114 protein-coding genes, 2 tRNA genes and 1 other RNA gene (2 of these 117 cut by a window edge) are annotated in these 111,183 nt (G+C 67.9%); 84 read left to right on the forward strand and 33 right to left on the reverse strand.

Going from position 1 to position 111,183, the window contains the following annotated elements; all coding sequences use genetic code 11:
- The 3 genes in view from C5E05_RS00760 to C5E05_RS00770 are tightly spaced (at most 42 nt apart) and all read left to right on the forward strand, a layout consistent with a single transcriptional unit that may run on beyond the window.
- Nucleotides 1-885, forward strand: the 3' portion of a protein-coding gene (locus tag C5E05_RS00760) for an ABC transporter ATP-binding protein (RefSeq protein ID WP_308471423.1). The gene continues 171 nt to the left of window position 1, outside the view; 885 of the gene's 1,056 nt are visible here — the last part of the coding sequence; the start codon falls outside the window, past its left edge; its stop codon occupies nt 883-885.
- The gene (locus C5E05_RS00765; protein WP_104340842.1) at nt 861-2,432 is read left to right on the forward strand and encodes a hypothetical protein; all 1,572 of its coding nucleotides are present in this window, start codon (nt 861-863) and stop codon (nt 2,430-2,432) included. Before C5E05_RS00760 ends, C5E05_RS00765 begins: the two co-directional genes overlap by 25 nt.
- 42 nt (nt 2,433-2,474) lie before the next feature.
- Nucleotides 2,475-2,765: a DUF3039 domain-containing protein gene (locus C5E05_RS00770; RefSeq protein WP_104242105.1), complete on the forward strand. Its 291-nt coding sequence runs from the start codon at nt 2,475-2,477 to the stop codon at nt 2,763-2,765.
- A gap of 110 nt (nt 2,766-2,875) precedes the next feature.
- On the opposite strand, the gene C5E05_RS00775 is transcribed toward C5E05_RS00770, so the two are convergent.
- Nucleotides 2,876-4,216 carry a nicotinate phosphoribosyltransferase gene (locus tag C5E05_RS00775; RefSeq protein ID WP_104340843.1) on the reverse strand — a complete coding sequence of 447 codons (1,341 nt, stop codon included), beginning with the start codon at nt 4,214-4,216 and terminating at the stop codon, nt 2,876-2,878.
- A gap of 90 nt (nt 4,217-4,306) precedes the next feature.
- Between C5E05_RS00775 and murI the strand changes: the two genes are divergently transcribed.
- From murI to rdgB, 3 genes are read left to right on the forward strand one after another with little or no spacing between them, the layout of a single operon-like run.
- Nucleotides 4,307-5,140, forward strand: coding sequence for a glutamate racemase (murI, locus tag C5E05_RS00780; protein ID WP_104340844.1), 834 nt, complete (start codon nt 4,307-4,309; stop codon nt 5,138-5,140).
- Between the two features lie 50 nt (nt 5,141-5,190).
- Nucleotides 5,191-5,922 (forward strand): ribonuclease PH, encoded by a 732-nt coding sequence (gene rph, locus C5E05_RS00785; protein ID WP_104241552.1) that lies wholly within the window; start codon nt 5,191-5,193, stop codon nt 5,920-5,922.
- Nucleotides 5,919-6,542, forward strand: a complete 624-nt coding sequence (gene rdgB, locus C5E05_RS00790; RefSeq protein WP_104340845.1) for an RdgB/HAM1 family non-canonical purine NTP pyrophosphatase — start codon at nt 5,919-5,921, stop codon at nt 6,540-6,542. Before rph ends, rdgB begins: the two co-directional genes overlap by 4 nt.
- A gap of 311 nt (nt 6,543-6,853) precedes the next feature.
- On the opposite strand, the gene C5E05_RS00795 is transcribed toward rdgB, so the two are convergent.
- Together C5E05_RS00795 and C5E05_RS00800 are read right to left on the reverse strand one after the other, a co-directional pair.
- Entirely contained in the window at nt 6,854-8,230 is a 1,377-nt protein-coding gene (locus tag C5E05_RS00795) for an aspartate aminotransferase family protein (protein ID WP_104298587.1), read from the reverse strand.
- Between the two features lie 155 nt (nt 8,231-8,385).
- Nucleotides 8,386-8,467: transfer RNA gene (locus C5E05_RS00800), tRNA-Leu, on the reverse strand.
- Nucleotides 8,468-8,590: 123 nt separating this feature from the next.
- On the opposite strand from C5E05_RS00800, the gene C5E05_RS00805 reads away from it, so the two are divergent.
- The gene (locus tag C5E05_RS00805) at nt 8,591-9,820 is read left to right on the forward strand and encodes a CpaF family protein (RefSeq protein ID WP_104241549.1); all 1,230 of its coding nucleotides are present in this window, start codon (nt 8,591-8,593) and stop codon (nt 9,818-9,820) included.
- Here the strand turns inward: C5E05_RS00805 and C5E05_RS20665 are convergent.
- From C5E05_RS20665 to C5E05_RS19960, 4 genes are all read right to left on the reverse strand, one after another.
- Entirely contained in the window at nt 9,711-10,160 is a 450-nt protein-coding gene (locus C5E05_RS20665; RefSeq protein ID WP_374953439.1) for an HIRAN domain-containing protein, read from the reverse strand. The genes C5E05_RS00805 and C5E05_RS20665 overlap by 110 nt on opposite strands.
- Before the next feature lie 250 nt (nt 10,161-10,410).
- Nucleotides 10,411-12,099: an LPXTG cell wall anchor domain-containing protein gene (locus C5E05_RS00815; protein WP_104241548.1), complete on the reverse strand. Its 1,689-nt coding sequence runs from the start codon at nt 12,097-12,099 to the stop codon at nt 10,411-10,413.
- 261 nt (nt 12,100-12,360) lie between these two features.
- On the reverse strand, nt 12,361-12,513 hold the full coding sequence (locus tag C5E05_RS19955; RefSeq protein ID WP_181059263.1) for a hypothetical protein: 153 nt from the start codon (nt 12,511-12,513) through the stop codon (nt 12,361-12,363).
- Nucleotides 12,506-12,682 (reverse strand): hypothetical protein, encoded by a 177-nt coding sequence (locus tag C5E05_RS19960; protein WP_181059265.1) that lies wholly within the window; start codon nt 12,680-12,682, stop codon nt 12,506-12,508. Before C5E05_RS19960 ends, C5E05_RS19955 begins: the two co-directional genes overlap by 8 nt.
- Before the next feature lie 150 nt (nt 12,683-12,832).
- Between C5E05_RS19960 and C5E05_RS20410 the strand changes: the two genes are divergently transcribed.
- The 11 genes from C5E05_RS20410 to smpB all read left to right on the forward strand — a co-directional run bounded on the left by C5E05_RS20410 (nt 12,833) and on the right by smpB (nt 20,248).
- Nucleotides 12,833-12,958 (forward strand): hypothetical protein, encoded by a 126-nt coding sequence (locus C5E05_RS20410; RefSeq protein WP_258063135.1) that lies wholly within the window; start codon nt 12,833-12,835, stop codon nt 12,956-12,958.
- A 424-nt stretch (nt 12,959-13,382) separates the two neighbouring features.
- A complete protein-coding gene (locus tag C5E05_RS00820) occupies nt 13,383-14,246 on the forward strand; it encodes a type II secretion system F family protein (RefSeq protein WP_104340847.1) in 864 nt (287 codons plus the stop codon).
- Nucleotides 14,243-15,181, forward strand: coding sequence for a type II secretion system F family protein (locus C5E05_RS00825; RefSeq protein ID WP_104241546.1), 939 nt, complete (start codon nt 14,243-14,245; stop codon nt 15,179-15,181). Before C5E05_RS00820 ends, C5E05_RS00825 begins: the two co-directional genes overlap by 4 nt.
- Nucleotides 15,182-15,202: 21 nt before the next feature.
- On the forward strand, nt 15,203-15,379 hold the full coding sequence (locus C5E05_RS19965) for a hypothetical protein (RefSeq protein WP_181059267.1): 177 nt from the start codon (nt 15,203-15,205) through the stop codon (nt 15,377-15,379).
- A 22-nt stretch (nt 15,380-15,401) separates the two neighbouring features.
- On the forward strand, nt 15,402-15,785 hold the full coding sequence (locus tag C5E05_RS00830) for a TadE/TadG family type IV pilus assembly protein (protein ID WP_104340848.1): 384 nt from the start codon (nt 15,402-15,404) through the stop codon (nt 15,783-15,785).
- Nucleotides 15,754-16,212, forward strand: a complete 459-nt coding sequence (locus C5E05_RS00835) for a pilus assembly protein TadE (RefSeq protein ID WP_104241544.1) — start codon at nt 15,754-15,756, stop codon at nt 16,210-16,212. The genes C5E05_RS00830 and C5E05_RS00835 overlap by 32 nt, the downstream gene beginning before the upstream one ends.
- The gene (locus C5E05_RS00840) at nt 16,209-16,676 is read left to right on the forward strand and encodes a hypothetical protein (protein ID WP_146080983.1); all 468 of its coding nucleotides are present in this window, start codon (nt 16,209-16,211) and stop codon (nt 16,674-16,676) included. Before C5E05_RS00835 ends, C5E05_RS00840 begins: the two co-directional genes overlap by 4 nt.
- Nucleotides 16,677-16,730: 54 nt before the next feature.
- The gene (gene prfB / locus C5E05_RS00845; RefSeq protein WP_104241542.1) at nt 16,731-17,846 is read left to right on the forward strand and encodes a peptide chain release factor 2; all 1,116 of its coding nucleotides are present in this window, start codon (nt 16,731-16,733) and stop codon (nt 17,844-17,846) included.
- A gap of 83 nt (nt 17,847-17,929) precedes the next feature.
- On the forward strand, nt 17,930-18,772 hold the full coding sequence (ftsE, locus tag C5E05_RS00850; protein ID WP_104298594.1) for a cell division ATP-binding protein FtsE: 843 nt from the start codon (nt 17,930-17,932) through the stop codon (nt 18,770-18,772).
- Nucleotides 18,769-19,680: a permease-like cell division protein FtsX gene (ftsX, locus tag C5E05_RS00855; protein ID WP_104241540.1), complete on the forward strand. Its 912-nt coding sequence runs from the start codon at nt 18,769-18,771 to the stop codon at nt 19,678-19,680. Before ftsE ends, ftsX begins: the two co-directional genes overlap by 4 nt.
- Nucleotides 19,681-19,771: 91 nt before the next feature.
- Nucleotides 19,772-20,248, forward strand: coding sequence for an SsrA-binding protein SmpB (smpB, locus tag C5E05_RS00860; RefSeq protein WP_104241539.1), 477 nt, complete (start codon nt 19,772-19,774; stop codon nt 20,246-20,248).
- A 92-nt stretch (nt 20,249-20,340) separates the two neighbouring features.
- Here smpB and C5E05_RS00865 read toward each other — a convergent pair whose 3' ends face one another.
- The gene (locus C5E05_RS00865) at nt 20,341-22,395 is read right to left on the reverse strand and encodes a hypothetical protein (RefSeq protein WP_104340850.1); all 2,055 of its coding nucleotides are present in this window, start codon (nt 22,393-22,395) and stop codon (nt 20,341-20,343) included.
- A gap of 171 nt (nt 22,396-22,566) precedes the next feature.
- On the opposite strand from C5E05_RS00865, the gene ssrA reads away from it, so the two are divergent.
- The 8 genes from ssrA to C5E05_RS00900 all read left to right on the forward strand — a co-directional run bounded on the left by ssrA (nt 22,567) and on the right by C5E05_RS00900 (nt 26,604).
- Nucleotides 22,567-22,935: a transfer-messenger RNA gene (gene ssrA, locus C5E05_RS00870) on the forward strand.
- Between the two features lie 231 nt (nt 22,936-23,166).
- The gene (locus C5E05_RS00875) at nt 23,167-23,397 is read left to right on the forward strand and encodes a hypothetical protein (RefSeq protein ID WP_104340851.1); all 231 of its coding nucleotides are present in this window, start codon (nt 23,167-23,169) and stop codon (nt 23,395-23,397) included.
- Between the two features lie 166 nt (nt 23,398-23,563).
- Nucleotides 23,564-23,719 carry a hypothetical protein gene (locus C5E05_RS19970; RefSeq protein WP_181059269.1) on the forward strand — a complete coding sequence of 52 codons (156 nt, stop codon included), beginning with the start codon at nt 23,564-23,566 and terminating at the stop codon, nt 23,717-23,719.
- A 44-nt stretch (nt 23,720-23,763) separates the two neighbouring features.
- Nucleotides 23,764-24,243 carry a hypothetical protein gene (locus C5E05_RS00880; protein WP_104340852.1) on the forward strand — a complete coding sequence of 160 codons (480 nt, stop codon included), beginning with the start codon at nt 23,764-23,766 and terminating at the stop codon, nt 24,241-24,243.
- Nucleotides 24,244-24,439: 196 nt separating this feature from the next.
- Nucleotides 24,440-25,345, forward strand: coding sequence for a ParB N-terminal domain-containing protein (locus C5E05_RS00885; RefSeq protein WP_181059271.1), 906 nt, complete (start codon nt 24,440-24,442; stop codon nt 25,343-25,345).
- 154 nt (nt 25,346-25,499) lie between these two features.
- Nucleotides 25,500-25,766: a hypothetical protein gene (locus C5E05_RS00890; RefSeq protein ID WP_104340854.1), complete on the forward strand. Its 267-nt coding sequence runs from the start codon at nt 25,500-25,502 to the stop codon at nt 25,764-25,766.
- Nucleotides 25,766-25,966 (forward strand): hypothetical protein, encoded by a 201-nt coding sequence (locus tag C5E05_RS00895; protein WP_146080984.1) that lies wholly within the window; start codon nt 25,766-25,768, stop codon nt 25,964-25,966. The genes C5E05_RS00890 and C5E05_RS00895 overlap by 1 nt, the downstream gene beginning before the upstream one ends.
- Nucleotides 25,966-26,604: a molecular chaperone DnaJ gene (locus C5E05_RS00900; RefSeq protein WP_104340856.1), complete on the forward strand. Its 639-nt coding sequence runs from the start codon at nt 25,966-25,968 to the stop codon at nt 26,602-26,604. Before C5E05_RS00895 ends, C5E05_RS00900 begins: the two co-directional genes overlap by 1 nt.
- Before the next feature lie 56 nt (nt 26,605-26,660).
- On the opposite strand, the gene C5E05_RS00905 is transcribed toward C5E05_RS00900, so the two are convergent.
- On the reverse strand, nt 26,661-27,044 hold the full coding sequence (locus C5E05_RS00905; protein WP_104340857.1) for a hypothetical protein: 384 nt from the start codon (nt 27,042-27,044) through the stop codon (nt 26,661-26,663).
- Between the two features lie 183 nt (nt 27,045-27,227).
- On the opposite strand from C5E05_RS00905, the gene C5E05_RS00910 reads away from it, so the two are divergent.
- Together C5E05_RS00910 and C5E05_RS19975 are read left to right on the forward strand one after the other, a co-directional pair.
- Nucleotides 27,228-27,872, forward strand: a complete 645-nt coding sequence (locus C5E05_RS00910) for a hypothetical protein (protein ID WP_146080985.1) — start codon at nt 27,228-27,230, stop codon at nt 27,870-27,872.
- A 122-nt stretch (nt 27,873-27,994) separates the two neighbouring features.
- Nucleotides 27,995-28,135 (forward strand): hypothetical protein, encoded by a 141-nt coding sequence (locus tag C5E05_RS19975; RefSeq protein WP_181059273.1) that lies wholly within the window; start codon nt 27,995-27,997, stop codon nt 28,133-28,135.
- A gap of 204 nt (nt 28,136-28,339) precedes the next feature.
- On the opposite strand, the gene C5E05_RS00915 is transcribed toward C5E05_RS19975, so the two are convergent.
- The gene (locus C5E05_RS00915) at nt 28,340-29,104 is read right to left on the reverse strand and encodes a DUF4145 domain-containing protein (RefSeq protein WP_104340859.1); all 765 of its coding nucleotides are present in this window, start codon (nt 29,102-29,104) and stop codon (nt 28,340-28,342) included.
- Between the two features lie 27 nt (nt 29,105-29,131).
- Between C5E05_RS00915 and C5E05_RS00920 the strand changes: the two genes are divergently transcribed.
- On the forward strand, nt 29,132-29,455 hold the full coding sequence (locus C5E05_RS00920; RefSeq protein WP_104340860.1) for a hypothetical protein: 324 nt from the start codon (nt 29,132-29,134) through the stop codon (nt 29,453-29,455).
- Here the strand turns inward: C5E05_RS00920 and C5E05_RS00925 are convergent.
- Nucleotides 29,452-29,832 (reverse strand): hypothetical protein, encoded by a 381-nt coding sequence (locus C5E05_RS00925; RefSeq protein WP_104340861.1) that lies wholly within the window; start codon nt 29,830-29,832, stop codon nt 29,452-29,454. The two genes, C5E05_RS00920 and C5E05_RS00925, sit on opposite strands and share 4 nt — an antisense overlap.
- Nucleotides 29,833-29,999: 167 nt before the next feature.
- Here C5E05_RS00925 and C5E05_RS00930 point away from each other — a divergent pair, with 167 nt between their 5' ends.
- From C5E05_RS00930 to C5E05_RS00935, 3 genes are all read left to right on the forward strand, one after another.
- The gene (locus C5E05_RS00930) at nt 30,000-30,290 is read left to right on the forward strand and encodes a hypothetical protein (protein WP_104340862.1); all 291 of its coding nucleotides are present in this window, start codon (nt 30,000-30,002) and stop codon (nt 30,288-30,290) included.
- A gap of 7 nt (nt 30,291-30,297) precedes the next feature.
- Entirely contained in the window at nt 30,298-30,465 is a 168-nt protein-coding gene (locus C5E05_RS19980; RefSeq protein ID WP_181059275.1) for a hypothetical protein, read from the forward strand.
- Nucleotides 30,466-30,629: 164 nt separating this feature from the next.
- The gene (locus C5E05_RS00935; RefSeq protein WP_104340863.1) at nt 30,630-30,974 is read left to right on the forward strand and encodes a hypothetical protein; all 345 of its coding nucleotides are present in this window, start codon (nt 30,630-30,632) and stop codon (nt 30,972-30,974) included.
- Here the strand turns inward: C5E05_RS00935 and C5E05_RS00940 are convergent.
- The gene (locus tag C5E05_RS00940) at nt 30,971-31,423 is read right to left on the reverse strand and encodes a hypothetical protein (protein WP_146080986.1); all 453 of its coding nucleotides are present in this window, start codon (nt 31,421-31,423) and stop codon (nt 30,971-30,973) included. The genes C5E05_RS00935 and C5E05_RS00940 overlap by 4 nt on opposite strands.
- Before the next feature lie 228 nt (nt 31,424-31,651).
- On the opposite strand from C5E05_RS00940, the gene C5E05_RS00945 reads away from it, so the two are divergent.
- Nucleotides 31,652-32,446, forward strand: coding sequence for a GAF domain-containing protein (locus C5E05_RS00945; RefSeq protein ID WP_104340865.1), 795 nt, complete (start codon nt 31,652-31,654; stop codon nt 32,444-32,446).
- Between the two features lie 299 nt (nt 32,447-32,745).
- On the opposite strand, the gene C5E05_RS19710 is transcribed toward C5E05_RS00945, so the two are convergent.
- The 5 genes from C5E05_RS19710 to C5E05_RS00965 form a co-directional block, all read right to left on the reverse strand.
- On the reverse strand, nt 32,746-32,955 hold the full coding sequence (locus C5E05_RS19710) for a hypothetical protein (protein ID WP_146080987.1): 210 nt from the start codon (nt 32,953-32,955) through the stop codon (nt 32,746-32,748).
- A gap of 214 nt (nt 32,956-33,169) precedes the next feature.
- Complete coding sequence (locus C5E05_RS00950; RefSeq protein WP_146080988.1) at nt 33,170-33,682, reverse strand: hypothetical protein; 513 nt, start codon at nt 33,680-33,682, stop codon at nt 33,170-33,172.
- A 270-nt stretch (nt 33,683-33,952) separates the two neighbouring features.
- Entirely contained in the window at nt 33,953-34,597 is a 645-nt protein-coding gene (locus tag C5E05_RS00955; protein ID WP_104340867.1) for a DNA-3-methyladenine glycosylase I, read from the reverse strand.
- Nucleotides 34,598-34,747: 150 nt separating this feature from the next.
- Nucleotides 34,748-35,191: a septum formation family protein gene (locus tag C5E05_RS00960; RefSeq protein WP_146080989.1), complete on the reverse strand. Its 444-nt coding sequence runs from the start codon at nt 35,189-35,191 to the stop codon at nt 34,748-34,750.
- A gap of 9 nt (nt 35,192-35,200) precedes the next feature.
- Nucleotides 35,201-35,776, reverse strand: a complete 576-nt coding sequence (locus C5E05_RS00965; protein ID WP_104340869.1) for a septum formation family protein — start codon at nt 35,774-35,776, stop codon at nt 35,201-35,203.
- Nucleotides 35,777-35,935: 159 nt separating this feature from the next.
- Here C5E05_RS00965 and C5E05_RS00970 point away from each other — a divergent pair, with 159 nt between their 5' ends.
- Nucleotides 35,936-37,489 (forward strand): MFS transporter, encoded by a 1,554-nt coding sequence (locus tag C5E05_RS00970; RefSeq protein ID WP_104340870.1) that lies wholly within the window; start codon nt 35,936-35,938, stop codon nt 37,487-37,489.
- Nucleotides 37,490-37,531: 42 nt separating this feature from the next.
- On the opposite strand, the gene C5E05_RS00975 is transcribed toward C5E05_RS00970, so the two are convergent.
- The 3 genes from C5E05_RS00975 to aroA are packed head-to-tail and all read right to left on the reverse strand — an operon-like array spanning nt 37,532 to nt 40,883.
- Complete coding sequence (locus C5E05_RS00975; RefSeq protein WP_104340871.1) at nt 37,532-38,347, reverse strand: inositol monophosphatase family protein; 816 nt, start codon at nt 38,345-38,347, stop codon at nt 37,532-37,534.
- Nucleotides 38,348-38,373: 26 nt separating this feature from the next.
- Complete coding sequence (rsgA, locus tag C5E05_RS00980; protein ID WP_104340872.1) at nt 38,374-39,435, reverse strand: ribosome small subunit-dependent GTPase A; 1,062 nt, start codon at nt 39,433-39,435, stop codon at nt 38,374-38,376.
- A 2-nt stretch (nt 39,436-39,437) separates the two neighbouring features.
- The gene (gene aroA, locus C5E05_RS00985) at nt 39,438-40,883 is read right to left on the reverse strand and encodes a 3-phosphoshikimate 1-carboxyvinyltransferase (protein WP_104340873.1); all 1,446 of its coding nucleotides are present in this window, start codon (nt 40,881-40,883) and stop codon (nt 39,438-39,440) included.
- 149 nt (nt 40,884-41,032) lie between these two features.
- Here aroA and C5E05_RS00990 point away from each other — a divergent pair, with 149 nt between their 5' ends.
- The 3 genes from C5E05_RS00990 to C5E05_RS01000 are packed head-to-tail and all read left to right on the forward strand — an operon-like array spanning nt 41,033 to nt 42,499.
- Entirely contained in the window at nt 41,033-41,668 is a 636-nt protein-coding gene (locus tag C5E05_RS00990; RefSeq protein WP_104241530.1) for a sigma-70 family RNA polymerase sigma factor, read from the forward strand.
- Nucleotides 41,665-41,925, forward strand: a complete 261-nt coding sequence (locus C5E05_RS00995; RefSeq protein ID WP_104330785.1) for a zf-HC2 domain-containing protein — start codon at nt 41,665-41,667, stop codon at nt 41,923-41,925. Before C5E05_RS00990 ends, C5E05_RS00995 begins: the two co-directional genes overlap by 4 nt.
- Before the next feature lie 31 nt (nt 41,926-41,956).
- On the forward strand, nt 41,957-42,499 hold the full coding sequence (locus C5E05_RS01000) for a hypothetical protein (protein ID WP_104340874.1): 543 nt from the start codon (nt 41,957-41,959) through the stop codon (nt 42,497-42,499).
- An 80-nt stretch (nt 42,500-42,579) separates the two neighbouring features.
- Here C5E05_RS01000 and C5E05_RS01005 read toward each other — a convergent pair whose 3' ends face one another.
- Nucleotides 42,580-46,269 (reverse strand): multifunctional oxoglutarate decarboxylase/oxoglutarate dehydrogenase thiamine pyrophosphate-binding subunit/dihydrolipoyllysine-residue succinyltransferase subunit, encoded by a 3,690-nt coding sequence (locus C5E05_RS01005; protein ID WP_104340875.1) that lies wholly within the window; start codon nt 46,267-46,269, stop codon nt 42,580-42,582.
- A gap of 145 nt (nt 46,270-46,414) precedes the next feature.
- On the opposite strand from C5E05_RS01005, the gene C5E05_RS01010 reads away from it, so the two are divergent.
- The 5 genes from C5E05_RS01010 to C5E05_RS01030 all read left to right on the forward strand — a co-directional run bounded on the left by C5E05_RS01010 (nt 46,415) and on the right by C5E05_RS01030 (nt 52,828).
- On the forward strand, nt 46,415-47,854 hold the full coding sequence (locus C5E05_RS01010; protein WP_104340876.1) for a GuaB1 family IMP dehydrogenase-related protein: 1,440 nt from the start codon (nt 46,415-46,417) through the stop codon (nt 47,852-47,854).
- A gap of 181 nt (nt 47,855-48,035) precedes the next feature.
- The gene (locus tag C5E05_RS01015) at nt 48,036-49,382 is read left to right on the forward strand and encodes a hemolysin family protein (protein WP_104341188.1); all 1,347 of its coding nucleotides are present in this window, start codon (nt 48,036-48,038) and stop codon (nt 49,380-49,382) included.
- Nucleotides 49,375-50,418, forward strand: coding sequence for a hemolysin family protein (locus C5E05_RS01020; RefSeq protein ID WP_104241525.1), 1,044 nt, complete (start codon nt 49,375-49,377; stop codon nt 50,416-50,418). Before C5E05_RS01015 ends, C5E05_RS01020 begins: the two co-directional genes overlap by 8 nt.
- Nucleotides 50,419-50,486: 68 nt before the next feature.
- Complete coding sequence (locus C5E05_RS01025) at nt 50,487-51,422, forward strand: ADP/ATP-dependent (S)-NAD(P)H-hydrate dehydratase (RefSeq protein WP_181059277.1); 936 nt, start codon at nt 50,487-50,489, stop codon at nt 51,420-51,422.
- A gap of 20 nt (nt 51,423-51,442) precedes the next feature.
- Complete coding sequence (locus C5E05_RS01030) at nt 51,443-52,828, forward strand: glycosyltransferase 87 family protein (protein WP_104340878.1); 1,386 nt, start codon at nt 51,443-51,445, stop codon at nt 52,826-52,828.
- Here C5E05_RS01030 and C5E05_RS01035 read toward each other — a convergent pair.
- Nucleotides 52,721-53,929: a homoserine O-acetyltransferase gene (locus C5E05_RS01035; RefSeq protein ID WP_104241522.1), complete on the reverse strand. Its 1,209-nt coding sequence runs from the start codon at nt 53,927-53,929 to the stop codon at nt 52,721-52,723. The genes C5E05_RS01030 and C5E05_RS01035 overlap by 108 nt on opposite strands.
- 28 nt (nt 53,930-53,957) lie before the next feature.
- Complete coding sequence (locus C5E05_RS01040; RefSeq protein ID WP_104241521.1) at nt 53,958-55,247, reverse strand: bifunctional o-acetylhomoserine/o-acetylserine sulfhydrylase; 1,290 nt, start codon at nt 55,245-55,247, stop codon at nt 53,958-53,960.
- Nucleotides 55,248-55,391: 144 nt separating this feature from the next.
- Between C5E05_RS01040 and C5E05_RS01045 the strand changes: the two genes are divergently transcribed.
- The 4 genes from C5E05_RS01045 to C5E05_RS01060 are packed head-to-tail and all read left to right on the forward strand — an operon-like array spanning nt 55,392 to nt 59,177.
- A complete protein-coding gene (locus C5E05_RS01045; protein WP_104340879.1) occupies nt 55,392-56,213 on the forward strand; it encodes an SDR family oxidoreductase in 822 nt (273 codons plus the stop codon).
- The gene (locus C5E05_RS01050) at nt 56,210-56,941 is read left to right on the forward strand and encodes a Type 1 glutamine amidotransferase-like domain-containing protein (RefSeq protein ID WP_104298612.1); all 732 of its coding nucleotides are present in this window, start codon (nt 56,210-56,212) and stop codon (nt 56,939-56,941) included. The genes C5E05_RS01045 and C5E05_RS01050 overlap by 4 nt, the downstream gene beginning before the upstream one ends.
- Nucleotides 56,938-57,660, forward strand: a complete 723-nt coding sequence (locus tag C5E05_RS01055) for a uracil-DNA glycosylase (protein ID WP_104298613.1) — start codon at nt 56,938-56,940, stop codon at nt 57,658-57,660. The genes C5E05_RS01050 and C5E05_RS01055 overlap by 4 nt, the downstream gene beginning before the upstream one ends.
- A 47-nt stretch (nt 57,661-57,707) precedes the next feature.
- Nucleotides 57,708-59,177 carry an amidase gene (locus C5E05_RS01060; protein ID WP_104340880.1) on the forward strand — a complete coding sequence of 490 codons (1,470 nt, stop codon included), beginning with the start codon at nt 57,708-57,710 and terminating at the stop codon, nt 59,175-59,177.
- A gap of 6 nt (nt 59,178-59,183) precedes the next feature.
- On the opposite strand, the gene C5E05_RS01065 is transcribed toward C5E05_RS01060, so the two are convergent.
- The 3 genes from C5E05_RS01065 to C5E05_RS01075 form a co-directional block, all read right to left on the reverse strand.
- Nucleotides 59,184-59,579, reverse strand: a complete 396-nt coding sequence (locus C5E05_RS01065; RefSeq protein WP_104340881.1) for a Fe-S oxidoreductase — start codon at nt 59,577-59,579, stop codon at nt 59,184-59,186.
- Between the two features lie 107 nt (nt 59,580-59,686).
- Nucleotides 59,687-60,442 (reverse strand): PspA/IM30 family protein, encoded by a 756-nt coding sequence (locus C5E05_RS01070; RefSeq protein WP_104298616.1) that lies wholly within the window; start codon nt 60,440-60,442, stop codon nt 59,687-59,689.
- Between the two features lie 89 nt (nt 60,443-60,531).
- On the reverse strand, nt 60,532-62,676 hold the full coding sequence (locus C5E05_RS01075) for a TPM domain-containing protein (protein ID WP_181059279.1): 2,145 nt from the start codon (nt 62,674-62,676) through the stop codon (nt 60,532-60,534).
- Between the two features lie 222 nt (nt 62,677-62,898).
- On the opposite strand from C5E05_RS01075, the gene C5E05_RS01080 reads away from it, so the two are divergent.
- Both C5E05_RS01080 and C5E05_RS01085 read left to right on the forward strand, forming a co-directional pair.
- On the forward strand, nt 62,899-63,201 hold the full coding sequence (locus C5E05_RS01080) for a DivIVA domain-containing protein (RefSeq protein WP_181057794.1): 303 nt from the start codon (nt 62,899-62,901) through the stop codon (nt 63,199-63,201).
- 68 nt (nt 63,202-63,269) lie between these two features.
- Nucleotides 63,270-64,100, forward strand: a complete 831-nt coding sequence (locus C5E05_RS01085) for a siderophore-interacting protein (RefSeq protein WP_104340883.1) — start codon at nt 63,270-63,272, stop codon at nt 64,098-64,100.
- Between the two features lie 21 nt (nt 64,101-64,121).
- Here C5E05_RS01085 and C5E05_RS01090 read toward each other — a convergent pair whose 3' ends face one another.
- The 4 genes from C5E05_RS01090 to C5E05_RS01105 all read right to left on the reverse strand — a co-directional run bounded on the left by C5E05_RS01090 (nt 64,122) and on the right by C5E05_RS01105 (nt 67,605).
- Complete coding sequence (locus C5E05_RS01090) at nt 64,122-65,561, reverse strand: SDR family NAD(P)-dependent oxidoreductase (RefSeq protein ID WP_104298803.1); 1,440 nt, start codon at nt 65,559-65,561, stop codon at nt 64,122-64,124.
- A gap of 152 nt (nt 65,562-65,713) precedes the next feature.
- Nucleotides 65,714-66,967 (reverse strand): formamidase, encoded by a 1,254-nt coding sequence (gene fmdA / locus C5E05_RS01095; protein WP_104241511.1) that lies wholly within the window; start codon nt 66,965-66,967, stop codon nt 65,714-65,716.
- Nucleotides 66,968-67,045: 78 nt separating this feature from the next.
- Nucleotides 67,046-67,525, reverse strand: a complete 480-nt coding sequence (locus C5E05_RS20670) for an FmdB family zinc ribbon protein (RefSeq protein WP_104241510.1) — start codon at nt 67,523-67,525, stop codon at nt 67,046-67,048.
- 7 nt (nt 67,526-67,532) lie between these two features.
- A tRNA-Arg gene (locus tag C5E05_RS01105) sits at nt 67,533-67,605 on the reverse strand.
- Nucleotides 67,606-67,735: 130 nt separating this feature from the next.
- On the opposite strand from C5E05_RS01105, the gene C5E05_RS01110 reads away from it, so the two are divergent.
- The 9 genes from C5E05_RS01110 (at nt 67,736) to prfA (ending at nt 79,397) form a co-directional block, all read left to right on the forward strand.
- Nucleotides 67,736-68,527 carry a transglutaminase family protein gene (locus C5E05_RS01110; protein WP_181057844.1) on the forward strand — a complete coding sequence of 264 codons (792 nt, stop codon included), beginning with the start codon at nt 67,736-67,738 and terminating at the stop codon, nt 68,525-68,527.
- A 57-nt stretch (nt 68,528-68,584) separates the two neighbouring features.
- Nucleotides 68,585-70,249, forward strand: coding sequence for an arginine--tRNA ligase (gene argS, locus C5E05_RS01115; RefSeq protein WP_104241508.1), 1,665 nt, complete (start codon nt 68,585-68,587; stop codon nt 70,247-70,249).
- Between the two features lie 6 nt (nt 70,250-70,255).
- Entirely contained in the window at nt 70,256-71,041 is a 786-nt protein-coding gene (locus tag C5E05_RS01120) for a DUF2993 domain-containing protein (protein WP_104241507.1), read from the forward strand.
- Nucleotides 71,042-71,148: 107 nt separating this feature from the next.
- Complete coding sequence (locus C5E05_RS01125) at nt 71,149-72,264, forward strand: LmeA family phospholipid-binding protein (protein WP_104241506.1); 1,116 nt, start codon at nt 71,149-71,151, stop codon at nt 72,262-72,264.
- A gap of 66 nt (nt 72,265-72,330) precedes the next feature.
- Nucleotides 72,331-73,791: a diaminopimelate decarboxylase gene (gene lysA / locus C5E05_RS01130; protein WP_104241505.1), complete on the forward strand. Its 1,461-nt coding sequence runs from the start codon at nt 72,331-72,333 to the stop codon at nt 73,789-73,791.
- 13 nt (nt 73,792-73,804) lie between these two features.
- Nucleotides 73,805-75,157, forward strand: coding sequence for a homoserine dehydrogenase (locus C5E05_RS01135; RefSeq protein ID WP_104241504.1), 1,353 nt, complete (start codon nt 73,805-73,807; stop codon nt 75,155-75,157).
- 96 nt (nt 75,158-75,253) lie between these two features.
- The gene (gene thrB, locus C5E05_RS01140) at nt 75,254-76,204 is read left to right on the forward strand and encodes a homoserine kinase (protein WP_104241503.1); all 951 of its coding nucleotides are present in this window, start codon (nt 75,254-75,256) and stop codon (nt 76,202-76,204) included.
- 143 nt (nt 76,205-76,347) lie between these two features.
- Nucleotides 76,348-78,297, forward strand: coding sequence for a transcription termination factor Rho (gene rho / locus C5E05_RS01145; RefSeq protein ID WP_104241502.1), 1,950 nt, complete (start codon nt 76,348-76,350; stop codon nt 78,295-78,297).
- A 17-nt stretch (nt 78,298-78,314) separates the two neighbouring features.
- Nucleotides 78,315-79,397 (forward strand): peptide chain release factor 1, encoded by a 1,083-nt coding sequence (prfA, locus tag C5E05_RS01150; protein ID WP_104241501.1) that lies wholly within the window; start codon nt 78,315-78,317, stop codon nt 79,395-79,397.
- Nucleotides 79,398-79,537: 140 nt separating this feature from the next.
- Here prfA and cysE read toward each other — a convergent pair whose 3' ends face one another.
- On the reverse strand, nt 79,538-80,140 hold the full coding sequence (gene cysE / locus C5E05_RS01155) for a serine O-acetyltransferase (RefSeq protein ID WP_104241500.1): 603 nt from the start codon (nt 80,138-80,140) through the stop codon (nt 79,538-79,540).
- Nucleotides 80,141-80,143: 3 nt separating this feature from the next.
- Nucleotides 80,144-81,079, reverse strand: coding sequence for a cysteine synthase A (cysK, locus tag C5E05_RS01160; protein ID WP_258064732.1), 936 nt, complete (start codon nt 81,077-81,079; stop codon nt 80,144-80,146).
- Nucleotides 81,080-81,213: 134 nt separating this feature from the next.
- Here cysK and prmC point away from each other — a divergent pair, with 134 nt between their 5' ends.
- The 16 genes from prmC to C5E05_RS01240 all read left to right on the forward strand — a co-directional run bounded on the left by prmC (nt 81,214) and on the right by C5E05_RS01240 (nt 97,556).
- Entirely contained in the window at nt 81,214-82,125 is a 912-nt protein-coding gene (gene prmC / locus C5E05_RS01165) for a peptide chain release factor N(5)-glutamine methyltransferase (protein ID WP_181059281.1), read from the forward strand.
- Nucleotides 82,126-82,131: 6 nt separating this feature from the next.
- A complete protein-coding gene (locus C5E05_RS01170) occupies nt 82,132-82,905 on the forward strand; it encodes an L-threonylcarbamoyladenylate synthase (protein ID WP_104241497.1) in 774 nt (257 codons plus the stop codon).
- A gap of 1 nt (nt 82,906) precedes the next feature.
- The gene (locus C5E05_RS01175; protein ID WP_104241496.1) at nt 82,907-84,118 is read left to right on the forward strand and encodes an MraY family glycosyltransferase; all 1,212 of its coding nucleotides are present in this window, start codon (nt 82,907-82,909) and stop codon (nt 84,116-84,118) included.
- Entirely contained in the window at nt 84,115-84,555 is a 441-nt protein-coding gene (locus tag C5E05_RS01180; protein WP_104241495.1) for a hypothetical protein, read from the forward strand. The genes C5E05_RS01175 and C5E05_RS01180 overlap by 4 nt, the downstream gene beginning before the upstream one ends.
- A gap of 174 nt (nt 84,556-84,729) precedes the next feature.
- Complete coding sequence (gene atpB, locus C5E05_RS01185; protein ID WP_104242099.1) at nt 84,730-85,557, forward strand: F0F1 ATP synthase subunit A; 828 nt, start codon at nt 84,730-84,732, stop codon at nt 85,555-85,557.
- 58 nt (nt 85,558-85,615) lie between these two features.
- Nucleotides 85,616-85,846 (forward strand): ATP synthase F0 subunit C, encoded by a 231-nt coding sequence (gene atpE / locus C5E05_RS01190; protein ID WP_104241494.1) that lies wholly within the window; start codon nt 85,616-85,618, stop codon nt 85,844-85,846.
- Nucleotides 85,847-85,858: 12 nt separating this feature from the next.
- Nucleotides 85,859-86,425, forward strand: coding sequence for a F0F1 ATP synthase subunit B (locus C5E05_RS01195; protein WP_104241493.1), 567 nt, complete (start codon nt 85,859-85,861; stop codon nt 86,423-86,425).
- On the forward strand, nt 86,425-87,216 hold the full coding sequence (locus C5E05_RS01200; protein WP_104241492.1) for a F0F1 ATP synthase subunit delta: 792 nt from the start codon (nt 86,425-86,427) through the stop codon (nt 87,214-87,216). The genes C5E05_RS01195 and C5E05_RS01200 overlap by 1 nt, the downstream gene beginning before the upstream one ends.
- Before the next feature lie 52 nt (nt 87,217-87,268).
- Nucleotides 87,269-88,894 (forward strand): F0F1 ATP synthase subunit alpha, encoded by a 1,626-nt coding sequence (gene atpA, locus C5E05_RS01205; RefSeq protein ID WP_104241491.1) that lies wholly within the window; start codon nt 87,269-87,271, stop codon nt 88,892-88,894.
- A gap of 38 nt (nt 88,895-88,932) precedes the next feature.
- The gene (locus C5E05_RS01210; RefSeq protein WP_104241490.1) at nt 88,933-89,835 is read left to right on the forward strand and encodes a F0F1 ATP synthase subunit gamma; all 903 of its coding nucleotides are present in this window, start codon (nt 88,933-88,935) and stop codon (nt 89,833-89,835) included.
- 30 nt (nt 89,836-89,865) lie between these two features.
- Nucleotides 89,866-91,332 carry a F0F1 ATP synthase subunit beta gene (atpD, locus tag C5E05_RS01215; protein WP_104241489.1) on the forward strand — a complete coding sequence of 489 codons (1,467 nt, stop codon included), beginning with the start codon at nt 89,866-89,868 and terminating at the stop codon, nt 91,330-91,332.
- Nucleotides 91,333-91,334: 2 nt separating this feature from the next.
- Nucleotides 91,335-91,613 (forward strand): F0F1 ATP synthase subunit epsilon, encoded by a 279-nt coding sequence (locus C5E05_RS01220; protein WP_104241488.1) that lies wholly within the window; start codon nt 91,335-91,337, stop codon nt 91,611-91,613.
- Nucleotides 91,610-92,425, forward strand: a complete 816-nt coding sequence (locus C5E05_RS01225; RefSeq protein WP_104241487.1) for a YaaA family protein — start codon at nt 91,610-91,612, stop codon at nt 92,423-92,425. The genes C5E05_RS01220 and C5E05_RS01225 overlap by 4 nt, the downstream gene beginning before the upstream one ends.
- Nucleotides 92,426-92,596: 171 nt before the next feature.
- The gene (locus C5E05_RS19990; protein ID WP_181057798.1) at nt 92,597-93,322 is read left to right on the forward strand and encodes a DUF5684 domain-containing protein; all 726 of its coding nucleotides are present in this window, start codon (nt 92,597-92,599) and stop codon (nt 93,320-93,322) included.
- A 156-nt stretch (nt 93,323-93,478) separates the two neighbouring features.
- Nucleotides 93,479-94,588, forward strand: a complete 1,110-nt coding sequence (locus C5E05_RS01235; protein WP_104241486.1) for a DUF4192 family protein — start codon at nt 93,479-93,481, stop codon at nt 94,586-94,588.
- Nucleotides 94,589-94,712: 124 nt separating this feature from the next.
- On the forward strand, nt 94,713-97,556 hold the full coding sequence (locus C5E05_RS01240; protein WP_181059283.1) for an FtsK/SpoIIIE domain-containing protein: 2,844 nt from the start codon (nt 94,713-94,715) through the stop codon (nt 97,554-97,556).
- On the opposite strand, the gene C5E05_RS01245 is transcribed toward C5E05_RS01240, so the two are convergent.
- Nucleotides 97,522-98,535 (reverse strand): asparaginase, encoded by a 1,014-nt coding sequence (locus C5E05_RS01245; RefSeq protein ID WP_104241484.1) that lies wholly within the window; start codon nt 98,533-98,535, stop codon nt 97,522-97,524. The two genes, C5E05_RS01240 and C5E05_RS01245, sit on opposite strands and share 35 nt — an antisense overlap.
- A 111-nt stretch (nt 98,536-98,646) precedes the next feature.
- Here C5E05_RS01245 and C5E05_RS01250 point away from each other — a divergent pair, with 111 nt between their 5' ends.
- From C5E05_RS01250 to infB, 11 genes are all read left to right on the forward strand, one after another.
- The gene (locus C5E05_RS01250) at nt 98,647-99,984 is read left to right on the forward strand and encodes an RIP metalloprotease (RefSeq protein ID WP_104241483.1); all 1,338 of its coding nucleotides are present in this window, start codon (nt 98,647-98,649) and stop codon (nt 99,982-99,984) included.
- 123 nt (nt 99,985-100,107) lie between these two features.
- The gene (locus C5E05_RS01255) at nt 100,108-101,112 is read left to right on the forward strand and encodes an AAA family ATPase (RefSeq protein WP_374953440.1); all 1,005 of its coding nucleotides are present in this window, start codon (nt 100,108-100,110) and stop codon (nt 101,110-101,112) included.
- Between the two features lie 2 nt (nt 101,113-101,114).
- Nucleotides 101,115-102,011, forward strand: a complete 897-nt coding sequence (locus tag C5E05_RS01260) for a DUF58 domain-containing protein (RefSeq protein ID WP_104340885.1) — start codon at nt 101,115-101,117, stop codon at nt 102,009-102,011.
- On the forward strand, nt 101,998-102,486 hold the full coding sequence (locus tag C5E05_RS01265; RefSeq protein ID WP_104241481.1) for a hypothetical protein: 489 nt from the start codon (nt 101,998-102,000) through the stop codon (nt 102,484-102,486). Before C5E05_RS01260 ends, C5E05_RS01265 begins: the two co-directional genes overlap by 14 nt.
- The gene (locus C5E05_RS01270) at nt 102,477-103,472 is read left to right on the forward strand and encodes a VWA domain-containing protein (RefSeq protein ID WP_146080508.1); all 996 of its coding nucleotides are present in this window, start codon (nt 102,477-102,479) and stop codon (nt 103,470-103,472) included. The genes C5E05_RS01265 and C5E05_RS01270 overlap by 10 nt, the downstream gene beginning before the upstream one ends.
- On the forward strand, nt 103,469-104,455 hold the full coding sequence (locus tag C5E05_RS01275; protein WP_104241479.1) for a VWA domain-containing protein: 987 nt from the start codon (nt 103,469-103,471) through the stop codon (nt 104,453-104,455). The genes C5E05_RS01270 and C5E05_RS01275 overlap by 4 nt, the downstream gene beginning before the upstream one ends.
- Nucleotides 104,452-105,174: a hypothetical protein gene (locus tag C5E05_RS01280; protein ID WP_146080991.1), complete on the forward strand. Its 723-nt coding sequence runs from the start codon at nt 104,452-104,454 to the stop codon at nt 105,172-105,174. Before C5E05_RS01275 ends, C5E05_RS01280 begins: the two co-directional genes overlap by 4 nt.
- An 84-nt stretch (nt 105,175-105,258) precedes the next feature.
- A complete protein-coding gene (locus C5E05_RS01285; protein WP_181059285.1) occupies nt 105,259-107,037 on the forward strand; it encodes a proline--tRNA ligase in 1,779 nt (592 codons plus the stop codon).
- 109 nt (nt 107,038-107,146) lie between these two features.
- Entirely contained in the window at nt 107,147-108,166 is a 1,020-nt protein-coding gene (gene nusA, locus C5E05_RS01290) for a transcription termination factor NusA (protein ID WP_104241476.1), read from the forward strand.
- Between the two features lies 1 nt (nt 108,167).
- Nucleotides 108,168-108,452 carry a YlxR family protein gene (locus tag C5E05_RS01295; RefSeq protein WP_104241475.1) on the forward strand — a complete coding sequence of 95 codons (285 nt, stop codon included), beginning with the start codon at nt 108,168-108,170 and terminating at the stop codon, nt 108,450-108,452.
- A 96-nt stretch (nt 108,453-108,548) separates the two neighbouring features.
- A protein-coding gene (infB, locus tag C5E05_RS01300) for a translation initiation factor IF-2 (RefSeq protein WP_104340886.1) crosses the window boundary here: on the forward strand, nt 108,549-111,183 show its 5' portion. Its footprint extends 236 nt past the window's final position; only the first 2,635 of its 2,871 coding nucleotides appear in the window; the start codon lies at nt 108,549-108,551; its stop codon lies beyond the right edge, outside the window.

Consider the following 111,183-nt stretch of genomic DNA (forward strand, 5'->3'; position numbering starts at 1 on the left):
GCGGCGCAGGAGTCCGGCCTTCCCGCTGCCGTCAGGAACCCGGTGCTGGGTGCCGCGACGGCAGAGGGCCTCTCGACGATGACGCCCGTCACGCGTGTCACCGAGGCACCCGACCGTGAACTCGGCGACACCGTGCTGTCCGTCACCGGCCTCACGAAGCGCTTCGGTGCGGACGTCGCCGTCAACGACGTCACCTTCGAGGTCCGTCGTGGCTCCTTCACGGGCATCGTCGGACCGAACGGTGCCGGCAAGACGACGACCCTGTCGATGGCGACGGGGCTGCTCAAGCCGACGAGCGGCACCGTCGAGGTGCTCGGCCTCGACGTGTGGAAGAACCCGAAGGCCGCGCATCCCCACATCGGCATCCTCCCGGACCGGCTGCGTCTCTTCGACCAGCTCACGGGCGGACAGCTCCTCTACTACTCGGGACTCCTGCGCGGCCTCTCGCCCGCGGATTCGCGGTCGCGAACCGAGTCGCTCGTGCACGCCTTCGAGCTCGAGTCGGCCGCCAACCGCCTCGTCGTCGACTACTCGGCGGGCATGACGAAGAAGATCTCGCTCGCCGCCGCGCTCATCCACTCGCCGGAGCTGCTGGTGCTCGACGAGCCGTTCGACACGATCGACCCGGTGTCGGCGGGGCAGCTCATCGACATCCTGCTCGAGTACGTGCAGCGCGGGGGAACGGTGCTGCTCTCGAGCCACAGCATGGACCTCGTGCAGCGCGTCTGCGACCACGTCGCCGTGATCGTTCGGGGCGAGCTCCTCGCTTCCGGCACGGTGAGCGAAGTGCGCGGCAACATCACACTCGAAGAACGCTTCCGCGACCTCGTGCGCGGCACGCCACAGATGGAGGGGCTCGATTGGCTGGACATCTCCTTCAACTGAAGCTGCAGTCGATCCGCAACGGAGCTCGGCGCGACTCGCAGCATCGGGGGGCATGGATCGGCACGCTCCTGCTGTCGATCCTCGCCGCCGTCTTCGCCCTGTTCGCGGTCCTGTCGCTGCTCGACTCCGACATCGAGGCGAAACGCGAGGGGGCCATCATCGCTGGCTCGCTCGTGACCGTCGCGACCGGGCTCGTGAGCGTCTTCGTGACGCCGATCGCCGCGATCGATCCGCGCTCGCTCGCCGTCATGGGCTTCTCGCCCCGGCGGTCGGCCTGGCTGGCGCTCGGCACGGCGTTCGTCAGCGTGCCGTCGTTCGCGATCACGATCGTCCTGCTGGCAGGGCTCCTGCTCTGGACCGGCGACTCGACAGGCCTGCTCGTCGCCATCGTCGGCGCCGCGCTGGTCCTCGCGACGCTCGTCGTGCTGTCGCGCCTCGCTGGCCTCGTCGGTGAGGACCTGCGGGCCAGGCGGCTCGTGAGCGACGCCCGCGCAGCGCTTGTCCTGGTGCTCCTGCTCCTCGCGTCGCCCATCGTGTTCGTCGCGGTGTCCGTCGACTGGCAGCTGGGTGAGCACGAGGCCGTCAGCGCCGCGCTCGAGGTGCTCTCGCTCTCTCCCATCGCGGCCCCGTGGGCGGCAGCGGCGAGTGCGACAGGCGGAGACCTGCAGCTCGCCTTCGGGCAGCTCGGCATCGGTGCGGTCACGCTCGTCGTGCTGCTCGTGCTCTGGCAGGTCGTCGCCGGCCGAGTCGCCTCCGCTGCGCTCGGCGGCGACGAGACCGAGCTCGTCGATCTCGGCGCGTTCGGCGCCTTCGGCCGCTCGCCTGCGCTTGTCGTTGCGGCGCGGACGGTCACGTACTGGATGCGCGACCCGCGGTACGTCGTCGTCAACGTCTCGATCATCCTCATCCCGCTGCTCGCCCTGATCCCGCTGGCGGTCGTCGGCGTCGAGCCGCGGCACCTGGCGCTGCTTCCCTTGCCGCTGCTGGCGTTCTTCATCGGGTGGACCCTCCACAACGATCTCGCCTTCGACGGCTCTGCGGTGTGGATGCACGTGACGAGCGGCATGTCCGGGCTCTCCGACCGCTTCGGTCGCGCCCTCCCGACGCTCGTCTTCGGCACGGTGGTCGTCGTGCTCGGCGCACTCGTGACCTGGCTCATCGTGGGCGAGTGGGGCACGATCCTCGCCCTCGTCGGCCTGTCGCTCGGCTTGCTCTTCGCGGCGACGGGCTTCTCGAGCATCGGCAGCGTGCTGCACCCGTATCCGGTGGCGCGACCGGGCGACTCGCCGTTCAGCCAGCCCGTGCGGTCTTGGGGATCCGGCGTGTTCTGGCACCCCACGACCGGCTTCATCGCGATCCTCCTCATGGGCCCGTCCGTCTACGCGGGCCTCGTCGCCCTCAACGGCGGCGAGTCCTGGTGGAACTTCGTCGCCCTCGGCTGGGGTGTCGTGGTGGGGCTCATCGTCCTCATCGTGGGCTTGAACGCGGGCGCCAGGCAGTTCGAGCGCCGCTCCAGCGAGATCATGGCGTTCGCGCAGAGCGCGTAGCCATCCGGTAGGGCCCGCGGTTTGCGTTCTAAGATGATCGGCATGACGTTCTCCAGCACCCCAACGGGCCCCGGCGGGCCAGACGAGACCGGCGGCGGCACGGCGATCCTCGATCGCGAGCTCGAGCAGCTCCTCAACGAGGAGCAGACCGACGACCCGGGCGATCACGACAAGTTCTCGCACTACGTGCGCAAGGAGAAGATCCTCGAGTCGGCGGTGACGGGCAAGCCGGTGCGCGCGCTATGCGGCAAGAAGTGGCTGCCGAACAGCAACCCCGACCGCTTCCCCGTCTGCCCGAACTGCAAGGCGGTGTACGACAAGATGAAGGGCTGAGCCGCGCATCCACCGGATGCACGAGGCTCACCCGCACGCGCGACGGCCGCGAACCCGAGATGGGTTCGCGGCCGTTGTGCTGTCCGGCGTCGAGGTGCCGGGTGGGGCTGTCAGACCCAGACGGTCTCGCGGCCGTCCTGCTCGACGAAGACCGTCGGGAGGGCGGCCTCGCCCGCGTGGAGGCGGAGCGCGCCGATCGGCAGTTCGTCGATGGCGGTGCGGTGGTGCTCTCGGGCGCTCTGCACGCCAGCCTGGCCCGTGTACTCCTCGTTGATGACACCGTCGACGACGAGGTCGACGAGCAGCGAGCGGTCGCTCTTGTCGGAGACAGGGGGAGCGCCGATGCCGACGACCTCGGCCTCGGCGATCCCGTGCTCGTCGCGGCGGCGGACGGGGAACTTCTCGCCGCCCACGCTGACCTTGCCCGTGGAACGCTTGGCGACCGACACCCACTCGCCGTCCTCGCCGCGGCGGGCGACGAGCTTGTAGACCATGCCGGAGGCGACGGAGCCCGAGCCAGTGACGACGCTCGTGCCGACGCCGAACGAGTCGACGGGGCTCGCACCGAGTCCCGCGATGGCGAACTCATCGAGGTCGTTCGTGACCGTGATGCTGGTCGCGGTGTTGCCGAGCTCGTCGAGCTGCGCGCGCACCTCCGCGACGAGCGTCGGCAGGTCGCCGGAGTCGAGGCGCACGCCGCCCAGCTCTCGGCCGGCGACCTCGACCGCGAGGCGCACGCCCTCGCGAACGTCGTACGTGTCGACGAGCAGCGTCGTGCCGGCACCGAGGGTGGCGACCTGCGAGGCGAACGCCTCGCGCTCGGAGTCGTGCAGCAGGGTGAACGAGTGCGCGGCGGTTCCCATCGTCGGCACACCCCAGCTGCGTCCGGCCTCCAGGTTGCTCGTGGCCTTGAATCCGGCGATGTAGGCGGCGCGGGCCGCCGCGACCGCCGAGCGCTCACCGGTGCGGCGCGAGCCCATCTCGGCAAGCGGACGGCCTCGGGCGACGGAGACCATGCGTGCGGCGGCGGAGGCGACCGCGCAGTCGTAGTTGTAGATGCTCAGCAGGAGCGTCTCGAGGATGACGCCCTCGGCGAAGCTCGAGCGAACCTCGAGGATGGGGGAGCCGGGGAAGTAGATCTCGCCCTCGCGGTAGCCGCGGATGGTGCCAGAGAAGCGGTAGTCCGCGAGCCAGTCGAGGGTCTTGGGGGAGACGATCGAGTGCTCGCGGAGGTGCGCCAGCTCGGCGTCCCCGAAGCGGAAGTCGCGCAGCAGCTCGAGCGCGCGCCCGACCCCCGCCACGACTCCGTAGCGGCGCCCGCTCGGCAGGCGCCTCCCGAAGAGCTCGAAGACGCTGTCACGATCGGCGGTGCCGGCGTGAACCGCGGCATCGATCATCGTGAACTCGTACTGGTCGGTGAGGAAGCCGGTAGACGGCCGTTCGGAAGTCACCGCCCCAGCCTAGGCGCAGCCGCGGGGCGCGCAAGGGTGCTCGGCGTGCGCATCCGCCCCAACTGATGCCTGGGAGTAGACTCGGCACTCATGAGCGAGGCACCGATCGGCGTATTTGACTCTGGTGTCGGCGGGCTGACGGTCGCGAGGGAGATCCGGGCGCAGCTGCCGGGGGAGTCGCTCCTCTACGTCGGAGACACCGAGCACACGCCGTATGGCCCGAAGCCGATCGCCGACGTCAGGCGTCTGTCGCTCGCGGTCCTCGACGAGCTCGTCGAGCAGGACGTCAAGATGCTCGTCATCGCCTGCAACACCGCGTCTGCCGCGGTGCTGCGGGATGCGCGTGAACGCTACGACGTGCCGGTCGTGGAGGTCATCGCGCCGGCCGTGCGCGCTGCCGTGAGCGCGACGCACAACAACCGCATCGGGGTGCTCTGCACCGAGGCGACCCTGTCGTCACGTGCGTACGACGACGCGTTCGCGGCGGCCCCCCACCTCAAGATCTTCTCGCAGGCCTGCCCGCTGTTCGTGGAGTACGTGGAGCGAGGCGACACGACGAGCCCAGAGCTGGTGCAGCACGCCGAGGAGTATCTGGCGCCCATCAAGGCGGCCGGCGTCGACACCGTCGTCCTCGGATGCACGCACTATCCGTTCCTGAAGGGCGTGCTCGGCTACGTGCTCGGCCCGGACGTCCGCCTCGTCTCGAGCGACGTGGAGACGGCGCAGGACGTGTACCGCGTGCTCGCCTCGAACGGCCTCCTCAACGCCAGCGGGCGAGCCCCGCAGTACTCCTACCGGGCGACGGGCGAGAACACGGAGGCGTTCGTGAACCTCGCCGGTCGCTTCCTCGGCCCCGACGTGCGCCACGTGGAGCGACTCATGACGGAGGCCATCAACCTGCCGCCGTCGATGCGCCGCCCCTGACGCGCCGCGCCCCGATTTCCAGCACCGCATCCGAGCCCTTGGAGGGACCAATGACCGAAGCACGCGCAGACGGCCGCACCCACGACCAGCTTCGCCCCGTGACGATCGAGAAGGGCTGGAGCGAGCAGGCCGAGGGCTCGGCCCTCATCTCGTTCGGGAAGACGAAGGTGCTCTGCACGGCGTCGTTCACGCCCGGCGTGCCGCGCTGGCTCAAGGGGCAGGGCAAGGGCTGGGTCACTGCCGAGTACGCGATGCTCCCGCGCGCCACGAACGACCGCAACAGCCGTGAGTCCGTGAAGGGCAAGATCGGCGGCCGCACGCACGAGATCTCCCGCCTCGTCGGCCGCTCGCTGCGCGCCGCCGTCGACATGTCGGCGCTCGGCGAGAACACGATCGTCATCGACTGCGACGTGCTGCAGGCCGACGGCGGAACGCGCACCGCGGCGATCACTGGCGCGTACGTGGCGCTGGCCCAGTCGATCGAGTGGGCGAAGGCCAACAAGCACGTGCCGGCGAAGGCGAACGTGCTCACGCGCTCGGTTGCCGCGATCTCGGTGGGCATCGTCGACGGCGTCCCGCTGCTCGACCTGGCCTACGTCGAGGACGTCCGCGCCGGCACGGACATGAACGTCGTCGCGACGGGCGACGGCAAGCTCATCGAGGTGCAGGGCACCGCCGAGGGCGCGCCGTTCGACCGCGAGGAGCTCGACCGTCTCCTCGATATCGCCCTCGCGGGCACGGCGACGCTCACGGAGCTGCAGAACGAGGCGCTCAAGGCATGAGCGAGCCGGTCCGGGTTGTCCTCGCCTCCCACAACTCGCACAAGCTGATCGAGCTGCGACGCATCCTGGGCGCGCAGCTCGACGGCATCGAGCTCGTCGCCTACGACGGCCCCGAGCCGCGCGAGACCGGTCTCAGCTTCGAGAGCAACGCGCTCCTCAAGGCACGCGCCGCGGCAGAGCACACGGGGCTCCCGGCGCTGGCCGACGATTCGGGCATCTCGGTGGACGTGCTCGGCGGCTCGCCCGGCATCTTCTCCGCCCGCTGGTCGGGGCCCGCGAAGGACGCGAAGGAGAACCTCGAGCTGCTGCTGTGGCAGCTGAGCGACGTGTCGCATCCGAACCGCGCGGCGCAGTTCGTCGCGGCGGCGGCGCTGGTCGTGCCGGCGTCTGCCTCGGCGACGGGCGAGGAGCTGAGCGAGGCCGTGCTCGGCGTGTGGCCCGGCCGCATCCTCGAGCAGCGGAGCGGGGACCACGGTTTCGGCTATGACCCCATCTTCCAGCCCGACGGTGCCGAAGGCTCAGCCGCTGACCTCACGGACGCCGAGAAGGACGCCTCGAGCCACCGCCGCCGCGCGTTCGACGCGCTCGCGCCGAAGTTGCGCGCGGCCCTCGGCCTGTAGCCCCGCGAACAGCTTCGGGATGGGTTTCTCGCTTGCGGATGGAAAGCAACCCATCCGGAAGCGTGAAAGCCATCCCGGGGCTGAGTTTTTCGCGTCCCGGGTCCATCACGCGACCGCGTCCGCGTGCCGGAGCCGCACGTGCATCCGCGCTGAGCTCCCCGCCGACGGCCGTGGTCTTTCCGCCCAGCGAACGGCTTCGGGATGGGTTCCTCGCTTCCGGATGGAAAGCAACCCATCCGGAAGCGTGAAAGCCATCCCGAGGCTGAGGAGCGGGCGCGAGACTTCGCGTGCGGAGCCCCGAGCCGACCGCGTTAGAGGAGTGAGCTGGCCTCGGTGAGCACGCCGCGCAGTGTCTGCTCGATCTCGTCGAATTCTGCCTGCCCGATGGTGAGGGGCGGGGCGAGCTGGATGACGGGGTCGCCTCGGTCGTCGGCGCGGCAGTAGAGGCCCGCGTCGAAGAGTGCCTTTGAGAGGAAGCCGCGCAGGAGGCGCTCGGATTCCTCGTCGTTGAAGGTCTCTCGGGTGTCCTTGTCCTTGACGAGCTCGATGCCGAAGAAGTACCCGTCGCCGCGGACGTCGCCGACGATGGGGATGTCGAGGAGCTTCTCGAGAGCCGCGCGGAAGTGCGGCGAGTTCTCCTTGACGTTCTGCGTGAGGCGTTCCTCCTCGAAGATGTTCAGGTTCTCGAGGGCGACGGCTGCGGAGACGGGGTGCCCGCCGAAGGTGTAGCCGTGCGAGAACGACGTCTGGCCGTGCTTGAAAGGCTCGTAGATGCGGTCGCTCACGATGGTGGCGCCGATCGGGGAGTAGCCGCTGGTCATGCCCTTGGCGCAGGTGATCATGTCGGGCTGGATGTCGTACGTGGTGGATGCGAACATGTCGCCGATGCGGCCGAATCCGGTGATCACCTCGTCGGCGACGAGCAGCACGTCGTACTTCGTGCAGATCTCGCGCACGCGCTGGAAGTAGCCGGGGGGAGGCGTGAAGCAGCCGCCGGAGTTCTGGACAGGCTCGAGGAACACCGCCGCGACGGTCTCTGGTCCTTCGAAGAGGATCATCTCCTCGATGCGGTTCGCGGCCCACTGGCCGAACTCGACGAGGTTGTCGCCGTGCTCGGGAGCGCGGTAGAAGTTCGTGTTCGGCACGCGGAAGCCGCCGGGGGTGAGCGGTTCGAACATCGCCTTCATCGCGGGGATGCCCGTGATGGCGAGGGCGCCCTGCGGCGTGCCGTGGTAGGCCACCGAGCGGGAGATGACCTTGTGCTTGGTGGGCTGTCCCTGCAGCTTCCAGTAGTACTTGGCGAGCTTGAAGGCGGTCTCGACGGCTTCGCCGCCGCCCGTGGAGAAGAAGACGCGGTTGAGGTCGCCTGGCGCGTAGTCGGCGAGGCGGTCGGCGAGTTCGATGGCGTTCGGGTGGGCGTACGACCAGATGGGGAAGAACGCGAGCTCCGCGGCCTGCTTGGCGGCGGTCTCGGCGAGGCGCTGGCGGCCGTGGCCAGCGTTGACGACGAAGAGGCCGGAGAGGCCGTCGAAGTACTTGTTGCCCTTCGAATCCCAGATGTGGTGCCCGTCGCCCTTGACGATGATCGGCACCCCGGCGCCGTCTTCCATCACGGACTGGCGCGAGAAGTGCATCCAGAGGTGATCTTTGGCTTTCTGCTGCAGGTCTGCTTCGTTGAATTCGGTCATCGTCGATGCTCCTTCTCAGTGCTGATACTGGAACCGTACCCGTTGGTCGGGAGCGCCGGAACAGACAGACTGTCGAGTCGGAGGAGCTTCAAGCGCCTGAGTCGCGCTCGCACGCAGGCGGGCAGCTGGACGCAGGGAACCGAGATCAAGGACAGTGCGGAAGGCGGGACTTGAACCCGCACGCTCGAAAGCACAGGAACCTAAATCCTGCGTGTCTGCCAATTTCACCACTCCCGCAAGCACGAGCGAACCCGTGTGCTGAGGCCAGTCTATGGCGGCGCTGCAGCGCCGAGAAGCCGCGACGCGCAAGGCCTGTGGATAACTCCTGCGGCGTTTTCGAGTCTTGGGCATGCTGTCGCCGTGAGCATCGCGGTAAGCACTATCACTGACCGAATCCGTCGTCGTGTCCTGTTGGAGGGCATCGACCTCGGGGGCGATCGCGCGCGGGCAGCCGACATCGCGCGCGAGGAGGTGCGGGGGTACGCGGAGGAAGCGCTGGGCTCGTCGCTGCCGTTGGTCCACGATGAGGAGGCCACGACGCGTGAGGTGCTGGCCCGGGTGACCGGTTTTGGTGCTCTCCAGCCCTACCTCGACGATCCGGAGATCGAGGAGATCTGGATCAACGCACCTTCCCGGGTATTCGTTGCTCGGGGCGGCGTACCCGAGCTCACGTCAACGGTCGTCCCGGAGACTGACCTGCGCGATCTCATCGAGCGGATGCTCCAGTCGAGCGGCAGGCGAGTCGACTTGTCCTCGCCGTTCGTGGATGCCTCGCTCCCGAACGGCGAGCGGCTGCACGTGGCCGTCCCCGAGGTGACCAGGCGCTACCCGTCCGTGAATATCCGCAAGTTCTCGCGCCGTATCCGAGACCTCTCCCACCTCGTCGAGCGCGAGGCGCTGACCGCGCAGGCGGCGGAGTTCTTGCAGCTCGCGGTCCTCGCCGGCTGCAACATCCTCGTCTCGGGCGCGACCCACACCGGCAAGACCACTATGATCAACGCGCTCCTCTCCTCGGTGCGCAGCGAAGAACGCATCGTCACCGTCGAGGAGACCTTCGAACTCGATCTCGTCGCCCGCGACGTCGTCGCGCTGCAATGCCGACAGGCGAGCCTCGAGGGCACCGGCGAGATCACGTTGCGCCGCCTCATCAAGGAAGCCCTGCGCATGAGACCCGACTGGCTCGTGGTCGGCGAAGTGCGGGAAGCGGAGAGCCTCGACCTCCTGATCGCCCTCAACAGCGGAATGCCCGGAATCTCCAGCATCCACGCGAACACGGCGAGGGATGCGCTCGTCAAGCTCTCCACGTTGCCGCTCCTCGCGGGACGCAACATCGACAGCGCGTTCGTGGTGCCCACCGTTGCCAGCTGCATCGACCTCGTCGTGCACCTCGAGATGACCGCATCGGGAACACGACACGTGGGGGAGATCCTCGCCCCGACCGGAACGGTGACCGGCCAGGTCATCGAGGCGGCCACCCTCTTCAACCGTGGACGCGCGCAACTCGAATCGTCCGGATCCCCTCCGCCGCGAACCGCGAAGTTCGAGGCGCACGGCTTGGATGCTGCGCGTGTCCTTCGGCGGTCCCTGTGACCGTTCTGCTGGCGCTGGTGATGGGGCGGGAATCTCGAACATCGTGAGCGCGAGGTTGTGGCCGCAGAGCAGCGAGCGACGCGACCGGCGTTCTCGGCGACCTCTGCGACGGCGCACAGCGGATGCTCGCGAGCGCGTCGGGTGTCGCGATGACTACGCGCACATGTCTCGCCGCGACCGACGACTGAGCGCCTGCGATGAAGATCGCAGCAAGCTCGACGTCGGCGTCGAGCTGCTGGGCGACGCGACGCGCCATGACCTTTGGCACGTAGCCGATCTTGACCCCGTCGGCGAAGACCGGCACCGCGATCGGATCGTAGTCGTCGTCAGGTTCGCGCACGGGAGTTGCGGTTCGCCCAGCTCGTGAGTCCGCTTGTCTCTCTTAGTAGTGCTCCAATCCGCGGAGTTGCGCCGTCCAGATCCCGAGGGCAGCAAGTTTTAGCAGCCCACTTTCACGAGCTTGCCTGTGGTCACCTCGCTGAGCCACAACTCGTCACCGTGCGGCTTGAGCCGGAGTCTGTCTGGAGAGGTGAGGAGCTCATCCCATTGGGACGAGTGCAGGTAGATCGAATCGGGGTTAGCCATCGCATCTACGACTCGCGGTGTCCGCGGCGCTTGCTGGAAATAAGCGCGGCTCCGAGCACGACGATTCCAGCTGCTCCAAGGAGGATCGGCCACAAGTTCTCAGCGCCCGTCGAGGCCAAGACGGCCTGATCAGTCTCCGTCGACGATGAGCCGGTCGGCTGGGAGGAAGGAGCGGTGGGCACAGCCGGCGTCGTCGGCGCAGGGGTCTGCGTTGCAGCTGTCTCGACCGGTGCTGGTGACTGCGTGGCGACTGGCTCGACAGGCGGTGGCGAAGCCGTCGGGGGAGCTGTTGCCGTCGCGGTGGGCTTGACGGGCTCGGTCGGCGTCGGTGTGCCCGTTGGGGGTGCTGTCGGTCCTGTCGGCGATGAGGAGGTCGGTGTCGGTGTTGGCACCGGAGTCGGCGTGACCGATGGAGGTGCGGTCACCGTCGGCGAGGGCGTGCGCGGCGGGATCGGTGCCTTCTTGGGGAGGATCGTCAGCGGCGGAAGCCCGGCGATGATCGGGTGGTCTGCCGTCAGGGTCGTGGTGTTGCCGAATTCGTCTCGGAGCAGCGCTCCCACGACCTTGAACTCGCCCTCGCCCCAGAACGGCTCCTCAGCCTCGACGGGAGGCACCCACAAGTCATCGCCAGAGTCCCCGGAGACGACGTCGCCCAACCGTTTGTTGCTGCTTCCACCAAGTGTGTAGATCTTTCCCCGCCCGATCTCGAGGTAGAACGTGGCCTCGTCGATATCGCTCTGGTCGCGGATCGTCCAGTTGAGCAGCTCTGGCCCATCGCCCATCCGGACGGTTGACTGCACGAATCCAGCAGAGAGGAGTTCCGGGGCGGTCACGTCTGGTCCACCCACGTCGACCACTGTGAAGGTCGCCGCGGAAGCGAGGACCTCGTTGTCGGCTGAGGTGGCAGTCGGGCTGTAGTTTTCGTGCTCGTCACCGGCGTAGAAGCTGTACACGCGGTATTCCCCGAGTGCCCATGTGGAGTTTTTGACGGTGAGATGCAGGGACCCGGAGACAAGGTCTCCGTCTCGGGTCGTGGCGTTTCGGTCGAAACCGCTGGCCTGGTACCTGCCCCCGTTTGGGTCCACGATCAAGAGAGAGAAATCTGTGACTCGGCTGCTCTCACGCACCGTCCAATTGAACCGAATGACGTCGCTTTGCCGGACTTCGTCCGGCGCGACCACCTCGAGGGCGACGAGCTCGGGATCTTGCTGGTCTCCGTCGGTGCCGACCTCGATCTGCAGCTTCGGGAGTGCGCTGATGATCGGGTCTTCCTCCGCTGCGTACCCGAAGACGCCCCACTCGTCGAAGAACCCGAGGCTCTCCACCCGCCATTCACCGGTCGCCCATTCTGTGCCACCGGTCGTGCACGTCGTCGTGCCGCTGACGATGTCTCCGTCGCGCACGCCGACGACAGGATCGAACTGTCCGCAGGTTTTTCGTTCCAGAGTTGATGACCCCGTCCCGGTCTCAAGGCTGATGGCACTCGACGCTATGCCGCGGGGGTGACGCACGCTCCAGTTGATCCGGATCTCGTCGCCGCCTCCGACGGTCGTGGGCGTTACGAGCTCGGCGGACACGAGTTCAGGCCCGACGTCGAACTCGTTGAATGCGTACGCGGGGAGCGCGGGTATCAGGGCTACTGAGAACATCAGGGCGGCTGTGGAGGCGCAGAGGAGGGCGGCGAGCTTTTTCACGTGTCTCCGTCGACAGAGGGCGGGGGTCCGCTCAGACTAGTGCCGATGTCGAACAGCCCGGGGCAGAAGTTTGCTGCGCTCGTCAACGACGAAAAGCCCCTCCCGCCGCCGTCAGGCAGGGGAGGGGCTTCGGTCGCTTCGGCGTGTTCGCCACGGCCAGCGCCGGGACGGCGAAGCGTCCGGGCACCTCGAGGGGGCCGCCAACTTGCTCAGCTGCGAGCTTCGCGGTGCCCTCGTTGTGCTCGCCGTGGGTTTCGAGAGTCAGGTGAGCTCCTTCGGAGTCGGTGCGTTGCCGCGCCAGGCGGCGGGAATGAGATCGCCAACGCCGGCCGCGTCCAGAACACGGATCATGCGGGTAGCGACGAACGGAGCCGCGATCGCCGCAACGATCGCGACGATTGCCGGGTCAAGCATTGGCGTGGATCGTCGTGAGCTCGTCGGTGGCGGGGTAGCTGACTCGATGTCGGTAGAAGCGGACGATGAGCCGCAGCACGCGCCGGAACGGGATCAGTACGAGCAGCGCGAGACCGATGCCGGCGACCCAGCGCTGGTTATCGCCGGACGCCGCGGTCAGGAGCAGCACGGCCGGGCAGACCGTGAGCGCCGCGATGAGAAAGAGCGTTGCGCGGGCTCAAACTGCTTGACGTGAGGGAAAGAGACGCCCAGGACGGCGCCCGAGAGCGAGAGGCTGGAGACTAGGGGGTCGACGAGCGGCTCAGAGCAGTGCTGGCCGATGCATCGCCCCGAAGATGCCGAGGACGATGATGCCGACGTCGGACAGCGGCAGGAAGAAGCGGGCGTCGAGCTGGTCGTCGCGCTCGTGGGCGGGAACTGCGCCCGCGCCTCATCGGATGCGTGAGGCTGGCGAGCGCGGAAGGTCGATGTGCGCCTCTATCAGCTCTGACTACATGCGGCTCTCCCCGTCGAGCGTAGATCCGTCTCTCTGTTGAGTACACGCTGGGGTGATGTCGGGCTACCTGTCCTGTGGAGATTGGACTTGCCTGTTCTGTGCACTGTCCGTCCAGCACAGGCCCTCGTCCGTGTTCTTCTCAGAGACTCCGTTCGGCCCGGACTTCAGGCAGGTGAAGGCCGAACCGGGGGCACGCTCAGCATCAGGCCAGAGGTCACGTTGAGTGCTTGTGGATAACCTCTGCGCGGCTACCCCCTTTCAGACATGCTGACGCGGTGAGCATCGCGGTAAGCACTTTCATTGGTCCAAGTACTCAATGTGCCTTGTTCGAGGCGCACGGGTTGGATGCGGCGCGTGTCCTTCGGCGGTCCCTGTGACCGCTCTGCTGGCGCTGGTGATGGGGGCGGGAGTCTCGATCATCGTGAGCGCGAGGCTGTGGCCGCAGAGCAGCGAGCGACGCGACCGGCGCCTGTCCAAGGTTGCCGACTTCGAGGCAGATCTCAGGCGGGCCGGGTTCGAGCGGGTGCCCATCGGCGTGTTCGCGGGTGCTGCCTTCGCGCTCGGGCTCGCGTTGGGTGCCGTGGCGCTCGCTCTCACGGGGGTGGTCGCTGTCGCCCTCATCGCTCTCGTTGGTGGCTCGGCGGCTCCGGTCACGATCGTGCGGGTGCGGTCCGTGCAGCGGCGAAACCGGAACCGGCTCGTGTGGCCGGACGTGGTCGATCACCTGGTGGCGTCCATCCGTTCCGGGGTGGCCCTGCCCGAGGGGGTCGCGGGGCTGGCTGAATCGGGGCCGGTGGTGCTGCGGGAGGACTTCGCCGCCTATACCCGCCAGTACCGCCTGACGGGCAGCTTCCGGGTGGCTCTCGACGAGCTGAAGGAGCGGCTCGCCGACCCGACCGCAGACCGCATCCTCGAGACGCTTCGCATGTCCAGAGACGTCGGCGGATCGGAGCTCCCCACGGTGCTCAAGAGCCTCGGCAGCTACCTGCGAGAAGAGCAGGCCGTGCGCCACGAGGTCGAGGCCAAGCAGTCCTGGGTCATGAACGCCGCCAAGCTCGGCTCGGCCGCACCCTGGATCGTCCTGCTCATGCTGGGAACCAGGCCCGAGGCGGCGAGCGCCTTCAACAGCCTCGAGGGCGCGATCGTGATCCTCATCGGCCTGGGCGTGACCGTGGCCGCCTACCTGCTCATGCTCCGCATCGCGAAACTCAAAGACGACCGCAGGTGGTTCGCATGAACGAGACACTCGGCTGGGCCGTGCTCTGCGGGCTTGGCCTCGGAATCGGCCTCTGGACGTTGCTCGCCGCCGTCCCGCGCCTCTCCAAGCCGAACCTCGCGGAGCGTCTCGCCCCGCACCTCTTGGACATCTCGGCGGCGGCGCGAGCCGACGTGCAGAAGACCGCGAGCGACCCGCTCCCTATCCTCGGAACGCTCGCCGCCCCATTCGCCGCAAGAGGCAGAGCCCTCCTCGATGAAGTGCTCGGCGGCAGCGACCGCATCACCGCGCAGCTGCGCCAATCGGGCTCCACGACCAGGCTCGAACGGTTCCGAGCCGAACAGCTCACCTGGGGACTCGTTGCGGCTGGCCTGGGCCTGAGCGTCGGCCTCTTGCTCGGCGCGACCCGCGGAATCCCGGTCCTCGCCCAGATCCTCCTGCCTCTCCTCCTCGGCTGTGTCGGCATCTTCCTCCGCGACCGGGCCCTCGGCCGCGCCGCGCAGCGCCGTCACCGACGCATCGCCAGCGAGTTCCCCACCGTCGTCGAGTTCCTCTCCCTCAGCCTCTCGGCAGGTGAGGGCATCTTCGACAGCCTGAAGCGCGTCGCCAGCGTGAGCACCGGCGAGCTCGCGAAGGAGTTCGCGCGAGTCGTCCACCACGTCAACACCGGCGTCTCGCTGTCCGATGCGCTCCACGAGATGACCAGGGGCGTCCGCTACCTGCCGCTCGACCGCTGCGTCGAGCACATGATCTCCGCACTCGAACGTGGGGCGCCGCTCGTCGAAGTGCTCCGCGCGCAAGCGAGCGACGCACGGGAACTCGGCAAACGCGACCTCCTGGAATCCGCTGGCCGGAAGGAAGTGCAGATGCTCGTTCCGCTCATCTTCCTCATCCTCCCCACGACCATCCTGTTCGCCCTCTACCCCGCCGTCTTCGTGCTCCGCACGAGCTTCTGACCGCCACCCGAAAGGCACACCATGCAGTTCCTGCACGCACTCCGAAACCGAGCCAGCTCCGAACGCGGCGACGTCCCCGGTTGGGTCCTCATCACGATCATGTCTGCGGGCCTGGTGATCCTCCTCTGGACCGTCGCCGGCGACCTCCTCGTCGACGTGTTCCAGAACGCCATCACCCGCGTCAGTGACTTCAGCTAACCGCCCCCACCCGCGCGGCGTGATGCGCGACGAGACCGGTTCGGCAGTCGCCGAATGGGTCATGGTGTCGGCGATGCTCCTCCTCCTCACGCTCACCGTCCTGCAGGTGGGCTTCACCCTGCACGTTCGCACGACGCTCCTGGACGCCGCGGGGGAAGGCGCGAGGCACGCCGGGCTCTTCGGCGGCGGCCTCGAAGCGGGGGAGATCCGAGCGGCAGACCTCATCACGGTCGCCATCGGTGCCGGCTACGCCCAGGACGTGACGGCCACGGCAACCGAGACCGACGGATCACCGACCATCGCGGTCACCGTGCGCTCACCACTGCCGCTGATCGGCCTGATCGGCCTCCCCGACGCGCTGGAGGTGACTGGACATGCGCCGACCGAGACGCTCGAGACTGAGTGACGATCGGGGCTCGGCCTCCCTCGAATTCCTGACGCTCGGCACGCTGCTCATCGTGCCGCTCGCCTACCTCATGCTGACGCTGTCCTCGCTCCAGGGTGCGAGCATCGCCGCCGAGTCTGCGGCACGCAACGCGGCGAGACTGCTCGCAGCGGACCCCGCCGCAGCCGACACCCAGGCCCTTGCCGAGGCCACGATCGCACTTGCGACCGCCGACCACGGATTCGACGCGAAGCTCGTCGAGCAGACGGTGGAGTGCCGCGGCCCGGACCCCAGCTGCACCGCCCCCGGCTCGGTGCTCGCGGTCACCGTCACGATCGCCGTGCCGCTGCCGTTCGCATCCAGCCTCACCGACTCGGCGACGCCGATCTCGGTCCCCACGAGCGCGACCTCCTCGTTCGCCGTCACGCGCTTCGGCCTGTCCACATGAGCGGGATGCGCGCGCGAGCACGAGCGGGCCTGCGCTGGACGCGCGGGGAGCGCGGCAGCGTGCTCCCGCTCATCCTCGTCTTCCTCATGATCGGGCTCACCGCGGCCTACGTGCTCGTCGCGGCCACTTCGCTGTCCATCGAGCGCAAGCGCCTCCTCACGATCGCCGACGCCGTCGCGCTCTCCGCCTCCGAGAGCTTCTCCGCCGCCGACGTGGTCTTCGGCGACGGGGAACTCCAACCGGTCCTCAGCCAGACGCGCGTGGAAGACCGCGCCCTCGCGACCCTCGAGGACCTCTCCGCGGCGCGCGCCGACAGCATCACGCTGGACTCCGCGACTGCACCCGACGGTGTCACCGCGCACATCGTCATCACCGGCGCATGGTCGCCACCCCTCGCCCACGCGCTCCTCCCGACAGGACTTCGGATCACCGTCTCCAGCGACGCAAGAGTCGTGCTGAGCTGACACGATGCGCGCCGGCCAGCACCGCCCAGCCCCGACGGCTAGTCTTGGGGGATCATGATCAACCTTGACCTCGCCTCGGAGATCACTGCCCTGCGCAGCACCTTCGGAGACATCAGCGCCGTGCTCAACCCCGACAAGCTCCGCGCGAAGGTGGTGGAGCTCGAGGCCGAAGCGTCCGTCCCCGACCTCTGGAACGACACGGACAACGCGCAGAAGGTCACCTCCGCCCTCAGCCACGCCCAGTCCGACCTCAAGCGTCTCGACGAGATCGAGCAGCGCCTCGACGACCTCGAAGTGCTCGCGCAGATGGCCGTCGAGATGGAAGACGAGGACACGGCCGAGGAAGCCCGAGCCGAGCTCAAGTCGATCACCAAGGTCATCGGCAACCTCGAGGTCCAGACCCTCCTCGACGGCGAGTTCGACCCCCGCCCGGCCGTCATCACCATCCGCGCCGGCGCCGGCGGCGTCGACGCCTCCGACTTCGCAGAGATGCTCCTTCGCATGTACCTCCGCTGGGCGGAGCAGCACAGCTACAAGGTCTCCGTCCTCGACACGAGCTACGCAGAGCAGGCGGGCATCAAGTCGGCCACCATCGAGATCGACAGCCCGTACGCCTTCGGCACGCTCTCCGTCGAGGCCGGCACGCATCGCCTCGTGCGCATGAGCCCCTTCAACTCCGCAGGCAGCCGCGAGACGAGCTTCGCCGCCGTCGAGGTCGTGCCGCTCATCGAGCAGACCGAGTCGATCGAGATCCCAGACAACGACATGCGCGTGGATGTGTTCCGCTCGTCCGGCCCCGGTGGCCAGTCCGTCAACACGACCGACTCCGCCGTCCGCATCACGCACCTGCCGACCGGCATCGTCGTGAGCTGCCAGAACGAGAAGAGCCAGATCCAGAACCGCGCCGCCGCGCTCCGCGTCCTCCAGTCGCGCCTCCTCCTGCTCCGCCGCGAGGAGGAGAACGCACAGAAGAAGGAGCTCGCCGGCAACATCACCGCCAGCTGGGGAGACCAGATGCGGTCCTACGTCCTCGCCCCCTACAAGATGGTGAAGGACCTCCGAAGCCAGCACGAGACCGGCAACACCGACAAGGTCTTCGACGGCGACATCGACGCATTCATCGCCGCCGGCATCCGCTGGCGCAAGCGCGGAGAGGCCGACGCCGCCTAGCTCGGGTCGCTGACCATCGCGTCTGACCACTTCTGCATGTCGCGCCGGGCTGACGCCAGTCCGGTGCCTACCCTGTTAGCGCCATGATCAGATTCGATAACGTCGCCAAGGTCTACCCTGGCACCGCCGCCCCCGCACTCGACGACATCACCTTCGAGGTGCTGCGCGGCGAGTTCGTGTTCCTCGTCGGCCCCTCGGGCTCCGGCAAGTCCAGCGTCCTCCGCCTCATCCTCCGAGAAGACGCACCCAGCCGAGGCCAGGTGCACGTGCTCGGCCAGGACCTGCGGCGCATCTCCAACCGCAAGGTGCCGTACTACCGGCGCAGCATCGGCATGGTGTTCCAGGACTTCCGCCTCCTCGCAGGGAAGACCGTCTTCGAGAACGTCGCCTACGCGCTCGAAGCGCTCGGCAAGTCGCGTGGGCACGTCGCGAAGGCGGTCCCCGACGTCCTCAAGACCGTCGGCCTCGGCGACAAGGCCAACCGGTTCCCGCACGAGCTCTCCGGCGGTGAACAGCAGCGAGTCGCGATCGCGCGCGCCGTCGTCAACAAGCCGGACATCCTCCTCGCGGACGAGCCGACCGGAAACCTCGACCCCGTCACGAGCCGCGGCATCATGCGCCTCCTCGCGCGCATCAACGCCAACGGCACGACCGTCGTCATGGCCACCCACGACGTGTCCATCGTCGACGAGGAACGCCGACGCGTCATCGAGCTCGACGGCGGCATCATCATGCGCGACGAGTCAGACGGCGTCTACCAGCCCGGGATCGTCCCCCTCACCGAAGCCGAGACGGCAGCCGCCAACCAGCTCGAGCAGGACGACGAAGCCGCAGTCGAATCTCAGGCACCCACATCCATCGCCGACTCGATCGCCTCGCGCGTCGCCGGCCAATCGACCACGAAGAACACTGGAGACGTCAAATGATCGGCCGCGTATTCGCCGAGATGTGGCAGGGACTGCGCCGCAACTCGAGCATGGTCATCTCTGTCGTACTCGTCACCTTCGTCTCCCTGACGTTCGTCGGCGCCGGAATCCTCATGCAGCAGCAGATCAGCAGCATGAAGTCGTTCTGGTACGACCGCGCCCAGGTCTCGGTCGACCTCTGCTCCTCCGTCTCGAGCGCCCCAAACTGTGCCGGTGGGCAGGCCAGCGAGTCGCAGCGCGAGGCCGTCGAAGCGGCCCTCCAGGGTGCCGTCCTCACGCCGTACATCAACGAGTACGTCTTCGAGGACCAGGACCAGGCCTACGCGAACTTCCAGCAGCAGTTCGCCGGTGACCCGATCGTCTCCTTCGTCGAGCCCGAGTACCTCTCCGAGAGCTTCCTCATCACGCTGACCGACCCCGACCAGGCCGACATCATCATCCAGCAGCTCGAGGGCTACGACGGAGTCGAAGCGGTCACCGACCAGCGGCAGTACCTCGAGAGCATCTTCGAGCTGCTCAACGTCGCGAGCCTCTCCGCCATCGGCATCGCCGTCGTCATGCTCGTCGCGGCCGCCCTGCTCATCGCGACCACGATCCGCCTCTCCGCCATCAGTCGCCGCCGCGAGATCGGCATCATGCGTCTCGTCGGCGCCTCGAACCGCTACATCCAGGCGCCGTTCATCCTCGAGGGAATCGTGGCCGCCCTCATCGGCGCAGTCCTCGCGTCGGGGGCGACGCTCGCCATCGCCCACTTCTTCGTGCAGGGCTACCTTGGACGCCAGCTGCCCTTCGTCTCCCTCATCGGAGTCCCGGAGGCGCTGCTCGCGCTCCCCGTGCTGCTCGTGGTGAGCGTGCTGCTCGCCTGGGCGTCGGCGCGCATCGCGATCAACAAGTACCTCAAGGTCTGACCCGCACGAAACCCGCAGAGTAGACCGATGGACAGCCCGTGTCGTAAGATAGCGGGCTGTCCATCGTCTGCCGTCGAGAGAGGAAGAGGCCATGCCAAAGGAGCAAGGGACAAAGCCTGTCGCGACGAACCGTCGAGCCAGGCACGACTATCTGATCGAGGACACCCTCGAAGCGGGCATCGTGCTCAACGGGACCGAGGTGAAGTCGCTGCGTCAGGGGCGCGCTTCCCTCGTCGATGGATACGCGTACATCGATCGCGGTGAGGCGTGGCTCGACGCCGTGCACATCCCCGAGTACCTCGAGGGCACCTGGAACAACCACGCCCCGCGCCGCAAGCGCAAGCTCCTGCTGCACAAGGAGCAGATCCGCAAGCTCGCGATGAAGACCAAGGAGGGCGGGTACACGCTCGTCCCGCTCACGCTGTACTTCCTGAACGGCCGGGCCAAGGTCGAACTCGCCGTCGCCAAGGGCAAGCGCGAGTTCGACAAGCGCCACGCCCTCCGCGAGCGTCAGGACAAGCGCGAGGCCGACAGGGCCGTAGCCTCCCGCAAGTACATGGGGGAGTGACCCCCGGCGGTCCTCGAACGACGAGCGGCAACAGCGATGCGGCCCCCGATCCACTGGATCGGGGGCCGCATCGCTGTCCGCGCTTCAGGAGGTCAGCGCACGCTCTCGACGAGCGTCGCGATCGAGCTCTCGTGCGCCGAGAGGAGCGTCTTCAGGCTGCGCGACTGCCAGCCCCGATCGCTCTGCCCGTTGGAGGAGGGATCAGCGCTCCACCAAGCAGTCTGCACGGCCGCATCCGCCGCATCGAACGAGTCGAACATCGCCGTGAACAGCGGGGCCGAGTTCGCGAAGGGCACTGCGCCGACGGTGAGGCTGAGCGTCTCCGAGCGGTACGAGTCGGAAGCCGCCTGCGCCGCATCCGCTGCCTTGCCGAATTCGGTGCTGTAGCTCGTGCACACGTCGCTGAGCTCGTCGAGGAAGCAGTCGGACGCGGCTAGGTCGGCGATCCCGCGGTAGAAGTCGACGTAGGTCGACTTGATGGAATCGGCGATCTTGGTGCCGATGTTCGGGTCGCTGTAGTCGGGGCAGCCCGTCGACACGTTGCACGGGTAGTACAGGTTGTTCCCGAGGTCGATGTTCTGGCCGTCCGGAATGGTGAAGACCGTGCTGGACAGTGCCGCGAGCTGCGTTCCGAACGTGTTGTAGATCGAGTTGTACTTCGGGAACGCCTCGCAGAACTGCTGCAGGGCGGCGACGTCGGCACTGGCCGTGTCGGCGAAGTTCGCGACGATGTCGCGTCGCTCACTCAGCCCATCGCTCTCGGTCTGCGCCTCCTTGTACGCCTCGGAGGCGTCTGCGCCCTCTTCAACCGTGAGCGCGGGCACGGTCGAGCTCGCGAGGTCGGTGATGGTCGTCTCGGCTGTCGCCACGTTTCCGCAGCGGGTCGAGAAGTCGGACATCTGCGCCGCGGACTGCGAGAAGAAGTCGGTGTTCTCGCCGAGCGATGCGGAGATCGTGACGTTCGAGGCGAGGTCGAGGTTCTCGGTCGTCCAGTCGGCGTAGTGCGCGTCGAGATCGGTCTGGAACGCCGCCGCCAGCTCGTCGCCGCGGTTCACGTTGTTGTTGTGGATGGTCACGGGGATCGCCACGGCCGCGCCCACGAGGACGACAACTCCGATGATCGCCGGAATGAGGATGGCTGGCTTGCGGAACCAGGGCTTCTTCCGCTGGGCGCCGTTGCCGAAGTCGTTCGGGCCACCGGGGCCGCCACTCTGGAAGCCGCCGCCTCCGTTGTCGCCGAACGCCGGCGCGCCGACAGCCTGGCCGGGTGCTTGACCCGGCGCGTAGGGGGCTGGGGTCTGGTTGTCCGGCGTGCCGTTCCAGGCGCCGGCCTGCTGCTGTGCGCCGTAGGCCGCGCCGAAGGCGGGCGCTGCCGCGGCCGACGCGGTGGAGCCGTAGGCCGGTGCCTCATTCCCGCCACCGTAGGCGGGCGGGAGGTTCTGGTCGCCGTACGCCGGGGCGTCGAAGCCGCCCTGACCGAGGCCCTGCCCCTGGCCGTCCTGGCCGGCGGGGGCGTTCCAGGCTGGTGTCTGCGTCGTCGGTGCGTCCTGCGCCTCCGGGGCAGACTGTCCCCAGGCGGGAGCTGACGCCTGCTGGTCCCACGCTGCACCTGACGCCGCTGCGCCCTGGTCGTTCCAAGCACCCTGGTCCTGGGCGGGGGACTGGTCCCAGCTCGGTGCGGCAGGCGCTCCTGAGTCCAGGATCTCCGTCTGGTTGCTGTCGCCGCGTCCGAGAACCGCCGTCTGGTTCCCCTCGCCGAAGCCGAGGACCTCGGTGCTGTTCTGCTCGGGCGGTGCCGTCTCTTCGTGCGAGGAGTCCGCGACGGGGGTCACGGGTGCAGGCGGCACGTCCTGCTCGGGGGACTGCGACCAGGTGGGGGCCGCGGGGGCCTCGTACCCGGTCGCATCCGGAGCAGGCGCGTCGGGCTGCTGCTCAGCGGGACGGCCGAAGTGCGCGCCGAAACCTTCGTGCCCGGACACCGCGTCGGCGTTCCCGGACTGCTCGGTCACCTCTGGCAGGTCCTGCTGCGGTGGTTCACCCGCCTGCGTCTCCTGAGACTCGCCCCCAGACTCCGGGGCGTGTTCGTCGCCGTTCTCGGGCTTCTGCCAATTCGGGCGCCCGAATCCTTCAAAGTCATTGCCGCTCATGGGGTTCAGGTTACTGGTCCTCCCGGGAATCGCCTTCAGGCTTGCCCTGAGCAGCCCAGGACGTGGATTTCTCGGCCGACTTGACGTATGTTTAGGAGCTGCCGGTTCTTCTGGCAGCTGCAACTCAACAGTGCTCATGACGTGGAACGCCGCCGAGGAGACTCGGCTCACGGGGATGATCGGTTTCGACATGACTGGTGAATCGGCGTGAAGCGGGTCGAGGATGCGGGGTTATCTCGTAAACGCCCCTCGCAAAACATAGGTGCTAACGCTAAGCGCACCGACTTCGCCCTCGCTGCTTAAGCGAGTCCGATAGTCCGTCAGCCCGGGGGAGTTCCCGCTCCGGTAGCTGGCGTCATTTAGGGAACTTGCTGTGGTGTTGTGTTTCAGGGCACCACGGGACTTGCACTGGAACTGGGCTCGTCGATCAAGGTGTCTGTCCCCATGATCGGAGCCAAGTAGAACAGTAGACAGACTGCACCCGGAGAAGCCGCGGTTTCGTAGTTGTGGACGGGGGTTCGATTCCCCCCATCTCCACGAAACCCACGTCATGAGCGAAGGCCCCGACCGCCCAGTTGAACACTGGGCAGTCGGGACTTTTTTCTGTTTCTGGGAGCGCTCAGGGAGCGGCGTCTGCCCACATCCTGCCCACTTCGACGCCGACGGCAGTAGCGTTGACATGTCCCCCGAGGACGACGACAAGGTGCGCATGTTCGCGAAACGGATACGCCTTGGATGCGCACACCGTCGGTGAGATGCTGGCGAAGGCGAATGAGCTCGGCTTGCCGTCGCCCGTCCGGGTTCGAGTTCGAGATCGCTCGTGGCCACTTCAAGGCCCAGTACACCTGGTTCGACAAGACGCGGTCTCCGACGATGTCGAAGCGCTCGCGGCGCTCGCGTCGCTCGGGATCGAGGTGGACCGTGGCTGAGCGCATCACCGATTGGGGCATCTCGAGCTACACCGGCGAGGACACGCAGATCCTCCGGTGGTCGAGCAAATAGCAGGCGCGGACCGCCTCTGGACAGTACAAGGGCATCTTCGTCACCCGACAAGTCATCGCCGGCGAGTGGGCGGTGTTCCGAGGCTGAGGACCTCTCCTGGGTCGGCCAGGCGTTCCTCAACGCGGGGCGCCAAGACCAGCCCGCCGACCCATGCATCTGCGACTGCGTGTGGATCGACGACGCCGGCGAGGAGAAGCCGTCGGAGGCGAGCCACGGGCGTCTCTGCTCGTGGTGCTTCCTCCGTCTCCGCGATCACTTCGTGTGGGCGCCGGGAGTCGCTGGTGCGCTCGTCGCCGGCGTCGTCCCGGCCTCGGCGCGGTGAAATTCGACGAGATCCGAGTCTCTGGCAGCTGTCGGTACAGGGACGTGTTCTCGGAGAAGCACGCCGAGCTCGCGTCGAACATCGAAGCCGCGATCGTCTCGACGTGCGGTGACGCGGTGCGGATGCTCGGCGTCAACGGCCCCGACGCCGCGCTCGGCAAGGCGACCCGGGCGGGGAAGGACGCGGTCGAGACGCGCGACGAGCTGCGCGAGCTGACCGCCTGGATGCTCACGCACCTCGAGTCGAACGCCTACACGACGCTCGCGGGGGAGGCGCACGACGACATCGTGGAGCCCGTCCGAGAGGGCCGGAAGTTCGCCGGACTCAACGAGGAGAGGCCGAAGCGAGCGCGCGGCGCGTGCATCGTCTGCGGCACCCACACCGTCGAGGTCACCTGGACCGACTTCGGGAACGCCGAGGTGCGGTGCAAGACCTGCCACATGCCGGCGCCGGCCTACAAGCCACAGCTCGTCATCGATCTCTTCCTCGAGCTCGCCGAAGAAGCCTCCAAGAGGTCGGCGTGATCCGCCCGCTGCGCGCCGCCGAGCGCCCGACCATCCCCAAGGAACTGCCCCGCGGATCCTGCCACCGCAACTACTGCTGGGTCGGCCCGTTCTCCCCATGCGGGAAGGACGGCGCCTGCCAGTGCCACACCGCACCGAGGCGCAAGCCTCGCCCCGTCACCGCGACACCCACCGCTCATCAGAAAGGACTCACCCCATGAACACCACATTCGAACTCGTCGACCCCAACGAGCTGCTCCTCGAAGACAACGTCCGCACGACCGTCGACCTCGACGAAGGGTTCGTGCGCAGCATCAAGGAGAACGGCGTCCTCACCGCCGTGCTCGCGCACCGCAACCCCGAAGGCGCGCTCGTCGTCCGTGCCGTCCAACGCCGCACCTTCGCTGCTCGCCAGGCTGGGGTCGCCACAGTCCCGGTGCAGGTCGTCGACGGCGACGAGCAGACCTCGACGCGCATCATCGAGCAGATGGTCGAGAACGACCAGCGCGAGGCGCTCACCGGCCCCGAGCGGGTCGAGGCGTTTAAGCAGCTCGAGTTCGAGGGCATCAGTCTCCGCGAGATCACGAAGCGCACCGGGTCGCACCCCACCGAGATGAAGGCGGCGCTCGCCGTGTCCAAGTCGGACGTCGCGCTGAAAGCGATGGCGGAGCACGAGCAGCTGACGCTCGAGCAGGCTGCCGCGCTCACCGAGTTCGCGGACGACGAGCGGGCCGTCGACGATCTGATCCAGTGCGCGATCTACGATCCGGACGACTGGGACCATGAGCTGCAGCGGATGCGAGACGCGCGCGATCGCGAGTTGCAGCGCGCGAAGCTCGCGAAGGAGTACTCCGACCGCGGCCACAAGGTGTGGGAGGTGCACCCCCGGCACAACGAGGCGACCGAGTGGATGCGTCTGGTCGGCCCCAACGGCCCGGTCACGCGCGAGGAGCTCGAATCGCTCGAGGGTCGAGGCGCGTTCATCAGCACGTGGGGCGAGCCCGACGTTGCTCTCTTCATCGCGACACCGCTCCCGGACGGGTACGGCCACGCCCAGGGCATGTCGCGAGTCGACACGCCTGAGGTAATCGCCGACCGGGAGGCTGCGCGAGCAGCGACTTGAGGCGTGGAACTCGGCGACGCACGTCCGCCGTGCCTGGCTGGCCGAGTTCCTGCAACGCAAGCCCACCCTGACCACCGTCAGCCCGTTCATCGCGCTCACGTTCACCAGGCACCTCGGCTACTCGTTCATCTACAACGACGAGCCCTGCGAGCTCATGGGCCTCGAGTGGTCCAACGAGCGCGCAACTGACCCGCTCGCGCTGATGGTCGACCTGAACCCCACGAAGGCTCTGACGGTGACGCTCGCGATCGCCATCGGCAGCCGCGAAGACTCCGCGCATCCATCGGCCGCTGAGCAGCCCAGCCCCGGGACCCGCGCCTACCTGCAACAGCTCCAGAAATGGGGCTACACACTCTCCGCCATCGAAGAGCGAGCCGTCGACCTCGCGACCACCGATCCCACCGAAGAAGAGGGCGAATGATGCCCGAAGCAACTGACCTGAAGCTCGTCCAGGCCGCCCGCGACGTGCTCAGCAGTGCGCCTGTCACTGAATCCGTGGCCAGCATGCTCGAGCGGTTCGCGCTCGCTGAGCTCAGCCAAGAGCACGAGCTCTCACAGGGCCGAAAGCCCAAACCGCGCCTCGTGCTGCTGGCCGAAGACATCACGGACGGGGAGCGCTGATGACTTCGTGGCCTGACGAGCTCACCGTCGACCCTATAGGCGAGTGGCCCGGAACACTCACCCGCGCTCGCCGCCGCTCCGACTTCGCATCCACCTGGACGCAGACACTCGAACTCATGGACCGGGAGACGCGGATGCTCGGCGGGAAGAACGTCCACCTGCAGGTCGCCATCCCGCCGCAGCACTTCCGCCTCGACGGCCGTCCCCGAGCGATCGCGAAGGTCGAGCACCCCGGCGTGATCCTCACCCTCGACTCGAAGCACGGCGCCCTCAGCTACCCGTGCGACACGTTCGAGAACTGGCAGGACAACGTCCGGGCGATCGCTCTCGCACTCGAAGCGCTCCGCAAGGTCGACCGATACGGGGTCACCAGAGGCGGCGAGCAGTACCGCGGGTTCCTCGCCATCGATGCGGGATCGACGATGACCGTCGAGGGGGGGGCATGGAACCTCATTTTCCGCGCGGCGCTCGACGTCAGCGCCCCGTACGACTTCGAGCCGGAGGTCGCGGAGCGTGCCGTCCGCATCGCGAAGCTCAATACCCATCCCGACACGGGAGGCAGAGCCGAGGACTTCCAACGTGTCACCGAAGCCGAGCAGCACCTCCGAGAAGCAGGAGAGATCTATCGGGCGAGCTGACCGGACGTAGGAGGCCCGTGTCAGCATCGATAGGGGCCTCCGCGGCCAGCTCCGAATCAGTAAACGAACTCCATCGAGCGGAACTCCAGGTCATCCCATGCCCACTCGACCGTGATTCGAAGCGGGCGTACATTCTTATGAGCGATGGAAACCCACTGCCCTTTGACGATGGGCAGGGCCGGTCCGGTGATGCCGCCCAGCTGGACCGGGTGGTTAGCAGTCACCTTGAGCGAAACGAGCCGCCGGTCGTCCAGGTACTTGAGTTCAAGGAGAGTGGGTCCACCCTCACGCAGATGCCAAGGTGAGTCGAGCTTTTGCGGGACCAGGCCACCGAGCGATTTGTCCAGTACCAATCCAACTGCGGCCCCGAGTGTCGCATCCCCAAGTGACGTCGCGATCTCCGCACTAGTTCTGGCGTCAGGGCTGGCATCATCAGTCATAGAGCGAGCGTAGCTCTCATCTTGAGACTCCTCGGTGTGTCCTGCCGAGTCAACAGGCACGAGCAGGTCAAGTAGTCCGGCAACGCCGTCACCCCACCAGCAGCGCGCGACCTGTTCGCTGCTGTGGCCGGATCCCTCACCCTCGCGGCCTGACCGCGCTCCACTGGTCACTAGTCTGTGGGTGTGACTACCCCCCTACCGGTTGATTCCACCGCCGCAGCTCCACCTGACTGGGGCTTGACCCTCACGATCATCGGCGTTGGGATTGCAGTTCTTGGACTGATTCCCGCCTCTTTCGGTATCCGTTCCTACTACAAGGCACATCCAAAGCGACGAGTCGAGTACGTGGTCCAGAGCTTTCCGCTGATGAGGAAGCACGATTACAAGCACAAGGTGGTTGTGACCGTGTCAGGCTTCGCGATGCAGAACGCGTACATGCACGAGTTGACGATCTACTCCAGAAGTAGGGCCGACATCCCCTCGAGCTTCTTCGACGCTGGCGCCCCGATCCGCTTCATGGTGGAACGGGAAGGGACTGTCATCGCGGAGCCAAGCGTCGGGCAGATCGCTCTAGAAGCCGAAGGTTTCGGCTTTAGTGAGGGCGGCTCGGACGAGTTCTACTTCGACGTTCCGGCGCAAAAGATTGAGAAGAACGCGGAAGTCAGGGTTGCATTTCTCACTGACGGACCTATGGCGATCACCGTCACGAATCCGCTCATTGACATTGAGGTGAGAGAAGCGCTACCCGCGAGCCTGGCGAGTTCGACGTCATCGGTCATCATCGAAGCCATGATTTTCGCCCTGAAGCCGTTCAACATTTTCCGCTGATTCGTGCCTCACCTGAGATAATCAACCTCATGAGTACTGAGTCGACCTATCTCACAACGCGTGCAGCAGCACGTCGCGTGAATAGGTCGGTTCGTTCTATCCGGCGGTGGCGACGCCAGGGCATGAAGATCCGCATGGACGGCCGTCGTATGGAGGTCGAGCTCGAAGAGCTGCTCACCTGGTGGAGGGACATGACCTTCCGCGACCCGGCCACCCATTACCGGATCCGACGTCGTCAGAAAGAACTTTCCGGATCGAGTTGACACGGGACCCGTGTCACCCTGTTTACTCAAGATCGACACATTTTCACGAAGACCCGAAGCGACTCCCGCTCGGCGCTTTCGCATTTCCGGTCCGTGCACGTCCATGAGTCGGTAGGCTGCGGGGCGCAAGCTCAGCGTGGTGTCGAATCGAGCATCGAGGGAAGTGGGCCCGCCGATGTGGGGACGTCGGCGGGCCTTATTCAGTCAAAGGTTGTGTCCGGACTCAGCAGCCTTACGTTCCGCGCTCTCTCGAACTCCAGGCGGCAGCATGTCGTAGAGATTCTTGGATTGAGCCGGTCGCGTCACTAGTTCGTCTACGAGCTCATTGATGGCGCCGAAGATCACGTCGACGAGTTCCGTGGCTTCCTCCGACATGTAGATCGTCTTGATGTCGCTTTCTTGGCTGTGCAGGGTGCTGTTGCCAAGGACGCGCAAAGCTGTGAGCACCTCCCACATGCGTCTGTTTACGAGACCGGACAGTGAGGCAATCAACTCGTCGAGTGAAGCACGTGGCTGCTCAGGAGTCAGCTCGCGTAGCAGGCTTTCCAGTGAAGCGCGAGCAAGGGCTGCGGCTGCACGCCTGGATACGGGGTAAGTGTTGCGAGCCTCCTCGTACAGCTCGCGCGCGTCTGGCGGCATGTCAACGTGCGGCCGATCGACGCTTGAAGACAGAGGAAATACAAGCTGTCCCTGGCGCCAAACCGCGCCTTTCTCGCATCCCACGCAGGTTGAGCCGAACCACCTGTGCGGTACATCGTCCTCGCTCAAAAAGCCGCCGCGGATTAAATCGGGGTGGAGAGTGAGCTGATGCCCTTGGACCACCATGGCCCCGGGCTCATCATCGAACGGCCAAGAGCCGGTCCCCATGCGCACTTCGAGTCGAGACCAAACGTGATAGGTCAGCGCGTGGCAATTAGGGCACTTGAATGTGGGCGATCCAGGGCCGTAAGAGGGAGTTCCAGATGTCATGCGGTGAATCTAACGGGTGGAGACCACATGGGGAAGAAGCACACCAGCACTCGCCAAGGCCGCAAGAACAAGATCGGCTTCCGGGAGGAGTGCGCCGCGCACATCAACGAGGACGGCACCAAGGGCGCGCCCTGCTGGATCTACACCATGGCGATCGACTACGACGCCTCCTGGGACGACTTCAAGAACGACAGCCGCTTCCAGCGCGACCACTTCTACCCGGTGAGCACGCACCCGCACCTCGAAGAAGACCCGACGAACTGGATGCCCTCACACGCCGGATGTAACCGCGAGCGCAGCAACAAGGCACCACGGGCGGGCCTCGCTCCGCCTTCTAGACAGTGGACCTAGCAGACACCGATTCCGTCGGCGCGAGTGACCTCCGCGAGCGGGACCTGATTGAGGTCGGCGACGATGACGCCCTGCAGGTTCGGCTCGAACGGGCACGAGAGCTTTAGGATCGTCAGCGCGACCTGTTGCGGGTCGACGGGGTTCTGCGCGAACCACACGAGCACCTTGCCGTCACCCGCATCGGGGACCTCGCCGATGAAGCACGGCCAGTCAAGGGAAGTGCCGGCGTTGCCGCCGCGGGCGTCCTGGTAGGACACCAAGCCGAACTCGGCCTTCAGCGACCCATCGACGGACGCGGCGACGCCCGGAGCCTCAGGCTCAGCAGTCGCCGTCTCAACGGGCGCCAGAGTCTCTGCCGGCTGCGTGGCCTCAGCCACCGGCTCCTCAGTGGGCGTGGGGGGAGCTGTTCGATGCAACACCGAACACGACGAGCGCGGCGCGAGCTGTCGATCCACCCGTACCTCAAGGCGCTCTTCCTCTGCGCCTACCTGCTGGCGATCGTGCTCGGCCTCGCCGCGCTCATCCCCCTCCCACCTCCATCGAGGTGGAGATCGGGCCAGCCCTCACCACGGCCTGGGGGTGGATCTCCCTTGCCGCTGGAGTCATCGGCAACCTCGCGGTCCTCCCGGGGTGGTGGTGGGCGGAGAAAGGCGCCTGCGGGCTCCTCCTCCTTGGCCTGGGGATCTACCTCAGCACGGTCATCTACCTGCAGGTCACCGGCTCCGGCAACCGGTGGGCACAGATGACGCTCTTCGGCTTCGGCATCATCATTGCCGCGTTCCGCATCGCCCAGACATGGAAGTACGCGTACGAGCCTCGACCGAAACTGAGGTAACCCCCGAATGGACCTCGAGACGCTCCGAGTCGTCGGCACGCTCGCGACGGCCTTCGGCGTCGGGTCAGTCATCTGGCCCGCCACGAAGTACGTCTACCGACGCCTGACTGGCCGAGCCCAGCAGATCCGCAATGACGTCGACAAGGCGCATGAGCTGGTCGAGAAGGCCCGGTAGGCCACCGACCGCGAAGCGCGGCGTCGCCGCAAGGTCGAGGAGTTCGCGTCGCTCCTGGTCCGCCGACTCATCGCCGCCGAGTGCGTTGACGAGAACACGATCCCGCCCTGGCCGGAGTACCAGCCAGACACCGACACCACCCCCACACAGAAGGAGTAACCCACATGTCACTCATCCCAGATCCCGCCGAGACGTACGGCGAGCACGGCGAGCGCACAGTGAAGCCTGCCGCCGAACAGCGCGACGCTGACCTCGAACGCGATCCGCTCGCCGCCGGCACCCACGTCGCCGCTGCCAAGGCAGGCATCCGCACCGGAGCGCAGACAGCAAGCACCTCCTTCGCGGGCTACGCGATCACCTCCCAGGCCGTGACCTGGGGCGACGTCGGAGCACAAGGCGTCGGCCTCGTCATCGCGCTCGGCTCCGCGCTCCTCACCGGAGTCGCGGCCGGCACCGTCAGCTACCTCAGTTTCATCGGCAAGGGCGTCCCCGCCGAGTACCGCGTCTAACTTGCTTGACGCTCGTCTCGCAGGGTGGCGCGATCACGTGAGTAGAGAACTGCCCACGCGGAACCAATGATGAAGAAGAAATGGAACACGAGGAGCAGGGCATCCCAGTTGCTGCTCTGCAGGCGTTCCAGGTTCCAGTCATTGCGGCCGAGCGTCACAAGAAACACCACAATGTTGACGCCGCCGTAGCTCAACCCGTACGAGAGCCAGGACTTCGCGCCCGCTCCCTCGAACCTGCGCTTGTACTCGATCACACTCTGATCTCGAACGGAAGCCAGATCGCTCTTGGCCGCCCCGCTGCCGGCTCCCTCGACACTTTTGTTGAGCAGCTCGATACGTCTGAGTGCGATCGGCTGCGCGAGTAGACCTATGACGATTGGTATCAATGCGGCCACCACGACACCACCAGCACCGAGTAGGGCGGGCAGCCAGAAAGCTCCGTTGTCCATACCCACAGTCTGATACATGACTTCGCCCCCTCTCGCTGAAGCGATCCCGGACACCCGGGACGAAGCTTCGCGGGAGGGGGTGTCCTCGATTACCCGAGCGTCGGCGCACGATGCTGTGTGTTGGCTGTAGGTTAACCTCTCGTGTCCAGGTCACGTCGTCTAGATAGCGCCGGCAAGCGCCTGCCTCGGCGATCGTTCAAGACGTGGGCACACGATCTCCTCGAGAAGATGATCGAGAAGGGGGCATGGGTACCCGCTGCGCTGGTTCTCACGGCCGAGATCGTCAGCTTCGTCGCCGGTGTCATTGCGGGTTTCGTGTGGGTGCCTTTCGGGGAGGATCACCCCGAATGGACGTGGCATAACTACCTCGCGCTGGGCCTCGTGCTATTCGCGGCGTTGGGGCTGCTGGCTGCGTTCGGGATCACGAAACTCACCCAGGCCGCGCGGTCCGCAGCGGTAGAAGAAAAGAACGCGGAGAAACTGACCGCGGATGAGAACATCCAAGAAGCAGTGATTCCCACTATGCGGTCGCTCGCCAAGCTTGCCAGTCGCCCATCAGACCAGCGTGCGGAGCAGTTCAGCAAGACCATCAACAACGTCATGATGTCGAGGCCTCTCCTCTTCCCGAAAAAGAACACCCGCATGATCATTTATCAGGTTGTGGACGAGCGGAACAAGTCCCGACGCTTGGAATCGGTCGACTTCTACGGTCGACGTGCTAACAAGCCGCGGGGATTCAAGGACAAGGATCGCGGGCGCGGGCAACGCGTGTTCGAGTGGCTTGACGCAGACGACGCGCAGCCGCGGTTCATTCCTGACGTTCGACAGGAACCGGACTTCGACACGACAGAAGCCAACGGGTACCTGACGTACATCTCGGTCCCCATCGTTTCGGACGGCACAGTCAGGGGCATGTTGAGTGTGGACGCCCCCGACTCAGGAGACTTGGACGAAACAGACATCCCGATGCTGGAAGTTTTGGCATACGCTCTTGCCACGGCCTTCGTACTTCGTCAACGCTGACGGTTTCGTGGTTCCGTCTCCTTCGGCGGTTTCACGGATCCCACCACACTTCGTTGTCATACACTCGATGCAAGGAGGACACGATGCAAGAAAAGTTCAACGTCAAAACTCCATCCGCTCGTGAGCGAGCCAAGCTCGAAGCGAAGCGTGAAGCGGAACGCGCCGCACGCCGCAAGGAACGCGAACAGCTCATCCGCGATGAGGACTCCCGACGACGGTCCCGAAGACTAGCCGCTAGCTACTAGCGGAGTGACAGCAACCGCCCCACCTCCTCAGGGAGGTGGGGCGGTTCCTTGTTCCTACGAGTCGATCCGCTCCAGCTTCGCGAACTCATGCAGCTCGACTGCGCCGGTGTCGGGGAAGTGGACGTACCAGGCTTCGATTTGGGCTGAGTTGCCTACATCTAGGAGAGCGCCACGCTGCCCGCCCATGGCGGCGAGCTGCCCGACGCGTTCGGTGCCTCGAATTTTGACGCGTTCTCCGGGTACCGGATACTTATAAGCAGTCATATTTTGTGCCTCTTCTCATCATGGTTCGGGTAGCGACGCCCGCAACCCACATCCTGTCAGGCGACTGCAACGACCCGGCACTCCGGGCACCGCATGCGCTCGCCAAGGTCGAAGAGCACGAGGCACCGCGGGCACCTCGGCCAGCCGATGAAGTCGTCGTCCATGTCGGGAGCGTCGCCGTGCGAGGCCCTCCATGACGGGGCTGTGGAGAAAATCACCACCCCTTCTTCCCCGTCGCGCGCTGCGCCATGTAGAGCAACGCGACCGACAGCTCGGAAACCAGTCGTTGAGCAGCGAGCGCGTCACCCTCGAGCGTGACCGTGTCGCGGATCTGCGCGTTCCCGTGGGAGATCGCCCACTCCTCTTCGCTCATAGTCCCGACCTCGAGCGCGTGCCGAACCTCCGAACGCACGCCACCTTCCGTCACCCACTGCAGCAGCTCAGGCCACGCGTCGAACACGACGAGCGGTTCGAGGAGGATCGGCTCGTACGTGTCGCCGTCGACGGTGGCCGGCGCCGGCACGAGTTCGCCGTCGACGTCTCGCAGTGGGGGAGTCTCACCCCAGAGAATCCAGGACAGGCCGTCGACGGGCCTCGTCGCCACCGGACGCCAGCACACGATGCGCTTCGTCCACTTCGAGTCGACCCGCTCGCGGACCGTCTCGCACCGCAACGACAGCGACTCGAGGGCGACTTCGGCAGTGACCTGCACAGCTGGTTCGTTCATGCGGGGATGCTCGCACAGGCCACCGACAAGGACCGGAGCGTGCCCACATTCTGCCCACACTTCGCGAAACCTGACCCACCCTCGGGACCCCCTCGACCCCTCTCAAACCCTGAAACGACTGGCCTCAGCAGATGGCTCTCACCGTTCCGGGGTCCCGGCGCGAGTTCGATTCCCCCCATCTCCACGAAACCCACGTCATGAGCGAAGGCCCCGACTGCCAGGTCATCGCCACGGCAGCCGGGGCACTGTTGTCTCTGCGGGTGACGCTGCTCAGCTCTCCGGCCACACCCCAGAGGTGCCGCGCCTGTGGCTGCCGACAAGGTGCGTGTCCACGACGCCGATGGCTTCCATGAGCGCGAAGAGGTTGGTCGGTCCGACGAAGCTGAAGCCGCGCGCTTTGAGCTGCTTTGTCAGCCACTTCGACTCCTCGCTGCTGCTCGGGACCTCGGCAACGGTCGTGGGCCTCGGCGTCACCTGCGGCTTCGCGCTCCAGACCAGCTCGTGCAGCGGTTCGCTCTCGCGAAGGGCGATCGTCGCGCGCGCGTTCTTGATGATCGACGAGATCTTCAGACGGTTGCGGATGACACCCGCGTCGAGCATCAGCCGCTCGAGGTCCCCGTCACCGAACTCGGCGACGGCATCGACGTCGAAGCCGCTGAATGCGGCGCGGAGAAGTGGACGACGCTGCAGGATGAGCCGCCACGAGAGCCCGGATTGGAAGATCTCCAGGCAGAGCCGTTCGAACACGCCTCGCTCGTCAACGATCGGCATGCCCCACTCCGTGTCGTAGTAGTCCATCAGCATCTGATCCTGGCTCGCCCAGGGCGGGCGGGCCAGCCCATCTTCGCCGATCACGAGCTCTGTCGAGGCACTCGCCGAGGGGAGCGCTGCGGTCGGCTGGGTGGATGCTGGCATGGGTCTTTCCCCTCCGGACGCGGAATCCTGCAATCTCCGCGAACCGGGACGGACGCGAACGGCACTGATCGAGAACCTGCTGTGTCGAGAACGGTACCCGGAGCCTCCGACACCCAGCCGCGCTTGTCCACAGCCAACCGAGCGAAACAGCTAGCTCCCCGCTGGCACGTGCGAGCCGGTCAGCTCCGCGCCGTCGCTGCTCGCGACCAGACAGGCGAGGTCGCGGTCTCCCTCGGCCCAGCTCGCCTCACTCGGCACGAGGTGCAGGGCGGTGAGCCCCGCCGTGGCATCGGAGCCGAGCCCGGCGAAATCTGCGGCGCACCGTGCGTCAGCCTCGGCCGTCAGAGCCTCCTCGCCGGGGAAGTCCTCGCCCAGCTCCGAGGGCGCGATGGACAGCACCTGGTAGAGATGCGGGGTGCCGCAGGACCCAGCGATCGTGGCAACCGTCTGCTCCGCATTCGACGAGAAGCAGTCACCGGCCGACAGCTCCGTGATCGGCACCATCCGAGGCGCATCTGGTGAAGCCGTGCAGGCCGTCAGCGCGGCTCCCGCGAGGAGCGCGGTCAGGAGCGTTGCGGGGAGTCGGTGAGCCACGCTCCCAGGCTAGTTGGCTGAGCCCGCTGCCGTGCCAGCTGTCGGCTGGCCGTCCACGGGAGTCACGATGCAGAGGACCTCGCGGTCGCCGCCACCCCACGACTCCGCGCTCGGCACGATGCCGGTGTAGTTCCAGCTCGTCAGGAAGGGCTCGGCGCCGATGAATCCGGTGAAGGCTGCCGAGCAGATGTCCTGGAGCGCCGTGTCCACCGCGGCGTCGCCCGGGAAATCGGCTCCACCCTGCATGTCTTCCGTGTGGTACGCCTCGAAGGTGTGCAGCGAGTCGCAGTTCGGGAACAGCTCGGCGTCATCGGCACCGGACTCGAGGTCGAAGCAGTCGCCCACCTGGAGATCTTCGATGCCGGTCATCGTCCCTGCGACCGCCGTCGGCGTTGGCGTGGCGGTCTCGCTCTCCGTCGGCGTGGTCGTCGACGACTCGGTCGCCTCTGCCGTCGACGAGGTCGTCACCACCGGGTCCGAGCCGCCACCCGCGAGGGTCGTGACCAGCGTGCATCCGCTGAGCAGGAGGAGGGCGCTGAGCCCAAGGGACGCGCCTGCGGCGCTTCGTACGGCGGCGGTTCGCATCGTTGCTCCTCGTGGGGGTGTACGTGGTCCAGAGCTCCATGCCGCTCCCGGAGTCGCGACTGGACCAGTCTATTGCCGCATTCCCGAAGATCACCACTGAGGCCCCGACCGGCGAAGCGGCCCATGCGGTTCCCGAGAGCGGCGTACCATGTGCTCCATATGCCACGAGACGCGACTTCCCCCAAGCAGCGGTCAGACGAACAGCTCGATGCGACCTCACCGTCGTCCGCGTCGTCGCCATCCACGCAGGAGGCATCGCGCTGGCCAGCCTTCGCCGTGTGCGCGGCGGTTGCGGTCCTCACGATCCTGGACCTCGCCAAGGTCAACGTGACCCTCGGGCCGATCGAGCACACCCTCGGGGCCGCCTCATCCGACGTGCAGCTCATCGTGGCCGGCTACGTTCTCGCGTTCGGCATCCTCCTCGTCCCCTCGGGCAGGCTCGGCGACCTCTGGAATCGCAAGCGCCTGTTCCTTATCGGCCTCGTCGCGTTCGGACTCGCCTCGCTCGTGTGCGCGCTGAGCGTCACGACGGAGATGCTCATCGGCGGGCGCATCCTGCAGGGATTCGCGGCCGGTATCCTCATGCCCCAGGTGCTCGGACTCATCCAGCAGCTCTTCACGGGGCAGGAGCGAGGCAGGGCCTTCGGCATCTTCGGCGCCATCGTGGGCCTCGGCACGGCGTTCGGGCCGACCATCGGCGGGCTGCTCATCGGCCTCCTCGGGGAAGAGGCGGGCTGGCGCTGGACCTTCGCGATGAACGTTCCCCTCGCGCTCATCGTGCTCCCGTTCGCCTGGCGGCTCCTGCCCTCGAAGCAGGAGGTCGCCCGAGGGCAGACCCTCGACCTCTTCGGCGTCGCCCTTCTGGGCCTGGCCGTGCTCACGACGATGCTGCCCTTCGTCCTCACCTCGGGACGCGACACCGACAACCCCGCACGGTGGTGGCTGCTCGCACCGGCGGTCGCCCTCTTCGTCGGCTTCATCCTCTGGGAACGGCGCTACCTCCGTCTCGGCAAGACCCCCGTCGTCGACTTCGCGCTCTTCCGCACGCCCTCATATCGCTACGGGGTGCTCATCACGACGCTCTTCTTCGCGGCTATGCCGGTCGGCTTCCTGCTCGTGACGCTATTCCTCCAGCAGGGACTCGGACATCCGGCCGTGCTGGTCGGAGCAGTCTCGGTGCCATACGCCCTTACGTCCGCCGTGGTCGCCGCGGTGTCGGGCAAGTGGACGTTCCACCACGGTGCGACGCTCGTCGCTGTCGGCGTCGCCCTCTTCGCGGTGGGCTACGCCGTGGTGCTCGTCGTCACCCAACTGGCTGAACCGGAGCTCTCGCCGTACCTGGTGAGCGCCGCCCTCATCATCTCCGGAGCGGGGGCGGGGCTCGTCATGGGGGCGAACCAGATGCGGATGCTGCTGCACGTTCCCGTCGAACAAGCCGGCATCGCAGGCTCGTTCGCGCAGGTCGGTCAGCGCCTCGGGAATGCGATGGGGCTCGCGATCGGCAGCTCCGTCTTCTTCGCTGGCGTCGCGGCACTGCAGGTCGCGGGAACGGGCCCGGACACGAGCTCGCCCGTGGTGCAGGAGGCGTACAAGGCGTCCGTCGCGGGCGGGCTCATCGTCGTCATCGGCCTGTCCTGCATCACGCTCGTGGTCGCCATCATCGACCTCGTCGGCCACCGCAGACGCCAGCGCGCCCAGCCAGCGGGGGAGTGAACCGCGCGGGCCGGGACCCGGGCGGAGATCAGCGAGCCGAGGTCAGCGAGCGGCGAGCGCCTTGAGTGCCTGCTCGTGCATGAGCCCGTTCGTGACGAGGGCGCTCCCGTGCCACGGCCCCTCCTCGCCATCCATGCTCGTGAACGTGCCGCCGGCTTCGACGACGATCGGCACGATCGCGGCCATGTCGTACGGCTGCAGATCGAACTCGCCCGCGACCTCCATTGCACCTTCCGCGACCAGCATGTACGACCAGACCTCGCCGACCGCGCGCGTGCGCCACACGGCGCGGCTGAACTCCAGCAGCTGCGCTGAACGCCCCGCTTCGTCCCAGCCCTTGAGGCTGTTGTAGCTGATGGAGGCGCGTTCGAGCTCGTCGACGGCGCTCACCTGGATGCGCCGGTCCGTCGCGACGTCGCTGTCGCTGAGGTCGTCATCGAGATACGCGCCCTGGCCTGTCGCGCCCCACCACCGGCGGTTGAGGCCAGGCGCCGAGACGACGCCCACCTCGGGGACGCCGTCGATGACGAGGGAGATGAGCGTCGCCCAGATCGGGATGCCGCGCATGAAGTTCGCCGTGCCGTCGATCGGATCGATGATCCACTGTCGGCGGGAGGTGCCGTGCGAGCCGTACTCCTCGCCCAGGATGGCGTCGCTTGGACGCGTCTCCGCGAGACGCGAGCGCAGCGCCTGCTCGACAGCGCGGTCCGCATCCGTCACCGGCGTGCGGTCCTCTTTCTCGTACACCCCGAGCGAGCGAGAGTTGAAGTGCTTCATCGAGATCGCGTCGGCGATGTCGGCGAGCTCTCTCGCGAGGCGAAGATCGGAGGAGAGCGGATGCAGGAGTTCGGTGGCCACCAGCTCAGCCTAGGCCAGCCCGGTGATCAGTAGGCGGTGTCCGCCGCCTGATCGAGGGAGAGGAACAGGCGTCGCAAGGAATCGAGCCTGGCGATTCCCGCCTCGTCGAGCTCCCCGTCACGCACGGCGTCGTCGAGCGCGCAGTCCGGGGCGTCGGCCCGGTGCGTGCAGCCTCGAGGGCACTCCTCGGCGATCGCGGAGAGCTCGGTGAAGCCCTCCAGCACGTTGTCGCGGTTCACGTGTCCGAGGCCGAAGGAGCGGACGCCCGGGGTGTCGATGATCCAGCCCGTGTGCCCGTCCGAGTCCTCGACGCGGACCGCGAGCGTGGAAGAGGAGGTGTGCCGACCACGACCGGTGACCGCGTTCACGACACCCGTCTCGCGAAGTGTGCCGGGGACCAGGGCGTTGACGAGGGTCGACTTGCCGACGCCCGAGTGGCCGACGGCCACGGTCGTGTGCCCGGTGAGGGCTGCGCGGAGCTCCTCGATGGGCTCACCGCCGGGACGCGACTCGAAGACCTTCACGCCGAGGGGCTCGACGAGCGCACGGAGCTCATCCGCAGGCGCCACGTCGGTCTTCGTCAGCACGAGGAGCGGTTGGATGCCGGCGTCGAGCGCAGCGACGAGGTAGCGGTCGATGAGTCGAGGCCGCGGCTCGGGCTGGGCCGTCGCGGCGACGATGAGCATCTGATCGGCGTTCGCGACGATGACGCGCTCGACCTGATCGGTGTCGTCGGCGCTGCGTCGGAGCAGCGTCTTGCGCTCGCAGATGCGGACGATGCGGGAGAGGCTGCCGGTGTCGCCGGTCGTGTCGCCGACGAGGTCGACGAGGTCGCCCGTCACGATCGCCGTGCGGCCGATCTCTCGCGCCTTCGCGGCGGTGACCGTGCGTTCCTCTGGCGTCCCCTCGTCGAGGAGCACCGTGTAGCGGCCACGGTCGACGGTGACGACGCGCCCCGTCACCGCATCGCTGTGCTTCGGGCGCTGCTTGGACCTGGGCTTGTTTGCCTTGGGGTTCGGACGGACACGGATGTCCTCCTCGTCCCAGTCGCCGTAGGCGTCGAACGCGTCGCCGAGTGAACGGGACACGGTCAGATGGCGAAGGCCGCGAGGTCGACGCTGCCGTCGTCCTCGCCCTCATCCGGGTCGCTGTGCGTGCCCTGGTCGAGCATGTCCTGCCAGAGCTGCACGAACTGGGGCAGGGTCTTGTTCGTCGCGTGGATGTCGTCGACCGTGACCCCTGCGATGGCGAGACCGACGATGGCACCCGACGTGGCCATGCGGTGGTCCTCGTAGCTTCGCCATTCGTGCGCCGTGCGCGCTCCGGGAACGATCTCGAGTCCGTCTTCGAGCTCTGTGACCTCGCAGCCGATGCCGCGCAGCTCCGCCGCGATGGCCGCGACGCGGTCGGTCTCGTGACCGCGGAGGTGCGCGATCCCCGTGATGCGGCTCGTGGTCGTGCACAGCCCGCACAGCGCTGCCAGGTTCGGGGCGAGCTCACCGGCCTCGGAGAGATCCAGGTCGACACCGGGCACCTCGGCTCCCTCGGCGATGCCGCGCTCGACCGTGCAGGTGAGCACGCCGTCCTCGACCGAGATGTTCGCGCCGAACAGGGGGAGGAGATGCTGGAGGTGCGAACCGACCTGCGTGGTCGAATCCGGCCAGTCCTCGATCGAGACGCTGCCGCCAGCGACGATCGCGGCGATCAGGAACGGCTCTGCGTTGGAGAGGTCCGGCTCGATCGTCAGCTCGCGTCCGTCGATGGCGCCGGGCTCGGCCCGCCAGGTGCCTGGCGTCGAGTCGTCGATGTCGACGCCGCGCTCGCTCAGCGCCGCCAGCGTCATGTCGATATGCGGCTGGCTCGGAACCCGATCGCCGGAGTGGATGAGCGTGAGCCCGTCCGTGAAGCGCGCGCCCGCCATGAGCAGCCCGGAGACGAACTGGCTGGAGGCTCCCGCGTCGATCGTGATCTCGCCGCCAGCGACCTCGCCGGTGCCGTACAGCGAGAAGGGCAGGCCGCCCCTGCCGTCGTCGCGCACTTCCACGCCGAGCGCCTTGAGCGCATCCACCGTGCCCTTCATCGGGCGTCGGCGTGCGGCCTCATCGCCGTCGAAGGCCACTGGGCCGAGCGCGAGGGATGCGAGCGGGGGAACGAACCGCATGACCGTGCCCGCGAGACCGCAGTCGATCGAGACGCCGCCTTCGAGCTCACCGGGCGTGATCTCGAGATCGTTCCCGAACCGCCCGTCGCCGGGCACCTCGGTGATCTGGGTGCCGAGCTGCCGAAGCGCGTCGATCATGAGCTCCGTGTCTCTGGCCCAGAGCGGATGCCGGAGCTTCGAGGGCCCCTCCGCCAGCGCCGAGAGCACGAGCTCGCGATTCGTGAGGCTCTTCGACCCGGGGATCTGCAGGCGCGCGTCGATCGGCGAAGTCGCCGTCGGAGCCGCCCACGGACCGTCGCCGAGGGTCAGCGGCTCGCTGCCCTCGTCATCTTGGTACAGGTCGAAGCGTGGTCCGGAATAGCCAAAGATCTCCATTGGTTGACAACGATACCGCCACACACGCGCGCACCACCCGGAAATGCGTTTCCGCCTGACATCGAAGAGGAGGGCAGCCCTTGCCGACAACGCTCGCGCCGCCGAGGCGTCAAGCCGCTGAGCGGCGCACGGCAGTACACTCACGCGTAATGAGTGAGCAGAAGTCGCCTCAGGCGACCCCAGACCAGGACGAACTCCGGCAGCTGTTCGAGGAGCAGGCGCTGCAGTACATCGACCAGTTGTACGCGGCGGCCATGCGCATGACTCGGAACCCCGCGGATGCGCAGGATCTCGTGCAGGAGACCTTCGTGAAGGCCTTCGTCGCGTTCGCTCGCTTCGAGCAGGGCACGAACCTCAAGGCGTGGCTGTACCGCATCCTCACGAACCTCTTCATCAACTCGTACCGCAAGAAGCAGCGGGAGCCGTATGCCAATGCGCTCGAGGACCTCGAGGATTGGCAACTGGGCGGCGCCGAGTCGGCGACCGCGCAGACGTCGTCGCGGTCGGCTGAGGCCGAGGCGATCGACCACCTTCCCGATTCGACGGTGAAGGACGCCCTCCAGGCGATCCCGGAGGACTTCCGCCTCGCGGTCTTCCTGGCGGATGTGGAGGGCTTCTCCTACAAGGAGATCGCAGACATCATGAAGACCCCCGTCGGCACCGTCATGTCGCGGCTCCACCGCGGCAGGCGTCTGCTTCGCGATCGCCTCACCGGCTACGCGAGGGAGAACGGCATCATTCCGCCCCTGGACGGGGACGAGCAGGAAACAGGGAGCAAGAAATGACCGATTGCGGTTGCGAGAAAGCGAAGGACGCCCTCGAGGAGTACCTGCGCAACGAGCTCGCCAGTACGGATGCGAGCGACATTCGTGAGCACCTCGAGCACTGCAAGGACTGCGAGAGCGAGCTGCACGTGAACCGCTCGCTCATGGAGGTCGTGCAGCGAGCCTGCAAGGAACGCGCCCCGGAGGAACTGCGGCTGCACGTGCTCGACCAGCTCCGCAGCATCCAGCGCTCGCACGGCACGCCCGTCGCGAACTGAGCCGAGCAGCACCGAGACGACCGCGCGGCAGATGACTGCAGACCCGAACGATCACGCCTGGCGCGCCCTGTCGAAGCGGGTCGGCGAAGCGGCAGCCGAACTGGATGCGCGGGCTGCCAGGCGTGAGACGCTCGGCGAGCTCGTCGAGCGCCGTTCCGTGCTCGGGATCCGTCGCGGGCCCGTCATGCGACGTGTCTCCAGCGTCTGGCGACTGCGCGAGCTGCTGCTGGACGACCAAGGCGGGCTGTACCGGGTCGGTTCGGTCATTCGCGTCGCCAAGCAGCCCGACCACTACAGCGAGCAGTCAGCCCTCGCCGCCGAGCGTCGCCGCGTCCAGCTGGCCGCGCTGCGCTCGGGTTTCGAGGTGGGCGAGACCGTCAACTACGGGGCGACGCCGATCCTGCTCTCCGACGGCCTGGGGGCCGACGCGCACCCGGGGCTGGAAGTCGTCGACGGCGAGGTCGTCCTGCACTGGGGTGCCGTTCCCGGCGCCCAGGCGGGTCTCGGCGCCGGCAGCTCGAGCGCGCTCGCCGCGTACCTCGACGACGCCGTTGCGCTCCTGACCGGTCGTTAGCCACATACGCACGCTCATGACGAAGACGCCCGCCCGATTGCTCGGAGCGGGCGTCTTCGTCGTGCAGACGGCGTCGAAGCCTAGTCGGCGAGAACGCCCTCGATGAGCTCAGCCTGCTGACGCTGGTGAGCCTTCATCGTGCCCACGGAAGGTGCCGAGGACTCCGGTCGTGTGACGGCTCGGATCGTGCGTCCCTCGAGCATGGGGGCGAGGTGCGTGCGGATGAACGGCCACGCTCCCTGGTTCTCCGGCTCGTCCTGCGCGTAGACGATCTCCGCGTTCGGGTACTCGGCGAGGATGCGGTTGATCTCTTCACCTGGCATCGGGTAGAACTGCTCGAGACGCACGAGCGCGACGCTCGTGTCCTCGCGCTTGTCGAGCTCCGCACGCAGGTCGTAGTGCAGCTTGCCCGCGTGCAGCACGACGCGGCGCACAGCCGCCTTGTCCGTGATCCGCTCGTCATCGAGGACGGGGCGGAACGAGCCGTTCGTGAAGTCCTCGACCGGCGAGACGGCGCTGCGGAGACGCAGCATCGACTTCGGCGTGAAGATCACGAGTGGCTTGCGGGGACGCGCGTACGCCTGGCGGCGCAGCAGGTGGAAGTGCGACGCCGGCGTGGACGGCATCGCGACCGTCATGTTCTCTTCCGCGGCGAGCGTCAGGAAGCGCTCGATGCGCGCCGACGAGTGGTCGGGGCCCTGGCCCTCGTAGCCGTGTGGGAGCAGCAGCACGACGCTCGAGCGCTGGTTCCACTTCTGCTCGGACGCCGAGATGAACTCGTCGATGATGGTCTGCGCGCCGTTGACGAAGTCACCGAACTGCGCTTCCCAGAGCACGAGCGCGTCAGGTCGCTCGACCGAGTAGCCGTACTCGAAGCCCAGCACCGCGTACTCGCTGAGGAACGAGTCGTAGATGGAGATCGGTGCCTGGTTGTCGCTGAGGTTCGACAGCGGCAGCCAGTTCTGGCCGTTGAGGCGATCGTGGAAGAGCGCGTGGCGCTGCACGAACGTGCCGCGGCGCGAGTCCTGGCCCGACATGCGCACCGGCGTGCCCTCCATGAGGAGCGAGCCGAGCGCGAGGAGCTCGCCGAATGCCCAGTCGATGCCACCGTCTCGGCTCATCTGCTCCCGCTTGGAGAGCACCGCCTTGAGCTTCGTGTGCACCGAGAAGCCCTCTGGCGGGTTCCCGTGCGCGTCGCCGATGATCTCGACGACCTCGCGTGCGACGGCGGTCGAGTCCGGCTCGGAGCGGTGGTTCTCCTCGCGAGAGCCGACGGCTGAGAGCTCGGCCGCGGAGATGGGCGTCGACTGCGTCTGCGCCTGGTGGGTCTCCGCGAAGGCGCGCTCGAGGCGGTCGTGGAAGTCCTTCTGCGCCGCGTCGAACTCGTCCTGCGTGATGTCACCACGGCCGACGAGGGCTTCCGCGTAGAGCTTGCGGACCGAGCGCTTCGCCTCGATGAGGTTGTACATGAGGGGCTGCGTCATCGACGGGTCGTCGCCCTCGTTGTGGCCACGGCGACGGTACGAGATGAGGTCGATGACGACATCGCGCTTGAAGCGCTGGCGGTAGGCGAACGCGAGCTCGGCGACGCGAGCCACCGATTCGGGGTCGTCGCCGTTCACGTGGAAGACGGGAGCCGAGATGGCCTTCGCGACGTCGGTCGAGTACATCGACGAGCGGGCGTCGCGCGGGGTGGTCGTGAAGCCGACCTGGTTGTTGATGTTCACGTGGATCGTGCCACCCGTGCGGTAGGCGCGGAGCTGCGACATCTGCATCGTCTCGTAGACGACACCCTGGCCGGCCATCGCCGCGTCACCGTGGATGAGGATCGGCAGCACGGCGTCTCGGCCGTCGGACTTGCGGTCGATCTTGCCGCGCACGATGCCCTCGAGCACGCCGTTCACCGCCTCGAGGTGCGAGGGGTTGGCGGCGAGGTAGACGGGGATGGTCGCGCCGGAAGCCGCCGTGAAGGTTCCCTCGATGCCGAGGTGGTACTTCACGTCGCCGGAGTTGCCGCGTCCGGAGCTGGACTGCACGCCCTCGAACTCGCGGAAGATCTGCCCGTAGGTCTTCCCCGCGATGTTCGTGAGGACGTTGAGGCGACCACGGTGGGCCATGCCGATGGCGACCTCGTCGAGGTCCTCCTCCGCTGCGCCCTGGATGATCGTGTCGAGCAGCGAGATGACCGACTCGGATCCCTCGAGGGAGAAGCGCTTCTGGCCGACGTACTTCGTCTGCAGGAAGGTCTCGAACGCCTCAGCCTCGTTGAGCTTGTTGAGGATGCGCATCTGCTCTTCGTGCGTGGGCTTCGTGTACGGGTGCTCAAGCTCGTCCTGGAACCAGGCGCGCTGCTCCGGGTCCTGGATGTGCATGTACTCGATGCCGATCGTGCGGCAGTAGGAGTCGCGCAGGATGCCGAGGATGTCGCGGAGCTTGAGCATCCGCTGGCTGCCGCCGAAGCCGTCCGCGACGAACTCGCGCTCGAGGTCCCAGAACGTGAGTCCGTGATTCTCGATCTCGAGGTCGGGGTGCGTGCGCTGCACGTACTGCAGCGGGTCGATGTCCGCCATCATGTGGCCGCGGACGCGGTACATGTTGATGAGCTGCTGCACGCGCGCCGTCTTGTTGATGGAAGCGGCGAGGTCGACGTGCACGTCCTGCGACCACACGACGGGCTTGTACGGGATGCGCAGCGAGGCGAAGATCTCCTCGTAGAAGTTGTGCTTGCCCGTGAGGTGCTCGTGCACGATCTTGAGGAACTCGCCGGAGCCGGCGCCCTGGATGACGCGGTGGTCGTAGGTGCTCGAGATGGTGAGGCGCTTCGAGATGGCGAGGTCGTCGAGGACGTGCTGCGCCATGCCCTGGTAGGGGGCCGGGTAGTCGAGGGCGCCGGCACCGATGATGGCGCCCTGCCCCTTCATGAGCCTCGGGACGGACTGGAGGGTTCCCATGCCGCCCGGGTTCGTGAGCGAGATGGTGGTGCCCGCGTAGTCGTCTCCGCTGAGCTTGTTCTGGCGTCCGCGCTTGATGAGCTCCTCGTACGCCCCGAGGAACTCGCGGAAGTTGAGGGTCTCGGCCTGCTTGATGCTCGGCACGACCAGGGCGCGGGTTCCGTCCGGCTTCGGCACGTCGATCGCGATGCCGAGGTTGACGTGCGCTGGCTCGATGGCGGATGGCTTGCCGTCGATCTCGTCGTAGTAGACGTTCATGCTGGGGAACTTGATGAGCGCCTTCACGAGCGCCCAGCCGATGAGATGCGTGAACGAGACCTTGCCGCCGCGGGTCCGCCGGAGGTGGTTGTTGATCACGATGCGGTTGTCGATCATGAGCTTCGCGGGGATCTCGCGGTAGCTCGTTGCCGTCGGCACCTGCAGGGAGATGTCCATGTTCTTGGCGATGGCCTTCGCCATGCCCTTGAGGGGCGACACGATGTTCTCGCGCGACGGGGCCTTCTCCTTGTCAGCGGCGGGTGCATCCGCTGGGATGAGCTTCTCCTGAGGGGCCGCGGCAGTCGTCTTCGCCTGCTTGCGAGCCTCACCGTCGGCCGCTGGCTTCTTCGCCTCAGCCGCGGGAGCCGGAGCCGCGGGCGCCGTCTTCGCGGGAGCAGCACCCTGCTGCTTCGCGTACTGCTCGAGCGTCGGCCACCAGGCCTCGTCTACGCTCTTCGGGTCCTTGACGTACTTTTCGTACATCTCCTCGACGAGCCAGTCATTGGCTCCGAAATCGGACTTTGCTTCGTCTGTACCCGCACTGGTCAAATGACTCGCCACCTGAGTTCGTCTCGCGTTCGTCTAGTGATGCGGGACGCGCCGAATCTGGGCGGCGACCCCATCGAGTGACAAGCCTAACGCCCTTGGCGGGCGCTCTGCGCGAAAGTGGGGTGAGGAGGGGGCTCCGCAAAGTAATCTGGAGGCCATGCACTTCTCTGGTCCTGCCCCTCACCACGAGCTCACCTACTCCGATGTGTTCCTCATTCCGAGTCGTTCCGACGTGGGTTCGAGACTCAACGTCTCGCTCGCCCCGGACGACGGGACCGGCATGACGATTCCGCTGGTCGCCTCGAACATGAACGCGGTCACCGGGCCCCGCATGGCAGCCGCCATAGCGCGCCGCGGCGGCCTCGGAGTCCTTCCCCAGGACATGTCGCTGGAGGAGCTGCAAGCCGCCATCCGCTGGGTGAAGTCGCAGGATCCGGTGCTGGACACTCCGTTCACGGCGAAGGGCGAGGCGACGGTCGGCGACGTGCTCGAGCTCGTGCCGCCGGTGGCCGGCTTCGGCGTCTCGGTGCTCGGGCCCACCGGAGATGTGCTGGGAGTCCTGCAGGCCTCGACCCTCGCGCGTGTCCCGAGTGACGCCGTGCTCGCCGACCTCAGCCACCACTTCGTCGATGAGATCCCCGTCTCGCTCGCGCGCGACTCGCGCGCGGTCTTCAACTCGTTCGCCGAGACCGGGTCGAACTTCGCCCCCGTCCGGACCGAGGCCGGCGAGGTCGCGACGGTCACCTCGGGCGGTGCCCTCCGCAGCACGATCTACCGCCCTGCGCTCGATTCGCAGGGACGCCTGCGTGTCGCGGTGGCCGTCGGCGTGTCGCGCAACGCGCTCGAGCGCGCTCGGGCACTCGTGGAAGCCGGTGCCGACGTCCTCGTGCTCGACACGGCGCACGGCCACCAGGGGAGCATGCTGCGCGCCATCGAGGCGGTTCGCGGCGCGGAGCTCGGTGTTCCCATCGTCGCCGGGAACGTGGTGAGCGGAAGCGGAGTCCACGACCTCGTGTCGGCCGGGGCGAGCATCATCAAGGTCGGCGTCGGACCGGGTGCGATGTGCACGACCCGCATGATGACGGCCGTGGGTCGTCCGCAGTTCTCGGCCGTGCTGGAGACCTCGGAGACGGCGCACGCGCTCGGGGCACGCGTGTGGGCGGATGGGGGAGTGCGCTACCCGCGCGACGTCGCGCTCGCGCTCGCCGCGGGAGGCTCCGCCGTCATGATCGGCTCGTGGTTCGCCGGCACCGTCGAAGCGCCTGGCACGGTGCGGACGGACGAGTCGGGCAACTGGTTCAAGGAGTCGTTCGGCATGGCGTCGACCAAGGCCGTCGAGGCACGGTTCGGTGACCTCGAGCCCTACGAGCGCGCCCGCAAGCTGCTCTTCGCGGAAGGGATCTCGTCCTCGAAGATCATGCTCGACCCGAAGCGTCCAGGTCTCGACGACCTGATCGACATGATCACGACGGGCGTTCGCTCGTCCTTCACCTACGCGGGCGCCGACTCGCTGCCCGAGTTCCGCCAGCGCGCGAAGGTCGGCATCCAGTCGGCCGCCGGCTACGAAGAGGGCAAGGCCCTCCCGGTGTCCTGGTAGTCGCGGTCGCGTGAGGGTGGTCTTCGCTATACTTCGTGGCAACTATGGACGATGACCATCCTCCGCGATCCGCACCCTCACGCGCCGCAGCTCTGCCTGCGTTGAGCGCCTCCTCCTCTCCGGCTCGGCATCCCCGAAGCATCCCCGTATCGAGGGGTGAGGGTTCGTGAACGAGTGGGTCATGCTCGGCATCGGCGTCCTCCTGACGGTGGGGACCGGCGTCTTCGTCGGGTCGGAGTTCGCGCTCGTCAACCTCGACCGCAACGACCTCGAGAAGCGTCGGGAACGCGGGGAGAAGCGCCTCACCCCGACCATCAACGCGCTCAAGCACACGTCGACGCACCTCTCGAGCGCGCAGCTCGGGATCACGCTGACGACCCTCCTCACCGGCTACACGATGGAGCCGGCCATCTCGTCGCTGCTCTCGTCGCCGCTCGGCGCCGTTGGGCTGCCGGATGACGCCGTGCGCCCCGTCGGCGCCGTGCTCGCGATCGTGATCGCCACGGGGCTCTCGATGGTCATGGGGGAGCTGATCCCGAAGAACTTCGCGCTGGCCGTGCCGCGTGCGACGGCGAAGTTCCTCATCCCGCTGCAGGTCGCGTTCACAACCGTCTTCCGCCCCGCCGTCGCGGTGCTCAACGGAAGCGCCAATGGCCTCATCCGGGCCCTCGGCATCGAGCCCAAGGAGGAGCTCTCCGGCGCCCGCACGGCGGAGGAGCTCTCGAGCCTCGTCCGCCGCTCCGCGCTCGTTGGACTGCTCGAGGGCGAGCGGGCGGTGCTCTTGAGCCGCACGCTGCGGTTCTCCGACCACATCGCGGCGGACGTCATGACGCCCAGGCCGCGTGTGCAGTCCATCGCGGTCGACGCGCCGGTGCAGGACCTCATCGACCTCGCGAAGTCGACGGGCCATTCCCGATTCCCGGTGACCGGTGAGGACATCGACGAGATCGTCGGCGTCGCCCACCTGAAGAACGCCGTCTCGCTGCCGCTCGATCGCCGCCGTTCCGTGCCGGTCGGCGCGATCAAGACGGATGCGCTGCTCGTGCCGGAGACGCTGGGGCTCGACGCTCTGCTCGCCGAGCTCCGCTCCGGCGGCTTCCAGCTCGCCGTCGTGCTCGACGAGTACGGCGGCACGAACGGGGTCGTCACTCTCGAGGATCTCGTGGAGGAGATCGTCGGCGAGCTCGTCGACGAGCACGACCGAGCGCATCTCGACGTCGTGCGCGCCAAAGGCCGCACGACGTTCGACGGGATGCTCCGGCCGGATGAGGTACGAGACCGCCTGAATATCGAGCTCGACGACGACGGGCCCTTCGAGACCGTCGCTGGCTTCATGATGAACGCGCTCGAGCGCATCCCCGCGGTCGGCGACGAGGTGCAGGTCCCCGTCGGCACGTTCCGCGTCGAGCGGATGGAGGGTCGCCGGGTCGATCGGGTCGCGTTCACGCCGAACGAGTCCTACGAGTCGAGGGAGGCGCTCATGCAGCGCCTCGCCGACAAGCACGCCGAGAAGGAGAACCGTGGCTGAGTACTGGTCTGGACTCGCCTGGCTCGTGGTGCTCCTCGCCGCGAACGCCTTCTTCGTCGGCGCGGAGTTCGCGGTCATCTCCGCGAAGCGATCGCAGATCGAGCCCCGAGCCGAGCGCGGCAGCAAAGCCGCCCAGCAGACGCTCTACGCGATGGAGCATGCGACCGGCATGCTCGCGACGAGCCAGCTCGGCATCACCGTCTGCTCGCTGCTGATCCTCAACGTCTCTGAGCCGGCGCTGCATCACCTGCTCGAGATCCCGCTCTCCGCGACGGGGCTCAGCGAGGAGATGATCTCGACCATTGCGTTCGTCATCGCGCTCATCGTCGTCTCGTACCTGCACGTCGTGCTCGGCGAGATGGTCCCGAAGAACATCTCCTTCTCGGTGCCTGACCGCGCGGCGCTCCTGCTCGCCCCGCCGCTCGTGTTCTTCTCGCGGCTGTTCGCACCGGTCATCTGGGCGCTGAACGGCATCGCGAACACGACGCTGCGCCTGTTCGGCGTCGAGCCGAAGGCCGAGACGACGAGTGCGTTCACCTTCGACGAGGTCGCGGGCATCGTCGAGCAGTCCAAGCGCGAGGGTGTGCTCATGGATCGTGCCGGCACGCTCTCGAACACCTTCGAGTTCACGGCGAAGAAGGTCGCCGCGGTCGCGATCGCGGGCGAGCAGCTCGTGGTGCTGCCGCCGGAGGCGACGCCGGAGATGCTGCAGCGCGCGGTCTCCGAGCACGGCTATTCGCGCTACATCATCCTGGACGAGGAAGGTGAATTCTCCGGCTACGTGCACCTGAAGGACGTGCTCGACCTCGACAAGCCGGACGAGTTCGACCAGCCCATCCCGGTCAAGCGCATCCGCTCGCTCGACTCGATGCACGACGAGGCCGACCTCGAGGACGCGCTCGCCACGATGCGGCGCACTGGGAGCCACCTGGCAAGGGTCCTCGATCGAGAGGGCAACACGCTCGGCGTGCTCTTCCTCGAGGACATCATCGAGGAGCTCGTCGGCGAGATCCGGGACGCGACTGCTCGCCACTGATCGCCGGTCTCCTCGCCGGAGCGCGGTCGCGACTTGGCGTGTCGTCGAAGAGCGACCAGTATGGCCGGGTGAGGGAATTCGATGCTCAGGATGCCGCGGCCAGCGTCTTCGCGCCGCGCGAGGACGACCACAAGTACCGCCGGGGTGTCACGGCGTTCGTGACGGGCTCCACGCACTACCCGGGCGCCGCCGTCCTGGGGACGAGGGCCGCCCTCGCGACCGGGATCGGGATGGTGCGCTACGCCGGGGGCGAGGCGGAGACCAAGGCGGTGCTGTGGCAGAGTCCGGAGGTCGTCGCCGATCTCGCGTCGTTCGATGCGCTTGTCGTCGGGTCCGGAGTGGATCCGAAGGACGTGCGGCGCACCAGCGAGGCGCGGGAGGCGCTCGATCGTGCTCGGGAGCTCGACGCGACGGTCATCGCCGATTCCGGCGCGCTCGGGCAGATCGCCAAGCGCGTGCTGGGAGGCCACCACGTGCGCCGATGCATCCTGACGCCCCATGCGGCCGAGCTCGCCGCCCTCATCACGAAGCTCGAGGACACCGAGGTGCATGCCACCGACGTCATCAAGGAGCCGGAACAGGCTGTCCGCCTCGTGACGGATCGTCTCGGCTGCACGCTCGTGCTCAAGGGGCACCGCACCTACATCGCGGGGGACGGTCCGACGATCGTCGTGGATGCTCCGGGAGCCTGGCTCGCCACGGCGGGGACCGGTGATGTGCTGGCCGGGGCCATGGGTGCGCTGAGCGCCGTCGCCTCGAAGCGAGACGTGGCCGAGCAGCCGGAGCCGCAGCACCTCGCGGCAGCGGCTGTCTGGCTGCACGCGCGAGCCGGTTGGCTGGCGTCGCAGCTGAACGCGGGAAACGCTGAGGCCGCTTCCGCGCTGCTTGCCCCGATCGACGAGCTCACGAGGTTCGGTCCTGGTGCGCCGATCAGGGCGAGCGACGCGACCGCTGCGTTGCCGCGCCTCGTCGGAGCGCTCGTGGCGTCCAAGCTGCGCGCCTGACCTGGGGTAGCTTGTCCCGCATGACTTCGTCGTGGATCGCCCGTCACTGGCCGGGCCCTCTCTCGATCGTGACGCTCTGGCTTGCCTTCGCGGGCGTCCATTACGTGCTGATCCTCGTGAACCTCTACTCGCTCTCGAACCCCATGGGAGACGTGTTCCAGGTCTACCGCGGGTGGGTCGACCAGGCCCAGCTGGGGCAGGTGCCCGGCATCGATACGACCTTCGTGTACCCGCTGCCCTCGCTCCTGCCGATGCTGGTGGCGGACGCGGTCGGCGGGCAGGCGAACTACGGCCTGGGCTGGCTGCTGGTGGTCGCGGCCGGCAACGCCGTGGCGTTCGCGGCGCTGACGCTGTGGCGCCCCTCGTCTCGCGACGCCAGGCTCCGGCAGATCGCCGCCTGGTGGTGGCTCGTGCTCATGGCCCTGCTCGGACCGGTGGCGCTCGGCCGCATCGATGCGGTGAGCGTGCCGATCGCGATCCTCGCGCTGCTGGCGCTTCGGCGTCGTCCCGAGATCGCGGGTGCCCTGCTCACGTTCGGCGCATGGCTCAAGATCTGGCCAGCTGCCGTGTTCGCGGCGGCCTTCATCGTGCTGCGCCACCGACTCTGGCTCGTTGCTGGTGCCGTCGTCGTGTGCGCTGCCGTGCTCATCCCGGCCCTCGCGCTCGGTGGCGGGTCGAACGTGTTCTCCTTCGTGACCGAGCAGACGGGGCGAGGGCTGCAGGTCGAGGCGGTCGCCGCGACCGTGCCGATGTGGCTCGCGTCGATGCAGGTGCCTGGCTACGACGCCTACTACTCGATGGAGATCCTGACCTTCCAGGTCGACGGTCCCGGCACGGAGTTCGTGAGCGCTCTGCTCACGCCGGTGCTTGGCGTGGCCGTGCTCGGCGTGGTGCTGCTCGCACTTGTCTCCAAGCGTCGTGGCATGCCGTTCACGCGCCTGTTCCCGGCCTTGTCGCTCGCGCTCGTGCTCTCGTTCATCGTCTTCAACAAGGTCGGCTCGCCGCAGTTCATCACGTGGCTCGCGCCGGTCATCGTGTTCGGGCTCGTCGTCGACGTCAGGCGCTTCGCGCTGCCCGCCGGCATCGCCCTCTGCATCGCCTGGCTCACGCAGATCATCTATCCAGGCAACTACAACTTCGTGACCGATGCCCACTCCGCCGGCGTCGCGCTCCTCGCGGGTCGCAACGGGCTGCTGGTCGTGCTGCTCGTCTGGGCGCTCTGGGCGATGTGGCCGCGCAGCAGGCGAGCTGTGCGCGGGGCTCCGAGCGGCAGCTCGGCGGCTCGCACCCCCGCCAGCTCAGCCGTTCGCGAGCATGGAGCGGATGGCGTCGCCGACGTGGTGGATCTCGAGCAGGAACCCGTCGTGGCCGAAGTTCGACCTGATCGTGACGGCTCTGTCGCCTGAGTAGCTGTTCTGCACGCCCGCGGCGATGCGGTGCTGCGTCTCGGGCGGGAAGAGCACGTCCGTCGAGATGCCGATGACCATGGTGGATGCGGTGACGCGCGCGAGCGCGGCATCGAGGCCTCCGCGGTCGCGGCCGACGTTGTGCGAGCTCATGGCCGTCAGCAGCGTGATGTAGCTGTTGGCGTCGAAGCGACGCGTGAAGCGGTTGCCGTGGAAGTCGAGGTAGGACTCGACGGCGTAGCGCCCTTCGTCCTGCTCCGGGCTGAGGTTGGACTGCCAGCTGCGTCCGAAGCGGTCGTCGAGCTCGGTGCCCGACCGGTAGTTGAGCATGGCGAGGCGCCGCGCGAGGGCGAGGCCGCGGTGCGGTCCGAAGCCAGCGGGCTCGTCCGCGTAGTCGCCGCCGTTGAAGTTCGGATCGAGCCTGATGGCGTCGATCTGCAGGGTATTCTGCGCGATGGTCTGCGCGTCGGACGCCGCAGGGGCACTCATCACGACGAGCCGCTGCGTGCGGTCGGGGTACATGATGCCCCACTCGAGCGCGTGCATGCCGCCCATGGAGCCGCCGATGACGGCGGCGAACGAGGCGATGCCGAGTTCGTCCGCGAGCAGCGCCTGCGCTCGCACCTGGTCGCGGATCGTGAGCACCGGGAAGGAGGATCCGTACGCGTTCCCGCGAGCATCGAGGCTCGCGGGTCCCGTCGAGCCCTGGCAGCCGCCGAGCATGTTGGGGGCGATCACGAAATAGCGGTCCGTGTCGAGAGGGGCCCCGGGACCGACGATGCCCGGCCACCAGCCTGCGGTCGGATGCCCGGGCCCGAGCGGCCCCTCCACGTGCGAGTCGCCGGTGAGCGCGTGGAGCACGAGGATCGCGTTCGAGCGGTCGGCGTTGAGCGTGCCCCACGTCTCGTAGGCGAGCCGGATGAGCGGGAGCTCGCCGCCGTGCTCGGGGCTGAACGCCCCGAGCCAGGCGAACTGGCGGTGGCCGACGTCGTCACCGTCGCGCCACGCGCCCGAGGCGGGCGGCCTCAGCGAGACCGCCCGCAATTCGTCGTTCGGAATTCTGCCGCTCGGCGGCGAGATGCCGTGATCTGTCCAGTCCATCAGCGCCAGGCTAGCGGCTACCCCGCGCCTAGGCGCGAAGCGAGTCGAGGGCCTGCGAGAGGTCCGCGATGAGGTCGTCGACGTTCTCGAGGCCGACCGAGAGGCGCACGAGTCCGGGGTTGATGCCGGATGCGAGGAGCTGCTCTGGGGTGAGCTGCGAGTGCGTCGTCGACGGCGGGTGGACGATGAGGCTGCGCACGTCGCCGATGTTTGCGAGGTGGCTGAAGAGCTGCACGCGCTCGACGAGCTTGCGGCCAGCTTCGACGCCGCCGCGGAGCTCGAACGACAGGATGGCACCTGCGCCGTTCGGTGCGTAGCGCTTCGCCAGGGCATTCCAGGGGCTCGTCTCGAGGCCCGCGTAGTTGACGTTCTGCACCTCGGCGTGGCCCTGGAGCCACGACGCGATCGCGGTCGCGTTGGAGACGTGGCGCTCCATGCGGAGGCTCAGCGTCTCGACGCCCTGCAGGATCTGCCAGGACGAAGCGGGTGCGATGGATGCGCCGATGTCGCGCAGCAGCTGCACGCGGGCCTTGGTGTGGAACGCGTTGGCGTTGCCGAGGGCACCCGTGTAGCTGAGGCCGTCGTAGCTCGGGTCGGGCTCGGACAGGCCAGGGAAGCGGTCCTTGTGCTCATCCCAGGGGAAGGTGCCGCCGTCGACGATGACGCCGCCGATCACGGCGCCGTGGCCGCCGAGGAACTTCGTCGCGGAGTGGACGACGATGTCGGCCCCGTGCTCGAAGGGCCGGATGAGGAATGGGGTGGCGATGGTGTTGTCGACGATGAGGGGCACGCCGACCTCGTGGGCGACCGTGGCGACCGTCTCGATGTCGAGGATGTTGACGGCCGGGTTGCCGATCGTCTCGCCGAAGAAGAGCTTCGTGTTGTCCTTCGCCGCTGCCCGCCAGGCGTCTGGGTTGTTCTGGTCCTCGACGAAGGTGACGTCGATGCCGAGCTTTGCGAACGTGTACTTGAAGAGGTTGAATGTGCCGCCGTAGATGGACGTCGAGGACACGATGTGGTCGCCGGCCCCCGCGATGTTCAGGATCGCGAACGTCTCTGCCGCCTGGCCGGAGGCGAGCGCGAGAGCCCCGCTGCCGCCTTCGAGGTCGGCGATGCGCGCCTCGAGCACCGCGGTCGTGGGGTTCGTGATGCGCGTGTAGATGTTCCCGGCGCGCGAGAGCGAGAAGAGATCGGCCGCGTGCTGTGCGTCATCGAACACGTACGAGGTCGTCTGGTAGATCGGGGTGACGACCGCGTTGGTCGTGGGGTCGGGGGCAGAGCCTGCGTGGATCTGCCTGGTCTCGAAGCTCTGGGTCATGGGTAGCCTCCGTGTCGGCCGCGACCCGACTGGACAGTCGGGTGGCACCGAGTGTGGCAGTGGGCGCTGGCGCGGGCAACGGAGCGGGACACAAATCGTCACGCGTGCCAGGCGCGGCGCGCGGCCGCATGCCACGATGGAGGCATGCCTGAAGAACAGAGAACGCGTGTTGTCGTAGTGACGGGAGCGAGCAGCGGGATCGGCCGGTCGACGGTCAGGTCGTTGCGCGCAGAGGGCAGAGTGGTGCTCGCGACTGCGCGCCGTGCCGACCGGCTCGAGGAGCTCGCCGCCGAGACCGGCGCGGAGGTGCTGGCGGGGGACATCACCGATGACGCCTTCGTGGCCGAGCTCCGAGACACCGCGAGCCGGCTCGGAGAGGTCGAGGCCCTGGTCAACGTCGCCGGGGGAGCGTTCGGCACCGAGAGCGTCGAGGAGAGCAGCATCGCCGACTGGCAGCTGATGTTCGAGCTCAACGTCCTCGGCACGAAGCGCGTCATCACGGCGTTCCTGCCGCTGCTGCGTGCATCCGCCGCGAGCAGCGCGGACGAGTTCCCACACGCGGACATCGTCACGGTCACCTCCACGGCCGGGCGCGTCATCTACCAGGGCGGTGGCGGCTACGTCGCGACGAAGGCCGCGGAGGCGGCGATGATCGGGGTGCTGCGCCTCGAGCTCGGCGGTGAGCCCATCCGGGTCATCGACATCGCGCCTGGGATGGTGCACACGGAGGAGTTCACGCTCAAGCGGATGCGGGGCGACGGGGCCTCGGCCGACAAGCTCTACGAGGGCGTCGATCATCCGCTCACCGCGGAGGACATCGCGGCGACGATCCAGCTCGCGCTCCAGCTTCCCGGTCACGTCAACGTCGACGAGCTCGTCGTGCGTCCGGTGGCGCAGCGGGAGCAGTTCCAACTGCACCGCGGCCCCCTCGTCATGAAGGGCGCCACGAAGGAGGCCGGCGAGTGAGCATCTTCCTGGTAGGCGGCGGAGACGGTTCAGGGGTCGAGCTCGCGCTCGCCCAGCTCGCGGGCGAGGCTCGAAGCCGCGCCGCCGGAGCGACGCCCGTCATCGCGGTCATCGCGGTCGGGGAGAACCCCGAGCCCGTCGCGGACTGGTTCGCGGACCGACTCCGATCGGTCGACCCTGGCGTCCTGGCGACTCCCGTGCTCGCCCGGAGCACGGCGAGCGGTGAACCGCTCGACGAGATCGATCTCGCCAGCTTCTCGACGGCCCACGGCATCCTGGTCTGCGGGGGCCACACCCCCGCGTACCTCGCCGCCCTGGCGCCGCTCGCGACCGACATCCGCCGCCTGGTGGCAGAGGGCGTCTCCTACCTCGGCTACTCGGCCGGCGCCGCCATCGCCGCGGACGAGGCCATCATCGGCGGGTGGCGCATCGGCGGCGTGCCCGTCGCCCCGGAGGAATCCGGCGAGGGACTCGACGAGGTGACGTTCGAGGCCGGCCTCGGGCTGGTCGATCTGACCATCGAGGCGCACGCCGCCCAGTGGGGTCTCGTCGCGCTGTGCGCTGCGAGCATCGAAGCGGGACTCGCGGAGCGTATCCTCGCCGTCGACGAGGACACCGTCCTCAAGGTCGGAGAGGGCGCGCTGGAGATCCTCGGGTCCGGGAGCGTCTGGCAGCTGACCGCGGGGGAGGGCGGCGTCACGGTCTCCTCCAGCCGAGCCTCGGAATGACGGAGTTGCGCGGGCTCAGCGATCTGCATCGGCTCGACCCGGGGTGGGCTCGGGCGCTCGAGCCTGCTGCCGGCCGCCTGGACGAGATCGCGGAGCGGCTGAAGCTGGAGGAGGATGCCGGCCGCGGCTTCCTGCCTGCTCCTGAGCACATCCTCAGGGCATTCGAGGCCCCACTCGACGACGTCCGGGTCCTGATCGTGGGCCAGGACCCGTATCCGACTCCCGGGCATCCCATCGGCCTGTCCTTCGCGACCGATCGCCACGTCCGGCCGCTCCCTCGAAGCCTCGCGAACATCTACCGGGAGCTGCACGACGACCTGGGCATCGAAGCGGCCACCACCGGCGATCTCTCGCGGTGGAGCGAGCAGGGAGTCCTGCTCCTGAACCGTGTCCTGACGGTCGGCGCCGGCACGGCGGGCTCGCACCGCGCGTTCGGCTGGCAGTCGGTCACGGATCTGGCGATCGAGGCCCTGGTGGCCCGCCAGCGTCCGCTCGTTGCCATCCTCTGGGGCAAGGACGCGCAGGCCCTCGCCCCGCTGCTCGGCGAGACCCCGACCCTCGTGAGCGCCCACCCGAGCCCGCTCTCCGCCTCCCGCGGCTTCTTCGGCTCCCGTCCGTTCTCGCGGACCAACGAGCTGCTGCGGCAGCAGGGTGCGGATCCGGTCGACTGGCGGGTCGTCGAGACGCCCCAGGGCGCCACGCAGCCACCCCTGTTCTAGGTGCGCCAGACCGAGCGCCGCCGACACGAGCATCAGAAAGGCACATCATGAGTCAAGAGCTGCACACCCTCGGCGCCGTCAGGCAGAGGCAGCTGCTCGCGAGCGGCGAGCTCTCGCCGGTGGCGCTCACGAGCGCCTACCTGGCACGTCTGGACGCGGACGGGGGTGCATCCGGAGCCTTCATCACCGTGACCGCGGACCGCGCGTTGGAGCGAGCTCGAGCGCTCGAGCGGGAACCCTCGTCCGCATCTCGCCGCGGAGACCGGCACGAGGCTCCGCTCTGGGGGATGCCCTTCGCTGACAAGGACCTCGAACCGCGCGCCGACGTGCCGACCTCCTTCGGCTCGCGTGCCTTCGCCGGGTACGTGCCGGAGGAGAGCTCGCCACTGGTCGAGACCATGGACGCCGCCGGCGGCATCAGCCTGGGGAAGACGAACACGCCCGAGTTCGGTCTCCCCGCCTACACCGAGAACGCCGTGGCCCCGCCGGCGGTCACCCCGTGGGGTGCCGGGCTCGGGGCCGGCGGCTCGTCGGGAGGCGCGGCGGCGGCTGTCGCAGCCGGCCTCATTCCGTTCGCGCCGGGGTCGGACGGTGGCGGGTCCATCCGCATCCCCGCTTCCGCCTGCGGTCTGGTCGGTCTCAAGCCGAGCCGGGGCCGAGTCCCGGGTGGGTCGGGCGTCGGCTCTCTCGCGGGGCTCCCCGTCTCGGGCCCCATCGCGAGGAGCACGGCGGATGCCGCGCTCCTGCTCGACGGGATGATCGCCCGGCGCGGGGACGGCAGCCAGGCCGACCGGAGCGCCCTCACGGCACCGGCGGGGGAGCGTTCCTACCTCGACGCCCTGGACGCACCCCTTCAGAAGCTGCGGATCGGCGTCAACTGCTGGTCGCCGTGGTCCACGGAGTACGAGATCGCGCTCGACGACGACGTCGCCGCGGTCTTCGAGGCCGCCAAGGAGCAGCTCTCGCGACTCGGACACGAGCTCGTGCCGGTCACGCCGACGGACGCGCCCGAGTACTTCGACGCATTCCGAACGGTGTGGCAGGCCGGTGCGTCGACGATCCCCCTGGAGGGGCCAGCGCTGGAGACCCTGGAGCCCCTCACCCGGTGGCTCGTCGGCGTCGGACGGACGAAGGGTGCCGCGGAGCTGGCTGCCTCGCTCGCGTCGCTCGCCGCGTTCGAGCGTTCGATCATCCGCCAGTACTCGGACGTCGACGTCGTCCTGACCCCGACGCTCGCGATGACGCCTCGGCCGCTCGGCTGGTTCGATGCGGGCGACGGGGAGCGGAACTTCGAGCAGCAGTGCCAGTACACGCCTTACACGTCCTACGTGAACGTCACCGGGCTGCCGGCCATCACCATGCCCGTCGGGTTCGCGAACGGCCTGCCGGCGGGGGTGCAGGCCATCGGTCGGCCGGGCGACGAGGCGACGCTCCTTCGGCTGTCGCTGCAGCTCGAGCGTGAGATCGACTGGCCGAGCAGGTACCCGCCCGCCTGGGATGGCGCGGCGCGTCCCTGAGGCTGCTCAGCTCTTCGATGCGGGGCGTCGGCGGGCCGGGAGGTAGTTGCCGTCCTCGAGTCCCGCCTCGATCTCGAAGCGGTTCTTGAGCGGGTCGAAGCCGGCGAGCCAGTAGAGCGGCGGGAACAGGAAGCCGTAGCGCTTCCACTGCTCGACGTGCACGCGCTCGTGGCGGAACACCCGTTCGCCGACGGTGTCGCGAGTGAGGTAGACCCGGCCGACGCACGTCCCGCCCCGGCGGAACGCCCACTTGGGCAGGCCACTGCAGACGATGAGCCCGTCGTGGTTCTCGACGCGGCCCGTGGAGAGCGGCACGCCGACCGCGAGTCCGACGGCCGTCGCCGCGTGGTAGCCGAGCCGTGACAGCGGCGAATCGAGGAACACGCTCTTCAAGAGGTTCATGGGTGAGGACCTTCGTTCGCTGGTGCGTTGGCGGCTGGAAAGGAGGACGCCGCTGAGACCCGACCGTGTGAGACGGGTCCCAGCGGCGAACGCTTGCGCTGGGAGGCTTAGAAGCTCTGCTCCGGCGCGTCGATGGCGGCAGGTGCGCGCTGGCCCTGCTTGAGCGCGGCGAGCCGGGCCTCGACCTCGGTCAGCTTGCCGAGGTCCTCGAGCTGGTTGAACTGCGAGTCGAGGCTCGAGGTCTGCAGCTCCTGCTGGCCGCGCACGAGCGCCTCCTGCCGGCGGACCTTCTCCTCGAAGCGACCCAGGTCGCTGGTCGGGTCCATCACGTTGATGCTGCCGAGGGCCTCGTTGACCTTCTGCTGCGCCTCGGCCGTCTTGGCGCGGGCCGCGAGCTGGTCGCGCTTCGTGCCGAGCTGGCGGAGCTTCTCGCGCATGCCGTCGAGGCCGCCCTTGAGCTGCTCGACGACCTGCGTCTGGGTGCGGATCTGCGGCTCGGCCGTGCGAGCTTCCGTCTCGGACTCGATCTGGCGCGACAGGGCCACCTTCGCGAGGTTGTCGAACTTCTGCGCGTCGACCTCGTCGTTCGCCGCGCGCAGCTCGTCGGCCTTGCGGCTGGCGGCGAGGGCCTTGTTGCCCCATTCGGACGCGGCCTGGACGTCTTCCCGGTAGTCGTCCTCGAGCATGCGAAGCTGGCCGATGGTCTGCGCGATCGCCGCCTCCGCCTCCTTGATGTTCGAGCTGAAGTCGCGGATGAGCTGGTCGATCATGAGCTGCGGGTCTTCCGCGTTGTCGATGAGCGAGTTGATGTTGGCGCGGACGAGCTGGCTGATTCGTCCGAAGATGGACTGCTTGTTGGACATCGAGTGCTTCCTTTTCGCTGGTGATCCGTGATGAGTGGCCGTGATGTGTCGGAGTGATCGTGGAGCGCTGCCTCCGCGCTGGGTGCGCGTCAGCGCCTTCTGCCGCCGCCCGAGGAGCGGAAGCCCCCTCCCGAGGAGCGGAAGCCGCCAGATGAGCGGAAGCCCGACGAGCCGCCGCCCGATCGGCGGCCAGAGCCGCCGCCCCACGAGCTGCCGCCGCCCCAGGAGCTTCGGCTTGAGGAGCCGCTGTTGCTGATGAGACCGCCGAGGATACCGCCCAGGAGTCCGGAGTTGAAGCTGCTGTTGGAGTTCGAACCCGAGGACACACCCCAGCTCTGCTCGTAGCCGCTGCGCTGCATCTGCACCTGGCTTCTCGCCTGCTCTGTGGCCCGCTCGGCAAGGCTGATGGCGCTCTTGGCGCGCTGCATCGCCTCTTCAGGCTGAGTGGCCGCGAGCTGCTCCGCCGTGCGGAGCTCGGTCTCCGCCTGCTGGATTCGCGCGCGCGGCTCGCTCTCCACGGCACCTCGACGTGCGTCGATGAACTGGAGTCCGCCCGTGACGGCGGAGCGAGCCTGGGCGAGGGCGACGTCGAGCTGTCTGCGCAGCCCCGCCAGGCGCTCGTGCTCCTGGAGGAGCGACGCGATCGCTGCGTCGAGGGCCTCGTCCGCCTCCCTGAGGCCTCCGAGCGTCCTGAGCGGATCTGCGGCCGAGGCGCTGCCGGAGCGGGCCCTGGCGATCGCCTCCTGGGCGGTGGCCTGCGCGGCGGCGGCGGCGGCGGCGACATCCGGCTGCAGCGACGCCTGCTGGACGAGCTGGGTACTGCGCGCGAGACCGGCCTCCAGCTCGCCGATCTCCTGGCGGATGAGCTGCTCCGCGTTCTCGAGGTCGCTGGCGGCGGCGCCGATGGAGCCCAGAACCGAGGTCACCTGCGAGAGCGCGAGCTGCGCGTCGCCGATATCGACGGCGGCTGGCCCCGTCCGTCCCTCACGGAGACCGCTATCTGCGTTCTGCGTCTCGGTGCGCGCGAGCGCAAGCAGCTCGCGAGCGTGGCTGGTCGAGTCGTCGACCGTGGAGAGCGCCTGCGGGCTGTAGCGGGCGCGGAGCGCCGTCAGCTGGGACTCGGCGCCCTGCATCTGTCCTTCGAGTCGATCGAGTTCGCCGCGGACCTGCCTAAGCAGCTCTGGCGCGTTGCGCTCCATGTCCCGGAGCTTCTCGAAGCGCGCTGCCTGTTCGGCGACGCGTTGCTCTGCCAGGTTCACGAAACCGAGGATGGCCTCGTTCATCTGCATCTGGGCTGGCAGCGGCTCTGGTTCGGTGTCGAGGTACTGGCCCTGGACGCCGAACGCACGACGCAGCTGCTCGCGGGCATCCGCCACCGCTGCCCGGTATTCGGCAACCGGCTCGGGTCCGAACTGCGCCTCGGCGAAGCTGACCTCCTGGTCGGCGGAGTTCACCAGGTTGTCGACCCTGACGAGCTCGCCGGCCGCGCGCTGCGCGAGCTGCTCGAGTTGCGCCTTCTGCTCGGCCTCCGTCGCCTGCTGGCCCTTCTTCTTCTTGCGCCGAGCGCTGAGCACGACGAAGAGGATGATGAGGGCGACCACGACGATGAACCCGCCAACGAAGAGGAAGATCGTGCCGACGGCGGCACCCGTCACGAGTTCGCCGCCACCGGCGCCGCCGCTGGTCGTGCCGGCACCGGTGAGCTCCTGGCGGATCGAGTCCGCCGCCGAGATAGCGGCCTGACCGTACTGCCCGGAGTCGAGGTTCGGGGCGATCGACTGCGTCTCGATGTCGCGCAGGGCACCGTCGCCCAGGGGGAACGCGCTGTCGGTGTTGAGTCCGAAGTCGAGCTGGTCGACACCGACGTACAGGATGACGGCCTCGGAGCCGAGGTCGTTGGCCGAAGCGAACTCGCTGGCCCAGTCGAACCCGGAGCTCGGGTTGGAGAAGCGATCGACGATCGCGAAGTACATCGTGTAGTCGGTCTCGGCCTCGAGTGTCGAGATCGCCTGCTCGATATCGGAGGTGTCGCCGGTGACGAGCCCATTCGGGTCGAAGATGTGGCCCTGCGGCGAGCCGGGGCTCTCGGCCGGGGCTATTGCGGTGGAGGAGCCGGAGGAAGTGATCGGAGAGACCTCGGCGGATGCTGGCGCACTCGTTCCGAGGAGTGCTGCGGCAGCGATGCCGAGCAGAGCGAGCGCACGACGCACGGAGACCCCTTTCTGGCCGGTCATCGGCCTTCTCCGTAACGCTAGCGGGGTGTAGCCGTGAAGAACGTGATTGTTGTGCGCGTGGTGACGCCACGAGTGAACAGGCGGCGAACAGCGCCTGTCGCAGGTGAGCGCTTGGTGACGATCCGGGGTCGATGTGTGATTCCACATGGAGTTCCGTAGAATTGTCGCGCACCGGACAAGCACTCCTTGTCCGGTTTTCACATGAGACACCGGAGGTTCAACGTGCGAAGTGAAGATGTACGCACCAAGCGTTTCAACGCGCTGAAGTTCGACGGATGCTACGACGTCCGAGAGGTCGACCAGTTCCTCGACCAAGCCGCCGCCGCGCTCGAGGCGTACGAGAGGGGCCTGCGGGAGCAGGCGCAGATCGTCAGGTCCCACGAGGTCGAGGCCGTCAAGTTCACGTCCCGCGTCTACGAGCGCGGCTACTCCGCCCAGGAGGTGGATGTCTTCCTCGAGCAGCTCGCGGAGGCGCTCGGCAGCTACGAGACAGAGTCCGGCGCCGAGGGGCTCGCGCAGCGCTGAGCGACAGGCGCGCCTCAGGAGGGCTTGTTAGGCTGGCCTAACTCACCCCGAACGAGGAGCCCATAACCGTGACAGACGTCGTTACCCAGAAGCCCCGCAAGCGGGGACCCACCGTCCGCCTGAGTGTGGAGCGCACCGAGCGGCTCAGTCGCTCGCTGGTCCGGGTCCACTTCCTCGGGGCAGACCTCGACGACTTCGACCTCGAGCACGCCGACACCTACCTGAAGCTGCACTTCGGCGGAGGCGTCGGCGAGCTCGAGCTGCCGTTCGATCTCCAAGAGCTCCGCGCGACGCTTCCCACCGAGCAGGTCCCCGTCCGGCGCACCTACACGGTTCGCGGGATCGACCGCGCGAGCGGGACGGTCTCCGTCGATTTCGTCGTCCATGGCGACGCAGGTGTCGCCGGCCCGTGGGCTCGCGACGCGAAGCCGGGCGACGTCATCGTGGCCACGACACCGCACGGTGCCTACTCGCCGCTCCCCGAGAGCGACTGGCATCTCATCTGCGGTGACGAGTCCGCACTCCCGGCGATCGCCCGAACCCTCGAAGTGCTCCCCGAGGACGCGAAGGGCGCGGTCCTCGTGGAGGTAGCCGGGGAGGAGGACCACATCGAGCTCGCGGCCCCGACGGGGGTCAGCGTCCAGTGGCTCCACCGAGGCGAGCATGGCGGGTTCGACCAGCAGCTGATCGCGGCAGCCGTCGAGGACCTGGCGTTCCCTGATGGGCTCGTGCAGGTCTTCGCACACGGCGAGCGCGAGCAGATGAAGCGACTCAGGAAGATCTTCTCCGCCCGTGGCGTCGAGCGCTCGCAGCTCTCCCTCTCCGGCTACTGGGCCGCAGGACGCACGGAAGACGCCTTCCAGAGCGAGAAGCGCGAGCCCGTCGGCCAGATCTTCTGATCCGGCGAGCTCGCCCTCCCGCTACCAGGAGCCGGGCTTGTAGTCCTTGAGGAAGACCCCGAAGAGATCCTCGCCCGACTCGCCGCGCACGATCGGGTCGTAGACGCGGGCCGCACCGTCGACGAGGTCGAGGGGGGCGTGGAATCCCTCCTCGGCGAGGCGGATCTTCGTGAAATGGGGCCGCTCATCCGTGATCCAGCCGGTGTCGACGGCGGTCATGAGGATGCGGTCGCTCTCGAACATCTCCCGAGCGCTGGTGCGCGTGAGCATGTTCAGGGCCGCCTTCGCCATGTTCGTGTGGGGGTGGCCCGGGCCCTTGTAGCCGCGTCCGAAGACCCCCTCCATCGCGGAGACGTTGACGATGTAGGTGCGGCGCGCCGATGACGCCTTGAGCGCGCCACGGAGCCTGCTCACGAGCAGGAACGGTGCCGTCATGTTCGCGAGCTGCACTTCGAGCATCTCGAGGGGCTCGACCTCGTCGACGTGCTGCGTCCACGAGTTGATGTGCAGCTCGTCCGGGAGCAGGCCGCCCGCGTCGATGGCGGTGCCAGCCGCGAGCCGCTCGAGCGACGAGGAGCCGGCAGTCATGGCGTCTGCGGTCAGCTCCTCGGCCGTGCGTCCCGCCGCCGAGGACAGGATCGGGTGCGCGGCGACCGACTCCGCCAGGGCGAGCGGGTGCGCGTCGTTCGTGTGCCCGAAGGTCACGAGCTCGGGAAGCGGCCCGTCCGGCAGCGGCGCGAGCTCCGCCTCGACGAGCGGCGCGTAGGAGCCGGGGGAGCGGCGCACCGTCTGGGCGGCATTGTTGATGAGGATGTCCAGCGGGCCAGCGGCCGTGACGGAGTCGGCGAGGCCCATGACCTGTGCGGGATCACGGAGGTCGATGCCGACGATCTTGAGCCGGTCGATCCACTCCGGCGAGTCAGGCAGGGCCGAGAACCGGCGGACGGCGTCGCGCGGGAAGCGCGTCGTGATCGTCGTGTGGGCGCCGTCGCGGAGCAGCCGCAGCGCGATGTACATCCCGATCTTCGCTCGACCGCCCGTGAGCAGGGCCCGCTTGCCAGTCAGGTCGGCGCGCGCATCGCGCTTCGAGTGGCTGAAGGCGGCGCATTCTGGGCAGAGCTGGTGGTAGAAGGCGTCGACCACCGTGTACGGCTGCTTGCAGATATAGCAGGCGCGTGGCTTGAGCAGCTCGCCGGCCGTCGGGGCGGTCGTCGACGTCGAGATCGGGATGCCGCGGGTCTCGTCGTCGATGCGGTCCGGTGCGCCCGTGGCGGTCGCGGCGACGACGGCCTTGTCGGCGTCGGCGATGCGCTGGCGCTTCGCGGCGCGCCCGACGCGCTTCACGTCCTTGAAGAACTGCGCCGTCGCCCGACGGACCGTGATGAAGTCCGGGTCCTCGCGGTCGTAGGCGGAGAGCTGCTCGAGCACGCGCAAGGTCGTCGCGAGGTCGGCCTCGGCGATGCGCTCTGGCGCGAATTCCGCGCCGTCGGTCTCTTCTGGCGTCGCCGTGGGCGTCTCGTCTGGGGTCTCGGAAGGCACACGAGATTGTAGAGGCCAGCGGGCAGGCGCGCCACACGCGCCCACCCGCCGGCCTCGCGGGCCTCACCCCTCGACTAGGAGGCGACCGCCCTCGGCGCCCCCATGCCGGGGTCGATCTGGTCCGGGCCGTTCGCCGACGGGCGCACGTCGAAGTCGAAGATCGCCGTGGGCAGATAGACGGTGGAGCACGAGTTCGGGATGTCGACGACGCCGGAGAGTCGACCCTCGATGGGGGCCGAGCCGAGGAGCAGGTAGGCCTGCTCCGGTGCGTAGCCAAACTTCGTGAGGTAGTCGATCGCGTGCAGGCACGCCCGCTGGTAGGACAGATGGGAGTCGAGGTAGCGCTGCTCCCCGTCGAGCGTGACCGACGTGCCGGAGAACGCGATCCACTCGCTGTAGTTGGGCTCCACATTGCCCGGCATGAAGATGGCGTTCTCCGAGACGCCGTACGTCTCCATGCCTCCCTTGATCAGGTCGACGCGCACATCCATGAAGCCGCCCATCTCGATGGCGCCGCAGAAGGTGATCTCCCCATCGCCCTGGGAGAAGTGCAGGTCGCCCATCGACAGGTTCGCGCCGTCGACGAAGACGGGGTAGAAGATGCGGGTGCCCTTCGAGAGGTTCTTGATGTCCTGGTTGCCGCCGTTCTCGCGCGGGGGAGCCGTCCTGGCGGCCTCGCCGGCGACACGATCGAACTCGGAATCCGGGAGCGAGCCGAGCACGGCGAACTGCGGCTCCGGCGGCAGCGCGAGTGGCGGCACCCTGCCTGGGTCGGTCGCGATGAGCTTTCCCTCACGCGCGTTCCACTTCGCCAGCAGCTCCGCCGACGGAGCCGTCCCCATGAGGCCCGGGTGGATGAGGCCCGTGAAGGACACCCCGGGCACGTGACGTGACGTGGCCGTCTGGCCGCTGAAGTCCCAGATCGCCTTGTAGGCGTCCGGGAACTGATCGGTGAGGAACCCTCCGCCGTTCTCCTTCGCGAAAATTCCCGTGTAGCCCCACCCCTGGCCTGCGAGCGGACCCTTCTCCTGAGGAATCGGGCCGACGTCGAGGATGTCGACGATGAGGAGGTCGCCAGGTTTCGCACCCTCGATCCGGAACGGCCCGCTCAGCTTGTGCACCGTCAGCAGCGGCGCGTTCAGGATGTCCTCTGCGGAGTCGTCGTTGACGATCGCCCCGTCGAACCACTCCCGGCAGTCGACGCGGAACTCGTCGCCGGGCTTCACCGTCGCGACCGGCGGGATCTCCGGATGCCACCTGTTGTGGCCGATCTTCTCCTGGTCCTCGAACTTCTTCGTCGAGTCGAGTGGAAACAGCACGTCTGGCATGGCTCGGTCCTTTTCGTCGGTGACCGATTCGCCGTCCCTTGCGTGGCGGCAGCCTCGGTCGGTGCGAGCCCCGCGACGTCAGTGTCGCGGCAGCTTCGCGTGGAGTGGGTTGCGAGTGATGCCGCCGCCGGGTCTCCGAGGAGCTCCGGGGAGCGAGGTCACGACGTCCGGCTCATGCGCGGATCTCGAGGCGGCATCGATGAGGCCGTAGGCGGAAGAGCCTGCGACGGAGAGATGCGGGGCAGCCGGGCGGCGCCTCGCGTCTTGCCCGCACTCGGGACACACGGATCTCTCCGGCACCGAGTGCATGGTGTGCACCTCGTCGAAGCGGTGCGCGCTCTCGCACCGATACGTGTAGGTGGGCATCCTTGCCTCCCCTCGTCGAGGTACTGCCGACCGTAGCGGTGGGGCGCCGAGAGTGTCAATGTCCTCTCGGACACGCGTGCTGCGCGTCGGCGGGCGGATCCCAGCGTGTGAGCAGGAGCGTCCGCACGCTGCGGACGCGGAAGGGCCCGGTGCTGCTGAGCAGCGCCGGGCCCTTGCGATGTCACCAGACATCGAGATGTGCCCCCGACAGGAGTCGAACCTGCGACCTTCGGTACCGGAAACCGGTGCTCTATCCACTGAGCTACGGAGGCGGATGCGGAACTGAGCTTTCAGCAACGCGGAGCCAATACTAACAGGGCGCGAGGGTGCCCGAACGCCACTGCTCGCCGCCACGCGCGGCTGTGGGGGATGGCCACGGGAGCGTGACACAATCCGCTGGTGATGCGAAAGATCGAATCTGCCATTGACCTCGAACTCGACGGGGAAGCCGACCTCGTGTTCTCGATCGCTGCCCACACGCTGGCGAACCTCGAGAGCGAGTCGTTCACGATCACGGGTGACGGCGTGCCCCTCGACGTCATCGAATCCATCGACCGCTCCGAGTGCCGGCTGCACCGCGTGACGACCTCAGCGAAGCACATCGAGATGCGCTACTCCGCGACGGTGCTCGACCGCGCGCAGCCGAACGAGCCGGAGGAGCTGGACCTCATCCAGTTCCGCCGTCCGTCCCGCTACGCGGAGTCGGACCTCCTCGGACCGACCGCGCGGTCGATGTTCCGCGGCAAGCAGGGCTTCGAGCTCGTCGACGCGGTCGTCGACTGGGTCTCCAGGAACATCAGCTACGTGCCGGGCTCGAGCGCCCCGACCGACGGTGCGCGCGACACCTTCCTGAAGCGCCAGGGCGTCTGCCGCGACTTCGCTCACCTGACGATCGCGTTCCTGCGCGCCAACGACCTCCCGGCGCGCCTCGTCTCCGTGTACGCGCCGGGGCTCGTGCCCATGGACTTCCACGCCGTCGTCGAGGTGCTGGTCGACGGAGCCTGGTACGTCGTCGACTCGACGCACCTCGCGCCGCGCCGCCTCATGCAGCGCATCGCGAGCGGTCGGGATGCCGCGGACACGGCGTTCCTGAGCAACACGATCGCGAACCTCCGCCTGTCCAAGCTGCACGTCGACGCGACCTCGAGCGAGGTCATCCTCGAGGACTGGACCGAGCGGGTGCAGCTGGGTTGACGGTGGCGCGAGCAAGCGCCGCCGACGGCCCTCGAGCGCCTCTAGGATGGGAGGCCTATGACTTCTCCAGCTCTCGTCACGGCACTCACCACCGCTGTCAACGCCGCGCTCGCGCCCCTCGAGGGCGCTGAGGGCATCACCGTCCCCGAGACGGACATCGTTCTCGAACGGCCGCGCAACCGCGACCACGGCGACTGGGCATCGAACATCGCGATGCGCCTCGCGAAGCGCGTCGGCACCAACCCGCGTGAGCTGGCCTCCGGCATCGTCGAACAGCTGATCCTCGACCCCCAGGTGGCGAGTGCAGATGTCGCGGGACCCGGCTTCATCAACATCACCCTCGACACGGCCACGGCGGGCGCGCTCGCCAAGGTGATCGTCGACGCCGGATCGGCCTACGGCAATGGCGACTCGCTCGCCGGCGTCAAGCTCAACCTCGAGTTCGTCTCCGCCAACCCGACGGGCCCCATCCACATGGGCGGTGTCCGCTGGGCGGCCGTCGGCGACTCCCTGGCCCGCGTCCTCACGGCGGCAGGTGCCGACGTGACGCGCGAGTACTACTTCAACGACCACGGGGCGCAGATCGACCGCTTCGCGCGGTCGCTCCTCGCGGCGTACCTCGGCGAGGGCACTCCGGAGGACGGCTACGGCGGTGCCTACATCAGCGACATCGCCGGGCAGGTTGCCGCGGCCTACGGTGAGGGCATCGCGGAGCTCGACCGGGAGGCCCAGCAGGAGGTCTTCCGCTCCAAGGGCGTCGAGCAGATGTTCGGCGAGATCAAGCAGAAGCTGCACGACTTCGGCGTCGACTTCGACGTGTTCTTCCACGAGGATTCGGTGCACGAGTCCGGTGCGGTCTCGCGGGCCATCGAGCGCCTCCGCGAGCAGGGCCAGATCTTCGAGCAGGACGGTGCGCAGTGGCTGCGCACCACCGAGTTCGGCGACGACAAGGACCGCGTCGTCGTTCGATCCAACGGCAGCCCGACCTACATGGCCGGCGATATCGGCTACTACCTCGACAAGCGCGAGCGTGGCTTCGACCAGTGCATCATCATGCTCGGCGCCGACCACCACGGCTACGTCGCGCGCATGATGGCGATGGTCGCGGCGTTCGGCGACCAGCCGGGCGTCAACCTGCAGATCCTCATCGGCCAGATGGTGAATCTCGTGAAGGACGGCGAGCCCGTGCGCATGTCGAAGCGCGCCGGCACGATCGTGACGCTCGACGACCTCGTCGACGCCGTCGGCGTCGACGCGGGCCGCTACGCGCTCGTGCGCTCCTCGGCGAACTCGACGCTCGACATCGACCTCGACGTCCTCGCGCAGCGCACCAACGACAACCCCGTCTACTACGTGCAGTACGCGCACGCCCGGACCTGCGCGGTCGGACGCAACGCCGCCGAGTCCGGCGTCGACCGCTCGGTCTTCGAGCCGTCGCTGCTCGACCACGAGTCCGAGTCGGCGCTCCTCGGGGCGCTGCAGGACTTCCCGCGCGTCGTCGCGGCCGCCGCCGAGCTGCGCGAGCCGCACCGCGTCGCGCGCTTCGCGGAGGAGCTCGCTGGCCTCTACCACCGCTGGTACGACAGCTGCCGTGTCATCCCGCGTGGGGACGACGAGATCACCGACCTCCACCGCACCCGCCTGTGGCTGAACGACGCCACGAGCACGGTCCTGCGCTCGGCACTCACCATGCTCGGCGTCTCGGCTCCCGAGCGGATGTAGTCGGACGTGACCGCGCTCGGTCCGCCGGAGGAGCGCATCCAGCTCCTGCGGACGTCGCGTGCACGCAGCTGGGTCAAGGCCTCGCTCTGGCTGCTCGGCGCCCTGCTGCTGCTCGTCGGCCTCGACGTCGGGGTTCGCCTCGTCGCGCAGGATCGCATCGCCCAGCAGGTGCAGGACACGCTCCCGCCCGGGGTGGACGGTGAGGTCAGCGCGCGCGTGCACGGCTTCTCGACGCTGTGGCAGCTCGCCACCGGTCGGGCGAGCCACGTCACGGTGTCAGCGGATGAGCTCACCGCCTACGGCCTGAACCTGGCGGCGACCGTGGACGCGTACGGCGTGCACATCTTCGACGGGATGCGGACCGAGATGCTCACGGGCACGCTCAACGTGCCGGAAGCGACCCTCGAGGGCGTTGCCGCGCTCCCCGGAACCGATGCGTCGCTGGAACTCGGCGACGACGAGCTGTCCTACCGGTCGACGGTCTCCATCCTGGGCCTCACGGGCACGCTCACCGTCGACGCGCAGCTGCGCCTCGTCGATGGCGAGGTGATCATCGATCCGACGGACGTCGAGGTGTCAGGGACGGCCTTTGGACAGGCCCTCACGCAGGCGCTCCCTGACATCGCGGAGTTCGCGGTGCCGATCTGCACCGCCGACTACCTCCCCGCCGGTCTGCACGTGTCCGAGCTGCGCATCGCGGAGGGGATGCTCACGGTCGGCGTCGAGGCGAGGAACATCGCACTCTCTGCCGAGATCCCGGATTCCGGGGAGTTCTCCACCTGTCGCGACTAGTTTCGAGCTGCGACGATGGGGTCCGTGCCGACGAGGCCGCCCCGACGCGCTCGACGGATCGCACTCCGCGCGACGTCGGCCGGCCGCCGAAGAACTGGAGAACTGAGATGAGCATGCCGCCGAACGGACAGGGCTTCGGGCAGCAGCCGGGGCAGGGCCAGCATCCCGGATACGGTCAGCAGGCATCGCAGCCCGGGTACGGACAGCAGCCCGGCCAGCCGCAGCAGCCCGGACACGGCCAAGCACCCCAGCAGCAGCCCCCGTACGGCCAGGGCTCCGGGTACCCGCAGCCCTCGCAGCAGCCCGGCTACGGGCAGCAGCCGCAAGGACCGGGCTACGGCCAGCAGCAGCGGCCGCAGCAGTTCGGCCAGCCGCAGCACGGCGGCGCCCCACAGCAGTACGCGCAGTCGGGCGGTCAGCCGCCGCACGGTCAGCAGCCGGGTCCGTGGCAGGGCGGCCAGCCCCCGCAGGGCAAGAGGCCTCGGCCCTGGTACGCGCAATGGTGGCTCTGGACGGGCGTCGGTGTCGTCGTGATCGCCGGTGGTCTCGTCGTGGGCGAGGCCGTGGCCCGGGGGAACGTCACGAGCGCACTCGAGGAGCAGGCGGGGAAGATCGTCATCGACAACTACGGCGAGGCGGCGGCCCCGAGCGAGTACGCCGTCACGGTGGATGGCTTCAGCGTCCTCGCGCAGCTCCTCACCGGCAAGATCGAGCACGCCACCATGACGTCGCAGGGCGACGGCGACATCACCGTGGGCATCGACCTCACGGGCATCGACGCGTCGCTCGAAGGTCCCGTGGACTCGACCACGGTCGATCTCGTCGTCTCGACCGACGTCCTCGACGGCGTTCCTGCCGCGCTCCAGGGCGAGGAGAGCGAGATCAACACCGACTCCTACGACACGACCATCAGCTACGGCGACAACGTGATCAACATCGAGGCCATCAGCGGCACCGGCGAGTGGCAGGTGAAGGTCGAGTCCGAGCTCGGCTACGAGGCGACGGACGGCAAGCTCTTCGTGACGAGCGACAGCAGCATGACGCTCTTCGGGACCAGCATCCCGTTCGGCTCGAACGAGAAGGTCGAGGTGCCGACCTGTGCGGACTCGGAGCTCGAGGCGCAGGTCACCGAGGCGACCGTCTCCAGCGACGCGATCTCGTTCTCGTGGAAGGTCGACGGCGCGCAGCTGAGCGAGCTGCCCGCGGTGGCCGACTGCCTGTAGTCCGGCCGCGTGCGCGCTTGGGCCTCTCGCCTGTTCCGGCGAGGGGCCAGCCGATAGCATGCTCTGGTGCCTGAAGCTCTCCACGAACCCCACGCCACCCGCCAGACGGCTGCCAGCCCCCTGGCGCCCGCCGACCTCGATGTTCCGTCGGATCTCAACGAGCTCGACTCCCACGTCTGGTCGAGGAACGCCGCCCGAGCAGTTGACGGGGCGATCGAGATCGCGGGCATGGACGTCCGAGCGCTTGCGGAGCGGTTCGCGACGCCGCTCTACATCGTCGACGAGGTCGACGCCCGCGCGCGTGCAGCGGAGACCGTCGCCGCCTTCGCCGCCGCCTTCGAGCCCCTCGGCGTCACCGCCAAGGTCTACTACGCGGGCAAGGCGTTCCTGAGCGCCGACGTCGTCCGCTGGATGCTCGAGGCGGGCTGCGCCATCGACGTCTGCAGCGAAGGCGAGCTCGCCCTCGCGATCGCCGCGGGCGCACCACCCGCACGCATCGGCTTCCACGGCAACAACAAGTCGACGCGCGAGATCGGCATCGCCGTCGCCGCCGGTATCGGGGCGATCGTGCTCGACAGCTCCCAGGAGCTCGACCGCGTCGCGGTGGCCGCCCTGGCCGCGGGCGTTCGGCAGCCCGTGAGGCTGCGCGTCAACTCCGGTGTGCACGCCTCGACACACGAGTTCCTCGCCACGAGCCGAGAGGACCAGAAGTTCGGCATCCCCCTCGACGAGGTGGATGCGTTCGTCGCGCGCATCCGCGAGCACGATTCCCTAGAGTTCCTCGGCCTGCACTCGCACATCGGCTCGCAGATCTTCGACGCCGATGGGTTCGGCGAGGCCGCCGACCGCCTCGTCGAAGTCCACGCTCGCCTCCTCGAAGGGGGACCGGTTCCGGAGCTGAACCTCGGGGGTGGCTACGGCATCGCCTACCTGCCGCGCGAGACGCCCACCGACATCCGCACGATGGCCTCCCACATCGCCTCCCACGTGGCAGCGGCCTGCTCGAGGCTCGGCGTCGCAGTGCCGAACATGGCCTTCGAACCGGGGCGGACCATCATCGGCCCCGCCGGGACCGCCCTGTACGAGGTCGGGACGACGAAGACCGTTCGAGTCCCGCTCGACGAGGGCGGCAGTGCCGAGCGACTCTACGTCTCCGTCGACGGCGGCATGAGCGACAACGTCAGGGCGGCCCTCTACGAGGCCGAGTACAGCGTTCGCCTGGCTTCGCGGGCCTCCGCGGCCGACGCAGCGCTCGTTCGTGTCGTTGGAAAACACTGCGAGTCCGGCGACATCGTCGTTCTGGCAGACTATCTTCCGAGCGATGTCGCCCCTGGCGACCTCGTCGCCGTGCCAGCGACCGGCGCATACTGCTGGTCGCTCTCGAGCAACTACAACATGATCGGCCGACCGGCCGTCGTCGCGGTTCGCGACGGCGAGGCGCGCACGCTGATCCGTGCGGAGTCCGTGGCCGATCTGCTTGCCAGAGACGCGGGACTCCCAGCTGCCGTGACCGATGAGCGCCCGTAACCGAGGAGAACCGATGAACCAGAACCGACCCATCCGAGTCGCCCTGCTCGGCGCGGGATCCGTCGGGTCGCAGGTCGCCCGCATCCTGATCGAGAACGCCGACGAGCTCGCCGCTCGTGTCGGCGCTCCGCTGCTGCTGACCGGTATCGCCGTCCGCAACGTCGATGCGAAGCGCGACGTGGATCTGCCGAAGGAGCTCTTCACCGACGACGCGGAGCGGCTCATCCTCGGCTCCGACATAGTCATCGAGCTCATGGGCGGCATCGACCCGGCGAAGGGCCTCATCTCCCTGGCGCTGTCGACGGGTGCCGACGTCGTGACGGCGAACAAGGCGCTCGTCGCGGCGCATGGCCCCGAGCTCTTCGACCAGGCAAGGCGCGTCGGCGCTCAGCTCACCTACGAGGCCGCCGTCGCCGGCGCCATCCCGATCATCCGCCCCCTGCGCGACAGCCTCGCGGGCGACCGGGTCGAGCGCATCCTCGGCATCGTGAACGGCACGACGAACTTCATCCTCGACCGGATGCACACACGCGGCGACTCGCTCGAGGAAGCGCTGCGCATCGCCACCGACCTCGGTTACGCGGAAGCCGACCCGACGGCCGACATCGGCGGCTACGACGCCCAGCAGAAGGCGGCGATCCTCGCCTCCATCGCCTTCCACACCGAGGTCCCCGTCGAGCTCGTGCACCGCGAGGGCATCACCGAGATCACGATCGAGCAGATCGAGCGCGCCAAGGCGGCGGGCTTCGTCGTGAAGCTCCTCGCGATCTGCGAGCGCGTCACGACCGCCGACGGAGTCGAGGGCATCTCAGCGCGCGTGTACCCCGCGCTCGTCGACGCGCAGCACCCGCTCGCGTCGGTGCACGGCGGCAACAACGCCGTCTTCGTGCAGGCGCAGGCAGCCGGCGACCTCATGTTCTACGGCGCCGGCGCCGGGGGAGTGGAGACCGCGTCAGCCGTGCTCGGCGACCTCGTCTCCTCCGCCCGTCGACGCGTCAACGGTGGCCCTGGCCTCGGCGAGTCGACGCACGCCGACCTGCCCGTCCTCGACGTCGGCGAGATCACCACGCGCTACCAGATCATCCTCGAGGTGCACGACCGTCCAGGCGTGCTCGCCGAGATCGCGAAGGTCTTCAGCGACTTCGGCGTCTCCGTCTCGACGCTCGAGCAGCGCAGCGCCGACTCGGGCGATGCGACGGCTGGTTCCGGCGCACCATCGACCGGCGAGGCCGAGCGGGGCGCCACGCTCGTCATCGGCACGCACTCGGCGACCGAGCGAGCGCTCTCAGCGCTTGCGCAGGCGCTCGCCGAGCACGAGGCATCACGGCGGGTCTCCGGGGTGCTCCGTGTCGAGGGCGCGCTCTAACGCAGGGCGGTTCGACGCCGCCGACGGCACCCCGTCGGCCGTCATGCCCATCGATATCAATCCAATCGCAACAGTCCTCTGCCTAGGAGTCGCAGCATGAAGCAGGTCGAACAGGCGCGTCGCGTCGAAGTCAAGGTCCCCGCGACGAGCGCCAATCTCGGTCCGGGCTTCGACACCCTCGGACTCGCGCTTGCCGTGTACGACACGCTTGTCGTCGAGAGCGCGCCGAGCGGCGTGCTCGAGATCGAGGTCCAGGGAGTGGGGGCGGACAGCGTGCCCCGCGACGCCTCGCACCTCGTGGTGCAGTCTATCGAGCACACGCTGAACGGACTGGGCTACGAGCTGCCCGGGCTGCGCATCAGCGCCGTCAACACGATCCCGCACGGGCGAGGCATGGGCTCATCCGGCGCCGCCATCGTCTCCGGCGTCATGGCGGCTGCCGCGCTCGTGTCGAACGACGTCGATGTCGACGCGGACACGCTGCTGCGCTTCGCCACCGAGCTCGAGGGACACCCCGACAACGTCGCGCCCTGCCTCTTCGGCAGCCTCACGATCGCCTGGGTCGGCGAGAACGGCCCGCGCTCCAAGCAGCTGCTCGTGCACCGTGGCGTCTCGCCCATCGTGCTCATCCCGACGGAGACGATGTCGACGAAGCTCGCCAGGAGCCTCCAGCCGGAGAGCGTCCCCCACGCCGACGCGATCTTCAACCTCTCCCGCTCGGCGCTGCTCGTCGCCGCACTCGTGCAGAGCCCGGAGCTGCTCTTCGAGGCGACGGAGGACCGGCTCCACCAGAGCTACCGCGCATCCGCGATGCCCTTCACGAGCGGCCTCGTCGCCGAGCTGCGCGCCGCGGGGCTGCCCGCCGTGGTCTCCGGTGCGGGCCCGAGCGTCCTCGTGCTGTGCTCCAGCCCCGAGCAGCGCCTGCAGGCGGCCGCCGTCGCCGAGGCCAACACGCAGACGAAGTGGAACGCCATCATGCCCGCCGTTGATTTCCTCGGTGCTACAGTTGAGGTGCTGTCGGGCGACGCGGCCACACTCTCGGTGTAGGCACAGCGCGACAGCTTCAACTCTCCGAGCAGCGGAGTACGCACCCCCCTCGATTTCTGTCGATGTGGTTCAGAGTGTGTGAGAAGTCCCGCTCGCTCGATCTGAACACCGCAGAACGCGGTAGAGGTAAGGACTCACAGCAGATGACTGACACAACACCAACTGCGGGGCAGGAAGCCCCGCTCACCTCGATGAAGGTCGCCGACCTCCAGGCGCTTGCCGCCGGACTCCAGATCCGCGGCGCACGCAGCCTGCGGAAGGGAGCACTCATCGAGGCCATCGAGGCCGCACGCTCGAGCGCCGAGCCCGAGACGGTCGCCGCAGAGGCTCCGGCCGAAGCGGTTGAGGAGCACTCGGCACCCGTCGAGCCTTCCGCCCCCGAGGCCGAAGCGCCGACCTTCGTCGTCGATGAGACACCGGCCGTCACCGAGGACGACCGCACGGCGAACGACCGCACCGAGGCGCCGGCATCCGAGGTCTCCGAGGCCGAGCAGTCCTCGGCCCCGAGCGTCCCCGAGCTGTCCCTCGACGACCTCGTCCTCCCGCCCGCCCGCGGCGAAGCCTCAGAGCAGGACGACGCACGCGACGAGGACCAGGGCCGCGCCGGCCAGCGCAAGCGCGGTCGCGGTCGTGGACGCCGTGGTCGCGGAGCCGACAACGAGCAGGGCACGGACAACGCTGAGCCGGCCGCCAAGCAGGATGAGGCGCCAGCAGAGCAGAGCGGCGACGTGCAGGACGACGAGCAGCAGGGCGGACGCCGCCAGCGCGGACGCTCTCGCGGACGCGGCGGCGAGCAGGCACAGGGCCGTCCCGAGACCCCGCAGGCCCAGGACGCTCCGTCCGACGACGAGACCGACGAGCAGCGCCGCAGCCGCGGCGGACGCTACCGCGACCGCAAGCGCGGACGCGGAGGCGCTGAGGACACCGAGCCGGAGATCGCAGCCGACGACGTCCTCCTGCCCATCGCCGGCATCCTCGACGTCCTCGACAACTACGCCTTCGTCCGCACCAGCGGCTACCTCCCGGGACCCAACGACGTCTACGTGTCGCTCGCGCAGGTCAAGAAGTACCAGCTCCGCAAGGGCGACGCCGTCGTCGGCGCCATCCGCCAGCCGCGCGAGGGCGAGAACCAGCACGGCCGCCAGAAGTTCAACGCGATCGTCCGGTTCGACGCCATCAACGGCCAGTCGCCGGAGGAGCCGCGCCAGCGTCCCGACTTCGACTCGCTGACCGCGCTCTACCCGCAGGAGCGTCTCCGTCTCGAGACGAGCGAAGATCGCGTCGCGACTCGACTCATGGACCTCTTCGCGCCCATCGGCAAGGGCACACGTGGCCTCATCGTCGCCCCGCCCAAGTCGGGCAAATCGATCGTCCTCGAGCAGGTCGCAGCTGCCGTCGCGAAGAACAGCCCAGACGTGCACCTCATGGTCGTCCTCATCGACGAGCGTCCCGAAGAGGTGACGCACATGCAGCGCACCATCCAGGGCGAGGTCGTCGCGGCCACCTTCGACCTCCCGGCCGACGACCAGACGACCGTCGCGGAACTCGCCATCGAGCGAGCCAAGCGCCTCGTCGAGCTCGGCCACGACGTCGTCGTGCTGCTCGACGGCGTCACCCAGCTGTGCCGCGCCTACAACCTCGCGGCACCCGCATCCGGACGCATCCTGCCCGGCGGCGTCGACGCGTCCGCGCTCACCCCCGTTCGACGCTTCTTCGGCTCCGCCAAGAACGTCGAGAACGGCGGATCGCTCACGATCCTCGCCACGGCGATGATCGGCACCGGCTCCAAGACCGAGGACACCATCCTCGAGTCGTTCGCGGGAACCGGGAACATGGAGCTTCGCCTCTCGCGCGACATCGCCGACAAGCGCGTCTTCCCGGCCATCGACATCTCGCACTCGCAGACGCTCCGCGAGGAGCAGCTGCTCACGCCGCAGGAAGTCGAAGCGACCTGGAGCATCCGCCGTGGGCTCACGGGAGGCAACGCGCTCCTGTCGCTCGAAGCCGTCCTGGCACGAGTCGCCAGCACGACCACCAACGCAGAGTTCCTCGCTTCCGTCGCGAAGCAGCCCATCCGCGCAGCCAAGGCGTAGTCGTGGCCAGACACGAGATGGCCGACTCCGTTCGGCAGCTTCGCGCCGAGCACGAAGACCTGCAGGAGCAGCTCGCCGACCCCGAGCTGCACGCCAACCCGGCGCGCGCCAAGAAGGTCAACAGGCGCTACGCGCAGCTCGCGCAGATCCTCGCGGCGGACGCCTCGAGGGCCGAGCTCGAGGACGACCTCGAGGCGGCGCGAGAGCTCGCGAAGGAAGACGAGTCGTTCGCGGAAGAGGTTCCCGTGCTGGAGGAGAACCTGCGCGTCGCGCAGGAGAAGCTCCGCCGCCTCCTCATCCCGCGTGACCCCGACGATGGACGCGACGTCATCATGGAGATCAAGGGCGGTGAGGGCGGCGAGGAATCGGCGCTCTTCGCCGCCGACCTCCTCCGCATGTACTCGCACTACGCGGAGCAGCGCGGCTGGAAGACCGAGATCATCTCCTCGACGGAGAGCGACCTCGGTGGCTTCAAGGACGTCCAGGTCGCCATCAAGGGCAATGCGAACGACCCGGCACTCGGTGTGTGGGCCAGCCTCAAGTACGAGGGTGGCGTGCACCGCGTCCAGCGGGTGCCGGCGACCGAGTCGCAGGGCCGCATCCACACCTCGACGACGGGCGTGCTCGTCTTCCCCGAGGTCGATGAGCCCGAGGAGATCGAGGTCAGCCCGAACGACCTCAAGATCGACGTCTTCCGTTCCTCAGGCCCTGGCGGCCAGTCGGTGAACACGACGGACTCGGCGGTGCGCATCACGCACATCCCGACCGGCATCGTCGTGTCGATGCAGAACGAGAAGAGCCAGATCCAGAACCGCGCCGCCGGCATGCGAGTGCTGCTCGCGAGGCTGCTCGCTCACCAGCAGGAGCAGATCGCCGCGGCTGAGTCGGAAGCCCGCTCCGGCCAGATCCGCACCATGGATCGCTCCGAGCGCATCCGCACGTACAACTTCCCGGAGAACCGCATTGCGGATCACCGGACGGGGTACAAGTCGTACAACCTCGACCACGTGATGAACGGGGCCCTCGGTCCGGTCATCCAGTCGGCCATCGCTGCCGACGAGGAAGCCCGGCTCGCGGCGCTCTCCGGCAACGACGACTAGACGCACCACCGCAACGCGAGACGGCGACCAGCAGATCTGCTGGTCGCCGTCTCTCTGTCTGCAACGCGGAGACGTCCGCAGTGCTTAGACCTCTACAGGCCGATGCATCCCGCTGGTTCGGGTCGAACCTTTGAGATCTTTTAGATCTCGTAGTATCCGACCAGATCCTGTTCCGCGGAGGTCCGCTGGCGGATGCGTGCCGGAACCCCCGTCAGCACGGAGTTGGGCGGTGCGTCGCGCGTGACGACCGCGTTCGCACCCACTCGCGAGTCGTCGCCCACCGTGATGTTGCCGAGGAGCTTCGCCCCGGCTCCGATCAGGACGCGGCTTCCGACCGTTGGGTGCCGCTTGACGCGATGACCCGACGTGCCTCCGAGCGTGACGCCGTGGTAGATGAGGACATCGTCCCCGACGATCGCCGTCTCGCCGATGACGATGCCCATGCCGTGGTCGATCACGACTCTGCGGCCGATCCGGGCACCGGGATGGATCTCGACACCGGTCGCGAAGCGATTGAACTGCGAGAGCGTGCGCGCGAGCAGTTTCGTGCCAGGGCGCATCCAGAGCGTGTGGGCCGCGCGGTGCAGCCACAGGGCGTGGAGTCCCGAGTAGTTGACGACGATCTCGAGCTTCGAGCGGGCCGCCGGGTCGTTCTTCCGCGTCGCCGCGATGTCCTCCCTGACCCGACGCCAAACGCCGACACCATGCGGTGCCGGCGTTCGACGAGGAGCTGCCGTTGCCACTCGCTAGTCGCGCAGGTCGTCGAAGAGCACCGTCGAGAGGTAGCGCTCGCCGGTGTCGCAGATGATGACGACGATGTTCTTCCCTGCGTTCTCCGGACGCCTTCCGATCTCGAGAGCGGCCCAGAGGTTCGCTCCGCTCGAGATGCCGCTGAAGATGCCCTCGGTCGAGGTCAGTGCGCGGGAGACGCGGATGCTGTCCTCGAGTGTTGCGTCGAGCACCTCGTCGATGACGTCACGGTCGAGCACATCGGGAACAAAGTTCGCGCCGAGGCCCTGGATCTTGTGCGGCCCGGCCTTGCCCTCCGTGAGGAGCGGCGAGTCCTTGGGCTCGACGGCCACGATCTTGACGTCGGGCTTGCGCTCCTTGAGCACCTGCCCGACACCGGAGATGGTGCCGCCCGTGCCGACACCGGCGACGAAGATGTCGACCTCGCCGTCGGTGTCCGCCCAGATCTCCTCCGCCGTCGTCTCGCGGTGGATCTCCACGTTGGCTTCGTTCTCGAACTGTCGGGCGAGGATCGCGCCAGGCGTCTCGGCGACGATCTCCTTGGCGCGTGCGACGGCTCCGCGCATGCCCTCTGGGCCTGGCGTGAGCACGAGCTCCGCGCCGAAGGCCTTCAGGAGCTGGCGGCGCTCGATGGACATGGTCTCGGGCATCGCCAGGATGACGCGGTAGCCACGGGAGGCGCCGAGCATGGCGAGCGCGATACCCGTGTTGCCCGACGTGCCCTCGACGATCGTCCCACCGGGCTGCAGCTCGCCACTCTGCTCAGCTGCGCGGATGATGCCAAGGCCCAGGCGGTCCTTGACGGAGGAGCCAGGACCGAAGAACTCGAGCTTGGCGAGGATGTTCGCGCCGGTGTCGTTGATGCGGCCGAGCTTGACGAGCGGGGTGCGGCCGACGACCTCGGTGATGTCGTTGTAGATCTTTCCAGTCACTTCGTGCCCTTCTGGGATGCTGTGTGAACTTCGTGGGAGTCGCTGGCTGCGTCCGCCCGCGGCAATCGTCCCAATCATCTCCCTCGCGAATGCTGTGGATGACGCCGCGAGTCGATGTGCGGAAGACTCTACCCATGATCTTGCACATGGACGAGCTGCGGAAGCGGGTTCGCGAACAGCTGAAGGCGGCCGGTATCGCGGACGAACGCACCGAGACGGACATCCTCCTCGCAGCGGTGCTGCGCGTCCCCCGCGGCGAGGTGCAGATGCGTTCGCTTCTCGGTCGCGAGGTGTCCGAGGGGGACGCTCAGGCCGTGACGAAGGCGGCGTCGCGTCGTGCGCGTCGCGAACCGCTCCAGCATGTCACCGGACGGGCTCCGTTCATCGACATGGAGCTGGCGGTGGGACCCGGGGCGTTCGTCCCGCGCCCGGAGACGGAATCGCTGGTCACGGCTGCGGTCGAACTCCTCGGCCGCGCAGGTCCGGCACCGGCGGGGCTCACGGGCGTCGACGTCGGGTCCGGCACCGGGGCCGTCGCGCTCGGCGTGGCTCGCCTCCACGGAGGCATCAGGATGACGGCGATCGAGCGATCCAGTGCCGCCTGGCCCTGGCTGCGGTCCAACGTCGCGAGCTATGGCGAGGGGGCGGTGGCCACGTTCTTCGGGGACGCCGCCCGCATGTTCGCGGCGCTCCCGTCGGGGTCGCTCGACCTCGTGGTCTCCAACCCTCCTTACGTACCGGCGGCGAACCGCCCGGAGAGCAGGGAGGTCTGGCACCACGACCCCGAGGTGGCGCTCTACTCGGGCCGGGACGGCCTCGACTTCATCCGGAAGCTCGCGACCTGGTCTGCCCTTGCCCTCCGACCAGAGGGCGTCCTCGTCGTCGAGCACGAGGACACCCAGGGTGCAGAGATTCGCGAGATCTTCGGCAGCGCGGGCTTCCGCAGCGCAGCGACCGCCAGAGACTTCACCGGCCGTGACCGCATCACATCTGCCGTCCGCTCCGCGTCGAACGAGGATGACTCCGGCCGCCCGGCTATCATGTGACGAAGAATGGGACAGATCTACGCCACCACAGACTCACTCGACCTCCTGGCAGCGGTCCGTGCGGCACGCACGGCCATCGCGAGCGGCGAGGTCATCGTCATGCCGACCGACACGGTCTACGGCATAGCCGCAGACGCCTTCTCGGCGCAAGCGGTCCAGCGTCTCCTCGACGCCAAGGGGCGCACCAGGGCGACGCCGCCGCCGGTGCTCGTCGCGAACCACGAGACGCTCGACGCGCTCGCTGAGAACGTGCATCCCCTCGCCCGTCAGCTCTTCGAGCGCTTCGCGCCAGGGCCGTTGACCGTCATCCTGCAGGCCCGTGGATCGCTGCAGTGGGACCTCGGCGACACGAACGGCACCGTCGCCCTGCGCATCCCCGACAGCAGGCTCGCTCGCGAACTCCTGAAGGAGACGGGGCCGCTCGCGGTCTCGAGCGCGAACAAGCACGGTGAGCCGGCGGCCACGACAGCAGAGGAAGCGCTGGCAGCGCTCGGGGATGCCGTTGGAGTCTTCCTCGACGGCGGCCCTGCCGGGGGAGAGGCATCGACGATCGTGGATGCGACGCCGCTCACGCGGGGCGAGCCAGCGCGCATCGTTCGGCAGGGGGCTCTCTCCCGGGCACTCATCGAGGAGGTGCTCGGCGACAAGCTGGCGCCGTTCGACGCCGTCGAACCCGCGGGCGACCCGAGCGGGGAGACCGTCGCGCTCAGCTCGCCGGACGCCGAGCCTGCCGAGGAGACCCGCTCGCGAGCAGAGCCGGCAGCGGGGCACGAGTCCTAGCGTGCGGATCTATCTCGCCCTCGTCGTCGGCACAGCGCTGGTCACGCTCGTGCTCGTCTACGTGGTCTGGCGACTCGCCATGCGCTTCGAGTGGTATCCGCCGGTGCGCGAGCGCGACGTCCACACGACCCCGAAGCCGCGCCTCGGCGGTGTCGCGATGTTCGTCGGCATGCTGCTCGCACTGGCGGCGGCATCCCAGATCCCCTTCTTCTCCCTCGTCTTCGAGCAGCCGGGGCGCATCTGGGCACTCGTCGGGGCCGCATCCCTCATCGTCCTCATCGGGGTCATCGACGACTTCATCGATCTGGACTGGATGACGAAGCTCGCGGGGCAGGTCCTCGCAGCCATCCTCCTCGCCTGGCAGGGAGTCGCCATCACATCGCTGCCGATCGGCGGTATCACGGTCGGCTCGCAGTGGATGTCGATCGCCATCACCGTGCTCGCCGTCGTCCTCGTCATGAACGCGGTGAACTTCATCGATGGCCTCGATGGCCTCGTGGCAGGTGTGGCGATCATCGCCAACGGCGTCTTCCTCGTCTACAGCTACGTGCTCAGCGAGTTCGCGGGCCAGACCGGCCGCTTCACCATGGGGGCGCTGCTCTCCGCCATCGTCATCGGCATCTGCCTCGGCTTCCTCGTGCTGAACTGGTACCCCTCCAAGATGTTCATGGGGGACGGGGGAGCGCTCCTCGTCGGCCTCCTCATGGCTGCCAGCGCGGTTGCCGTGACCGGCGAGGTCGACCCGCAGACCATCAGTCGGACGGAACTCTGGCCGGCCTTCCTGCCCATGATCATCCCGTTCGCCGTTCTGATCGTCCCGCTGCTCGACTTCTCTCTCGCCGTCTTCCGGCGGATGAGGGCGGGCAAGTCTCCCTTCACGGCCGACCGCAAGCATCTCCACCACAGGCTGCTCGACATGGGCCACTCCCAGCGATGGGCGGTCGTCGTGTTCTACTCCTGGACCGCGGTCGTGTCCGTTGGCGCGCTCATGGCATTCGCGGCCGATCTCATCTCGATCCCCATCGGCGTCGTCATCGGCTTCGTCGTCGTCGGCTTCGTCGCCTGCACACTCGCCACCATGGCACCGATCAGCCGACGGAAGGCTCTCGAGCGTCGGGCGCAGAAAGCGCCGGGAGAGAGCCCCCACGACGAGCTGGCTGAAGCAAACGCCTCGCTGCTCAAAGCAGCACCCGAATCCGGAATGGACGCATGAACTCCTCCACGACCCCCACCTCTGTGCCGATCTTCAAGAGCATCCTGAAGTGGTCCGTCGTCGTCGCGATCGCCGTCGCGGTCCTCGGCGGCGCCATCGGCTTCCTCGCGGTCGGCATCAACGGACTCTGGAGCGCGCTCTTCGCCGCTGCCATCACGCTCCTCTTCACCGGCATCACGGTCGTCTCCGTGATCCTCGCCTCGCACCTCGATCAGATCTTCTTCATGGCGACGATCCTCGGCGCCTGGATCCTCAAGTTCATCGTCTTCCTCGGCGCGCTGTTCCTCATCAGGGACCTGCCGATCGTGCACCTCTTCACCCTCTGGCTGTGCCTGGTCGTCGCCGTGATCGCGACCGTGGTCGTCGATGTCGTCTGCGTCGTGCGCGGCCGCATGGGGAACGTCAGCGACGTTCGACTGCCCGGCGACGACAAATAGTAGAAAAGTTCCGCCTGGAGGCCAGAAGTGCACTCCTGCCTGGGGATTTCTTGATAGGCTGATCCAGGTGCGCCGAGAAGGGGTCCTTCCCGTGTGTGCACCCGCCCGAACTCATCGAAGCGCAGCAACGACAGCTGCGCCCCGAGACAGGAGAGTGCTCTGTTCGCCTCAGCCCTGAATCTGCCAGTTTTCATCGCTGCCGCGGAGGACAACAGCATCTTCCACCCGCCGTCGCTTGACCACGAGTTCTTCCTCGAGGCAGTGGCGTTCGCCGGCACGCCGTTCGAACTGAACCGCATCATCCTGGTCCGACTCCTCGCGATCGCCGTCCTGCTGCTGCTCTTCTGGCTTGCTCTCCGCAGCCCGAAGGTCATCCCGGGCAAGGGCCAGTCCCTCGCCGAGATGGCCATCGGCTTCGTGAAGTCGCAGATCGCAGACGGCATCCTCGGCGAGAAGCTCGGCCACAAGTACCTGCCGCTGCTGTCGGCAATGTTCTTCGGCATCTTCGCGATGAACATCACGGGCATCATCCCCGGACTGAACATCGCCGGAACCGCGCTCATCGGCATGCCGCTCGTGCTGGCCGTGGTCTCGTACATCGCCTTCATCTACGCGGGCTTCCGTGAAGCCGGCCCCGGCACGTTCTTCAAGAACGCCCTCTTCCCGAGCGGTGTGCCGTGGCCCATGTACATCCTGCTGACGCCGATCGAGTTCATCAACATCTTCATCGTGCGCCCGGTCTCGCTCGCTCTGCGACTCTTCCTCAACATGATGGTCGGCCACCTGCTGCTCGTCCTCACGTTCAGCGCGACGAACTTCTTCGTCATCACCTACTCGATGCAGGGCCCAGGCGGCCCGCTCGACATGCTGTTCGGCATCCCCACGCTCCTCGGCGGCTTCGTGATGACGCTCGTCGAGATCCTCGCGGCGGTCCTCCAGGCCTTCGTGTTCACGCTCCTCACCGCGGTCTTCATCCAGCAGGCCGCTGCCAAGAGCCACTAAGACCCACCTGACTCACGCGAAGCATCCTGCTTCACCACCCATACGGAAGGAAACCCCTGTGGAAACCACCACGCTCGCCGAGATCTCCGGCAACATCGCTACCGTCGGCTACGGCCTCTCTGCAATCGGCCCCGGCATCGGCATCGGTATCGTCGCCGGCAAGACCGTCGAGGCCATGGCACGTCAGCCCGAGATGGCTGGCCGCCTCCAGGTCACCATGTTCCTCGGTATCGCCTTCACCGAGCTGCTCGCCTTCATCGGCGTCGCAACGTTCTTCATCTTCCAGTAAGCGGGTCCGCACATGAGCACTTTCGCACTGTCGGCGGTTACGTCGACTCTCGCAGCGGAAGAGGGCAACGTCCTCCTTCCCGCTACGTATGACATCGTCTGGTCGGCGGTCGTCTTCGTTGTGCTCGGATTCTTCTTCTGGAAGTTCGCCATCCCGGCGCTCCGCAAGGTGCTCGACGAGCGCGAAGCGCAGATCGAGGGCGGCATCCGCAAGGCGGAGATCGCTCAGGCCGAGGCTGCTGCCAAGCGCGACGAGAACGAGAAGCTTCTCGCTGCGGCACGAACCGAAGCTGCGGAGATCCGCGAGCAGGCTCGAGTCGACGCAGATCAGATCAAGGTCCAGAAGAAGGCCGAGACGCAGGCTGAGCTCGACCGCATGACCGCCTCCGCCAAGGCTCAGATCGAGGCGGAGCGCCAGACGGCGATCGTCTCGCTCCGCGCCGAGGTCGGCACGCTTGCACTCGACCTCGCCTCCGGCGTCGTCGGGGAGAGCCTGCGCGAGGACAACCGCTCGACGGCCTACGTCGACCGGTTCCTGAGCGAGCTCGACAACGACCAGAAGGCAGGAACGCACAGCTGATGGGAAGCGCGACCAGACACGCACTGGCAGCCCTCAAGAACAGCGTCGACGGCTGGGGCCAGGCAGAGCTGCAGGATGCTGAGCAGGTGTTCGCCGCGGTCAACGCTGCGGGTGCCAACCAGCACCTCCTCGTTGCACTGTCGAACCCGGCCGCCGACGTCAGCGCCAGGCGCGAGCTCGCGGTGAGGGTCTTCGGCTCTCACCTGAGCCCGCGCGCGCTGCAGCTCCTTCAGGATGCTGTCAGCCAGACCTGGTCGAGCAACCATGAGTTCGCGCTCGGCCTGCAGGAACTCGCAGTCCGTGCGACGGCGCAGACCGCAGGGGAGCAGTCGGCTATCGCCGCCGAGCTCACCACGGTCGCCGACACGATCAGCGCCAACCCGGAGCTCGAGCTCACCCTCGGCTCTCGTCTCGGCGACTCGGCCGTGAAGGCGAAGCTCATCGAGCGTCTCTTCGCGGGCAAGATCAGCGCGCCAAGCCTGCTGATCCTCCGAGAGCTCGTGGGAAACCCGCTCGGCCGCCGCACTCGTCGCCTCCTCACCTGGGCAGGCGAAGTGGTCGCCGACCAGGCAGGTCGCTCCGTCGCAACGGTCACCGTCGCAAGTCCGCTCGCCCCCGAGCAGCTCGCGAAGCTCGAGGCCGGTCTGACACGTCGATTCAACCGACGCGTCTCCGTCACGACGATCATCGACCCGAAGATCATCGGCGGCCTGCGCGTGCAGCTTGGCGATGACGTGATCGACGACAGCGTCGCCGCTCGACTCAACAACCTCCGCCTGCAGCTCGCCTGAGCCTCACGCACTGAAACTCTCGGGGCGAGGCCCCGGACGACAAGGGAAGAACATGTCAGAACTCACAATCAATCCGGATGAGATCCGCGACGCTCTCCAGCAGTTCGCTTCCTCATACCGTCCGGAAGGCGCCACGGCGACCGAGGTCGGCACCGTGGTTGACGCCTCGGACGGCATTGCGCACGTCGAGGGTCTTCCTGGCGTCATGGCCAACGAGCTCATCACCTTCGCAGACGGAACGCTCGGTCTCGCACAGAACCTCGACGAGAGCAGCATCGGCGTCATCGTCCTCGGCGAGTTCCAGGGCATCGTCGAAGGCATGGAAGTCCGCCGCACCGGCGAAGTCCTCTCCGTCCCCGTCGGCGAGGGCTACCTCGGCCGCGTGGTCGACCCACTCGGCAACGCGATCGACGGACTCGGCGAGATCGCCACGTCCGGACGTCGCGCCCTGGAGCTCCAGGCGCCTGGCGTCATGGACCGCAAGTCGGTTCACGAGCCGCTCGAGACCGGCATCAAGGCCATCGACGCGATGATCCCCGTTGGCCGTGGCCAGCGTCAGCTCATCATCGGCGACCGCCAGACCGGCAAGACGGCGATCGCGATCGACGCGATCATCAACCAGAAGGCCAACTGGGAGTCCGGAGACGTCAACAAGCAGGTTCGCTGCATCTACGTTGCCGTCGGCCAGAAGGGCTCGACCATCGCCTCCGTCAAGGGCGCCCTGGAAGACGCCGGCGCGATGGAGTACACGACGATCGTGGCGTCCCCCGCCTCGGACCCCGCCGGCTTCAAGTACCTCGCCCCGTACACGGGCTCGGCCATCGGCCAGCACTGGATGTACGAGGGCAAGCACGTCCTGATCGTCTTCGATGACCTGTCGAAGCAGGCTGAGGCCTACCGCGCCGTGTCGCTCCTCCTGCGCCGCCCGCCGGGACGCGAGGCCTACCCAGGTGACGTGTTCTACCTGCACTCCCGCCTCCTCGAGCGTTGCGCCAAGCTCTCCGATGCGATGGGTGCCGGCTCCATGACCGGGCTTCCGATCATCGAGACCAAGGCGAACGACGTCTCGGCGTACATCCCGACCAACGTGATCTCGATCACGGACGGCCAGATCTTCCTCCAGTCCGACCTCTTCAACGCCAACCAGCGTCCAGCGGTCGACGTCGGAATCTCGGTCTCGCGAGTCGGTGGCGACGCCCAGCAGAAGCACATCAAGAAGGTCTCGGGAACGCTCAAGCTCGAGCTCGCGCAGTACCGCTCGCAGCAGGCCTTCGCGATGTTCGCGTCGGACCTCGACGCGACGACGCGCCGTCAGCTCGAACGTGGAGCGCGCCTCACGGAGCTCCTCAAGCAGCCGCAGTACTCGCCGTACCCCGTCGAGCAGCAGGTCGTCGCGATCTGGGCTGGAACGAACGGCAAGCTCGATCTCGTGCCGGTCGACGAGATCCTGCGCTTCGAGAACGAGCTCCTCGAGTACCTCGAGCGCAACACCGACGTCCTCGCCCGCCTCCGCGACAGCGGAAAGCTCGAGGACGACACGCTGAAGGCCATGGCCGAAGGCGTCGACGGCTTCTCGAAGACGTACCTCAAGAACGACGGAACTCCGCTCGTCGCTAGCGCCGAACAGGTCGCCGCTGACGAGATCGAGCAGGAGAAGATCGTCAAGAAGCGCCGCTAGGCGCCCTCGACGACTTCGACGACGAGCACAGGAGAAGCATGGGAGCACAACTTCGGGTCTACCGGCAGAAGATCAAGTCTGCCCAGACGATGAAGAAGGTCACCCGCGCCATGGAGCTGATCGCCACTTCGCGCATCACCAAGGCGCGGAAACGCATGGCCGAGTCGAACCCGTACGCGCAGGCGATCACCGAGGCAGTCTCGGCAGTCGCAAGCTACACGGACATCGATCACATCCTCGTCACCGAGCGCGAAGAGGTCCGCCGCGTCGCGGTTGTCGTCTTCACGAGCGACCGAGGCCTCAACGGAGCCTTCTCCTCGAGCGTTCTGCGCGAGGCCGAGGGCCTCACCAACACGCTCGAGGCCGAGGGCAAGGAAGTTGTCCACTACCTCGTCGGGCGCAAGGCGGTCGGCTACTTCGCCTTCCGCAAGCGTGCAAGCGAGAAGCAGTGGACGGGTGCCACCGACCTTCCGGTCTTCCAGACCGCGAAGGAACTGGGCGAAGCCCTCGTCGAACGGTTCACGATTCCGTTCGAAGAGGGTGGCGTGGAGGAGATCCACTACGTCTACAACCGGTTCCAGTCGATGGTCACGCAGACGCCGACCGTCGTCCGGCTCCTGCCGCTCGAGGTCGTCGACAGCGAAGACGTCGCCGAAGCTGACGAGGCCCCGCTGCTCCCGCTGTACGAGTTCGAGCCGGATGCGGAGACCGTGCTTCACGCACTGCTTCCGGACTACATCCAGGCGCGCCTCTTCAACGCCATGCTGCACTCCGCCGCATCCGAGCACGCTGCCCGCCAGCGCGCCATGAGCGCGGCTTCCGACAACGCAGACACCCTGGTGCGCGACTACACCAGGCTCGCGAACAACGCGCGCCAGGCAGAGATCACGCAGCAGATTTCCGAGATCGTGGGCGGCGCGGACGCGCTCGCAACCGCATAACCGCGCGAACACGCAAGAAAAGGACAAGACATGACGACGCACATCGTCTCCGACAGGGAAGACACGACGGCTCCGGCCGGTGTCGGCCGGATCGCCCGTGTCACGGGTCCCGTTGTCGACATCGAGTTCCCGCATGACGCCATCCCCGGCATCTACCACGCCCTCGAGACCGAGGTGAGCCTTGGCGACCAGTCGCTCAAGCTCACGCTCGAGGTCGCACAGCACCTGGGCGACGACCTCGTCCGCGCCATCGCGCTCAAGCCCACCGACGGACTCGTCCGCGGCCAGGAAGTTCGCGACACCGGAGCTCCGATCTCGGTGCCCGTCGGCGACGTCACCAAGGGCAAGGTCTTCAGCGTCACCGGTGAAGTGCTCAACGAGACGATGCTCTCAGAGCCCTACGAGATCACCGAGCGCTGGCCCATCCACCGCGAGCCCCCGGCCTTCGACCAGCTCGAGTCCAAGACCGAGCTCTTCGAGACCGGCATCAAGAGCATCGACCTCCTCACCCCGTACGTCCAGGGTGGAAAGATCGGTCTCTTCGGTGGAGCCGGCGTCGGCAAGACCGTCCTCATCCAGGAGATGATCCAGCGAGTCGCGCAGGACCACGGCGGCGTCTCGGTCTTCGCCGGTGTCGGCGAGCGCACCCGTGAGGGCAACGACCTCATCTACGAGATGGAAGAAGCAGGCGTCTTCGACAAGACCGCGCTTGTGTTCGGCCAGATGGACGAGCCGCCGGGAACGCGACTCCGCGTCGCCCTCTCGGCCCTCACCATGGCTGAGTACTTCCGTGACGTGCAGAAGCAGGACGTGCTCCTCTTCATCGACAACATCTTCCGCTTCACGCAGGCGGGTTCCGAGGTCTCGACGCTGCTCGGCCGCATGCCGTCCGCCGTCGGCTACCAGCCGAACCTCGCCGACGAGATGGGTGTGCTCCAGGAGCGCATCACGTCGACGCGTGGCCACTCGATCACGTCCCTGCAGGCGATCTACGTGCCTGCCGACGACTACACCGACCCGGCTCCCGCGACGACGTTCGCCCACCTCGACGCGACGACGGAGCTCTCGCGAGAGATCGCGTCGAAGGGCCTCTACCCGGCCATCGACCCGCTCACCTCGACGAGCCGCATCCTCGACCCGCGCTACCTGGGCGCCGACCACTACCGGGTCGCGACCGAGGTCAAGCAGATCCTCCAGAAGAACAAGGAACTGCAGGAGATCATCGCGATCCTCGGTGTCGACGAGCTCTCCGAGGAAGACAAGATCACCGTCTCCCGCGCCCGTCGCATCCAGCAGTTCCTCTCGCAGAACACCTACATGGCGAAGAAGTTCACCGGTGTCGAGGGCTCCACGGTTCCCCTCAAGGAGACCATCGAGTCGTTCGACGCCATCGCCAAGGGTGACTTCGACCACGTCGCCGAGCAGGCCTTCTTCAACGTCGGTGGTATCAACGACGTCGAGGAGAAGTGGGCGCAGATGCAGAAGGACAACGCATAGTCATGGCAGGCAAAGGCGAACTGACCGTCAAGGTCGTCGAAGCAACCAAGCTCGTCTGGGAAGGCGGCGCGACCATGGTCGTTGCTCGCACCTCCGAAGGCGAGATCGGAATCCTCTCCGGCCACGAGCCCATGCTCGCGTCCCTGGGGTCCGGCCAGGTTCGCATCACGACCACCGACGGATCGAAGATCGTCGCCAACGCTGAGGGCGGGTTCCTCTCGGTGAACAGCGACGTCGTCACGGTCGTCGCCGGCGAGGCTGAACTCGTCTCCGGGGAGTGACCGAACGTCTCCTGCTGCTGTTGCCGCCGTCCGAAACCAAACGGGACGGCGGCAACGCTGCGTTCGGCGACGATCTGGTGCAGACACCGGAAGCAGGCGGACTGAGCTGGGCCGCGACCTTCTCGGACGTGCGAGAGGCCGCCGCCAGCGAGCTGCAGCAGCTCTCCCACGACGCGGATGCCGCCCGCAAGGTGTTGAAGATCTCGGAGAAGCAGGCCGCGCTGGAGCTGGAACGCAACCGCAGCCTGCGCTCCAGCCCCCGTATGGCGGCGCTGCTGCGCTACACGGGCGTCCTGTACGACGCCCTCGACGCCTCCTCGCTGAGTGACCATCAGCTCGGCTGGGCCGCGCACCACGTTGCCGTTCACTCGGCCCTCTTCGGGCTCGTCGGCGGGGGAGAGGGCATCCCCGCCTACCGTCTGTCCGCAGGGTCGCGCCTCGGAGGTGTCGCCCCAGCGAATCGCTGGGCTCAGGCGACGGCTCGGGCGCTGGCCGAGCACGAGGGGCTCGTGATCGATCTGCGCTCGAAGGCCTACTCAGCGCTCGGACCGGTGGAGTCTGCCGAGCGACACGTCACCATCGACGTCGTCTCCCGGACTCCGGACGGTGAGCTTCGCTCGCTGAACCACTTCAACAAACGCGGCAAGGGCCTCTTCACGCGCGGTCTCATCATGCTCGCCGCCGAGCAGGCGAAACGAGCCGACGCGATTCGGGATGCCCACGAACTCGCTGACTTCAGTCGTGATGCCGGCTGGGATCTTGAACCCACCGAGCCCGGATGCGCTCGCCTGATCGTGCCCGAGGGCCTTTGACGGTGACACGCCTCGCTCGCCAAGGCGAGCGGTTGCGGGCCCCGGGGAGGTCTCCCCATCGACAAGGGGCTCGAAACGCCGCTACTTTGTACCAAGTCTGCCTACGCTGACTCGCGTGCACATCGAGCACGCGACGCAGACGTCGACTGAATATCAGAAAGTGACTCCTCAATGGAAATCTTCTCCTACGGCGATCAGACCGCAGCAGGAATCGGCGCGCTAGGAATCCTGCTCTACTTCGTCATCCTCCTCGGCGCCTACGCCCTCTCCTCGTGGCTGATGTCGAAGGTGTTCACGAAGATGGGCATCGAGGCTTGGAAGGCCTGGGTCCCCGTCTACAACCAGTGGACCTTCGTCGAAGCAGCGGGCTTCCCCGGATGGTGGGTGCTCGTCGGTTTCATTCCCGGTGTGAACATCGCCCTGGTTGTGCTGCTCGCCATCGCGGCGTACCGAATCGGACAGGGCTTCGGCAAGGGCGGCGCGTGGGTCGTCCTCTACATCTTCCTGCCCATCGTCTGGTTCGCCATCGTCGGGTTCGACAGCTCCCGCTGGAACCCCGCGCTCATGAACCTCGGCTCGCAGGCCTACGGCCAGCCTCAGGGTGCCGTCGGCTACCCGCAGCAGGGCGCTCCCGTCCAGCAGCCATACGGTCAGGCTCCTGCTCAGCAGGGGTATGGTCAGGCTCCTGCCCAGCAGCCGTATGGTCAGGCTCCGACCCAGCAGGGGTACGGTCAGCCGCCCGCGCAGCAGCCGTATGGTCAGGCTCCGACCCAGCAGGGGTACGGTCAGCCGCCCGCGCAGCAGCCCTACGGTCAGGCCCCGACCCAGCAGCCGCCCCTCGGCCAGAACCCGGGCAACCAGCAGCCGTACGGACAGCAGAACCCGCCCCAGCACTGATACGCACGCAGTCGTCTGAGCGAGCACGCCACGTGGATTCGGTTCCACGTGGCGTGCTCTTGTCACTCCGGTGTCCCCGCGCCTCGACTCGTCACGTTCTCCACAGCCTGATGTCTCGGAGATCGCGGCAGACTGGCGTGCGCCTAGCTTCTGCCTATGGAACGGATTCGACTCAGCACGCCCAAGCAGATCCTCGACGCGGTCCCCAAGCTCCTGGGATACTCGCCCATCGGATCGCTCGTCGCCATCCCGCTCAGCGGCCGACGAGGGGGTGTGGTTCTGCGATTCGACCTGCCCAGTCTGTCGAACTCGCGTGCGGTCAACGCAGCACCGTACGCGAGTGCCGTGATCGGGCACCTGGCATATCTCAGCAACATCGAGCGCGTGGTCTTCGTCTTCAGCCCGAACCTCCCGTTCGGCAGCGGTCCGACGCCGCCGCACTCGGAGCTGGCAGAGGCGCTTGTCGAGTTCGGGGACCGGGCGGGCATCGAGGTCGTCCTCTGCCTCTGCAGAGCGTTGGACGCCTGGGGCGTGTACGGCTGCGATGATCCTGATTGCTGTGATGTCGGGCCGAGGGCGCTCGGCGCTCAGGATGCGTGGCGTGAGGCGGCAGAGCCGGCGATCCACGCCGATATCGCATCAGCCCCCGCCGCACGGAGGAGGGCGTTCGCTGAGGCCGACGAACGGCACGCCCAGGTGCACGAGGGCGAGGACGACTTCTCCGGGATGCGCCAGGGGTGGCTCGCGGCGCTCACGCCCGCGGTCGGCCGTTCCGGACTGAGCGACGCCCAGCTCGCAGGGCTGCTCTGCATGCTGCGCGGGCGTCGGACGTCGGAGCTCCTGCTGACGACGGTCGCCTTCGGTGATCGAGACGAGCTCCTGTCGCTGGCGCCGATCTGGGCCAGCCTGCTGCCGGAGGAGAGCACAGGGCCACAGCTGCCTTCGTTCTCGCGAGAACGAGTTCGCACGGCTGTCGCCTGCCTCCGCGAGCTCGGCGCACTCGTGGACCTCGACGATGAACCGGGTCTGCTCGCTGGGATCGCCTGGCTCGAATGGGCTTCGGGCCGTGCGAGCGCCGGGGCGGCCTTTGCTCGGCGTGCTCTTGGTCGACGCCCTGATGACCGGGTGGCCGCGAGCGTCGTCTGGCTTGTCGAGCGCTGCGTGCTGCCACCATGGCTCTCGGATGTCCATGATTGGCTCACCGAGACCGAGACCGAGACCGAGACCGAGGCCGAAGGCGGGTCTGCGGCCTGGCGTGAGGGCTAGCGGACTGGTCGGCACCACGCCAGCCGACCGATTCGCACCAGCCGACCGATCCGCCCCGGCAGACGGAGTCGTCCACCTGCCCACGATCGTCCCCGGTGAACGCACGGTTGTCTTTCCAGCGCTCATGGCTCTTGCACCGGTTGTCGTCGCGCTTGTCCTCTGGGCGCTGCTGTCCTCGCCCGTGATGCTGGCCTTCGCTTTTCTCGGGCCAGTGATGGCGGTGGCCAGCTATGCGGAGTCGAGACGTCAGTCGCGAGCAGAGCACGGGCGAGCTCAGGCGGTCTTCGAGAGCGAACTCGATGTCTGCGTGCGGGAGGCCCGGGTGCTCGCTCGGCACGACCTCCGAGAACTCCATCGTTCCGCGCCTGGGGCTCGGGCGCTCATCTCGGGTGGATCAGCTGCCCGGGAGTCCCAGCTGAACCTGGGCTTCGGGTGTGTGCGCGCCCGGTTCAAGATCCAGGGAGAGCTCCGCGAGCTGCCCGACGAGGCGCACGCGCGCCTCGAGCCGTTCCTCGTCCTCGAGGACGCTCCCGTCCTAGCCGACAGCGAGAGGGTCAGGCTCACCGGCAACCCGCACCTGATGCTCGCGGTCAGTCGCGCGCTGCTGCTCCAGCGTGCCGCCGGCCGCGTCGCCATCGGCGCCGGCGCGGTTGGGGAGGCATTGAACGGCGAGATCCGAGGGCTCCGAGGGGACTGGCGCCCTGTCCTCGCGGCGGATCACGGCCCCGGGATGCTCCTCGACTTCGGCACCGACTTCGACCCCCGCGCCAGTGCCTCTAGCCCCTCACCGCGTCCGCGCACACCGCGCCGCGAGGTCCGCATCCGGATGCTGAGCCCGACTCGGGCGAGCGTGGAGCTCGCTGACGGTCAGTCTCTGACGGTGCGACCGGAGCTGGTCACCGTCGAGGAGCTGCGCGCCTTCGCCCAGCGAAGAGCGCCGTGCGAGTCCGGCCAACTGATCGAGGGCCCCTACGGTGATGCCGCCGCCGCAGCCTCGACGCTTCGCCTCCGGAGGGTGCCCCATCACGCATCGCTGGCAGCGCAGATCGGTACCCGGAACGGTGTGGCGTTCCAGGTCGACCTCGTCGCGGCCGGACCCCACGCCGTTGTCGGCGGGACGACCGGGTCCGGCAAGAGCGAGCTGCTGGTCACCTGGGTCCTCGCGATGACGGCCACGAGGTCCACTCGTGACGTGCAGGTGCTCTGCTTCGACTTCAAGGGCGGTGCGACCTTCGACCCGATCGCCGCCCTCCCGCACTGTGTGGGCGTGGTCACGGACCTCGACGACCACGAGGCGCGGCGGGCGGCAACGAGTCTGAGCGCCGAGATCCGCTTCCGTGAGCGGGCTCTCCGTGCTGCCGGTGCGAAGCATGTGGGCGAGCTGCCGAGCCTTGCCAGGCTCGTCGTCGTCGTCGACGAGTACCAGGCGCTCGTCGACTCGGATGCCGAGCTCCAAGCGGTGTTCTCCGACATCTCCGCGCGCGGGAGGAGCCTCGGCGTCCACCTCATCCTCTGCGCGCAGCAGCCAGCGTCCGCGGTCAGGGGCGCGACGCTCGCGAACTGCAGCATCCGCATCAGCCTGCGCGTCATCGCCGAGGCCGACAGCACGGCCGTCATCGGCAGCGGGGCCGCCGCCGACCTCCCCGCATCGACGCCTGGAGTTGCGATCATCGTGGCGGGAGACGGGGCAGCACGGGTGCAGGTGCAGCGATCCTCACCGGACACGATCGCGGCCTGCATCCGAGCTTGCGCAGAGCGCGAGGCGCATCTCGGCGGGACGCTCCCGCGGCCTCCCTGGCTCCCGGCCCTGCCGGCGGAGATCGCCGCCAGCGCACTTGAAGAGCCGAGCACCCTCGATGCGTCCGGCACCCTCGATGCACCCAGCGGACGGGGTCTCGCTTTCGGTATCGCGGACGACACGGAGCTTCGACGTCAGCCGACCGCCGTCTTCTCTCCGGAGCGCGGGGCGATGCTGGTCATCGGCGGGCCGCGCACGGGCAAGACCGGATGCCTTGCGATGCTCGCCGAGACAGCACGGACCGAGCTCGGCGCCGAATCCCCGGCTGTCGTCGTGCTCAGCGTTGATCCCGAGACGGCTTGGGACCAGCTCTGGAGCCCCGAGCTCACGTCTCGCCACGGGCTGCTCCTCGCCGATGACGTCGACCTGTTCCTGTCGCAGGTCGACGAGCCGTATCGCTCCGCCTTCGCCGAGCGATTGACGCTGCTCCTTCGCCGCTCAGCCACCGGGCTCCCCGCCGTCGTGTTCACCGCGAGCAGAGCAACGGGTCATGCTTCGGTGTTGGTGGCTGCCGCAGCTCAGACGCTGCGTCTGGTCGGCGGCGATCGCGCCGCCTACGTCATGGCAGGGGGAGAGCCCTCAGATCACCGCAGCCATGCCGGACCGGGGCGAGCGAACTGGCACGGTCTTCCCTGCCAGGTCGCGCGTTCGACTCGACCCCTCCGCGCACTTCGAGGGCACTCCGACCACGCAGGAGACCCTCGAGATGCCCTTGCGCTGTCCGACACGGAGAACCTGCTGGTTGCTGCGCGCCGTATCGAGCCCCTTCGCCGCATCCTCGAGGCACGGGGCTTCGCCTGCACGACTCTCGACGCCTGGCTGGGTGACCGCGCACCTGGCGCCGGACCGATGCAGGCGCCGAACGCGGATGCCGCGTACAGGCGGGCCGTGCTCGGCATCGTCGACGAGTGGCAGGCGCAGTTCGGGCTGCTGTCGCGACTAGCCGCGGAGCATCCGGTGCTGCTCTCAGGTCTGAGCACGGGGGAGCATCGCACGCTGCTGCGGGGTGATCCGCTGCCGCCACCGGTCCTCGATGCCCGGCGGGGCGCCGTCCTCCGAGGTCGCAGCGGTGACATGACCCGCATTCGCTGGACTGACGAAGAGGCACGCCTGGACGGGCCCAGTGCCCCTCCGGCTAGAGACTCGTCGGGACCGCCGACCCCACCATGATCTCGCCGACGAGCACGCCCCCACCCAGGACCTCGAGGCCGAGGCGCGGCAGCAGCTGCTGCACACGGGTCACATCGGCCGCCCCAGCCGCCACGAGCAGCTGCAGGCCGACGAGCGTGCTGGCGCGGTTTGAGCCGTCGAGCATCTTCATGGCGACTGCCGTGCCGTCGGGGGCGGCCATGACGAGCACACCCTCGGCGCCGGACTTCGCCAGGACGCCCAACTCCGACACGACGATCGAGTTCGGCCGTTCGTGGCCCTCGATGAGCCAGCCGTTCGCGAGGACCGAACGCCAGACCGACGCGGCTGCCTTGAACAGCGGGAACGGAGAAGCTGCGCTCGACGTGGCGAGGCGGCTCGCGGCGGACGCCAACCCGACGAGGCTCACGGCGAAGACCGGCGCGCCGCAGCCATCGATCCCCACCGCGCTCGGGCGTTCCCGGGTCATCCGCTCGATCGTGTCCTTGATGGCGAGCTGCAGAGGATGCTCGGCGGCGAGGTAGCCCTCGACCGGCCAGCCCTGCGCCACGCAGGCAGCCAGCATGGCGGCGTGCTTGCCGCTGCACTCCATGTACACGGCCGCCGATGCCTCGCCCGCTCGAACGAGGGCGTCCCTCGAGGCGCGGTCTCTCGGCCAGGAAGCCGGACAGGCGAGCGCGCGGTCGTCGAGGCCCGAAGCATGGAGGATCTCGCGCACGTGCGCGACGTGAGCCGGGGAGCCCGAGTGGCTCCCGCATGCGATCGCCGTCTGCTCATCCGTCAGCTGCGCGCCGAGCGCCAGGGCAGTCTGCGCCTGGAACAGCTTGAGGGTCGATCGAGGGAACACAGGCTGGTGCCCGTCGCCGAGCTCGGCCCGGAGCGTCGCATCGGCATTCGTGACCACCGCGGCTCCGATGTGCCTGGATTCCACGAAGCCTGATCGAGTGACGATGGCGAGTTCGACGGCGGCTTCAGCCGGCAGGGTTGATGCTTGGCTCATGATCGGGCAAGCCTACGGGGTGCGTGGCCCGCATCGAGGGCAGCCCCCGGCCCGGCGACCAAGGCGGATCGACAGCAAGAGGACGGCTCAGCAGGTCTACGCTTGACCTCCGTGGAATCTGTCTTGCTCTTCATCGTCGGCGTGCTGGCCGCAGTCATCGGCCTCGCGGCGTCGATCGCGTTGCACGAAGTGGGCCATCTCGTGCCAGCCAAGCGCTTCGGCGTGCGGGTCACGCAGTACATGATCGGCTTCGGGCCGACGCTGTTCTCCCGTCGACGCGGCGAGACGGAGTATGGAGTCAAGGCGATCCCGCTCGGCGGCTACGTCGCGATGATCGGCATGTACCCGCCAGCGAGGGCCGGCGAGGCCGCACGCACGGGTGGCACCGGGTTCATGTCGAGCATGATCGACGACGCCAGGCTGGCTTCCGCCGAGGGAGTCGAACCCGGGGAGGAGGGGCGCACGTACGCGTCTCTGCCCGTCTGGAAGCGCATCGTCATCATGGTCGGCGGGCCCGCCATGAACTTCGTCATCGCGATCCTCGGGTTCATGATCGTGTGCTCGGGGTTCGGTCTCTACCAGCCGTCGACCACGGTCGGCTCGGTCTACGAGTGCGTCGTCGCCGCCGGTGCGGTGGCGCCGGCCGAGGGCGAGCCCTGCGAGACGCCCGCGCCAGCGTTCGAGGCCGGGCTCATGCCCGGGGACACGATCACGAGCGTCGACGGCGTGCCTGCCGACAGCTGGGACGTGCTGCAGGACGCGATCCGAGTGAGTCCGGGTGCGTCGATCTCGCTGGGCGTCGAGCGGGCCGGCGAGCAGCTGCAGCTCGAGCTCACTCCCCGAGTGAACACCGTCTACGAGCTGGACGAGCTGACGGGCGCGCGCGTCGAAGCCGCGGATGGCTCCTACGTGACCGAGGAGGTCGGGTTCGTCGGCATCACTCCAACGCAGGAGCGCACTCGTCAGTCGCCGCTCTACGCGTTCACGATGGCAGAGGCGAACGTGCGCGCCGTCGGGAACTTCCTCATCACCATGCCGGAGCGCATCGTCGAGATGTGGAACGCCGGATTCGGCGGCGCCGAACGAGACCCGAACGGGCCCATGAGCGTCGTCGGAGTCGGCCGCATCACGGGCGAGGTGGCCGCCGAGACGAGCATCCCGGTCGTGGACAGGGTCGCGACGATCGTGCAGCTGGTCGCATCCGTCAACATCGCGCTCGGCGTCATCAACCTGGTTCCGTTGCCGCCGCTCGACGGCGGCCACGTGCTCGCAGCGCTCATCGACGGGATCCGTCGTCGCCTCGCGAAGCTCTTCGGACGCCCAGACCCCGGTCCATTCGACACCGCCAAGCTCCTGCCTGTGACCTTGGTCATCGCGGGGTGCCTCATGGCGATGAGCGCGCTGTTCATCTACGTTGACATCGTCAATCCGATCCGGCTGTTCGAGTAGCCTCCGGAGAGCTGAACGCGGGGGCCGGGCGAGATCATTACGCTTTCCCTTGGAAAACACTGAAGTGCACGAGGCGAGATCACAAGAGTCGGCAGGCAGACCCCGCCGCAGGAAGAAGGATCCGTGACGATTGTCGGCGGTCAGCAGCTCAAGCTCAGCCAGCAGGAGCTCCAGGAGGCGGGCAGGTCCATCGGCGCCGTCTCGCGGGCCTTCGCCCACAAGGTCGTCGGTCAGACGCAGCTCCGCGAGACGTTGCTGGTCGGGCTCATGTCGGGCGGACACGTCCTGCTGGAATCCGTCCCCGGCCTCGCGAAGACGACGGCGGCGCAGACGCTCGCGCAGTCGGTGCGCGGTTCCTTCAGCCGCATCCAGTGCACCCCCGACCTGCTCCCGTCCGACATCGTCGGCACCCAGATCTACGACGCGGCGGAGCACCGCTTCTCGACGCAGCTCGGGCCCGTGCACGCGAACTTCGTGCTCCTCGACGAGATCAATCGCTCGAGCGCCAAGACCCAGTCGGCCATGCTCGAGGCCATGCAGGAGCGACAGACGACCATCGGCGGCACGCTCTACCCGCTGCCGGACCCGTTCCTCGTGATCGCGACGCAGAACCCGATCGAGCAGGAGGGAACCTACGTCCTGCCAGAGGCGCAGCTCGACCGGTTCATGCTCAAGGACGTGCTCGAGTACCCGAATCCGGCAGAGGAGTCCGAGATCCTGAGGCGCATCGACGAGGGTGTGTTCGATCACGGCGAGCCAGCCGCCGTCGATCTGCAGGACGTCACTCGCCTGCAGGAGCTCACCTCGCGCGTCTACGTGGACAAGGCGATCACCGAGTACATCGTCGGCCTCGTCTACGTCACGCGCCACGCGGGCGAGTACATCGCACCGGAGCTCGCACGCCTCGTCGAGGTCGGCGCCTCGCCACGCGCCTCGATCAACTTCGCCAAGGGCGCGCGAGCCGTCGCGCTGCTGCAGGGGCGCGACCATGTGGTCCCCGAGGACGTGCGCAGGCTCGCGCACCGCATCCTCCGCCACCGCATCATCCTGGGCTTCGAGGCGGATGCCACGGGTGTGCGCGTCGAGCAGATCATCGACGCCGTGCTCGGGGCTGTCCGCACTCCGTGACCATGGCAAGCGAGCGACCCCTCCTCTCGAAGGTCAAGTCGAAGATGTTCCTGCACGCGCGACGGCGCGTGCTGCACGTGCTCGACGGTCAGTACTCGTCGCACTTGCGTGGCCGCAGCATGGACTTCGATGATCTTCGGGAGTACGTCCCGGGTGACGAGATCAAGGACATCGACTGGAAGGCGAGCGCGAGGACCGGTCAGCCGCTCGTGAAGCGCTACGTCGCCGAGCGGCGGCACCGGGTGCTCTTCGCGGTCGATGGCGGGCGCAACATGGCCGCGCTCTCTGCGAGCGGCGAGCCGAAGCGCGAGGTGCTCGTCTCCGCCCTCGGCATCCTCGGCTACCTCGCCATCCGGCACGGCGACGAGGTGGGGCTGGTCACGGGCAGCTCTGCCGGCATCAGGCAGCTGCCGTTCCGCAGCACGTCGTCGGCGCTCGAGCGGATGCTGCACGCGGTCTACGACGGCGTGGGCCTCGGGACGGCCACGAGCGATATGAACGCCATCCTCGAGCGGGTCCGCCTCACGGTCCGTCATCGGGCGCTCCTCGTCGTCATCGCCGACGAGTTCGACTGGGACGACGAGCGAGCGGCCCTCGTCCGTCGCCTTGCCGCGCAGCACGAGATCGTCTGGCTGCAGATCACGGATGCCGAGCCGCACCTCCGAGGGAGGCGCGGTGAGCTGGCCTTCGATGTCGAGGGCAACTGGGCCATGCCGAGCCTCTTCGGCGGCGACCGGCTGCTCGAGCGAGAATTCGAGTATGCGGAGCAGAAGCGCACCATCGAGATGGAGCAGACGTTCGAGGCGAACGCGGTCTCCTACGCCGAGGTCGCGAGCGAGCAGCAGGTCGCTCCGGTTCTCCTGGCTCTCCTGAAAGCGAGGGCGAATGTTCGCCGCTGATGTGCAACCGCCAGAGGGGACCGTCATCCCCGTCATCGACTACGCCCAGTTCTGGCTGGTGCTCGGGTTCCTGATCCTCGCGGCCATCGTCGCCTACTACTTCCTCGTCGTGTACCTGACGCGTCCTCGGCCGCCCAAGGCCGCGCCAGTGCTCCCGCCGGCCAGGCCTCCCGTGCGCGCGCTGCAGCAGGAGTACCTGGAGCGTGTGGACGAGGTGGCTTCGAGGGCGGCAGCGGGGGAACTCACGCCCCGCCGAGCCCACGCCGAGCTGAGCGTGCTGGTCCGCGGCTTCGTCGCAGCTGTCTCGACCGTGCCGGCAGACAAGATGACGCTCACCGACCTCAGGCGCACGGAGCTGCGCGGTGTCTCCCACACCGTCGGCCAGTATTACCCGATGGTCTTCGGGGCGCACGATCCGAGCGGTGCTGAGGCCGGCGTGGCGGCGGCACGGGAGGTGATCGCGACATGGCGGTAGCGATGTGGTGGCTGAGTCTCTCCCTGATCGCCGCCGCGGCGATCGTCGCGGGTCTCGCCTGGTGGAGGATGCGGAGGAAAGGGCAGGCCAACGCGATCCCGGTCGCGAACTCCCGGCGTCTCACGAGGCTCCCCGCCTATCGTCGCGCGGTGGCTCGGTACTCGAGCCTCATGACCGCGGTCGGTGTCGTGCTCGCGATCCTCCTGGCGGTCACGAGCGTCGCAGCGGGCCGCTGGGTCTACCAGCGCGTCGAGTCCCCGGAGAAGTTCAACAGGGACATCGTGCTCTGCCTCGACATCTCGGGCTCGATGGTGGAGTACGACGTCGAGGTCCTCGACCGGTACCTCGAGATGCTCCCCGGCTTCGACGGGGAGCGGATGTCGCTCATGCTGTGGGATGCAACCGCGGTTCAGCTCTTCCCCCTGACCGATGACTACGCCTTCGTCGAGACGCAGCTGCAGCAGGTCCGCGATGAGATGGAGTCCGCCTCGGGCGGGTCCAACGCCGAGTACTCGTTTGCCCAGGGCACGCAGAGTGCGGCCGGCGCGTCGCTCGTGGGAGACGGACTCGCGTCCTGTGCCATGACCTTCGGCGAGTTCGATCCGGCGGCCGATGACGGCAGGTCGCGGTCGATCATCTTCGCGACGGACAACGCCGTCAACGGGGATCCGCTCGTCTCGTTCCCAGAGGCGGCGGAGTACACCGAGGCGCGTGGCATCACGATCTACGCGCTCGACGCGAACCAGTTCGAGGACGCGTTCGCGGACCAGTTCCGGACGACGGTCCTGCAGGCGGACGGGAGCTATTTCAAGCTCACCGATCCTGCGAGCGTGTCCGGCATCGTCGACCAGATCACGAGCGAGCAGACCTCGCTCATGGTCGGTCAGCCCCAGCTGCTCATCACCGACCGGCCGAATGTGTGGCTCATGCTCATGCTGGTGTTCGCGTCCATCTACGTCGTGCTCGCCTGGAGGCTCCGACTATGACCTGGAATCCGATCCTCCCCGCGTTTGTCCTGGTCCTGCTCGGCATGGCGCTGCTCGGCTTCTGCGTCTTCGCGCTCGTCCGGGCGGCAGACCGACGTCGGCGAATCAACTGGGCGCTCCGGCTCGCTGCGTGCGCGCTCGTCGTGCTCGCGGCGTTCCGTCCGGGCATCGGGAGCGCCTCGGCGCCGAACCTCGAGAGCGACGTGGACGTGCTGTTCGTCGTCGACACGACGGCGAGCATGGTCGCTGAGGACTGGGACGGCGCGCCGAGGCTCGACGGGGCGAAGGCGGACATCTCGGCACTCGCGGCGGCTCACGAGGGCGCGCGCTTCGGGGTGGTCACCTTCGATGCTGCCGCCGTGCAGCGACTGCCGTTCACCGCGGATACGACGGCCCTCGACTCGCTTGTGCAGACGCTTCGTCCTGAGGTGACGCAGTACTCGCGTGGCAGCTCCATCTCCATCGCGGAGCCGCTGGTCGAGGACGTCCTCAAGGCCGCGGCTGAGGCTGAACCCGAGCGGGCACGCATCGTCTACTACCTGGGCGACGGCGAGCAGACCGCCGACACCGAGCCGGAGTCCTTCCGAGGGCTTGCCGGGTATCTCGCCGGGGGTGCGGTCCTCGGCTACGGGACGGAGGCGGGTGGTCCGATGAAGGAGACCGCAGGCACGCTGGACACCGGCGAGCCGAGCTACATCGTGGATGCGCAGGGCCAGCAGGCGCTCTCGGTCATCGACCCGGCAGCTCTGCAGACCATCGCCGACGATCTCGTGGTGCCGCTCGAGATCCGCGAACCGGGCACCGAGGTCGTGGCCGCCGATATCGACAGCAGCCGGGTGACGCAGACGGGCGGGAGCGCGGAGACGGCGTTCGAGGTCTACTGGATGCTCGCGGCAGCGGCGTTCCTCCTGCTGCTTCGGGACGTCTGGGAGTCCATTCGCCACTTCATCGAACTGAGCAGGGCAAGGGGAGGTTCCGCATGAGTCGACGCACCAGGACACCGCGATCTGCGGTTCCGGACGCGGCCAGAGCCGTGAAGCGCCGTCGACGCTTCATCGTGTTCAGCATCCCGTTCGCGCTCCTCGCGGCCGCGTTCGCGACGAAGCTCATCAGCATGTCGGTGATCGCTGATCGGACGGTATCCCTCTACTCGGAGGGCGACTACGAGGGCAGCATGAACTCGGCGCAGCAGCAGAAGTTCGTCAACATCCTCGAGGCCTGGAAGGCCCCGTACAACACGGGCACCTCGATGCTGCAACTGGGGCTGCTCGATGAGGCTCGGAGCGAGCTCGAGACAGCGCTCCCGATGGCCGAGCCGCCTCAGCAGTGCCCGATCCGCGCCAACCTCGCGATCACGATCGAACGCCTGGGCGACGCGCGGCTTGCGGCAGACGACAAGGCCGGCGCCGTCGCCCTCTGGCAGGAGGCGCTTGCCGTCGTGGATGCGCGTGACCCGAGCTGCGCCTCCACCGAGTTCGAGCCTCCGACGACCGAGTCGACCGAGCGCATCCAGCAGAAGCTGCAGGAGCAGTCCGAGGCGCAGGAGCCGAACGAGGGGGAGGAGCCCCCGGAGTCGACGCAGTCGCCCGAGATGACCGAGCTCGAGGAGAAGCTGGAGCAGAACCAGCAGGATCGGCAGGATGAGCTCGACCAGGAGCGTGGCGAGACCGAAGGCGACTCGTCGTACGACAAGCCGTGGTGAGGCATGGCCGCGCCGCTTTCGGCGTGGCCATGGCCTCGATCCACGAGACAGCGCACTGCCTCGTGCACGACTAGCATTGGCCGGGTGACTACTCGCCTCTCCAAGCTCTTTGTCCGCACCCTCCGCGAAGACCCCGTCGACGCCGAGGTCGCAAGCCACAGGCTCCTCGTCCGCGCCGGCTACATCCGTCGTCAGGCGCCTGGCGTCTTCGCGTGGCTGCCGCTCGGCCTGAAGGTGAAGCGGCGCATCGAGCAGATCGTCCGCGAGGAGATGGAAGCCGCCGGCGCCCAGGAGGTCCACTTCCCGGGGATCCTGCCCGCGGACTTCTACGAGGCCACCGGGCGCCTCGACGACTTCGGCGACGGCATCTTCCGTCTCGAGGACCGGAAGGGCGCACCGCTCGTGCTGGCGCCCACCCACGAGGAGGCCTTCACCCTCGCGGTCAAGGATCTCTACTCGTCCTACAAGGATCTGCCCCTCGCGATCTACCAGATCCAGGACAAGTACCGCGACGAGGCACGGCCCCGCGCCGGCCTGCTGCGCGGCCGCGAGTTCACGATGAAGGACGCCTACTCGTTCGACATCGACGATGCCGGGCTGGACGTGAGCTACCAGGCGCAGCGGGATGCCTACGAGCGCATCTTCGACCGCCTCGGCCTCGAGTACGTCATCGTCGCGGCCAACGCTGGCGCCATGGGCGGCTCGCGCAGCGAGGAGTTCCTGCACCCGACACCCGTCGGGGAGGACACCTTCGTGCGCTCGCCTGGCGGGTATGCGGCCAACGTCGAGGCCTACGCAGCGCCGACCCCTGCGCCGATCGATGCGGGCTCCGCCGGCCCTGCCACGGTCTTCGACTCGCCGGATACGCCGACCATCGCGACGCTCGTCGCGCATGCGAACGAGACCGTGCCGAAGGTCGACGGCCGCGACTGGACCGCCGCGGACACGCTCAAGAACGTCGTCATCGCGCGCCTGAACACGGATGGCACCCGAGACGTCGTCGTCGTCGGCATCCCCGGTGATCGAGAGCTCGACCTCAAGCGCCTCGAGACCGCACTGCAGCCGGCCGAGGTGGAAGCCGCGACAGCGGAGGACTTCGCGAAGCACCCCGGTCTCGTTCGCGGCTACATCGGCCCGTGGGCTGCCCAGGGGCCGGTGCTCGGCGAGGAGTCGAGCACGGGCCTCGCCTACTTCCTCGACGAGACGGTCGCCGAGGGATCGAGCTGGATCACCGGCGCGAACATCGCGGGCAAGCACGTGCACTCACTGGTCGTCGGGCGCGACTTCACGGCCGATGCGCGGGTCGGAGCAGCCGAGGTGCGCGATGGCGACCAGGCTCCCGACGGCAGCGGCCCCATCACGACGGCACGCGGCACCGAGATCGGGCACGTCTTCCAGCTCGGCCGCAAGTACGCGGAGGCGCTCGGGCTCAAGGTGCTCAACGAGCAAGGCAAGCTCACGACCGTGACGATGGGCTCATACGGCATCGGAGTGACCCGCAACCTCGCGCTCATCGCAGAGGCGAACCACGACGACCGTGGCCTGATCTGGCCGGAGCAGGTGGCTCCGTTCGATGTGCAGATCGTCGCGACGGGACGCAACGAGGAGCCCTTCGCCGTGGCGGAGGAGCTCTCGGCCGCGTTCGATGCCGCTGGTCTCGACGTGCTCTACGACGATCGCAAGAAGGTCTCGCCCGGCGTGAAGTTCGGTGACGCCGAGCTGCTCGGCGTGCCGTGGATCGTCATCGCGGGCAAGGGCGCAGTCGACGGGCAGGTCGAGCTCTGGAACCGCCGGACGAACGAGCGCGACGCGGTCTCCAAGGACGACGTGCTCGAACTGCTGCTGTCCAAGCGCGGCAACTGAGCTCACTGCGGGATGGGGCCTCCGCTCGCCCCATCCCGCGTGCCCGACGGGGAGCTCCGTGCGCCAGCATGCGGTAAACTCGTTCTTTCATCTGAATAGAGGGAGCGCCATGAAGATCGACCTTGCTGTCCTGAGGATTCTCGAGCGAGAGCGTGAGATTCCATTCGAGGAGCTTGCCAGCATTCTCGAGCAGGCGATCCTGACCGCGTACGAGAAGCACGTGTCGCAGGAACTCGGCCAGGACGTGCCGCCGGCCTCGACCCGCGTGCACCTCGACCGCAAGAGCGGTGAGGTCAACGTCTTCGTGCCGGAGATGGACGACGACGGCGAGATCATCGGAGAAGCGCAGCTTCCGGCCGACGATTTCGGACGAGTGGCCGCGTTCGCTGCCAAGCAGGTCATCAACCAGCGCATCCGCGACATCGGCGACGACAAGGTCCTCGGCGAGTTCCGGGGGCGTGAGGGCGACATCGTCGCTGGCGTGATCCAGCAGGGTCCGAACCCCCGCATGATCCACGTCGACCTGGGAACGGTCGAGGCCATCCTGCCGCCTGAGGAGCAGGTGCCCGGTGAGGACTACTCCCACGGGCGTCGCCTCCGCGTCTTCGTGACCAAGGTCGAGCGCGGCAGCAAGGGGCCGCAGATCACGGTCTCTCGAACCCACCCGTCACTCGTGCGCAAGCTGTTCGCGCTCGAGGTGCCCGAGATCGCGAGCGGCGTCGTCGAGATCGTCTCGCTGGCGCGCGAGGCCGGACACCGCACGAAGATCGCCGTGCGCGCCACCCAGGAGGGGATCAACCCCAAGGGGGCCTGCATCGGCGAGCTCGGTGCCCGCGTGCGTGCCGTGACCAACGAGCTCGGCGAGGAGAAGATCGACATCGTCGACTACTCCGAGGACCTGCCGACGTTCGTGGCGAGTGCCCTCAGCCCGGCCAAGGTGTCGAGCGCGTTCGTGATCGACCGCGCCACGAAGGCAGTTCGTGCCCTCGTTCCCGACTTCCAGCTGTCGCTCGCGATCGGCAAGGAGGGGCAGAATGCGCGCCTCGCTGCCAAGCTCACGGGGGCGAGAATCGATATCCAGCCCGACTCGATCCTCGAAGACGGAGACGAAGCGCGCGCAGAGGGGTAGTATGTCGTCTGTACGAACGTGCGTTGGATGCCGTTCGCGCTCAGAACGAAGTCAGCTCCTCAGGGTTGTGCTTCGTCAGGGAAGTCTCGAAGTCGATATCTCGGCGAGTCTCCCCGGGCGCGGAGCCTGGATCCATCCGACCGCGGAGTGCACCAAGCTGGCGATTGAGCGGCGCGCATTCCTGCGGGCCTTCAAGACAGGCAAGGTGGACACCGAGGCGCTCAGCAGGCACGCGAGCACATTGGAGCAGGGCGAACGCACTGCTCCGACCACGAGAAAAGGCTGATCGGACCATGGACAACTCATGAGTGACTCACGATGAGGCACATCCGACTTTTTTAATGGTCCGCTCCTATCTGGGCGGGCCCCAGACAGGAGAAAAGTGGCAAAACCACGCGTACACGAAATCGCCAGCGAGATGGGCGTCGATTCCAAGACCGCCCTCAAGACTCTTCAGGACATGGGCGAGTTCGTTAAGAGCGCTTCGTCGAGCGTCGAGCCCCCCGTGGCCCGTCGCCTTCGCGAGGCACTGAAGTCCAACGCCGCCGGCGGCGCGCAGCCTCAGGCTGCTGCTCCCGCGGCTTCGAAGCCGGGCGCTCCGCGTCCCGGCGGAGCGACCCCGTCAAGCGTTCGTCCGGGCAGCAAGCCAGGACCGTCCGCTCCCTCGGCACCGGCAGCCCCCGCCGAGCCGGCCAAGAAGGCCGCTCCCGCAGGCTCGTCGGCACCGACCCCCGGGCCCAAGCGCAAGCCTGAGCCAGCTCCCGCACCGGCACCGGCGGCTCCCGCCGCGCCGGCCGCTGCAGCTGCTCCTGCTCCTGCGGCTCCGGCCGCACCCGCGGCTGACGCTGGTGAGGCGAAGCCGAGCGCGCAGCGTCCCGCTGCCCCCGGTGATGCGAAGCCGGCGCAGGCAGATGGTGGCGCAAGCCCCTCGATCCCGCGTCCCCGTGGTCCCCGTCCCGGACCGCGTCCGGGCAACAACCCCTTCGCGTCGAGCCAGGGCATGGGTCGATCGCGTCCGGGCAACAACCCGTTCGCTTCCAACCAGGGCATGCGCCCAGGTGGCGGAGCAGGCGGCGGACCCCGTCCCGGTGGCGCAGGCGGACCGCGTCCGGCGAGCCCAGGCGGACCCCGCCCGGCAGCTCCGCGCCCAGGCCAGCCCCGCGTGCTCCCCGGAGCTCGTCCAGCAGGTGCAGGTCGGCCAGGCGGCCGTCCGGGCGCCGGCGGTGGACGTCCAGGCGGCGCCCCCGGTGCAGGTGGCGGCTTCGCCCCACGCCCAGGTGGCGGTGGCGGTCGCCCAGGTGGCGGTCGCGGTCGCGGCTCGACGGCTGGTGCGTTCGGTCGCGGTGGCGGAAAGTCGAAGGCACGCAAGTCCAAGCGGACGAAGCGCGCAGAATTCGAGATGCGGGAAGCCCCGAGCGTCGGCGGCGTCAAGGTCCGTCGCGGAGACGGCAGCACGCCGATCCGTCTGCGTCGTGGCGCCTCCATCTCGGACTTCGCTGAGAAGATCGACGCCAGCCCCGGCGACCTCGTGACCGTGCTGTTCCACCTCGGTGAGATGGCCACGGCGACGGAGTCGCTCGACGAGGCGACGTTCGAGGTCCTCGGTGAGGAACTCGGCTACCGCATCCAGATCGTCAGCCCGGAAGACGAAGACCGTGAGCTCCTCGAGGGCTTCTCGATCGACCTCGACCAGGAAGCCGAGGACGAAGGCGACGACGTCCTCGAGATCCGGCCGCCGGTTGTCACCGTCATGGGTCACGTCGACCACGGAAAGACGCGCCTCCTCGACGCGATCCGCAACGCGAACGTCGTCGACGGAGAAGCGGGCGGCATCACGCAGCACATCGGTGCCTACCAGGTCTGGCACGAGCATGAGGGCATCGAACGCGCCATCACGTTCATCGACACGCCAGGTCACGAGGCCTTCACGGCCATGCGTGCCCGTGGTGCCCAGGTCACCGACATCGCGATCCTCGTGGTCGCGGCGGACGACGGCATCATGCCGCAGACGGTCGAGGCGCTCAACCACGCCCAGGCCGCGAACGTGCCGATCGTCGTCGCAGTGAACAAGGTCGACAAGGAAGACGCGAACCCGTCGAAGGTCCGCGCACAGCTGACCGAGTACGGACTCGTCGCCGAGGAGTTCGGTGGCGACACGATGTTCGTCGACGTCTCGGCCCGCAACAACGTCAACATCGACAGCCTCATCGAGGCAGTCCTGCTGACGGCAGATGCTGGTCTCGACCTGCGCGCAAACCCCAACAAGGAAGCGCGCGGTATCGCGATCGAGGCGAAGCTCGACAAGGGACGCGGTGCGGTTGCGACCGTGCTCATCCAGTCGGGAACGCTCCGAGTCGGAGACCCGATCGTGGCCGGTACGGCCTACGGTCGCGTCCGGGCGATGCTCGACGAGAACGGTCAGGTCGTCACCGAAGCTGAGCCGTCGCGCCCAGTCCAGGTGCAGGGCCTCTCGAGCGTTCCTCGCGCAGGCGACACCTTCATCGTCACGGAAGAAGACCGCACCGCGCGTCAGATCGCCGAGAAGCGTGAAGCCGTGGAGCGCAACGCCAGCCTGGCGAAGTCCCGCAAGCGCATCAGCCTCGAGGACTTCACCCGTGCACTCGAAGAGGGCAAGGTCGAGTCGCTCAACCTCATCATCAAGGGTGACGTCTCCGGTGCCGTCGAGGCACTCGAGGAGTCGCTGCTCAAGATCGATGTGGACGACTCGGTGCAGCTGCGCATCATCCACCGCGGTGTCGGCGCCATCACGGAGTCCGACGTCAACCTCGCCACGGTCGACAACGCCATCATCATCGGCTTCAACGTGCGCCCCGACACGAAGGCGCGCGAGCGCGCCGCTCGTGAAGGTGTGGATGTCCGCTTCTACTCGGTCATCTACGGGGCACTCGAGGACATCGAGAACTCGCTCAAGGGCATGCTCAAGCCCGAGTTCGAAGAGGTCCAGTCGGGTGTCGCGGAGATCCGCGAGGTGTTCCGCTCCTCCAAGTTCGGAAACA

This window comes from Pseudoclavibacter sp. AY1H1 (genome assembly GCF_002931055.1).
GTDB lineage: Bacteria > Actinomycetota > Actinomycetes > Actinomycetales > Microbacteriaceae > Pseudoclavibacter.

Coding starts and splice junctions, on each gene's coding strand:
- C5E05_RS20410 (WP_258063135.1), top strand. CDS start 12,833: ATGCATCGCCCCGAAGATGCCGAGGACGATGATGCCGACGTCGGACAG.
- C5E05_RS01055 (WP_104298613.1), top strand. CDS start 56,938: ATGACGGAGTTGCGCGGGCTCAGCGATCTGCATCGGCTCGACCCGGGG.
- C5E05_RS00900 (WP_104340856.1), top strand. CDS start 25,966: ATGACTTCGTGGCCTGACGAGCTCACCGTCGACCCTATAGGCGAGTGG.
- C5E05_RS01195 (WP_104241493.1), top strand. CDS start 85,859: ATGAGCACTTTCGCACTGTCGGCGGTTACGTCGACTCTCGCAGCGGAA.
- C5E05_RS00955 (WP_104340867.1), bottom strand. CDS start 34,597: ATGCCAGCATCCACCCAGCCGACCGCAGCGCTCCCCTCGGCGAGTGCC.
- C5E05_RS01210 (WP_104241490.1), top strand. CDS start 88,933: ATGGGAGCACAACTTCGGGTCTACCGGCAGAAGATCAAGTCTGCCCAG.
- C5E05_RS19990 (WP_181057798.1), top strand. CDS start 92,597: ATGGAAATCTTCTCCTACGGCGATCAGACCGCAGCAGGAATCGGCGCG.
- C5E05_RS01240 (WP_181059283.1), top strand. CDS start 94,713: ATGGCTCTTGCACCGGTTGTCGTCGCGCTTGTCCTCTGGGCGCTGCTG.
- C5E05_RS01295 (WP_104241475.1), top strand. CDS start 108,168: ATGTCGTCTGTACGAACGTGCGTTGGATGCCGTTCGCGCTCAGAACGA.
- C5E05_RS19980 (WP_181059275.1), top strand. CDS start 30,298: ATGGACCTCGAGACGCTCCGAGTCGTCGGCACGCTCGCGACGGCCTTC.
- C5E05_RS19710 (WP_146080987.1), bottom strand. CDS start 32,955: ATGACTGCTTATAAGTATCCGGTACCCGGAGAACGCGTCAAAATTCGA.
- C5E05_RS00875 (WP_104340851.1), top strand. CDS start 23,167: ATGAGCTCGGCTTGCCGTCGCCCGTCCGGGTTCGAGTTCGAGATCGCT.
- C5E05_RS01110 (WP_181057844.1), top strand. CDS start 67,736: ATGCGAAAGATCGAATCTGCCATTGACCTCGAACTCGACGGGGAAGCC.
- C5E05_RS19975 (WP_181059273.1), top strand. CDS start 27,995: ATGAAGATCCGCATGGACGGCCGTCGTATGGAGGTCGAGCTCGAAGAG.
- C5E05_RS01180 (WP_104241495.1), top strand. CDS start 84,115: ATGAACTCCTCCACGACCCCCACCTCTGTGCCGATCTTCAAGAGCATC.
- C5E05_RS00770 (WP_104242105.1), top strand. CDS start 2,475: ATGACGTTCTCCAGCACCCCAACGGGCCCCGGCGGGCCAGACGAGACC.
- fmdA (WP_104241511.1), bottom strand. CDS start 66,967: ATGCCAGACGTGCTGTTTCCACTCGACTCGACGAAGAAGTTCGAGGAC.
- C5E05_RS00835 (WP_104241544.1), top strand. CDS start 15,754: ATGCGCCGACCGAGACGCTCGAGACTGAGTGACGATCGGGGCTCGGCC.
- C5E05_RS01045 (WP_104340879.1), top strand. CDS start 55,392: ATGCCTGAAGAACAGAGAACGCGTGTTGTCGTAGTGACGGGAGCGAGC.
- C5E05_RS01030 (WP_104340878.1), top strand. CDS start 51,443: ATGACTTCGTCGTGGATCGCCCGTCACTGGCCGGGCCCTCTCTCGATC.
- prfA (WP_104241501.1), top strand. CDS start 78,315: ATGGCCGACTCCGTTCGGCAGCTTCGCGCCGAGCACGAAGACCTGCAG.
- C5E05_RS00945 (WP_104340865.1), top strand. CDS start 31,652: ATGATCGAGAAGGGGGCATGGGTACCCGCTGCGCTGGTTCTCACGGCC.
- C5E05_RS01075 (WP_181059279.1), bottom strand. CDS start 62,676: ATGACCGGCCAGAAAGGGGTCTCCGTGCGTCGTGCGCTCGCTCTGCTC.
- C5E05_RS00895 (WP_146080984.1), top strand. CDS start 25,766: ATGCCCGAAGCAACTGACCTGAAGCTCGTCCAGGCCGCCCGCGACGTG.
- C5E05_RS01035 (WP_104241522.1), bottom strand. CDS start 53,929: ATGGACTGGACAGATCACGGCATCTCGCCGCCGAGCGGCAGAATTCCG.
- atpA (WP_104241491.1), top strand. CDS start 87,269: ATGTCAGAACTCACAATCAATCCGGATGAGATCCGCGACGCTCTCCAG.
- C5E05_RS00940 (WP_146080986.1), bottom strand. CDS start 31,423: ATGGACAACGGAGCTTTCTGGCTGCCCGCCCTACTCGGTGCTGGTGGT.
- C5E05_RS00795 (WP_104298587.1), bottom strand. CDS start 8,230: ATGACCGAATTCAACGAAGCAGACCTGCAGCAGAAAGCCAAAGATCAC.
- atpD (WP_104241489.1), top strand. CDS start 89,866: ATGACGACGCACATCGTCTCCGACAGGGAAGACACGACGGCTCCGGCC.
- C5E05_RS01280 (WP_146080991.1), top strand. CDS start 104,452: ATGAGTCGACGCACCAGGACACCGCGATCTGCGGTTCCGGACGCGGCC.
- C5E05_RS01015 (WP_104341188.1), top strand. CDS start 48,036: ATGCTCGGCATCGGCGTCCTCCTGACGGTGGGGACCGGCGTCTTCGTC.
- C5E05_RS01060 (WP_104340880.1), top strand. CDS start 57,708: ATGAGTCAAGAGCTGCACACCCTCGGCGCCGTCAGGCAGAGGCAGCTG.
- C5E05_RS01070 (WP_104298616.1), bottom strand. CDS start 60,442: ATGTCCAACAAGCAGTCCATCTTCGGACGAATCAGCCAGCTCGTCCGC.
- smpB (WP_104241539.1), top strand. CDS start 19,772: ATGCCAAAGGAGCAAGGGACAAAGCCTGTCGCGACGAACCGTCGAGCC.
- C5E05_RS00890 (WP_104340854.1), top strand. CDS start 25,500: ATGGGCCTCGAGTGGTCCAACGAGCGCGCAACTGACCCGCTCGCGCTG.
- C5E05_RS01270 (WP_146080508.1), top strand. CDS start 102,477: ATGGCGGTAGCGATGTGGTGGCTGAGTCTCTCCCTGATCGCCGCCGCG.
- C5E05_RS00935 (WP_104340863.1), top strand. CDS start 30,630: ATGTCACTCATCCCAGATCCCGCCGAGACGTACGGCGAGCACGGCGAG.
- C5E05_RS01000 (WP_104340874.1), top strand. CDS start 41,957: ATGACTGCAGACCCGAACGATCACGCCTGGCGCGCCCTGTCGAAGCGG.
- C5E05_RS00990 (WP_104241530.1), top strand. CDS start 41,033: ATGAGTGAGCAGAAGTCGCCTCAGGCGACCCCAGACCAGGACGAACTC.
- ftsX (WP_104241540.1), top strand. CDS start 18,769: ATGATCGGCCGCGTATTCGCCGAGATGTGGCAGGGACTGCGCCGCAAC.
- C5E05_RS19955 (WP_181059263.1), bottom strand. CDS start 12,513: ATGCTTGACCCGGCAATCGTCGCGATCGTTGCGGCGATCGCGGCTCCG.
- rho (WP_104241502.1), top strand. CDS start 76,348: ATGACTGACACAACACCAACTGCGGGGCAGGAAGCCCCGCTCACCTCG.
- C5E05_RS01245 (WP_104241484.1), bottom strand. CDS start 98,535: ATGAGCCAAGCATCAACCCTGCCGGCTGAAGCCGCCGTCGAACTCGCC.
- C5E05_RS00825 (WP_104241546.1), top strand. CDS start 14,243: ATGAACGAGACACTCGGCTGGGCCGTGCTCTGCGGGCTTGGCCTCGGA.
- C5E05_RS00865 (WP_104340850.1), bottom strand. CDS start 22,395: ATGAGCGGCAATGACTTTGAAGGATTCGGGCGCCCGAATTGGCAGAAG.
- C5E05_RS01260 (WP_104340885.1), top strand. CDS start 101,115: ATGGCAAGCGAGCGACCCCTCCTCTCGAAGGTCAAGTCGAAGATGTTC.
- C5E05_RS00965 (WP_104340869.1), bottom strand. CDS start 35,776: ATGCGAACCGCCGCCGTACGAAGCGCCGCAGGCGCGTCCCTTGGGCTC.
- C5E05_RS00830 (WP_104340848.1), top strand. CDS start 15,402: ATGCGCGACGAGACCGGTTCGGCAGTCGCCGAATGGGTCATGGTGTCG.
- ftsE (WP_104298594.1), top strand. CDS start 17,930: ATGATCAGATTCGATAACGTCGCCAAGGTCTACCCTGGCACCGCCGCC.
- C5E05_RS01235 (WP_104241486.1), top strand. CDS start 93,479: ATGGAACGGATTCGACTCAGCACGCCCAAGCAGATCCTCGACGCGGTC.
- C5E05_RS00885 (WP_181059271.1), top strand. CDS start 24,440: ATGAACACCACATTCGAACTCGTCGACCCCAACGAGCTGCTCCTCGAA.
- C5E05_RS01275 (WP_104241479.1), top strand. CDS start 103,469: ATGACCTGGAATCCGATCCTCCCCGCGTTTGTCCTGGTCCTGCTCGGC.
- C5E05_RS01170 (WP_104241497.1), top strand. CDS start 82,132: ATGGGACAGATCTACGCCACCACAGACTCACTCGACCTCCTGGCAGCG.
- C5E05_RS20670 (WP_104241510.1), bottom strand. CDS start 67,525: ATGTCTGGTGACATCGCAAGGGCCCGGCGCTGCTCAGCAGCACCGGGC.
- C5E05_RS00950 (WP_146080988.1), bottom strand. CDS start 33,682: ATGAACGAACCAGCTGTGCAGGTCACTGCCGAAGTCGCCCTCGAGTCG.
- rdgB (WP_104340845.1), top strand. CDS start 5,919: ATGAGCGAGCCGGTCCGGGTTGTCCTCGCCTCCCACAACTCGCACAAG.
- C5E05_RS00970 (WP_104340870.1), top strand. CDS start 35,936: ATGCCACGAGACGCGACTTCCCCCAAGCAGCGGTCAGACGAACAGCTC.
- C5E05_RS01010 (WP_104340876.1), top strand. CDS start 46,415: ATGCACTTCTCTGGTCCTGCCCCTCACCACGAGCTCACCTACTCCGAT.
- C5E05_RS19965 (WP_181059267.1), top strand. CDS start 15,203: ATGCAGTTCCTGCACGCACTCCGAAACCGAGCCAGCTCCGAACGCGGC.
- C5E05_RS00995 (WP_104330785.1), top strand. CDS start 41,665: ATGACCGATTGCGGTTGCGAGAAAGCGAAGGACGCCCTCGAGGAGTAC.
- prmC (WP_181059281.1), top strand. CDS start 81,214: ATGATCTTGCACATGGACGAGCTGCGGAAGCGGGTTCGCGAACAGCTG.
- C5E05_RS00920 (WP_104340860.1), top strand. CDS start 29,132: ATGGGGAAGAAGCACACCAGCACTCGCCAAGGCCGCAAGAACAAGATC.
- rph (WP_104241552.1), top strand. CDS start 5,191: ATGACCGAAGCACGCGCAGACGGCCGCACCCACGACCAGCTTCGCCCC.
- C5E05_RS00915 (WP_104340859.1), bottom strand. CDS start 29,104: ATGACATCTGGAACTCCCTCTTACGGCCCTGGATCGCCCACATTCAAG.
- C5E05_RS01200 (WP_104241492.1), top strand. CDS start 86,425: ATGGGAAGCGCGACCAGACACGCACTGGCAGCCCTCAAGAACAGCGTC.
- aroA (WP_104340873.1), bottom strand. CDS start 40,883: ATGGAGATCTTTGGCTATTCCGGACCACGCTTCGACCTGTACCAAGAT.
- prfB (WP_104241542.1), top strand. CDS start 16,731: ATGATCAACCTTGACCTCGCCTCGGAGATCACTGCCCTGCGCAGCACC.
- C5E05_RS01265 (WP_104241481.1), top strand. CDS start 101,998: ATGTTCGCCGCTGATGTGCAACCGCCAGAGGGGACCGTCATCCCCGTC.
- argS (WP_104241508.1), top strand. CDS start 68,585: ATGACTTCTCCAGCTCTCGTCACGGCACTCACCACCGCTGTCAACGCC.
- C5E05_RS01135 (WP_104241504.1), top strand. CDS start 73,805: ATGAACCAGAACCGACCCATCCGAGTCGCCCTGCTCGGCGCGGGATCC.
- C5E05_RS00905 (WP_104340857.1), bottom strand. CDS start 27,044: ATGACTGATGATGCCAGCCCTGACGCCAGAACTAGTGCGGAGATCGCG.
- nusA (WP_104241476.1), top strand. CDS start 107,147: ATGAAGATCGACCTTGCTGTCCTGAGGATTCTCGAGCGAGAGCGTGAG.
- C5E05_RS01065 (WP_104340881.1), bottom strand. CDS start 59,579: ATGAACCTCTTGAAGAGCGTGTTCCTCGATTCGCCGCTGTCACGGCTC.
- murI (WP_104340844.1), top strand. CDS start 4,307: ATGAGCGAGGCACCGATCGGCGTATTTGACTCTGGTGTCGGCGGGCTG.
- C5E05_RS01040 (WP_104241521.1), bottom strand. CDS start 55,247: ATGACCCAGAGCTTCGAGACCAGGCAGATCCACGCAGGCTCTGCCCCC.
- thrB (WP_104241503.1), top strand. CDS start 75,254: ATGAAGCAGGTCGAACAGGCGCGTCGCGTCGAAGTCAAGGTCCCCGCG.
- C5E05_RS01220 (WP_104241488.1), top strand. CDS start 91,335: ATGGCAGGCAAAGGCGAACTGACCGTCAAGGTCGTCGAAGCAACCAAG.
- C5E05_RS00840 (WP_146080983.1), top strand. CDS start 16,209: ATGAGCGGGATGCGCGCGCGAGCACGAGCGGGCCTGCGCTGGACGCGC.
- C5E05_RS01125 (WP_104241506.1), top strand. CDS start 71,149: ATGAGCATGCCGCCGAACGGACAGGGCTTCGGGCAGCAGCCGGGGCAG.